This window comes from Flagellimonas taeanensis (assembly GCF_003584105.1).
GTDB classification, from domain to species: Bacteria; Bacteroidota; Bacteroidia; order Flavobacteriales; family Flavobacteriaceae; genus Flagellimonas; species Flagellimonas taeanensis.
This window is the reverse complement of sequence record NZ_QXFO01000023.1, coordinates 2,501-117,843: the sequence shown is the minus strand read 5'-3', so window position 1 is coordinate 117,843 and position 115,343 is coordinate 2,501. Positions and strand designations below refer to the sequence as shown.

Sequence of the window (115,343 nt, the reverse complement as noted above, 5' to 3'; positions counted from 1 at the left end):
CGGTGGGGTGGCCTACAGATGGGATGCTGCGTTCAGTGGGCTTTTTGGTTTTATGCTGTCCGACCAGTTGATGCTGGGTCTTGCCTATGATCGGGAAATAACGGAACTGGGTGCCGCCACCTTCAACGACGGTTCCTTTGAGGTCATTATCCGTTACGATTTCATTAGGAACATCGGTAATCTGAAATCCCCTCGCTTCTTTTAGCAAGAATTTAAATACCGCTATCGGATGTTTTTCCTCTAAAGGTCATATTTTTACCGTATGACAGAGGAAAACGTGATACTGGTCAATGAGAAGGACGAACAGATTGGGCTGATGCCCAAGATGGAAGCCCATGAAAAAGCCCTTTTGCACAGGGCATTTTCAGTTTTTATCATGAACGATAAAGGGGAGACTATGCTGCAGCAACGCGCCAGTGACAAATACCACTCCCCATTGTTGTGGACGAATACCTGCTGTAGCCACCAAAGGGAGGGCGAGAGTAATATTGAAGCGGGAAAGCGCAGGCTCATGGAAGAAATGGGATTCACAGCCGATCTCGAAGAACTCTTTTCCTTTGTGTATAAGGCTCCTTTCGACAATGGCCTTACCGAGCATGAGTTTGACCATGTGATGATAGGTTTCCACAACGACGCCCCTAATATCAATCCAGAGGAAGTGGCCGATTGGAAATGGATGTTGCCCATTGACATCAAGAAAGACATTGCCCAAAACCCGGCACAGTACACCGAATGGTTCAAGATCATATTTGAAAGGTTCTACGACCATCTAATGAAGAACATCCCTGCACAATGAAAGTGAAAGTAAGCAGAAAGGCCAGTTTCAATGCGGCCCATAGATTGTACAGGCCGGATTGGGACGAGGAGAGGAACAATGCCGTTTTTGGCAAATGCAACAACCCTAGGTACCATGGCCATAACTACGACCTGATCGTTGGTGTTACCGGGGAGATAGACCAAGCTACCGGGTTTGTGATGGATTTGAAGGTACTGAAAGACCTGATCAAGGAGCATGTGGAAGATGCCTTGGACCACAAAAACCTCAATCTGGATGTTCCCGAGTTTAAGAACCTGAACCCTACGGCAGAAAACATAGCCGTGGTCATTTGGAACCGATTGCGGCCACATATTGAAAACAATAAGGAATTGGAAGTGGTCCTGTATGAGACCCCTCGAAATTTTGTAACCTATACCGGATAAAATGGACATATACCCCTTAAAGTTCCGCCCTATTCTCAAAGAACGCCTTTGGGGAGGAACAAAACTAAAAGAAGTACTTGGAAAACCGATAGAAAGTGACATAACAGGAGAGAGTTGGGAGCTCTCCGGCGTCAAGGGAGATATTTCCGAAGTGGCCAACGGACCTTTGGAAGGAACCTCACTTGAAGACTTGATAGGGCAACAACCCGAGGCTGTGTTGGGTAAGAGCGTTGTGGAGCGGTTCGGGAATGAGTTCCCAATCCTGATCAAGTTCATCGATGCCAAACAGGATCTGTCCATACAGCTGCACCCAAACGATAAATTGGCCAAGGAAAGGCACAACTCCTTTGGAAAAACGGAAATGTGGTACATCATGGATGCCGATCCTGGGGCCAAGCTTATTGTGGGATTCAATAAGGATGTGGAGAAGACTGAGTACATCGAAAGCCTTGAAGAAGGTACCTTACTGGACCTGATGAACTATGAAGAGGTGGTAGAGGGCGATACTTTTTTTATCAACACAGGAAAGATACATGCCATTGGGGCCGGAGTGTTGTTGGCAGAAATCCAACAGACCTCGGACGTTACCTACAGGGTATTCGATTTCAACCGAAAGGACAAGGACGGGAACTTAAGGGAACTGCACACCGGTCTGGCCGTGGATGCCATCGATTATGAAATGAAGGACGATTTCAAGGTGGGCTATCCCAACGTCAAGGACACCGTGAACGATATGGTGGACTGTCCGTATTTCAAGACCAACTTCTTGGAGCTGACAAAAAATATGAAACAGGACCTTTCCCAGAGGGATTCCTTTACGATCTATATGTGTGTGGGAGGTAGGGCGACCATCACCAATGATTGGGGCAGTGCCTCCATCCAGAAAGGGGAAACGACCCTTCTTCCGGCATCCAGCACTTTTGTGGAAATTGAAGCCAAAGGGGCCAAACTTTTAGAAGTTACCATTTAAGTAGTACATTTGAAAAAATACTAGTATGTCAAGCATTCGCGATCTTAAGAAAGACATCAATTTCGTCCTTGGGGACATCATTGAGGCGGTTTACATTTGGGAAGCCGGTTCGGGCAACAAAGAATCCGAAGAAGGAACGGTCATTATAGACAAGGCCATTGCCATATTTGATGAGTTGATGGACAAAGTGAACCAAAAGAACGTTGAAAACCGAAAGGCCCACTTTAACCAAATACGCAAGGAACTGGAAGAAAAGGCCACCGAATTGGTGGAACAGTTCAACAGCCTGGCGGGTTAGTCCTTTTTGTCCAAAAATTCCTTGAATGCCTTTCCGTGTTTGGATGATGCCACCTCTGGGGAAAGGCTTTGGTAGATGGAATCCAAATACTTGGGGTTGGCCTCTCTTGCCTCTGTCATCATGATATAGGGGGTGGCAAACGAATTTCCATTGTTCAGCCCAAAGTTGAGGGCATATCGGTACCTACTTATGGTATTTAGATCGACCAATCGTTGAAGGGAATCCAAGGCCAATGAATCTTCTTGGACTTTGGGAAGCGAAGCCTGTTGGATTAGGGACAGTTCCTTGATGTTGAACTTGGAGGCCATCTCATAGAACTCCACCAATTTTTCATGGGACTTGGAGCCACTGATTTTTGAGTTGGTGTCAAAAGTGTTCCAAGAGGTATTGATGGTAATGGTTCCCGCTTCTCCAAAAAACGTGATCCGATCGTTGATGTCGTTGTTGTCCTCTTTCTTCAGATAGAGATAGAAAATATCCGGGGTTTCCACTTCTTCATTAAAAGAAAACTTTCCATCCCCTTGAACTTCCAACGAATCCAAGGTCACAAGTGTGGAATCTTGGAACTGTTGCAAGTATAGTGTCCCTTTTTTCAGACCTTTGATGTTTCCGGTGACCACCATAGTGTTTTCTGTGTTCTTTTCGCACGAAACCATCATGGCTCCCAATAGCAATACGAAGAAAATCCGCTTCATTGTAATTTTTTTTGCTGGGCAAATATGCATAAACTTCTGAAATAATCTAAACATTGGAGGCGACTTCCATCAACAAAGCACACAAATAGGCCCCTGCCGTGCCGACCACATAGCCAAAAACAGCCAAAAGGATGCCCACGGAAGTCAGGGATGGGTGAAATTCGGCAGCCACTACTGGAGCGGAGGCTGCCCCGCCCACATTGGCCTGACTGCCCACTGCCAAGAAAAAGAACGGTGCCTTGATGAGCTTTGCCACCAAGATCAACAATCCTGCATGGATGGTGATCCAAATAAGCCCAATGGCAATGAGCCCTGGGTTATCTAATACCTTGCCCAAGTCCATTTTCATACCGATGGTGGCCACGAGGATGTAGATGAACATCCCCCCGATCTTGCTGGCTCCGGCTCCTTCATAGTTTTTGGCCTTGGTAAAGGACAGACCAATGCCGATGGCCGTGGCAAAGACTACCATCCAAAGGAAATCTGAACCCAATGAGGACAATATTTTTTGGGGATTTCGGACCACTTCAAAATTGTTTTGCAAAAAATCAGCAAAATGGAAGCCCAACAAATGGGCAACGCCTACCCCGGTAAATGCATAAAAAAGCATCATGATGAAATCCTTGAGGGAGGTGACCCTAGCAATTTTTTCGGTATGGGCGGATACTTTTTGTTTCAACTCTTCTATGGACGATGTGTCTGCTTTGAGCCATCGGTCTATTTGTTTTGTTTTTCCCACGCCCAATAGAATGATCGCCATCCAGAGATTGGCCACCACAATGTCGATAAGTACCATTCCGCCATAGTTTTCCTGATTGTATTGGAACACTTCCAACATGGCGGCCTGGTTGGCCCCGCCCCCGATCCAGCTGCCAGCTATGGTGGCAAGGCCCCTCCAAACGGCATCAAAACCATTTCCGCCCACGGTCTCAGGAGAAAAAATGGAGACAATCAATATGGCGATCGGCCCACCAATGATGATGCCGGCGGTTCCTGTCAAGAACATGATGAGTGCCTTAGATCCCAGGTTCATAATGGCCTTGAGGTCTATGCTCAGGGTCATCAAGATCAGAGCCGCGGGCAGCAGATAACGGCTGGCCACAAAATAGGTTTGCGACGAAGATTCGTCCACGATGCCCACGCTGGCCAAAATGGCAGGCAGCAGGTAGCACATGAGTACAGTGGGCACCACCGTGTAAAACTTGCTCCAGAAGCCCGAGGCAATGGATGAGGTATAAAAAACAAAGCCAAGGCAGAGACATAGAAGTCCAAAGATGACAGTGTCATCGGTAAACGGTAGTTGGTCCATGGATTTTAAGCTAGTTGCCCAAATATATGGAATTCGGTGGGGGTGTTCATGCTATTGATGGACATAATGTACGCCGATGAATTCAAATTGAGTTAACAATTCCACCATTTGAAACAACGATGTGACCACTTTTTGCCTAATTTTAGGATATAACACTAAAACCATAATATCATGAGAAGTTTACTTTGGCTTGTTGCCGTTATCTGTATAATAATTTGGGTATTAGGATTTTTTGGCGTGGTCGCCGGTATGGCCACCAGCAATTTGATCCATATCTTGTTGGTGATTGCCGTGATTGCCATTCTTTACAATATTATATCTGGACGTAAGCCCTTGTAATTGTTTCAAGGACTGGAAATCCAGGTTCTTTTCCGAGAGGGAAAGACACATGTAAAGAACAGTTGTCCATATGGACAACTGTTCTTTTATTTTGTACGGACTTCTAGAAACAAGCTTTTGGACATAGTTAAAAAAAACCCAAAATTGTAAATTCGATTGCCCATCGATAAAACATTCTGAAAATTAGCTAAGTCTATCGCTATAGGATTCACACCTTATTAAATAAGAGAAGCCGGAAATGAAAAAAACCTTATTCGTATTGCTTTTGTTGCCCATGGTTGGTTTTGGCAACACCATTTGGGGGAAAACAGGACACCGCGTCACGGGCGAGATTGCCCAAAACCACTTGACAGGAAAAGCCAAAAGGGCGTTGGCCGATCTATTGGATGGCCACAGTCTTGCCTTTGTCTCCACTTTTGCGGATGATATCAAGGCAGACTGTTCCTATAACAAGTTTTCACCTTGGCACTATGTCAATTACCCCTTGGACATAAGTTATCTGGATTCTGAAAAAAGCGATGAGGGCGATATCATCACGGCCATCGAGGAGTGCACGGCCATCATCAAAAATGAAGCGAACAGCAGGGAGGACCGTGTGTTCTATCTTAAAATGTTGGTCCATTTCATTGGTGATCTGCACCAACCTATGCATGCCAGTAGGGCAGAGGACAAGGGTGGTAATGATATCCAAGTGCAATGGTTCGGACAGGGGACCAACCTGCACAGCATCTGGGACAAGAACCTCATTGAATCCTACGGGATGACCTTTACCGAGTTGGCCGATGAACTGGACAATGTTTCAAAAAAGGAACGGAAAAAAATCCAAGAAGGGACTATTTACGATTGGGTGGACGAATCCCATGATATCTGCGCGGAACTCTATGATTCTGTCAAAGTGGGCGACAAATTAGGCTACCAGTATTCCTATACATACAATGACCTATTGTTCCAACAGCTTCAAAAAGGGGGATTGCGATTGGCAAAGGTGCTCAACGACCTGTTCGATTAAAAACTATCCTTTAGGATAGAACGGTCTTCAACTGGTTTCGGTATTCGGAAGGGTTCTGCCCTGTGAATGCCTTGAACGACTTGTTGAAGTGCGAAAAATTGTTGAAACCGCTATCATAGCACACTTGGGTGATGCTGATAGGCTGCTCGGCCAGTAGTTTGGAAGCGTGCACCAATCGGTACTCGTTCACAAACTGGGTGAAGGTCTTGTTGGTGATCTTTTTAAAGTATCTACAAAAAGAAGGAACGGTCATACTCACCATATCCGCAATTTCATCCAGACTGATGTCCTCTTTGAAATGGGTCTTCACGTAGTTGAACACGATATTGATACGGTCGTTGTCCTTCACCTCGGTCTCCAAGGAAAAGCCTTCGGCGTTCAAAACGTTCATTTCGTTGGAAGTGGCCAAGATGTTCAAAATGTTGAGGATGGACAATAACCTTTGGAAATCGGTCTGGTATTCCAGGATTTCCATTTTTTCACCGACCTTCATCTTGGTCTTTCCAGAAAAGGCGATGCCCCCTTTGGCAACTTCGAACAGTTTTTGGATGTTCTTCATTTCCGGGATGTTGAAAAAATCACTGCCCAGAAAATCGGCCTTCATCTGTACCAAGGTCTCACTTTTGTTACCGGTAAGCTTATCGGTAAACCCGCAGTGGGGCAAGTTGGAACCGATAAGGATAAGGTCTCCGTTCCTGAAATAGGAGACATGGCTGCCAATCTGGCGTTTGCCAGACCCCCCGTTCACGTACACCAACTCCAGTTCAGGGTGGTAGTGCCAGCCATTGTTCTTGTTCTCGTTGTTTTCATTGAACTTCTGAAAAGTGAACGAGTGGCCAAAACTGGGTGCAATGGATTCAAAAGCAGGTTTTTGGGTCATTTTTGCCAAATTTTGTTCGGTACTATAAAGGTATATCGATGTTGGTCGAACACTTATCTGCAAAATTACCAAAAATGTATGCTATTTTATCATTAATAAAAGGTTAATATGTACACCATGTTAAAATTGCACATAAACTGGAAAACATGGTGGTGTTCCTGTCCTCTATTGCGCCATACATTTGTATCATAATCCTAAAAAACGAAAATGTTATGAAAGCAGTAGTAAAAAACCTAACAGTAGTAGCGGTCCTTTTGGTATCTGCCATGGGATTGGCTAATGGAACAGCAGCCGATTTTGGTAAGAAAGTAACTGCCAAGAACGAAGTTGAGAAAAGACTTATCAATATAGAGTTGGACCCAGTGTTCGTAAAGAAAGGTCAGAAAGTAATGATGAACCTTTTGAACGTTTCACAGGACAAAGTGACCCTAAAGGTGTATGACAGCCAGGACAGACTTGTGTACAACGAGTCCATCAGTGGAAAACTTGTTGTGGAAAAGGCGTTCAACTTTGAAAAGGCTTTTGAAGATAAATATACCATCGTAGTCTCCGATAAAAACGGTACGTACACAGAGACTATGGAAGTAAGATAGTTTGTTTAGTTAATTTTTATGTGCATGGGGGGCTGGGAAGCCCCCTTTTTTTATGCCCATTTTCTTAGTTTTTCCCTTTTTCCTGGCGGCAGGGCCTCATTGTCGATGGCCCACTGCAAAAGTGTTTTGTCCTTTTCCTTGGCAAAGAGCAGGTGGTAAAATTGTTGGGTGGTCAATGGGTTTTTGGATTCTTCCACCAGTTCCATGGTATCTCCCACGGCCACTGTTCCGGTTTCCACAATACGGAGATAAGTGCCCGGCCAGCCGTGGTCTATGAAGGCTTTCAAGATATTCTGGTCGCCAAACCGAATGCCCAGTTTGTAGCAGGGTTCCCGGGGCTGGCTTATCTGCACCAGTGCCGACCCTAACCTATAGATGCTTCCTATCCTGATTTTGGACTCGTCCAGCCCCTCCACGGTCAGGTTTTCGCCGAACATGCCCCAGTTCCAATCCAGATTGGGGTATTTTTCCTGCCAGTAGGGATAGTGGTCGGAAGAGAACAAGTAGCAAGCCTTGTATTCTCCTCCATGTACTTTTCTATCGGCGACGGTGTCGCCCCGGACATCCTCCACGTCCAAAAACAAGGGTTCCTGTACCGGAAATTTGTAGATACCCGTAGTGGTCTCTTTTCCGTTCCAGATTATTTTGGTCGGATGGCCTATGTTGGTAGAGATGATTTTCATCCTACCAATATAAAAAAACCACTGCTTTTGAGCAGTGGTTCCTTCATTTGTTTTTGATGGGGTTTCTTTATTCTTTTTCCAGACGCTTGGTCATGGTAAAGCCCACCAATAGACCCACACCCGCCAAGGTAAAGATGGTGCCGGGGTACGCTACCTCATCATCCATCCCAAGATTGTACACCAAAATGGAGGCCACAAATATGGCCAATCCAATGCCGATGAGCAGCAATGAAATGTTGAGGATGATGACTTTCCAGAAAGGTGCAGCACCCTCGCGCCTGCCCTTAACAAAAATACTGGCGTCCGCTCCTTTTTCTATCAAGGCCAGGCGCTCTTTGTTCCTGGTTGAAAAATAGAGGTACGCGATGGCAAAAATGACCCCAAAAATAATAGGTATGATAATTACTTCAGATCCCATAACAGTTCGTTTTTAATGATTAAAATTATTTGTTTTTCATTGGGTATGACGACAGGTTTTAGAGGTAGGTTACATAATTTTATAAAAGAAGTAATCCATGTAACCCAATTCAATGTTTTGTCGTCCAATGTGCAATGCTGACCAATAACGAAAAAGAACTGATCCAGAAGATACGCAATGGCAACACCGTGGCGTTCTCTGATTTGGTGGACGGTCACAAGGACCTGGTCTATACCTTGTGCATACGAATGTTGGGGAACCGGGAAGACGCTGAGGAAGTATCGCAGGATGTTTTTATTAAAGTGTTCACGGCTTTGCGTAACTTTAAGGGAGATTCCAAATTGTCCACATGGATCTATAGGATTGCCTATAACGCCTGTTTGGACCGCTTGAAAAAGAGCAAAAAGGAACGAATGCGGGTGGAAGTGGACCATTTGAAGAGTGTGGCATTCTCTGTAATGGACAATGCTTTGGACAGGATGGTACAGGAGGAAAGATCGGCATTGATCAACTCATGTCTGGCAGCTTTGCCAGCGGAGGATGCAAGCATCCTGACACTTTTTTATTTTGAGGAAAGGAACCTTTTGGAGATGGAAAAGGTGTTGGACCTTTCTGCGAACACCATAAAGGTGAGATTGTTCAGGGCCAGAAAAAAACTGGCCGCTGTCATGGAAAAAAGATTTGATAAAGAAACAGTGGGAAACAATGGATAAGCACGAAGAAAAAGAACTGGAAACATTTGTGGACAAGATCATGGCGGACGCTCCCCTGGAGTCGCCCTCTGCGGACTTTACCAAGAACCTTGTGCAGCGCATCGAGGCACAACAGCACAAAGAGGTGTACCAATATAAGCCTATAGTGCCCAAGCAGGTACTTGTCCTGCTTTTCATTGGAATGGTGACCTTGACTTTTTATTTTATTGCCCAGTATGGTCTGGACAGTGATGGTGGGTGGTTCGAAAACCTATCCGTGGAGCCTCTTTTTGACAATGTGTGGGGCTGGTTGGAAAATTATACCTCATCCAAAATTTTAATGTACGCCGTATTGCTCTTTGGACTGTTGTTTTTTGTACAAGTGCCTTTGTTGAAGAAACAACTGGACCGCAACGTGATGCTAGAATGAGTAGGAGTAGGCCCAGTACATCAATGCGAACTGTAACGGGACTCTAAGGACCAAGACCCATTTGGGAAGACCTGCAGCGGCCTTTTCATTGGAAAGCATGTAAAAATGGACGGACAGAAATACGGCAAGCATCAAAATGACGCCAAAAGCACTGAGTTTACGTGTTGCCTCAAAGCATAGACCGATTCCGAGCAGAATCTCGGCCACCCCGCTCAAGAACACCAAAATCTTATGATAAGGGAGGTATCTTGGCATGATGCGCAGGTATATCTTCGGTTTTAGGAAGTGCATGGTGCCAGCAATAACATACAGGCCGGCCATCAAGTAAAGGTGCCATGGTGCCATAGATCAATCTTCAAATTTCCAAAAAGGAACCACAGATTCCGTCAAGGTGACGATTTCGCCCTTATCTTTTCGTTTCCGTTTGAGTTTGAGGATGTGCTTGCCCTCTTCCAAGTCCGATATTTTGAGGAAGGTCTCAAAACCAAGAACATTGTTGAGGCCCGTGGTCAGTATGAAATCCCCATCCATTTGCAAGGTGTCGATTTCGAAGGAATAGACGTCATTGAAAGTCCGTAAATACATTTTTCGGATACTGTCCTTTTGCTGTCTCGTGGTGATTTCATCGCTCCAGTTGGTAGTGAACTGGATGTTCGAGCTAAGGCCCCTTCTGTCTTTTTTGGGTTTTAGCGAATCGTTGAAAATAAAAATGCGCTCTTCAATGCTTTCCGAGAACGGGACAAAAATGTTCAAATAGGATTTGGTGATCACTTTGGAAGGAATGATGATGGTGCCCGGAAAATCCTCATCATCGACCAGCATGTCCCCATAATTTTCCTTATTGGCAAAAGTGGTGGATGAATTCAAGTCTTTTTGCAGATAGTTGGAATGGCGGTACTCCAAACTCGTGATGACCAATATCAGAATATAGATCGGTGCCAAAAAGAGGGTCAACCGCTTTCCAAAACGATGGTCCAGAAAATTATAGACCAAAGGTCTATACAGAAATGAGAGGGTCAAAAAACTGAACACCCAATAGATGGGAAAATAGATTTTGGACACCCACTTGTTCCGTTTGAGCAGCCCTTGGGTCAAAAAATCGATAAAGGTCAGGAACATCCCTGTTATGATGAACAAGATCAGGATAGAACCCAAAATGCTCCCCAACTGTTCCGGCAACCATTCGCCCTGGATAATGAAAGTGGCCACCACTACAATGGAAATGATGATCATGGTCATGGCCAGCACATAGAAGATCAGCAAAAAGGAAATGGCAAAGAGCACACTGCAATAGTTCTCCAAATTGGCGATGTATCGATCAAAGGAAACAATCCTCTTCTTCAAATAGTTGGTGAACAATTCAGAATACCTGAGTTTTTCGAACTCAATGTCCCCGGATACATAACGCAGCCCGAGGGCACCGATCCACAACCCCCTGAGGATGACATGCAGCAACAGGTTGAAAAGGAGTATGGAACTGGCAATGTGAAGGATAAAATAGGCGACAAACCGATAGATGTGTTGTTCGTTCTCGGCATTGACCATTTCTATGCGAAGCGGTTCGTAGGCCGTGAACAGCCCAAAAATGGAGAATCCGGAAATGATGAGTTCCAACTCCCAGCTTTGCTGCTGAAGGGAGTCCAACAATTTTTTGAAGGATGGACTTTTGTAGTCGTTATGGTCCACGGTTTGGTCGATTGATTGCTAGAAGCAATATAGTCATTAAAACGAAAAACCGCTCATTTTGAGCGGTTTTGTATCAGCTGGGAATCAAAGTAGATGTGCTACTTGATCATCTCATAGCTACGGGCAATGAACTTGGTGAGTTCCTCGCCTTTTAGCAATCCTTTGGACAATCGGGCCAAATCCAAGGATTGGTTGATCAGGCGTTCCCTCTTTTTGTCGGTCTTCGTGTTCAAAATCTCGCCCACCAATTCATGGTTGGTGTTCACGATGAGGTTGTACATATCCGGCATATTGCCCATTCCGAACATACCTCCACCACCAGTGCGCTGCATTTCCTTCATCCTCCGCATAAATTCAGGCTCCGTGATGATGAAAGGGGAAGCCGTACTGTCCATGGCCTCCAATTGTATGGTGTAGCCCTTGTCGGCAATGGCACTTTCCAGACTGGCCTTCAATTGGTCTTTTTCCTCATCCGAAAGCTTGGAGATGGCCGTATCCTCTTTTTTGATGAGGTTGTCGATATGGTCTGCATCCACACGCACAAAAGAAACCTTCTCCTTGGAGGTCTCCAATTTTTGCAAAAGGTGCGGAACAATGGGCGAATCCATCAAAAGCACTTCATAACCCTTGGTCTTGGCCGCTTCGATGTAGCTGTGCTGCGCCTCTTTGTCCGAAGCATAGAGCACCACCATAGTACCGTCCTTATCGGTTTGGGTGTCCTTGATCTTGGCTTCCAGTTCCTCGAACGTATGGAAGGATCCTTCCACGGTGGGGAACAGGGCAAATTTTTCCGCTTTCTCAAAGAATTTTTCCTCGGTCAGCATTCCATATTCGATCACCACTTTGATGTCGTTCCACTTTTGCTCAAAATCCTCACGGTTGTTCTTGAAGAGGGAACTCAATTTGTCCGCCACCTTTCGGGTGATGTAGGATGAAATTTTCTTGACCGCGCCATCAGCCTGAAGATAGGACCTGGATACGTTCAGGGGAATGTCGGGCGAATCGATGACCCCACGTAGCATGGTCAGGAACTCGGGGACTATGCCTTCCACATTGTCCGTTACGAACACCTGGTTTTGGTATAATTGGATCCTATCCTTTTGGATGTTCAGGTCGTTGCTCAATTTGGGAAAGTACAGGATACCTGTCAGGTTGAAGGGATAGTCCACATTGAGATGGATATGGAAAAGCGGTTCCTCGAACTGCATGGGATAGAGCTCTCTGTAAAAACTCTTATAATCCTCATCCTTCAGATCGGTAGGCTGTTTGGTCCAGGCCGGTTCGGGATTGTTGATGATGTTGTCCACCTCCTTGGTCGGGGCCGGTTCGTCTTCCTTGGCCCCCTCAGGTTTGGGCAGGGTTTCTTTTTTGGTGCCAAATTTGATCGGGATGGGCATGAACTTGTTGTACTTGACCAAAAGTTGCCGGATCTTGGCCTCTTCCAAAAACTCAGTGGAATCCTCGGCCACATGGAGAATGATTTCCGTTCCCCTATCCTTTTTATCGGCACTTTCCAATGTAAATTCTGGCGATCCGTCACAGATCCAATGTACGGCCGGTTCGTCCTTGAAGCTCTTGGTGATGATCTCCACTTTTTCGGCCACCATGAAGGCGGAATAGAAACCAAGACCAAAATGGCCTATGATGCCTGCTTCCTTACCTGCTTCCTTGTATTTGTCCAAGAATTCCTCGGCCCCGGAAAAGGCGACCTCATTAATATATTTTTTGACCTCTTCCTCGCTCATCCCGATTCCTTGGTCAATAATATGGATGCGTTTTTGGTCTTTGTCCACTTTCACCTCTATGATCGGGTTGCCATATTCCACCTTGGCTTCCCCAATAGAGGTCAAGTGTTTTAGTTTTAAGGTTGCATCCGTAGCGTTGGATATCAATTCCCTTAAAAAGATTTCATGATCACTGTACAGAAACTTTTTGATCAAGGGAAAAATGTTCTCTACCGAAACATTGATTTTACCTGTTGCCATTGTTGTCTATGTTTTTCTTTACTGCCTTCGGGGCAAAAAAAATACCAGAATGCCAAATATGACAAACTGACACTGGAGGCGTATACGAAGCGACAAATGTCAACTTTAACAAAATTTTGTTTATTCTTTTTATAAAAAAATTAAACAAATTAAGTATATTTACAATGTTATAGGGAAAATTGCTATGAAATAGTACTGCACTATAACAATTTGTTTATTTATTGGTTAGGTTGTGGAAAATGCACTTTCGCCCGAAAGTGCATTTTCTTTTTGGCCAAGCAAAGGCAAGATACGCTTCCCGAACATAAAAAGGCCCCGAAAATGCTTCGGGGCCTTTTTAGTAAAATATATGAATAGACGCCTAAGGGGTTTTCTGTTCCTCCTCTTTTTTCTGTTTTACATATTTTTCCAGCCATTGGTCCTGTTCCCACAATAGGTGCAGAATGCTCTCTTTCGCACGATAACCATGACTTTCCTTGGGCAGCATCACCAAACGGACGGTAGCACCCAGTCCTTTCAGTGCATTGAAATAACGTTCACTCTGCATGGGGTAGGTGCCGGAGTTATTGTCCGCCTCCCCATGGACCAATAACAATGGGGTCTTCATTTTTTCGGAATGCATGAAAGGGGACATGGTATAGTACACTTCCGGGGCTTCCCAATAATTCCGCTCTTCACTCTGGAAACCAAACGGGGTCAGGGTCCTATTGTAGGCACCGCTTCGTGCAATCCCCGCGGCAAAAAGATCGGAGTGGGAGAGAAGGTTGGCCACCATGAAGGCGCCATAACTGTGTCCGCCAACAGCAACACGTTCCGTATCAATATATCCCATGGCGTCCACTGCATCTATCGCTGCTTTGGCATTGGCCACCAATTGGCTCCTGAAAGTGTCGTTGGGTTGCTCGTCCCCTTCACCGATGATGGGGAAAGAAGCGTCATCCAACACCACATAACTGCGAGTGACCCAATAAATGGGCGAGCCCCAGTAGGGATAGGTGAACTCATTGGGGTTCTGTGTGTTCTGCGAGGCACTGTTCTTGTCCTTGAATTCCCTGGGATAGGCCCAAAGGATCATGGGCATTTTTTCCTTTTTCTGTATATCATAACCCACGGGCAGATATAGCGTTCCGGTCAGCTCCAATCCATCGTCCCTTTTATAGGTAATGACCTCTTTATGTACATTTTGGATGCTCTGGTACGGGTTTTCAAAAGCGGTGAGCTGCATGGGCCCTTTTCTTCTGATCACACTTTTGTAGTAATAATTAGGGTATTCGTTGGGCGACTCGATCCGGACCAATAATTGATCTTTCTGTGGATCGTACTCGATGAGGCGTTCCAGCTTGCCTTCCAATTTGGATGTGTACAAACGGGTCTTTTTCAAAGTGGTCAGGTCCATTTTTTCCACAAAAGGAAATTGGCCTTCCTCGGTATATCCATCGCCCAAAAGATAAGCGTTGTTGTTTTTGTCGAGGGAGAGCACCCAGCTTCCGTTTTCATTTCTCTCGGAGATAAAGTTCCCGGGGTCGCTATACACATCTTGATAGTTTCTGTCCGAAATGATCTTGGGCTCTTTTTCAGGATTGGAGGGGTCAAAAAGATAGGTTTTGGTATTCCGATCGTTCCACCAACGATCGTGGGCAATGGCAATATCATCGTTTCCCCATTGTATCCATGAGAACCTGTTCTTTGTTTTCAGCAATGTTCTGGCCTGTCCATTGAAAGGTGCTTCCAGTTCAAAGATCTCGTCACGGTAGGGAACCTCATTTTGGGGATCTCCTCCATCCAAGGCCTCCACATAGACCAAGGTTGCTGGTTTGTCATTTCTCCAACTCAGGTCGCGCATGCCGGTCCTTTCCGCCATAAAGCCTTGGGGTAGGTCTTCAATAAGGGGTATTTCCAGCATTTTTTTCACCAACTTGCCGTCCTTGTCAAAAATGTTCGTGGTGTTCGGGAACCTGTAGTAGGGCACCAAATAGGAAAATGGCTTGTCCAAGGTCACTGTCATCACATAATTGCCATCCGGAGAAAAACTGATGCTAGTGTACATATCCGTTTCTTTCCATTTGGTCTTGCTCCCATCCAATTTTACTTTGTAAAGTTCGGACCTTGCCAATTGCTCAAAGTTGAATTCGTCATTGGGGTTCTTCAATAGATCCTGATAGGTCCTGTTCTGGGCTTTTTTGCCATCGTTCGCGGAAATGGTAGGACCATCCGGAACAGCTTCGCTCACATCGATCAACGGTTTTCGGTCACTCGGCAACATTTTGACCAGAAGGGATTCCCCATCCTTGAACCAATTGATCACATCCCTCATATTGGCGTTCACATTGGCATCGGTAAGTTTTGTTGCCTTGGCAGTTTCCACATCCAGGACCATGACCTCTACACCTTCGGAAGTGGTGTTGGTAAAGGCCATTTTGGATTGGTCCGGCGACCAGTTGAAATTGGAAAGCCTAGGGTTTTGGGGCAGCCCTTCCGCTTGAACCCCGTCTTTCTCCCCGATTTTCTTCACGATAATGTTGTTGTAATAATTGGTGCGGCTACCGATGTTGGTCTTCGGGTTGATCCGCAGACCGGCCAACCGGAGTTCCGTTTCCGAAAGTTCCGCTATCGTCTTGTAGTAATCGCTATAGAGTAGCAGCATATGTTCGCCATCGTCATCAATCAGGACACTGGGTGCCGTAGGGGCATTGACCAGTTCCAGTATTTCTTCAGGTGGTTGTTGATAGGTCAGTTTCTCCTGCGATTGTCCCCAACCGAAAGCGAGCAACGCCAGAAAAACCAAGTAGTGTTTTCTCATGATGATTTTTTTAAGGGTTAAGAATTTGATGAATCTTTAAATGTACAATTTTTTAAAAGTATTATTTTGGCTGACTTTTGAACATTTGGCATGAATATTTGCTAATTTTCAATTTGTAACTATCTTTTTGACTTAAATATTTTCACATGTATAATTCCAAGATTGCAGGATTGGGTTTCTTTGTTCCTGAAAACGTGGTCACCAATGATGACCTCTCCAAGATAATGGACACCAATGACGAGTGGATACAGGAACGTACCGGGATCAGAGAACGGCGCCATGTGGTCAAAGGTGAGGACACCACCACTTCCATGGGGGTCAAGGCGGCCCAAAAGGCAATAGAACGGGCCGGAATAGATAAGAATGACATAGATTTCATCGTTTTTGCTACCTTGAGTCCAGATTATTACTTTCCAGGACCAGGGGTCTTGGTCCAACGGGATTTGGGGCTCAAAACAGTGGGTGCCCTTGATATCAGGAACCAGTGTTCCGGATTTGTGTACGGCATTTCAGTGGCCGATCAATACATCAAAAGTGGGATGTACAAAAATGTTCTGGTCATTGGCTCCGAACTGCATTCCCATGGTCTGGATATGACCACTAGGGGCAGGGGGGTATCTGTCATCTTCGGTGATGGTGCAGGTGCGGCCGTGCTGACCCGCGAAGAAGATCCCAAAAAGGGAATTCTTTCCACCCACTTGCATTCGGAAGGCGAACATGCCGAAGAACTTTCCCTCATCGCTCCCGGTATGGGAAAAAGATGGGTCACCGATATTATTGGCGATGCAGATCCGGAGGATACGTCCTACTTTCCCTACATGAACGGCCAGTTTGTGTTCAAAAATGCAGTGGTCCGTTTCAGTGAGGTGATTATGGAAGGTTTGCAGGCCAACAATTTGACCCCAAGGGATATTGACATGCTGATTCCCCATCAGGCCAATCTCAGGATATCCCAATTCATCCAGAAGAAATTTGGACTGTCGGATGATCAAGTGTTCAACAACATCATGAAATATGGCAACACCACGGCAGCATCCATTCCCATCGCTTTGACCGAAGCTTGGGAGGCCGGAAAGGTCAAGGAAGGTGATCTGGTGGTATTGGCAGCCTTTGGCAGCGGCTTTACTTGGGGCAGCGTCATCATCAGGTGGTAAACTCAATATAAAACGACCTAAATAACAAACCCCGGCCTCTTTTGGAGACCGGGGTTCTTTATTGATGCCCTTGAAAGACTAACCAACCAACACTCTGGCAAGGACCATCAATAAAAGTTAGAGGATGCCACCGCCACCTTGTTTGGTGTTGTCGTCCCTGTTCTTGCGTTGATTCGCACGGTTCTTCCCACTTCCGAAGCGATAGGACAGCCCTACGTAAACGTTGTTGCTCTCCCAATTGAAGGCGCCTTCCTGTGCATAGGGGTAATCACCTTCAAAAGCAAAACGCATGGTATTGAAAATGTCGTTATAGTTCAGGCTGATGGTGCCCTTGCCCTCATCGAAGCTGTAGCGTGCCCCCAAATTGACAAAGTACATGGGATCCGCATTGAACTGTATGCTCTTGTTCCTGCCCCTGTAGAACCCGAATGCCTGAAGGGTCAATTTTTTGGTGACCGTAAAACTATTGTTCATACGAAGGTTCCACGCTGTGTTGTCCACTTGTACTCTTTCTGCAACAATGTCCTCTTCCGATGGATCGGGGTCCGTAGTGTTCAGGGTTTCGGTTATCCCACGTTGTGTTTGGGAGAACAGGTCAAAACTACCGTTGATGTTCCACCATTTTGTGGGCCTGTAATTGGTGGACAGTTCCATGCCATAGGCAGAGGTCTTGTCAAAATTGTCAAAGGTCAAGATGGTTTTGTTCAGGTCCAATCGGTCAATATAGATGGCCCTGTTGATCTCATCGGCTATACTTCTGTAAAATATACCTGCTGTTATGCTTCCGCTCTTCAAACGTTTGGTATAGTTGGCCTCGTAGGAACTGGTGAACTGTGGCACGAGATTCGGGTTTCCAAATGCGGAGATCAATGGCGTGGCGAATTCCCTAATGGGGTTTACCTGCTGCAATCCGGGACGGTCCACACGTCTGCTATAGCTCACCTGCACTTGGTCCCCTTCATTGATGCTATAGGTCACAAAAGCCGATGGGTAGATCTGTGTGTAATTGTCCGTGAACGCACGTACGGCATTGGTGTCCGCCTGAACCTGGACATCCTCGATGCGCACACCCATTTGATAGGACCATTTTTTATAGGTCTGGCCAAAAGTGGCGTAGGCAGAATAGATATCCATGTCATAGATGAACTTGGTGGATGGGGTAGGCACCAATTCTCCGTTGGAATTGAAAGATTGTCCAGTAGAGGAATAATCCACTATGGTCTCAAAGTTTCTGGACTCCAATCCGATTTCCAATTTGGAAATACTGTCCAATGGGTTCACGTAGTCCAAGTTGGCCGTGGTCTGGGTGCGTTCGGTGTCCACAAAATCCATATAATCGGGATATAGCGATGCGCCTGTGGACCTGAAATCGGCATCTTGGCCGCTTTCAAAACGGTTGTGGTCCACTTCCAGTTCTATATTGTGTCCTTCCTTGTTGAAATCCAGTTTATAATCAAAATTGTACTGTTCGCTCCTGTTGTCGGAGTCATCAGTGAACAACTGGGTCACATTTCTGGAAGGGTCGTTGTAATAGGAGACCTGGGTAGCCCCATTACCGAGACCGTCATAAATGTTCTGGTTGGTGAATAGGGAAATGGTGTTCTTGTCGTTCAGGTAAAAATCGACCCCCAATTTGTAGAGGTGGGATTTGTTGTTGTTGAGGAAGTCGAACTCTTGTCGTGAGTTCTCATCGACCCGAAGAATGCTTCCATCGTTCACCCATTTGCCGATGTTGTTGCCATAGTTTCCGTAAAAATTGAACTTTCCGTTCCTGTAGTTCAAGTCAATGGAACTGTTGAACTTAGCCTCGATGGCCTTGGTGAGCCCTATGCTCACATTTCCATTGAAACCAATATTGGCATTTTTGTGCAGTACAATGTTGATGATGCCGCTCATACCTTCGGGATTATACTTGGCCGATGGGTTGGTGATGAGTTCTATGGATTTGATGGATGTAGATGGAATCTGTTTCAACAATTGGGCTACGGGTACGTTGGAGAGCTTTCCGTCTACCATGACCCTTACATTGGAGTTGCCCCTTAGAGTGATGTCACCCGTTTGGGAATCCACGTTCACCGAAGGGATGTTGTTCATGATGTCGGAGGCCGTGGCCCCGGAAGTGGTCAGATCCTTTCCTACGTTGATCACTTTTCGGTCCACCCGTTGCTCAATGGTGGTGCGCTCGCCCACCAGTTCCACTTCGTTGAGTTCCTGGGTCTGTTCCATCAAGGTGATGGTGCCAATGTTCACGTTACGGTTATCTTTGGAAATGACCAGTTTTTGGGAATGGGTCTTGTAACCGATGAATTGTACTTCGAACAGAAAATTTCCGTCTGGCAGTTTGTTGATCTCGAATGTTCCGTCTTCGGCGGTGATTCCCCCGGTAATGGTCTCTGTGCCATCTTCAGATTTTACGACCACCGCGGCATAGGCCACAGGCTGGTTCAAGGCGTTGTCCACCACGGTTCCCGAAATGGAGCCCACTGCGTCCGATGAATCGTTGATAGCGAATGATGAATTAAGACCGCACAAGAAAAGTGCAAAAAGTAAGGTCAACTTTTTCATGAGTTGTTCGTTTTTTGATTGATGATTGAGTTGATTGATGATATTTCTAAGACGCCGGTTGAAAGCGAATGTTACAGCAAATAGTTTTTTTAACATTCTTTAACAAACAAAGAAGTAAGTAGAGATTGAATTGTAAGGATGAAACCTCTTGAAGGACAAAGGAAAGCGTATAAAAAGAAGAAACCCCGACAATTTGATTGCCGGGGTTGTACATTGATAAGCTATACTAAACACTAACCATTAACTATAAAAAATACAGTCTTACCAATGAAAATATCTTATATACCAATAGACGGATTAATTTTGAAATCGTTACAGTCTATATATTAGTTTAACACAATAATTAACAAATGGCAAAAGCACTTGTTTTTGGGGCATCATTAGACCCGGGAAGATACAGTAACATGGCAATACGTAGGTTGGTTGAGAACAATATTGAAACAACCGCATTTGGGATGCGTGGGGGAACTGTATCAGGGGTACAAATTAAAGACAAACTTGATGATTTTCAAAATATTGACACCATAACCTTGTATTTAAATCCCATAAAACAGAAGGAATACTATCAAAAAATAGTGGATTTGAACCCCAAAAGGGTAATTTTTAATCCGGGTACGGAGAACCCCGAATTTTACCAAATCCTTGAAAACGCTGGGATTCAGGTCGAGGTGGCCTGCACTTTGGTACTGTTGGCTACTGGACAGTATTAAATTTTTCCTTTTTTTTGATGAGCCACAGTCCAATGAAGGTCAGCAGTCCGTTCAACGGTAACAATTCATAGCCCACCTGATAACCTCCCAAATAAGATGAAGGGATATTGGCAATCAAAACAATGACACATACCGATAGCAAGGCGACCACCCATACATACCCATCATGGATTTTGTGCTTGGTCAGAATCCCAAAGGCAAACAGGCCCAATAGTGGCCCATAGGTATATCCGGCAACCGTCAATAGACTGTCGATCACATTGCTGCTCAAGATGTATTTGAAGGCAATAATGACCAAGATCAGCATAAGGCTCATGCCTACGTGGGTCCGCTTCCGTATTTTTTTCTGTTCGGCATCGTCCTTTTGCTGGACGTTCAAAAAATCCACACAGAACGAAGTGGTCAGCGAAGTCAGTGCACTGTCCGCACTACTGTATGCCGCGGCGATCAGCCCCAACATAAAAGTAATCGAAAGGGCAAGCCCAAGTCCGCTGTTCAAGGCTATTTCGGGGAAAAGAAGGTCTGTTTTTGGTGTGCCGTCCATGAGTGGGATGCCTATGCCGTTTCGTTTGGCGTAGATGAACAGTAGTGCGCCCAACAACATAAAAAGGAAGGTGACGCCCACTAGGACAAAACTGAAGGAGACCATGTTCTTTTGTGCATCCTTCAAGGATTTGCAGGTGAGGTTTTTTTGCATCATATCTTGGTCCAGACCAGTCATGCAAATGGTTACGAACATGCCGCCCACAAAAGACTTTATAAAATAGCTCCTGTCCAGAAAGCTTTCGGTCACCAGAAAACCATTGTAATCTTTCAATTCATCCGAGGCCAAGAACTCGCCAAAGCTCCAACCTAGTTCTTGGTTGATGAACACAATGGAAAGCACCACGGCCACGATCATAAAGAGCGTTTGCAGCGTATCGGTCCAGACAATCGTTTTGATGCCCCCTTTGTTGGTATAGATCCATATCAGCAAAATGGAAATCACCACGGTGAACTCAAATCGAATCCCAAGATCGTCAAAAACGAACTGCTGTAGTACTATGGCCACGAGGTACAGCCTAAAGGCTGCCCCCAGCACCCTGGAGATGAAGAAGAAGAATGCCCCCGTTTTGTGGCTCACCGTCCCAAACCGTTCCAACAGATATTCGTAAATGGAAGTGAGGTTGAGTCTATAGTACAAGGGCAGCAGCACAAAGGCCACCACAAAATAACCGACCAAATAGCCCAGCACCACCTGCATGTAGGTGAACTGGCTGTCCTCCACCCACCCGGGGACCGATATGAACGTTACCCCCGATAGCGAGGCACCCACCATCCCGAAGGCCACCACAAACCAGGGCGATTGTTTCCCTGCCTTGAAAAAATCAGCATTGGAATCGTTCTTTCCCGTAATGAATGAAATCAATATAAGTACCAAGAAATAGGCGCCTATGAGTAGTAGAATTTGTGTGGCGGACATAGATGAATTTTGATTTGCAAAATACGAAAGTAAATTGGTAAAGCTAAAATCGTAATTTTGTGGGAGATTAGAGTCTATGGAATTTTCATCCGAACTATTGGAAAATGCGGTCCAGGAAATGTCACAATTGCCCGGCATAGGCAAACGCACGGCATTGCGGTTGGTCCTTCACTTGCTGAAACAGCCCAAGGAGCGGACAGAGATGCTCACCGATGCCTTGATGAAGCTCAAGAGCGAAGTGAATTTCTGCAGGAGCTGCCACAACATTTCCGATACCGAACTATGCGAGATATGTGCCAACCCCAAACGGGACGAGAGCTTGGTGTGCGTGGTGGAGGACATCAGGGATGTAATGGCCATTGAGAACACTTCGCAATACCAGGGACTTTACCACGTGCTTGGTGGCAAAATATCCCCTATGGAAGGGGTGGGTCCCCAAGACCTCAATATCGCTTCTTTGATCCAAAAGGTCAGGAAAGGTACGGTCAAGGAACTTATTTTTGCCTTGAGCTCGACCATGGAAGGGGACACCACCAATTTTTACATTTACAGACAACTGGAAGGGTTGGAGGTCGTTACCTCTGCCATCGCTAGGGGTATTTCCGTTGGGGACGAACTGGAATTTGCCGATGAGGTCACCTTGGGAAGGAGCATCGTGAACAGGGTGCCCTTTGAGAGCTCCATAAAGGCAAATTGAGGAATGATTAAAAAATGCACACAAACCAATAATAAGTGAATTTCTTTAGTATTTTTGCAAAATACTATCCAAAATCACTTTGATAAATAGGAATATGGCAAAATTTGAATTAAAATTACCGCAAATGGGAGAAAGTGTCGCCGAAGCCACGTTGACCACTTGGTTAAAAGAAGTGGGCGATACTGTGGAACTGGATGAGGCCGTTTTCGAAATTGCGACCGATAAAGTGGATTCCGAGGTTCCGAGTGAGGTGGAAGGTGTGCTGTTGGAAAAGCGGTTCGATGTGGACGATGTCATAAAAGTGGGTGAAGTGGTTGCCGTGATCCAAGTGGATGGCGATGTGGATGATGTTTCAGGGGATAGTGGCAGCGCTGATGAAGAGGAAGAGCCCGTAGCGGAGCACGTTGAGGCTTTGGAAAACCAAATGGTCCATGTGAAGGAGTCCGTATCCATGGCAAAACCTGACTTTTCAAGTTCAGAACGATTCTATTCGCCATTGGTGAAAAATATAGCAAAGGAAGAAGGGGTATCCATGGAAGAATTGGAGGCCATCATAGGCACCGGTAAAGAAGGCAGGGTCACCAAGACCGATATCATGGCCTATCTGCAAGACCGTTCCAATGGAAATGCAAGACCAGCCCCTACCTCGGCACCTAAAGAGCAAAAACCGGTCGAGGAAGCGCCCAGGCCAGCAAAAATGGCTGAAGAGAAACCCAAACATGCCCCCATTCCAGTGGGACATGGAGACGAGGTCATCCCATTGACCCGAATGGGCAAACTCATCGCCCAGCATATGGTCGATAGCGTTTCCACCTCTGCGCACGTGCAGAGTTTTGTGGAAGTGGACGTGACCAATGTGGTGAATTGGCGGGAGAAGATGAAGAAGGCCTTTGAGCAACGGGAAGGGGAAAAATTGACCTTCACGCCCATATTTATGGAAGCTGTGGCCGTGGCACTGAAAAAATTCCCGATGATGAACATTTCACTGGACGGTGACAAGGTCATCAAAAAGAAGAACATCAATTTGGGAATGGCAGCGGCCCTGCCCGATGGCAACCTGATCGTACCCGTCATCAAAAATGCGGACCAGTTGAACCTCGTCGGTATGGCAAAAACCGTGAACGACCTCGCCAATAGGGCGCGCAACAACCAATTGAAGCCCGATGAGGTAAAGGATGGGACCTATACCGTGACCAATGTGGGCTCATTTGGCAGTGTGTTCGGGACGCCCATCATCAACCAGCCGCAAGTGGGCATCCTTGCCTTGGGGGCCATTCGGAAACTGCCTTCCGTCATCGAGACCGATCAAGGGGAATATATAGGTATCCGAAGCAAAATGTTCCTTTCGCATAGCTACGACCACAGGGTGGTGAACGGTGCTTTGGGTGGAATGTTCGTCAAGGCGGTGGCCGATTATTTGGAAGCCTGGGATGTGAACAGGGAAATATAACCGAGAAAAACGGTGCATTTTCTTTTCACTATGTGTAATTTAGGGAACTGAAACCTTAAACAAACATCTAAAGACCCCAGATGCAGTTACAATTGACCAAGCCTATATGCTTTTTTGATTTGGAGACCACCGGGACCAATGTGGCCAAGGACAGGATCGTGGAGATTTCCATCTTAAAGGTATATCCCAACGGAAACAAAGAGAGCAGGACATGGTTGGTGAACCCCGAAATGCCCATTTCCCCCGAGTCGGAGGCCATTCATGGTATATCCAATGAAAAAGTGGCCAATGAGCCCACCTTCAAACAACTGTCCAAGGAAATTTATAAAATGATCCGTGATAGTGATCTGGCCGGTTTCAATTCTGACCGTTTCGATATCCCACTTCTGGTGGAGGAGATGCTAAGGGCAGATATTGATTTTGATATGAAGAACATGGTGTCCGTGGATGTGCAGACCATATTCCATAAAATGGAAAAACGCACCTTGGAGGCCGCCTATAAGTTCTACTGCGATAAGAATTTGGACGATGCCCATAGTGCCGAGGCCGATACCATGGCCACCTATGAAGTGCTATTGGCCCAACTGGAAAGATACCCGGAGCTGGAGAATAACGTCAAAAAGCTATCGGAGTTCACGACAAGGAAACAATCGTTGGATTTTGCCGGTTTCATAGTCTTGGACGAAGAAGAACGGGCCATTTTTTCATTCGGCAAGCACAAGGGAAAAACGGTGGAGGAAGTCCTAGAGGCCGAACCCGGTTATTTTGGCTGGATCTTGAACGCAGACTTCCCACTCTACACCAAAAAAGTACTTACCCAGATCAAGTTGAGCAAGCTCAACACCAAACTTTGAGAAACACAAAAAACACCCCCAACAAACAATTTTATGAAACTGATATGTATCGGTCGCAACTATGTGGACCACATTGAAGAGCTGAACAATGAACGTCCGGAGGAACCGGTCGTCTTCATCAAACCCGATTCGGCCATACTCCCAAAAGAACAGGATTTCTACATCCCCGAATTTTCCAACGATGTCCATTATGAAGTGGAGGTCTTGGTCAAGATCAAAAAAGTGGGAAAACACATCGCCAGGGAATTTGCCCATACCTATTATGATGAAATAGGCCTAGGGATAGATTTCACGGCCAGGGACCTACAGGCCAAACTGAAAGCGAAGGGACTGCCCTGGGAAAAGGCCAAGGGATTCGATGGGGCTGCCGTCATCGGGGAGTGGTTGCCCAAGAACAGGTTTGAAAATGTGGACAATCTTGATTTTTCCCTATCAAAGAACGGCGAAATGGTCCAGAAAGGAAATACCGCTCTGATGCTATGGAAGATAGATGAGATCATTGCCCATGTGTCCACGTATTTTATGCTGAAAAAGGGAGATATTTTGTTCACGGGCACCCCGGCCGGGGTTGGTAAAGTAAGCCCAAATGACTACCTTTCAGGAATGCTTGAAGGAGAAACGCTATTTGAAATTAACGTAAGATAATGATTTACAACCTCGATAAAATCAATGAAATGGCCGAAGGCGATGAAGATTTCATTGCCTCTGTGATTTCTGTTTTTTTGGAAGAAGTTCCAGAAGACTTGGAAGGCCTGGAAAAGGCCATCGGAAATAGAGATCATGAAAACGTCTATAAACTGGCCCATAAGATAAAGCCCAATGTGGATATTCTGGGTATGGAGCAGACCAGGGCTAGGGCGTTGGAAATTGAGACCTTGGGAAAAAATGAGGCAAGCATGGAAGAGATAGCGAACAAGTTCCCGATGCTCAAGAAAGATGTCCTTCAGGTCGTAGCGGAACTTAAAAAAGATTTTGATCTATAGATGCAGGCCGAGATCATCACCATTGGGGATGAGATCCTTATTGGACAAATAGTCGATTCCAATTCCGCTTTCATTGCCAAAGAGCTCAACCAGATTGGCGTTTCTGTCTATCAGATAACTTCGGTGCAGGACGATAGGGAGCATATCACCAATGCACTGCAAGAGGCAGGAGAGCGCTCGTCCGTGATCATTGTCACGGGAGGGCTTGGCCCTACTAAGGACGATGTCACAAAGGAAACGCTCTGTAACTTCTTTGGGGATACCCTCGTGCAGGACCAAGCGGTCTTGGAACATATAGAGGAGCTTTTCAAAAAGTACATCACCACGCCCATTTCCAACCTGAACCGCAGACAGGCATTGGTGCCCTCCAAGGCAACAGTGCTCCACAATGCGTTCGGGACGGCACCGGGACTCTGGATGAAAAAGGGTGATATGTCCTATTTCTTTCTGCCAGGGGTCCCCTATGAGATGAAAAACCTTATTACCAGTTCGGTTTTGCCCAAGATCATGGAAACCTACGAAAGGCCCTATATCGTCCACAAGACCCTATTGACCTATGGTATGGGTGAAAGTGCCATCGCGGAGAAAATTGAGTCGTGGGAGAACAGCCTGCCTCGCCATATCAAATTAGCGTATTTGCCCAATCTGGGTAGGGTGAGGCTCCGTCTTTCCTCCAAAGGGGTGGACAGGGAAGCGCTCTTGGCATCTGTTGAGGCCGAGGCCAAAAAATTGTATCCTATCATTGGGGACATCATTTATGGAGAGGAAGAGGACGGGACCATCGAAAGCCAAATAGGCAAGTTTTTGACCCAAAGGCAGATGACCTTGGCCACGGCCGAGAGCTTTACGGGGGGAAGGATTGCCGAACAGATCACGGCGGTGCCAGGGGCTTCCAACTATTTCAAGGGGAGTGTGGTCAGCTATGCCACTGAGACCAAGATCAAGGTGTTGGGCGTCCCGGAAGCGTTGGTCGAGCAACATTCGGTCGTCAGCGAAGAAGTGGCCATGGCCATGGCGGAGAACGTCAGGAACCTGCTGGGAACCGATTTTGCGGTGTCCACGACGGGCAATGCAGGTCCCACCAAAGGTGACTCCGATGCAGATGTGGGAACGGTGTATATTGGGATCAGTACCCCAAGAGGGACAACGGCCCATAAATTTGCCATGGGGAACCATAGGGAACGGGTGGTGAAGAAGTCTGTAAGCAAGGCTTTTGAACTGCTTTACAAAGAAATTTTAAATTTCTGAAAAAGAATTTTGTACGTCCCGTTAAAATGGTATAAATTTGCAGCCTCAATAAAATCACTCAAAAGTTAGGGAGATGTCTAAAGTTTGTGAAGTTACAGGAAAAAAGGTGATGTTTGGAAACAACGTATCCTTTTCTATCAATAAGACGAAGAGAAGGTTCGATGTGAACGTTTCCAAGAAGAAATTTTACATTCCTGAAGAAGACCGTTGGGTAACCTTGAACGTATCTTCCAAAGGATTGAAAATCATCAACAAGAAGGGTATCTCTGCCGTGTTGAAGGAGATGAATGCCCAAAAGTAAGTAGTATAAGCGTTTTAAGTACGATACAATGGCCAAGAAAGGAAATAGGATTCAGGTAATTTTGGAGTGCACAGAGCACAAGGAATCTGGTATGCCAGGTACGTCCAGGTACATTACCACCAAGAACAAGAAGAATACGCCAGATAGGATGGAGATCAAAAAATTCAACCCTATCCTTAAGCGCATGACCGTCCATAAAGAAATCAAGTAATCCCTTTTCATCACGAAAAGGCAAACAATACATAAGCCATGGCAAAGAAAACAGTAGCAACGCTTCAATCATCATCCAAAAGATTGACCAAGGCCATCAAAATGGTAAAGTCTCCAAAAACGGGTGCCTATACTTTCGTAGAGTCTGTAATGGCTCCTGAAATGGTCAATGATTGGTTGAACAAGCAATAAGACAAATTTCCCAATAGGAAATACGGAGCCGCTCATATAGAGCGGCTTTTTTTATGTCCATTGCCCAGCGGACCAAGACATTTCACGGCAAAGGAACATTGATTTAACATAACTCCCCTTACTTTGCTATCTTTGGGGGATTATCTATTGAACACGAGATGAGCTTATTCAAGAATATATTTTCAAAGGACAAAAAAGAGACTTTGGATAAGGGCCTGGAAAAATCAAAATCCAGTTTCTTTGGCAAGTTGGGCAAGGCCGTGGCCGGAAAGTCCAAGGTGGACGACGAGGTACTGGACAACCTTGAAGAGGTTTTGGTCTCTTCGGACGTGGGGGTGAACACCACGCTCAAGATCATTGAGCGCATCGAGGAACGGGTCTCCCGGGACAAATACATGGGGACCGATGAACTCAATACCATCCTTCGCGAAGAAATAGCAGGGCTCCTTTCCGAGACCCATGTGGGCGAAAGCACCGAAATATCCATCCCTACCGATAAAAAACCGTATGTGATCATGGTCGTCGGCGTGAACGGCGTGGGCAAGACCACCACCATTGGGAAATTGGCACACCAGTTCAAGAACAAGGGCCTGAAAGTGGTGTTGGGCGCGGGTGATACCTTCCGGGCGGCCGCGATTGACCAGTTGCAGGTATGGGCGGATAGGGTACAGGTACCCATCATCAAACAAAAAATGGGAAGCGATCCCGCTTCCGTGGCATTCGATACCCTTAACTCTGCCGTGGCCGATCAAGCCGATGTGGTATTGGTGGATACTGCCGGTAGGTTGCACAATAAGGTCAATCTGATGAATGAGCTTTCCAAGGTAAAGCGCGTGATGCAAAAAGTGGTGCCCGATGCGCCGCACGAAGTACTTTTGGTGCTGGACGGATCCACGGGGCAAAATGCCTTTGAGCAGGCCAAGCAATTTACCAAAGCCACAGAGGTGACCAGTTTGGCAGTGACCAAGTTGGACGGCACTGCAAAGGGCGGTGTGGTGATCGGTATTTCTGACCAGTTCAAGATTCCCGTGAAATACATCGGAGTGGGAGAGGGTATAGAGGACCTTCAGGTGTTCAACAAATATGAATTTGTGGATTCATTCTTCAAAATGTAAAGCCTATGTACAGACAACTCATCCTCGGCTTTTTGATCATTGTTCTTTCAGCCTGCAAACAGAAAAATGTGGAACCGAAGGAGGAAGTTGTCCTTTGGACCCCTTATAACGATTCCACAGAGGTGGCGACCAGTGCCGACAACGAAAGCGAACGGATGCGGTACAAATTCATCCAGAGCAAGGTGTTGGACAAAAACGAGGTGTTCCAGCCCTTGTATGGGGAAGTGTCCCAATTTTCATCGGCCCAATATGAAAAAATGAAACCCTTGGTCTTGGAACAGGATATCCCCACCATCCAGAAACATATCGATGCGGGAACGTTCACCTATGAAGACTTGGTCCTGTTCTACCTGCACCGAATCTATACCTACGAACTTCCGAACAACACTACGCTCAATACCATCATTGCATTGAACCCAAACGTATTGGAAGAGGCCCGGAAATTGGATGAAAGTCTGGAAACCCATCATCCCATTTATGGGATGCCCATCTTGTTGAAGGACAACATCGGCACTTCGGAAATGAAAACGACTGCTGGGGCTGTTGCGTTGATGGACAACAAGACGGAGGATGCCTTTATTGTAAAACGATTGAAGGAAAAGGGAGCGCTCATCTTGGGCAAGGTGAATTTGAGCGAATGGGCCAATTTCATCTGCGATGTGTGCCCCAACGGGCAGAGTGCCGTGGGCGGGCAAACCATGAATCCCTACGGCAGACAACAATTTGACACAGGTGGATCCAGTGCCGGTAGTGGCACATCGATGGCTGCCAATTATGCGGTCGGTGCAGTGGGCACCGAAACCTCGGGTTCCATCCTTTCACCCTCCAGTCAAAACTCGGTCGTGGGCCTAAAACCCACTATTGGGCTGCTGAGCCGAACAGGCATTGTACCCATTTCCAGTACCTTGGATACGCCGGGGCCCATGACCAGAAACGTGACCGACAATGCCATTTTGTTGGATGCCATGCTGGGCAGAGACGGTGCAGACCCCAAGTCGGTGGAACCTGAACCAGGGGTTTTATCTGCATGGACACAACCCGAACCCCTGAAAACTGTTCGTTTGGGAGTGATGAAAAATTTGATGGAGCGGGATTCCCTCTATGCACTCAGTGTTGAAAAGCTTCGAGAAGCAGGTGCCGAAATTGTCGAATTTGAACCCAAGGACGTCCAGTTGGATCATTTCCTTACGTTGTTGAATTTGGATATGAAAAAGGACCTTCAGGACTACTTGGAGGCTATGGTCAAGAACAAGGATGTGGTAAAAGTGGAGAATATTGAGGATGTGGTCCGCTTCAACAGTGAAGATTCCTTGGTGCGCATACCTTATGGGCAGGCCCGTTTTGACGGGATCTTGGCCGATTCCACGTCCCAAGAAGATTTTGAAAAGATCAAGACCGAACTGAAAAATGCGGGGAAATCTTTCTTTGATGTGATGGAAGGACAAACGTTGGATGCCATTTTGAGCATCAACAATTACCATGCAGGTTATGCTGCGGTGGCCGAATATCCTGCCCTTACCGTCCCTATGGGGTACAAGCCCAATGGCGAGCCTGAAAGTTTGACCTTTATCGGGAAACCATTTTCAGAGGCACATCTGCTACGGATCGGGAAGGCTTTTGAGGATTTGACCCATTCCCGGAAAATACCCACGGCTTATAGGGAGTAGGTGGGATTGTTGGTCAATTCGAATTGTGATTCTTTGGGGTATGGTCTAAGTTGATGATTCAGAATGGATTTCCCGTTTTTTTTTTTTTTTTTGATCAGTTCAATGAACTATACCGTTGTTATGTATTGGCTTTTATTTCCTTTTTTAATTTGTTTCCGTAATTCAGATTCTCAAAGAAACTTAATTGTCTTTCGAACAAATATCCATTCGCAATAAAATTCATTTCATATTCTGTTGTATTTAAATTCAGCCCCATTTGGTCAATTGAATATTCATTAAGTCTGAATCGGAAATACCGAGCATACAGTTTAGAAACTCCAAGTTTTAGCAAAATCCACATTGGTGATAGAAAAAATGGATTAATATTTTCTTTCCCGCGTATTAAAGTGATTCCGATTATATTTTCTTTAGGGATAGGTATCTCAGTTAGTTTATTTGAATAATTTGCACGCAATAGAATTCCACGTGTTCGTTTTTCAAAGCTGCATTTTGAATTCAATTTCAGAATTTCAATTTCAAGACTTTTGGGATTAAACGACTTTAAATAAAATCCAGCACTGCCAATTGCTTTTGGTTTTCGCCAATCGATTTCGAATGGTTTTCCAATTAATTCTGTAATTAATTGTTCGGTCATTTTATTTTCATTTTTCCTTCAAATAAATTTCCTACAACTTCAAAATTCTTTGATTCAAATTCAGCAATTGGAAAAGCTTTTTCTTTTCCAATCGCCCATGGCCACAACGGATTTGTTCTATTTTCCTTAGAATGAGCATCATAAAAGAATTGTAAAACAGTTTGAGCGGAGTCAATTTGCTTGAAAATCCCTTCTTTGAAGTACTCTTTATAAAACTCCGTTCGATTAATAGACTTTTGATGAATTATATTGTGTCTGTTTTTTTCTAATGACTTTAAATTGCTCCAAAATTTTTGAGATTCAATTTTTGAAGTTGAATACACGTCCGTAAGAACTTTTGCAATCTTATCGGTTAAAGAAACCCATCTTTCTATAGCAGTTTTATCATAGATTTCTGTAATACCTTTGCTCTTAACCTTTACTTTATATTCATAGTCTTCTGGAATACTTAGGTTGGCAAATGATTCAATTGCAGTATAAGCGAACACTACTGAAATCTGAATTAATTCAATATAATCAGCAGAAACTATTGACTTTTCTTGTAAAAACTTCTTTTTGTCTTTTTCAGTTTCAACATAGGAGTGTTTTACATTGTTTGGGTTTATCTTTTCATCGTATAATCCCTTAGCCAAAACCTTATAGCGTTGACTTATAGAAAGAAGCATCCCAACATTGTTGGGTGCAAAAAATTCAAATGGATTTTTTGGGAATTCAATTTCATCTATTTCTTGAGAAACCAATGAGCCTGTTTCTTTTCCGTTTTCAATCTTTCGATACCATACTGGCTTATTAATTCTCTCGTCAAATATTTCGTATTGACTTGGGTTAATACAATATACCAAACTACTCTTACTCATTTTTTATTATCGATAACCTGTTTATTTAACTGTAATACCCAAAATAATCATAAAATCAATGCGGAAGAGGATCTTCCAAGGAAAACCAAATCTTAAGGAACTATACAAGCGCAATTATTCCCCAATATAGGCATTCAGCCTTTCCCAGAGCAGATTGTCAAAACTGGAGGGGCCCAATTGGTTTTCCCCGGCATCGTCCCCCAATCGCACGATTACCAAGTTTTCACTGGGCACTAGGTAGAGTTTTTGGTCAAAGGCACCCAGTCCCGCAATAAGGTCGTCAGGGGCATCGGGGAACAGTTCCCCCTCAAAAGTGGTTTCCGAACCGGGAGCCTTGTGCTGGCTCTTTCCGTTCAACCACCATAAATACCCATAGGAAGGGTTCAGGTTTTGGGAGGTGGTTGTCATTTCCGTAAAATAGGTCTTGTCCGATAAGATCTCAGCGTCGTCCCATGTGCCTTGGTTCAAACAAAGCAATCCAAACCGGGCCATGCTACGGGTATTGCTGAAGAAAAGGTTGTTGTAGCCCGCCGTGATCCAATTGCCCTGCATGCCGATCCTGTCCCGTATCTTTTGATAGGAATAGGTTTTGAAATCCGTGCCGATAGCGTTGGTCACGATTTGATCGAGTATCGTATAGGCGGCATTGTGATAGTACCAATAGGTGCCCGGTTCATTTTTGTAGAGCAGACATTCCTTGTCATAGCAGAAAGGTTCGTCCACGGTATAGTCCAGCCCTGTGGTCATGGTCAAGTGGTGTCGCACGGTGATATTGGCCTCCTGTTCTGGGGTGAGCATGGACCATCCTTCGCCCAAATAGTCCATGGAAGAATCGCCGATGGATAAAAATCCTTCTTCTTGGGCAATGCCGACCGTCATGGCCGTCAAGGTTTTGCCGGCGGAGTTCCACGAATGGTTGTCCCCTGCGGTGAAATCCCCAAAATACCATTCCACCACAATTTTGCCATCTTTCAGGATGATGAACCCATCGGTGCCCTTTTCCTCCAACAGATCGTAAAGGGCCTGCTCAGCCTCAGTGTTCCATGCCAGATCGGCCGGGGAGGTGGTCTCCCATTCCGCGGAACCCACAGGGGGAAAATACAGTTCACCTGTTTCGGGATCTGGGATGTTGTCGTCATCTCCCGGACCATCGTCCGAAGAACAACTGAAAATCAATACGAGGCAAAGTAGAAGGAAGGGATGTGCAAATCGTTTCATGACTTTGGAATTTGGAGCTTAGACCACCGTTGGGGCCAATAGTTTAACTCCACAACAGGAAAATTATGCAGGCAAATCGATGTAATGCGCTGTGTTGTTGTATTTTTGCACTCCATTTATAGCAACTATGCGGACAAAATCGCTCAAGAAGAACAAAATCAATGTGGTGACACTGGGTTGTAGCAAGAATGTCTATGACTCCGAAGTGTTGATGGGACAGCTACGTGCCAACAACAAAGAGGTCGCCCATGAAGAGGAAGGCAACGTGGTGGTAATCAACACCTGTGGTTTCATTGCCAATGCGAAGGAGGAGAGCGTGAACACCATTTTGGAATACGTGCAGAAGAAGGAAGAGGGCCTCGTGGACAAGGTTTTTGTGACCGGCTGTCTCAGCGAGCGCTATAAGCCGGATTTGCAACGGGAAATTCCCAATGTGGACGAATATTTTGGTACGAGCGACTTGCCCAATTTGCTGAAAGCACTTGGGGCAGACTACAAACATGAGCTGATTGGTGAACGTTTGACCACCACACCAAAGAACTATGCCTACCTGAAGATTGCCGAGGGTTGCGACCGTCCCTGTTCGTTCTGTGCCATTCCTCTTATGCGGGGCAAGCACAAGAGCAAGCCCATAGAGGAATTGGTGGCCGAGTCGGAAAAATTGGCGGCGAAGGGCGTGAAGGAACTTATTTTGATTGCCCAGGATCTCACGTATTACGGTCTGGACCTCTACAAAAAACGGAATTTGGCCGAACTGCTCCAAGCCTTGGTCAAGGTGGAGGGCATTGAGTGGATCCGTTTGCACTATGCTTTTCCAACGGGCTTTCCCATGGATGTGTTGGAAGTGATGCGCGAAGAGCCCAAGATCTGCAATTATATCGATATCCCTTTGCAACATATTTCGGACGCCATACTTAAAAGTATGAGGCGGGGTACCACGCAGGCCAAGACCACCAAATTATTGCAGGAATTTAGGGCCGCCGTCCCCGATATGGCCATCAGGACCACTTTGATCGTTGGCTATCCTGGGGAGACCGAGGAAGATTTCGAGATCCTGCGGGATTGGGTCAAGGAAATGCGTTTTGAGCGTTTGGGATGCTTTACCTACAGCCATGAGGAGAACACCCACGCTTATTCACTGGAGGATGATGTGCCGGAAGAGGTGAAACAACAGCGTGCCAATGAGATCATGGAAATCCAGTCGCAGATTTCATGGGAACTGAACCAAGAGAAGATCGGAAAGACCTTCCGATGCATCATCGATAGAAAGGAAGGCAACCATTTTGTGGGCCGTACGGAATTCGATTCCCCCGATGTGGACAACGAGGTGCTTATCGATGCTTCCAAACATTACGTGAAAATTGGGGACTTTACCACGGTTGAAATTACCGATGCTTCGGATTTTGATCTATATGGGGTTCCGGTACAACTGTCCTAGAATTTCAACGTTTCCGTTTTAGCTCATAGTCATACAATTCCCTGCCCAATTGGGCCAAAAAAGGGATGCCCACCTCGTCATAGTCGTAGGCATCATCATTGAAAATACCGTCGCTGTTCACCAGAATGGTCGCCGTGACCATAAAATCAACGTTGTTCAAGGTATCTTGGATATAGGCGCAATCCGTCAGTGTGCCATAGGCATACCCCACCTTATTGTAAATTTTGATGTGTTCCGGCATAGGGTCCGTGGAATCACCAAATAGGAAGAATTTGACATAGCTGTCATAAAACTCCTCTGGATCGTACCCCAATTTTGGAGGAAGGGTGTGCATGGCTTCCAATAAAAAATCACGCTGTTCCATACTTAGGTTGAAACGCTGTTCCTCGGGAAATGCCTCGGGAAAAATGATCCGTTGGAGCAGGGCATGTTGCGCTTGTATGGGATAGTGGTTTTTTAGCGAAAAATCAAAAGGTTCCGTCAACAGTTCATCATCGGCATAAAACCCTTTTCCCTTTTTGATGCCATTCAATTCCAAAGGCTTGGCGGAAGTATTGATGATGGGTTTGCTCACGGCGGTTGTGGAATCGTTCAGATAGATCACCAAAGGTGCGGTGGTCACATCGTCCGCATTGGGGGCGGACAGTCTGTGCGCTATACGGATGGGTTCCACGCCCCTTCTGCGCATGCGTTGGTTGAGGTCATCCTGTCCCAAAAACTCGATCAACCTGTTGTTTGCGGCATTGTCCGATACGGCAAATATTTCGGAAATGGCTTTGGCAAAAGTGGTTTCCACCGAATCTCCCTCGATATAGAACCGGGTGTGCATGTCCAACGAATCCACTTCGTTGAGTTTTTCCAAAGTGGCCACGGCAGCGGGAAACTTGACCGTGCTGGCCGGATAGAAATAATTTTCAGCGTTTACCTGAAAATCATGGTCCGTGAAAAAAATACTATCGTTCCTTCGGTTGATTTGTGTAAAACGGATTTGGACCTCGTGTGCCCCGAGATTTGCCATCACCTGCCTGATGTACGGATTCTCCGAAGCAAGTGCCTTTTCCAACGGTTTGATGGTCCCGGTTTCCGAACAGGAGGTCCCAAGGGTCATCAACCCAAAAAGCATGCATCTGGTCCACATGTGCATCGTTTTACAGTTCGCCCGAATAAATCTGGCCCCGATGAGGCTTCAGGATATCCTTCACTTCCTTCAGTTCAAACTCCGCCACCACCAAAAAGGCAATGCTATGGGTGGGCCCAAAATGTTCCACTCCGCTGAGGTCGTATTTCAGCTCCTCCACGGTAACGAATTCTTCCAGGTGTTTTCTGTAGTGTTCTGCAGTCCTTGCTGCGCCGGGCCCCCTAAAGTCCCAGATCATCTTTATTTTTCGGTCCAAAATTTTTTCCATTTCCTTGTTATTGGTCCAGTACGGATATTCCATTTTCTGCAAAGTTCTTAAAGTCTTCCATATATTTCAAGGATTGTTTTTTGAATGCGCCTGGCATCAGGAATCCCATAAGCTTCATCCCGAAACCTGAAAATTGGAATTCGGATTCCGAGATCCATCGGGTCTTTCCGTCTTCTTCCCTGAAATAATTTTTTTGGATGTTGTGTACGCCCTTGGCGTCATAGGTGGTGTGCATTTCTTCGGGAAGGTTACGTTTGATGATGGTTTCGACCATTACCATCTCACGCTTGCCCATTTGGTAACTCAGGCTCATCCGGGAACCTTCCTGTCCGGGTTTTTGGGACAATTGTTCATAGGCTATAAGGCCCCGTTGCCAATGTTTCATGTTCTCGGGGGCGTCCATTTTTCTGATGAATTCGTCCCTGGGAAGGTCAACGACAATTTCGTTGCTGTACTTCATTTTTGTTTGGTTTTGCACTAATGTAGCAATTTCTTTGTTGGCACTGCCTACTAAAAATCTGTTAATGAGAAAGGAACCTGCTTGTAAGGGATCGTGTAATTGTTATTTTTGCGAAATGCTTATGCTCCAAAAAAACAACCTGTTCTTGCTTTGTGCAGCTTTTGCACTGTTGTTCACTTCCTGCGATTCCTTGTTCAATAATGAGGAGGAGAAAGAGCCCTTGGCAAGGGTGGGGGACACCTACCTATATAAAGAGGACATATCCACGCTTATCCCGGATGATATGTCCAAACAGGACAGCACTTTGTTCGTGACCAATTATATCAACAATTGGGCCTCCAAGCAGTTGTTCTTGACCAAGTCCAAGATCAACCTTCCCGAAGAGAAACTGGCCGAATTTGACCGATTGGTGTCCGATTACCGCGCCGATCTCTATACCAGGGCCTACATTGAAGCCTTGGTGTTACAGGCCCAGGACACAGCGGTGACCAAAAGCCAATTGCAGCAGTACTACGAACAGGAAAAGGAAAACTTCAAACTGAACGAAAAGTTGGTGCAGTTGCGCTTTGTGGGCATGCCGGCCCAATTTTTGGACAAGGATGGGGTCAAGGCCAAGATCAGGTCCTGGAAGGACGAGGACAAAAGGTACTTGGATTCCATAGCCGTACAATTTAAGAAAATACATTTCAACGATTCTGTTTGGGTAAGCGCCTCCAGGGTCATAGAGGAAATTCCACCACTTACACCCATGAACGAGGCCTCGCACTTAAAAAAATCACAATTTTTTGAGTTGCAAGATTCCTTAGGGGTATATTTGGGAGTGATCAATAACATACTGGAAGTCAATGACACGGCACCATTTGAATATGTGGAGCCGGACATCAGGCAATTGATCCTCAACCGCAGACGGTTGAATTATGTAAAAAAACTGGAAACCGAAATTATAGATGAAGCCATTAAGAAGAAAGAATTTGAGGTTTATGACAAAGAATAACAAAACACTTTTCACCATTGCATTCCTTGCACTGTTCGGTTTTGCGAACGCTCAGGAAAATGACGAGGCCCTAAGGGTGGAACCTGATACGACGAGTTCCGGCAATAGGATAAAACTGGACGGGATTGCCGCAGTGATCGGTGACTATGTGATCTTGGAGTCGGATATTGACAAGACACTGATCGACCTTAAAAGCCAAGGAGCCTCCACGGAAGACATTACCCGTTGTGGGCTTTTAGGGAAACTTATGGAGGACAGGTTGTATGCCCACCAAGCGGTACAGGACAGTTTGCTCGTCTCTGACGAACAGGTGAATGCCCAGAGTGATAGACAGATCCAGCAATTGGTGGCCCAAGTCGGCTCTATGGAAAAGGTATTGAAGTTCTACAAGAAACCAGATGTGGAAAGTTTCCGTACTGAACTGTTCGAGATCAACAAGCTTCGTATGCTTTCCGAAAAGATGCAGAGCAGTATCGTGGAGAAAATCGAGGTGACCCCTGAAGAGGTTCGCCAGTTTTTCAATAAGATTCCGGAAGATGAAAGACCGGTTTTTGGAGCCGAGTTGGAAATTGCACAGATTGTGAAACAGCCTGAGGCACCAGAGGAAGAAAAACAAAAGGTCATCAACCAGTTGAAGCAGATTAGACAGGATGTTCTGGAGAATGATGCCAGCTTCAATGTCAAGGCGATTTTGTATTCTCAAGATCCAGGATCCAAATCCAGGGGAGGGTTGTACACTATGACCAAAGAGACCCAATTTGTCAAGGAATTCAAGGATGTGGCCTTTAGCCTTCGCGAAGGCGAGATATCTGAACCCTTTGAGAGTACTTTCGGGTACCATATCATTTATGTGGAAAAGGTTAGGGGCCAGGAAAGGGATATTCGTCATATCCTCATGATTCCAGAGATTCCGCAGAGTTCTATTGACAAGGCGGTCCAGGAATTGGATACCATCCGGCAGCATATTTTGGATGGTAAATACTCTTTTGCCGATGCCGCACTGAACTTTTCGGATGAGAAAGAGACCAAGTTTGATGGGGGACTGCTACGTAACCCGATCAATTTTGACTCCCGTTTCGAGCTCACCAAAATGGATCCCACGCTCTATAACCAGGTCCGTAACCTAAAGGATGAGGAAATCTCCAGACCGGTCCGAGAAGATGACCCAAGGGGCGGGGCTCCAAAGTTCAAGATCATGAAGATTTCCAACCGATATGATGAACACAAGGCGGATTTTGCAAAAGATTACATCAAAATACAGGAACTGGCCCTAAGGGAAAAACAATTGAAGGCCATCAAAAAATGGATGGACGAGCATATTGAAGACACCTACATCCATGTGAATGTGGACAATAAGGGTTGCGATTTTGCAAACAACTGGGTAAAGGAGTAGGTGAATGTCTGACGTAGTTGCGGTTGAAAATCTCGTAAAAAAGCACCAGGACCTAAAAAAAGAGATTGCCAAGGTCATTGTGGGCCAGGACAAGGTGATTGAGCAGATACTATTGTCCATTTATACCGGGGGGCACTCCTTGTTGATCGGTGTTCCGGGCTTGGCAAAGACCTTAATGGTCAACACCATTGCCCAAACCTTGGGATTGGACTTCAAACGGATACAATTTACCCCCGACCTCATGCCCAGTGATATATTGGGAAGCGAGGTATTGGACCAAAACCGAAACTTCAAGTTCATCATGGGACCTGTTTTTGGGAACATCATCTTGGCCGATGAGATCAACAGGACCCCACCTAAGACCCAGGCCGCTCTTTTGGAGGCCATGCAGGAAAGGGCCGTCACCATCGCTGGAAAACAATATAAGCTCAACAGGCCATACTTTGTGTTGGCCACGCAAAACCCCATCGAACAGGAAGGGACCTATCCCTTGCCAGAGGCACAATTGGACCGGTTCATGTTTGCCATTGAGTTGAAATATCCTTCTATTGAAGAAGAGATCCAAGTGGTCAAATCCACCACAACGGATGTGGAGGTCCAACTGAACACCCTTTTTGATGCGGATGAGATTATCGCTGTCCAGCATTTGATCAGGCGCATTCCCATACCCGACAATGTGGTGGACTATGCTGTGAGGTTGGTCAACAGGACCAGGCCCGGTCAGGAAGGTTCATTGGATTTCGTCAACAATTATGTGGATTGGGGAGCAGGGCCAAGAGCATCACAGAACTTGGTGTTGGCGGCAAAGGCCCATGCGGCCATCCATGGGAAGTTTTCACCGGACATTGAGGACATCAAGGCCGTGTCCACGGGAATCCTCCGTCATAGGATCCTAAAAAACTACAAGGCAGAGGCTGAAGGCATTTCTGAGGAGAAAATAATCTCGGAATTGTTATAGATATCAAATCTTCACTATTTATTTAGGTCGATTCTAATTCCGAAATACCCTGTATTTTAGTAAATTTACCAAATTACTAAAATCTTAAAAATCGATTGTATAATGGCATTTGATATTGATATGATTAAGGGCGTCTACGCTTCCATGGGGGAACGCGTGGAAAAGGCCCGTGAATTGGTTGGAAAACCTTTGACCCTATCTGAGAAAATATTGTATTCGCATTTATGGGACGGGACACCCACCAAAGAATTTATCAGAGGGAAGGATTATGTTGATTTTGCACCGGACAGGGTTGCCTGTCAGGATGCAACCGCTCAAATGGCATTATTGCAGTTCATGCATGCTGGTAAGCCTAAAGTTGCCGTGCCCACCACCGTACACTGCGATCACTTGATCCAGGCGAAAGTAGGAGCCGAGGCCGATTTGAAAAGGGCCAACCAGACCAGTAACGAGGTTTTTGATTTCTTGGAGTCCGTATCGAACAAATATGGGATTGGATTTTGGAAACCCGGTGCAGGGATCATTCACCAAGTGGTCTTGGAAAATTACGCATTCCCGGGAGGGATGATGATCGGGACCGATTCCCACACTGTTAACGCAGGTGGTCTTGGAATGGTGGCCATAGGTGTAGGAGGGGCAGATGCCGTGGATGTGATGTCAGGTATGGCTTGGGAATTGAAATTCCCTAAACTCATCGGTGTCAAGTTGACCGGTAAACTTTCCGGTTGGACCGCACCTAAGGATGTAATCTTGAAAGTGGCCGATATCCTTACCGTTAAGGGAGGAACAGGGGCCATCATTGAATATTTTGGAGAAGGGGCCACTTCTATGTCATGTACAGGGAAAGGTACCATTTGTAATATGGGTGCCGAAGTGGGCGCTACCACTTCCACCTTTGGATATGACGAATCCATGGACCGTTACCTAAGGGCCACGAACCGTGCCGATGTTGCCGATGCCGCTTTAGCGGTAAAACAACATTTGACCGCAGACCCTGAGGTGTATGCCAACCCTGAAAGCTATTTTGACCAAGTCATTGAGATTGATCTCAACACTTTGGAACCCCACTTGAACGGTCCTTTTACGCCAGATTTGGCCACTCCCATTTCCAAAATGGGCGAAGCTGCGAAGGCGAACGATTGGCCATTGAACGTTGAAGTTGGATTGATAGGATCTTGTACCAACTCTTCCTACGAGGACATTTCAAGGGCGGCCTCTTTGGCCAAGCAAGTGGCCGACAAGAATTTGAAGACCAAATCCCAGTTCACCATTACGCCCGGTTCAGAACAAGTACGTTTTACCATTGAGCGTGACGGGTTCATCGATACATTCAATAATATAGGTGCTACCGTATTTGCCAATGCCTGCGGACCTTGTATTGGGATGTGGGACCGTTACGGTGATAAAGCTGCGGATGGACCCCGAAATACCATTGTGCACTCTTTCAACAGGAACTTTGCGAAAAGAGCCGATGGAAACCCCAATACCTTGGCCTTTGTGGGCTCACCTGAACTGGTCACGGCCATTGCCATTGCCGGTAGATTGGATTTCAACCCGGTGACCGACAAGTTGATCAATGAGGATGGGGAAGAGGTGATGCTGGACGAACCAAGAGGATATGAACTTCCTCCAGAGGGCTTTGCCGTGGAAGATGCGGGTTATATCGCCCCTAAGGAAGATGGAAGCAGTGTGGAAGTCATTGTGGCCCCAGATTCAGAGCGTTTGCAGCTTTTGGATCCTTTTGAGCCCATCACCCCTGCAAGTCTCAAGGGTATGAAACTGTTGATCAAGGCCTTTGGCAAATGTACCACTGACCACATTTCCATGGCCGGACCATGGTTGCGTTTCAGGGGGCATTTGGACAATATCGCCAACAATACCCTTATCGGTGCGGTCAACGCATTCAACAAAAAGACCAATTTTGTCAAGAACCAATTGACAGGCGAATACGGCGGAGTTCCCGATACCCAGCGTGCGTACAAAAAGGCAGGGATCAAGACCTTGGTCGTGGGAGACCACAACTACGGGGAAGGGTCCTCCAGAGAGCATGCGGCCATGCAGCCGAGACACTTGGGCGTTGCTGCCGTATTGGTGAAATCCTTTGCCAGGATCCACGAGACCAACCTGAAAAAACAAGGAATGTTGGCCTTGACCTTTGCAAAGGAAAGTGATTATGATCTGATCCAAGAAGATGATACCTTCAATTTCTTGGACATTGACCAATTCGCTCCGGACAAGCCGTTGACCATTGAAGTGGTGCATGCAGATGGAAGTAAGGACACCATCATGGCAAACCATTCCTACAATGATGCGCAGATCAAGTGGTTCCATGAAGGGTCGGCACTCAACTTGATCAAAAAAGAGAATGCTTAATTCTTTTTCAAGATAATTCAAGAAAACTCCTGATATTGCCGAAGTATCAGGAGTTTTAATTTTATATCCTAAGTAAATGAAGATCAGTAAAAAGACCGTTCTCAACATTATTTTGATTCTTGTTGTGCTCTCTTTTTTTGTTACCCCAATGGGCCATTATGGCAAAATTTTACTCAATAGGGTGTTTTCTTTTTCACCGTCTTTCATCGAAAAAGAGGCAAGGAAACAGATTACCGATTACGATTGGAGATTGAAGGATGCAGATTGGAACTTTTTCAATTTTGAAAAGTCGAAGGGCAAAGTGGTCTTCATCAATTTATGGGCTTCGTGGAAACTTCCTTCGGAAGCTGAGCTTGCCAGTGTTCAGGAACTTTATGACAAGTACAAGGGCAAAATGGACTTTTATATTATCACCAATGAGAACAGACCCCCCGTGGAAGAGTTTATGGAAAAACACGGGTTTACCTTTCCAGTGACCTACTTGATCATTGGGGACAAGATGCCCATAGATCCAAGTGAGGTTCCTTCTTCTTATTTGATTGACAAGTCAGGGAACATTGTTGTCCATGAAAAGGGAATCTCGGATTGGAGTACCAACAAGGTGTATAGGCGGCTTGATGAATTGATTGCGGAATAGCCCTAGAATGAAGCTTTCCAAGGAACAGATCAGCAATGTGATATGGATATTGGTCCTATTGCTCATCCTCTTTACCCCTGTCGGGTTTCATCTTCGGGTATGGGTCAATAAAGTGATTGCGGCCACCCTAAGTGCCGATGTGGTAGAGGATGATGAGCGAATCACACTCGAAGATTACCATTGGAACTTGGTGGACCTTGAAGGCAAGCGAACCGATTTTCAATCCACGAAAGGGAAAGTGGTAGTTGTGAACGTGTGGGCGACCTGGTGCCCTCCATGCGTGGCCGAGTTGCCAGTTTTTGTGGAGCTGTACGGGGATTATAAGGACAAGGTGGTCTTTGCCTTTGTGGCCAATGACGAAAAGGCCAAGGTGGAAGCGTTTTTGGAGAAAAAGGGATATGCACTGCCTGTTTACTTTCAGGAGTCTGAAGCACCACAAGAATTGACCAGCAACACTATTCCAGCTACCTACATCATCAGCAAATCGGGAAAAATCGTGGTAGATGAAAAGGGGGCCGCCAACTGGAATTCCGAACGGACCCGTATGCTGTTGGACGAGCTTATCGCAGAGTAAACTATTGCTTCTTAAAGTATTTGAAGGGGACCACCAGCATCCCAAAACATTCCCCATCTTCCTTGCCCAAGTGCTTGTGGTGCATCTTGTGTGCCCTTCTCACCCCCCTCGCGTACCAATTATTGGCATTCCTGAGGAATTTGAACCGTTGGTGGATAAAGATATCGTGCACCATGAAATAAGCGATACCATAGGCCAAGATGCCAAATCCCAATGGCCATCCATACCAGAACGAAGTGGTACTGCCCAAGTAGAACAAGGTCATGCTCACTGCTGCATAGAAGAGAAAAAAGGCATCGTTGCGCTCGAACCATGAATCGTGGTCCTTTTTGTGGTGGTCTTTATGCAAGCTCCATAAAAAGCCATGCATCACATATTTATGGGTGAACCACGCCATAAACTCCATAAAACTGAAGGTTCCCAAAAAAATGAGTATCCAGAGCGCTATCTTCATTGTACCATTTGTAGTTTGTAGTTAAGATAAGAGTGCGCCAACAGTCCAAATTTTTGATAGTTGGGAACGCGGATACGTGAATTCTTGATTTCCAGTGGGGGAGTGCCCTGTAGTTTTTGGAGCAGTTTCTTGTAGTACCTATAAGCCGTATAAACACCAAATTTGGCTTGTTCCGGTAATTTTGTGATTCCTGAATAGCCTAAGGCAAAATCCGCTTTGATCTCGTTCACGATGCGTTTTTTGGACTGTTCATCCAGTTCCAATAAGTTGGTGTTGGGGAAATAGGTGCGGTTCAGGTCTTCATAGTCGGCTTTGAGGTCCCGCAGAAAGTTCACTTTTTGAAAAGCAGAGCCCAAGGCCATGGCCGATTCCTTGAGTTCCTTATACTTTTCCTTGTCCCCGTTCACGAAGACACAGAGACACATGAGGCCCACGACATCGGCAGAACCGTAGATGTATTTTCGATATTCGTCAAAAGTCTCGTATGTTTTTTTGGTAAGGTCCATACGCATGCTCTCCATGAAGGACTCCACCAAGTGATGGGGTATATCATATTTGTGATAGGTATGCTGGAAGGAGTTGAGGATGGGGTTGAGGCTGATCCTGTTCTGGAGGGCTTCTTCCATATCCTTTTCAAAGGCATGGAAAAGCTTTTCCTTGTCATAGTCGTGGAAAGTATCCACAATTTCATCCGCAAATCGCACAAAACCATAAATATTATAGATGTCCGAACGGATGGAAGGTGCCAACATTTTGGTGGCAAGTGCAAAGGAAGTGCTGTAGGATCGCGTCACAATTTTGCTGCACTGGTACGAGACATCATCAAAAATAGTTTTCATTTTTTTACATCTTTAGTGATTAAATTGGCTACCAACTTTCCAGAGATCAGGGATGGTGGCACCCCGGGTCCCGGTACGGTCAGCTGACCGGTAAAGAACAGGTTCCTTACCTTGCTACTTTTGAGGTTAGGTCGTAAAAATGCGGTCTGTTTCAATGTGTTGGCCAGACCGTATGCATTTCCTTTATAGGAATTGTACTGCTCCACAAAATCGTTTATACAGAAGCTCTGCTTAAAGATAATGGTATTTTTTATCTGTTGATGGGTCAACCGTTCAAAACGGTCCATCACAATATCAAAATATTGTTCCCTCAACTCAGGCGTATCCTCCAGTCCGGGAGCGATCGGAACCAAAAAAAATCCGGTCTCATGGCCTTCGGGTGCCATCGAAGCATCCGTAACGGATGGGAAATTGGCATAGAACAAGGGATTGCTGGGCCATTGGGGGTCATCATAGATTTCCTGGGCATGCCTCTCAAAATCAGTATCAAAGAAAAGATTGTGGTGCTCTATGTTCTTCAACCTTTGGTTGAAACCGATATAGAACAACAGAGAGGAAGGTGCATAGGTCTTTTTTGCCCAATATTCTTCGGAGTATTGTCTGTATTTTTTGTCCAACAAGGTCTCGGAATGATGATAGTCCGCACCGCTGACCACATAATCCGCTAGATGGTTGTTTCCTTGGCTGCGGATCCCGATGATTTCCGCATCGGACACCAAAATATGGGTGGCGGGACTACTGGTGTGGATCTTCACCCCCAGTTCTTCGGCCAAATTCTTCATGGCCTTGATGATTTCGTACATGCCCCCTTTGGGGTGCCATGTGCCCAGACCAAAATCGGCAAAGTTCATAAAATTGTAAAAAGAGGGAGTATTACTCGGTTTAGCGCCCAAAAAAAGGACGGGAAACTCCAAAGTGGAAATCAGCTTTTGGTTTTTGAACCTCTTCCGGACCTCTTGGCTAATGGTCTTGAAAAACTGGTCTACCCGCAGGACCGTTTCCTTGGTGACCAGTTCCAAGGGGGAGAGGCCGGGTCGGAGCACCACCTTGTTGATGGCTATGTCATAATTTTCCTGGGCCTGCCCGATAAACTGTCTTAAGGGACCACTACTACCGGGTTCTATACGCTCAAATTCCTCGCAAATGGTTTCCATGCAGTCCCCAATGGTGAGGGTATCATCCTCAAAAAAAATCTTGTAGGCTGGGTTCAATTTGTCCAACTGGTAGTAGTCCGCAGTGGTTTTTCCAAAATCAGCAAAGAACTTGTCAAAAATATCGGGCATCCAATACCAACTGGGGCCGATGTCAAAAGTAAAGCCATCTTTGACCAACTGTCTGGCCCTGCCCCCGACCGTATCATTTTTTTCAAATACCTCCACTTCAAATCCAGCCTTGGCCAAATAGCAGGAAGCGGACAAGGAAGAAAAACCGGAACCTATGACAATGGCTTTTCTCATGTGGTCCCTAATGATTCTACAAAGTGTTCGATGGAGCTGAAAAGTTTCATGGTATTGGGAAGCCCCTCTTTATTGATATGCTGTATCTGATGGCCCAAAACGTATAACTTGGAGCCAGGAGACATTTCCAAAACCTCATTGAACCTATTCAGGTAATCGTTCAAGTCATGCTGGGTGGGAGCTACAGTGAAATACGATATAAAACGGATATTGTTGTAATACTTAAGCAGGTCCACCAAGTTTTCAATGGGCATGGTCTGGCCCAGATAAATGGTCTTGTAGCCACGCAATGCAATCTGATAGTTGATGTACAACAAGCCTATTTCATGGATCTCATTTTCGGGCAAAAAAAGCACATACACTTTGTCCTTTTTTGTGGGCTCCTCGATCTGGAGCTGCTCGGTGTGGATGTAGATTTTTTGTTTTATCAGATTGGAAATGAAATGTTCATGTGCCGGACTGATGGTGTTGGTCTGCCATAAAAGTCCCAATTCGTTCAGTAGGGGAATGAATACCTTATTGAAGATGTCGGTAAAGGTCCTACCTTCCATCAGATTATTGTATGTCTTCAGGAAAAGGGACTGGTCAAAGTTGAGCATCGCCAGTTTGAGAGAGTTGAGCGCGTGGCTTTTTTCGCTGTTCTTGGCCACAATTTCCTTGACCAGGGCAGGAATTTTGGAATCTTCCAGTTTGGCGATCTTGGATATTTTGTAGCCGTTATTGTAGAGTAGGGTAACGTTCAGAAGTTTTTGTAGACTGGCAAGGCTATAGGTCCTGATGTTGGTATCGGTCCTTTCCGGATCGAAAAGATTGTACCTCTTTTCCCAAATACGTATGGTATGGGCCTTTATACCAGAAAGGTTTTCCATATCCCGAATACTAAAGGAGTTTTTTACGTTGTTCATACTTTTAAAGTAAACGTTAAACAAATTTACGATTAAAACGATGCCAACCTATTATTTTATCATAAATTTTGGAATCTTCCTTTAAAAGTACAGTATTCTTGAAAAGAGATCGGGAATCTTTCAGCAGTAAAGGTCCAGAAAAGAAAAAACCGCAATCTCTTGCGGTTTTCTATTGTGCCCACGACTGGATTCGAACCAGCACGTCCTTACGAACACCACCCCCTCAAGATGGCGTGTCTACCAATTTCACCACGTGGGCGGTTGAAATTTTGGTTTGCAAATATAATCGTTTTGTACAAATGGGTACAATGCAGATCCTGTTTTTCTGGCTATTTGTGCAATACTAAAAAAGCAGGGCCGCATGTCAAGGTGCATGGGATGGAAGTTTGAAATGCGACTTATATTTAGTATATTGATTGGGTTACGCAAAATCCAAGTAAAGTTTACAATATCATAATCTCTGCCCTCTTCTATTTTTATGAAATTTGTATCCAATAAAAAGTACTCCAACGATAAGGCCACTCCGGAAAAGCTAGCCAAGATGATCAACCAATCCGATAGGAACGCATTCAACTCTCTATTTGGGATACTTTGGGAGCCCATGTACATTTATGCATCATCTTTGGTCATGAACGATTCCACCGCCAAGGATTTGGTACAGGAAGTTTGGATCGATTATTGGCAGCGGAGGGAAACCATTGAAGTCCAAAATATCAAATCATATCTTTTCAAGGCTATCCGCTACAAATGTTACAATGCCCTCAGGGACATGAAATTCAACAAGATCCAAATAGAGGTGGCCCATTCCGTCTATATCGATTCGGAAGTGGAAATGGAAGCCGATCTGGCCGATCTGTCCAAACGTATCGATGAAACCATTTCCAGCTTGCCCAAAAGATGTCAGGAAGTTTTCATCCTGAGCCGTGTGAACCATGTCAACAACAGAGAGATTGCCGAAAGATTGAACATATCCCAACGCTCCGTGGAAAACCAAATATCATTTGCCCTCCGCAGGCTTCGCAAAGAACTCTCCACTGTTAAGGCATTGTTTTTTTAAATCTCCCTCTTTTTTCCTAAAGGTTAACAGGACCCTTGGAAGTTTAAATAAACATTAAAACCCCATGAATGTGTGTGCGTGATAGTGTGTCTATGGTACTTATATGTGAAATGGACACACAATGACAGAAAAAAAGATCAAGGGATTGATGGAAAAATACCTCAATGGTACGATCACCAAAAAGGAGGAATCCCTTCTTGAAAGGTTTGATGGAAGACTTTTGTCCAAAAACCATAAAGATGTTTTTAAAGATGAAAGACACAGAAAACAGATTGAAAGGCAACTGTCCCAAAACATATCAAGACCAAGAAAAAGGATTTCCCTTCCAAAGTGGGCCAGGGTCGCTGCATCGATTGCCTTGATGGCCGGTGTTGCCTATTCTGTACATATCTATACAAAAGTTGAGGAAAAGGTCGAGCCCATTGTGGAAATGACAAAAACCACGGAATGGGGGCAGAAACTGAACCTCACCTTGGCCGACGGCACCCAGATTCGATTGAATTCGGGCAGTACCATAACCTATCCGGACAGGTTTGAAGGGGATGTTCGGGAAGTGGTGTTGGAAGGGGAAGCCTTTTTCGATGTCGCCAAAAATCCCGACAAACCTTTTGTCATCAGATCGGGCGAAGTGCTCACCACCGTGTTGGGTACCTCGTTCAACATCAATACTTACCCAGATAGCCAACAAATTGCCGTGACCGTGGCCAGCGGAAAAGTAAAAGTGGCATCCCACGAGAACGAGATTCACCTTGGTCCCAACGAACAGGGCATTTTTGACAAAAAGACCAAGACCATTTCCAAAAAAATGACGGACATCGCCACTTTCTTGAACTGGAAGGATGGCATCATACATTTTGAGGACACCAGCCTGGCCCAAGTGACCGAATCCCTTGAAAGATGGTATGGTGTCACCTTCGTCTTTGAAAATGAAAACCTCAGAAATTGCCATGTCACCGCCACCTATAAAAATGAAATGCTACCAGCGGTTATGGAAAGCATTGCCTATGCAAAAAAAGGGTTGCGATATGAATTTCTGGAGAACGATAAAATCTTGATAAAAGGAAAATGTACCGACTAAACTGAACCAATACACAAGCCTATGACATAGAACGACCAGACAAAAAAACAGCCCATAACACTTTGGCGAGCGGATATAGGCTGTCAGTCCGATGATTACAACTAATTATAACCATTTAAACATGATGTGAAATTATGAATTCACTAACTATTAAACAATTAATCAAGTTGACATTCCACACATTTTGCTACCTCATGATCTTGGCATTGCTGAATCCAGTACTGGCCGCTGATGCCCGGGGACAGAAACTGGAAAACTACAAAGTGGACCTGACCGTGACCGATGCCACGGTGGTAGAGGTCCTGAAACAGATAGAGGAACAGACCAGCTTCAAGTTTGTGTATGACAGGAAGGTGGGAAGATTGCACAATACCTACGATATTGACTATCGGAATGTATCGCTCCGTTCCATTTTGGAATTGATGGCGAAAGATGCCGATCTCACTTTTAGGAGGATCAACCATACCATTTCCATAGATGTGAAGCCACAGGCCCCTGCAGTGGTGGTCGAGGTCGCCTTCATAACGGTAACGGGCCAGGTCACGGATGAAAACGGTGTGCCTTTGGCAGGAGCTTCCGTATTGGAAAAAGGAACAGGAAATGGTACTATCACTGATTTTGATGGTAATTTTTCCATTGATGTGGAAAGCAACGCCGTTCTTCAAATTTCCTATTTGGGGTACAAGTCGCAAGAAGTATCTGTGGGTGGACGTAGTTCCATCAATGTCCAACTGGAGGCGGACGCCACCCTTTTGGAAGCAGTGGTCGTGGTTGGGTATGGTACCCAGAGAAAGACAGACGTTACCGGCTCCATTGCCTCTGTGGATAGCGAGGACTTCAACAAAGGGATCGTGATGAACCCTGGGCAATTGCTTCAGGGAAAAGTGGCCGGTGTCAATATTTCCAATGTGAGCGGAGAGCCTGGGGCTGAGCAGGATGTCATCATCCGAGGTGTGGGCAGTATGCGTTCCGGCACAACCCCCCTGTACGTAATTGATGGTTTTGCATTGGACAATTCCAGCACGGGAGTGCCCACTAATCCATTGAACTTCATCAACTCGCAGGACATTGAGAGCATTGACGTGTTGAAGGATGCCTCTGCAGCTGCCATTTATGGTTCCAGGGCAGCAAATGGGGTCATCGTCATCACCACCAAAAAAGGCAAGGTAGGAAGGACTCGGATGGACCTGAGCGTTTCGACCGGCTTTTCCAGCTTGGCAAACAAAGTGGACATATTCACTGCAGATGAGTTCCGAAGAGAAGTTGTGGCCGCAGGCGGCAATCTGGAAGATGGAGGTGCGAACACCGATTGGCAGGATGCCCTGACCCGTACCGGCTTTTCCAAGAATGTGAACTTTTCCATGAGTGGGGCCAGCGATAAGTTTAGCTATCATGCCTCCTTGGGAGTGAACGATCAACAAGGTATTTTAAGATCTAATGATCTGAAGCGCTATTCAGGTCGCTTGAACTTGACCCAAAAAGCATTCAATGATCGCTTTAAAGTAGAATTCAATATGACGGCCAGTAGGACAGAGAACCAAAGGGCCGACGCGAGGTCCATAGTGGGCGACATGCTGCAGATGAACCCAACCTTGCCGCTATATGTGAACGGGGAGCCCAGTGTGTTGGACAATAGGCTCAATCCGCTGGTCCGTGAGCAAATATATAGTGACGATGCATTGAATCACAGAATATTGGCCAACCTGTCCCCCTCCATTGAAATCATCAAGGGATTGACATATAAATTGAACTTGGGCGTGGATTATTCCACCACCAATCGCGATGTGCAGTTCATGCCCTTCTCCCAATTGGAAGGCTACCTCTTGGGAACTCTCACCAGTACTTTTACCACCAATAGGAACAGCCTTATCGAGAATACCCTTACCTATGATTTTAGCACCGATAGGCACCACCTTACCTTTTTGGCCGGACACACCTATCAGGATACCTATGTGCACCAAAGGGAGTTTGAACTGGAAGGCTTTTCGAACAATGGTATAGATCCCAAATACCAGGACCAGATCAGTGGAGAGAGCAACCAGACCTATATGAACACTTTCGCCACCGAGAACGAACTCCAATCCTTCTTCGGAAGGATCAATTATGGGTTTGACAACAAATACCTATTGACCGCGACGATGAGGGCAGATGGTTCCTCCAAGTTTGGGGGCAACAACAAATATGGCTACTTTCCTTCTGTGGCATTGGGTTGGAACATCATGAACGAAGACTTCCTGAGCTCCAATACGGCCATCAACAATTTGAAGCTAAGGGCCAGTTGGGGTAAGACAGGGAACCAGGAAATTCCATCCAAGATCACCAAGCTCAGCTATACCGATAGCAAGGACAACAACGACTCCTATCCTATCAATGGGGACGAAAGCTCCATCGAAGATTATCCTTACGGCACCATTTTTACCCGTTTGGCCAACCCCGATATCCAGTGGGAAGTTTCCCAACAGACCAACATAGGTTTGGATTTTGGCTTGTTCAACAATCGTTTGTCCGGTACGGTTGATTATTTCAACAAAGTGTCCGAGAACATCCTTTTGGAAGTGACTCCGGCCGACCCCATTCAGCCTACGGCAAAATATTGGACCAATATCCCCGACATGGAGATCAAGAACAACGGTATCGAGTTCTCCTTGGATTACCACAGTGATTATGACAAGGACTTTTCCTATAACATCGGTGGAAATCTGGCCTACACTAAAAACGAAGTGGCCAATTCCCCATATAAAGTGTTGACCACCGGTGCTGCCCAAGGAGCGGGCCAGACAGGGGCAACCATCAATGGCAATATCAACGGGGAACCCATCGGGTCTTTCTACATGCTTGAATTTTTGGGTATTGGAGAAGATGGATTGAGTGTTTACTCTGATGAAAGAAGTGTAGTGGGATCGGCCCTGCCCGATCTGATCTATGCCTTCTACCTCAATTTCCGCTACAAGAGTTTTGATCTGGGCATGAACTTCAACGGGGTTTCGGGCAACAAGGTATACAATCACACCGCTATGAGCCAGTTCACCAAAGGACTGTTGGCCTCTAATTTCAACACCACTTCACTGGCTACCCAGTTTCCCAATGAGGACATCACCAACTCAAATACCGTATCTACCCGCTATTTGGAGGATGGGGATTTCCTTCGCTTGAACAATGCCACTTTGGGGTATAGTTTGGATCCTGCATACATAGGGCTGGATGGTTTGGTCAATGGTATCCGTTTGTCCGTCACCGGACAGAACTTGTTCGTGATCACAGATTACAGCGGATATGATCCAGAGATCAATTCCAACCTGACCATCGATGGCATCCAGACCTTTGGGATCGATTACTTCAACTATCCCAAGACAAGGACCATTGTATTTGGCTTAAACGTATCATTCTAATCTAAAAAAGATTCACAAAATGAAAAATAAAATCATAATAGCACTTTTCGGTATTGGACTGTTGGCAAATTTTAGCTGCACCGATTTGGAAGAAGACGTGATTGACGAATCCCTGGAAGGAAGTGGACAGGCCGAAGCCGTGAGCGGTGCCATAGCCCCTGCCTATGGACAAGTGGCATGGGTGTGGAGACACACCAATTATTATGGACTGCAACTGATTGCTGCCGATGAGGCCATTTTGCCCTACCGAGGAGGAACCGACTGGTATGATGGTGGAAGATTTCTAGAGACCCATTCACACACCATTGCCCCAGGAAACGATTTGGTGGGAAGTTCATGGAACGAGGTCACTAGGAACATCTCCAGGGCGTTGTCGGCCATTGAGGTATTGAGACCATTGGCAGAAGCTGGTGATGCCGAAGCAGAAGGGGCACTGTATGAAATGATTGCATTGAGGGCCTATATGAACATGTTGATGTTGGACAGTTGGGGCCTTGTCTTCAAAAAAGAAGTATCCAGCGAACTCTCCGAGATCCTGCGGGGTGAGGAGGCCATTGATTATATCGAAAGTGAATTCCTATCGGTAGTGGATGTCATCAATACGAGCAGAGGACCAGGCAGGATAACCCAGGCAGCGGTTTGGGGCTTTTTGGCACGGTTGAACCTCAATGCAGCGGTGTATCGCGATCCCTACGGAACCCCTAATTTTTCAACAGAGGAAATGGACAGGGTGATCGAGTACACGAACAACATCATCAATTCAGGGGCATTCTCCTTATCCCCAGAATATTTTGACCTTTTCAATGATGACAACAACTCCAACCCCGAATTGATTTTTGGGGCAGACCAGCGCGGTGTCATGAACAACGAGCATAGCCGATGGGCCTATTGGTCTTTGGCAGGTTCCTGGTTTCCAAGGCCAGAGCACCCAAGTGCAGATGGTACCGATGGTCCGGCCATCACCTCTGACTTTTACCAAACATGGGTCGATGCCTACGGAGGTGAAGACCCAGCAGAGGCCGATGCCCGTTTTTTTCTGGAAAACCAGATTATTCCAGCCGAATTGCAAGACTTGACGGGAGTAACCCCTGAAAATGACGAGGACCACTACTATTGTATGTCCGCAGAGGATTTTGAAATCAATAGGGGGATCATCAGAGGAGTCATTTGGGGGCCTAGAAAGGACGAAAGCGGAAACTTTATGACCTGTGATGGAGGTTTCCGTATCTATCCCGTGATCCAGACCAAAGGAAATGGCCCGGACAAGAACGTGGATTATGTGAACCATACCCTGCAGGTGGATTTCACCAACGAAGGAAGATTGCACCGAAATGGGTACAGGGTTTCCAAGTACCAGTTTAGCCGTACTTCTCCCAATGGGAACAATTACAGCAGTGTGGATCTTGTGCTGATGCGCTTGGCCGAGATCTATTTGATGCGCGCGGAGGCCAAGTTGAGAAAAGGGGACAATGCAGGTGCCTTGGCCGATGTGAACTTTGTAAGGACATCAAGGACGGCCCGTCCAGACCAAACTCCCGAAGCTTTGGGAGCCATTGATTTGGACATTCTTTTCCGCGAGCGAGGTTTTGAATTGTATTGGGAAGGCTTTAGGCGTAGCGACCAGATTCGTTTCGGGCACTACGAGGACACATGGACAGAAAAAACGGATACCGATGTGCATCATAGGCTCTTCCCCATTCCGCAGAAAGCCATAGACGGTGCATCAAATGTGCCAGGTTATTTGGAACAGAACGAAGGATATTGATTTGCCAATACTATATAGTATATGCGGCAGGAGGAATTTTCCGCTTGCCGCATTTTTTTTAAACAACAAAGAAATATGAACACACATTGGAAATATATAGCCATGGCCCTATTGATGGGGACCGCAAGCTGTACCACAAGTACGAAAGAAGAAAAGAATCCAGAAACTACCACCGGGGAACCCTTGAGCATCATTTTGATGATAGGGGATGGGATGGGCGTTCCCCAAGTATCCACTGCCTATTATTTTGGCAGCGATACACCCAATTTTTCACGCTTCAAGCATATAGGGTTGCACAAGACGTCCGACAAAAGCCATAGGATTACCGACTCGGCAGCGGGCGCAACCGCCTTTGCCATTGGCCAAAAAACTTACAAAAGGGCCATAGGCGTCTCGGTCGACACCATTCCCCAAGAAACCATAATGGAGCAACTTCAAAAGCAGGGCTACCAAACGGGACTTATCAGCCTCACCACCATCACCCATGCCACACCGGCCAGTTTTTATGCCCACGTAAAAGATCGGGACATGCACGAGGAAATCGCTTTGCAATTGGCCACGGCCAAAGTGGATTTCCTTGCAGGTGGTGGAAAAAAGTTCTTCAATAAAAGAGCAGATGGTAAAGACCTTTTTAAGGTCTTGGAGGATGAAAATTATCACTTGGACACCTTGGAGCTTTCCAAGACCGAATTAGGGAAAAGGAATGCTTACCTTCTTGCCGAGGAGGGTGTTCCCTCAAAAACAGAGGGAAGAGGAGAGTTCTTGGGTGACGCCACTGCTTTGGCCCTCGATTATTTTGGGCAAAACGGAAAACCATTTTTCTTGATGGTGGAAGGTTCCTATATTGATTGGGGCGGACATGCCGAGGATGCCGGGATGATGGTTTCCGAAGTGCTGGACTTTGACAAGACCTTGGGAACCGTATTGGATTATGTCGAAAAGCATCCCAATACCTTGTTGGTGGTCACCGCCGACCATGAAACGGGAGGGGCCAGCATTGGCAAGTACTATGAGGTGGATGAAAGCACGGGAAACAAGCAGGAAGTTCCTGAAAAGGTATCGGTAAATTTCAATACCGATCAGCACAGTGGCGAGCTGATTCCTGTTTTTGCCGCTGGTCATGGGGCCGAAAACTTTCAGGGTATTTATGAAAACAACGAGATTTATCATAAAATACGCCAAGCAATAGATCAAAAAAAGAAATAAAATGAAAGGAACAGTACAAACCTCAATGCTCATCATCGGGCTTTTGTATGCCCATGTGGTAGTCAGCGCCCAGACCAACTACAAAGTCCATTCCCATAACGATTATGAACAGGAACTGCCCTTTTGGTATGCCTATAGCAATGGGGCCGAATCCATTGAGGCCGATCTGTTCCTTCAAAACGACACTCTCTACGTGACCCATGCCGAGAAGGAGATAGAGCACGGAAGAACTTTTGAAAAATTATACTTGGATAAGCTCAACGGCCTACAAAAGTCCAACGAATTGAGGGAGGTGCAATTGCTCATCGATCTCAAGTCCGAGGCATACGGTACTTTGGACAAACTTGTTGAGGTCTTGAAAAGCTACCCCTTTTTATTGGACGGCGGCAAAGTGAAGTTCGTGATTTCAGGGAATCGGCCACAACCTGATGCATATAAAAACTACCCGGATTTTATCTGGTTCGATCATCAGAACTTGGACGAGTTGGGCAAGATCGATCTGGATAAAGTAGCATTGATCAGTGTGAGTTTCAAGCAATTTTCGGTGTGGAACGGATATGGAAGAATGGTGGCTTCGGAGCAGGAAGCGGTACAGGCTGCCATACAGAAGGCAAAAGCAACAGGAAAACCTTTCCGCTTCTGGGCCACGCCCGACACCAAGACCGCTTGGGCCCGTTTGGCAAACTTAGGGGTGGATTTCATTAATACGGACAAGCCGGCGTTGGCCAAACCCTATTTGGATCAACTCGAAAAAAACACCTTTAAACTGGAACGCCCACAGGAGGTGTACCAACCAAAATTTGGATATGATGCGGATTCCAACCCCCAAAATATCATCCTGATGATAGGGGATGGCAACGGATTGGCACAGATCACTTCGGCCATGATTGCCAATAGGGGAAACCTCACCATGACGCAAATAGAGAACATTGGGCTCGTGAGAACAGCTTCCCACGATGATTTGATCACCGATTCCGCTGCCGGGGCGACGGCCATGGCCACGGGTCAAAAAACCAATAACAGGGCCATTGGGGTTGGTCCCGATGCGAAGCCGCTGACCAATCTAGTGGATGTGGCCGCCGGGAAGGGTTTCAACACTGCGATCGTTACCACAGATGCCATATATGGGGCGACCCCTTCCTCTTTTTATGCGCACCGCGTTGAAAGGGATGACACCCCAGGGCTTGTTGCCGATTTGAGCCAAAGCCCATTGGGTTTTTTCATGGCAGGGGGCAAGAATGAAGAAAATCAAATCAAAGAAGCCTTTACCACACAACAGCTCGAAACTTTTCAGGAATTTAAAACTCCAAAAGCCATTTATGTAGGGGAGAACAAAGCACCATCTGTGGAAAATGGAAGGGGGGATGCCCTGCCGAAAAGTGTGAAAAAGGCCTTGGAAGTGCTAGGGAAGGACAAGGCGCCCTTTTTCTTGATGGTGGAAGGTGCCCAGATAGACAACGGCGGTCATTCCAATAGTACCCGTGACATTGTGCAGGAAATGTTGGATTTTGACCAAGCCATTGCGGAGGCCCTTCGCTTTGCGGATGTCCATAAGAATACCTTGGTGGTCATAACGGCCGATCATGAAACCTCTGGTTTTGGTATTGTGGGCGGAAGCATGCAAGAAGGCGTGGTGCGGGGCGATTTTTTGACGGTGGACCATACGGGAATCATGGTGCCCCTTTTTGCCTATGGCCCCCAAGCCGAAAGGTTCAACGGGGTGTATGAAAACACAGAGGTCTTCCATAAAATTCTTAAGGCACTGGGAACTCAGTAGCCCATTCAATTTTATTTTTTTGATGCCCAATCTGCCCAGTGCAGTGCGGGCATTTGTTTTGATTACACATGGACTATCATGGGAATAATGCCCCGACTGGGTAAAAATACCCCATATTAAATTCTCCTTCTCTTTTACGTGAAATCATTTTGATTCTGATTATCAATTGGTTGTGCGTTTCCAAAGGTTTTGGCACGTCTATGGGCATGCCTTTTGCCCAAAGACGATTGGTAAAATATCGATGGATCCCCGATCAAGTTTGATCGGTGAAAATCGATGGCAGTTGAGAAAAATGGAACAGGTCAGAAAAAAATACAAGTGGAGCATATGTTCCACCTGTACGTTTTTATCCTTTTGTGAATTGACGAAGGACAAAAGCAACATTAGTTCGTGTAGTGAATACATACACTATATGGAAGGGCATAAAAAAAAGTCTTTGTTTGAAAGGTCCCAAAGTGATGGAGTGCAAACAAAGAAAGAATTCAACAATTGGTTTTAAACTACAATTATGGTAACAGAAGCACCCAAACAAAAAGTACAGTTGAAGCAGGGCATGTTGGACAACGTTATGAGACAGTTCAGCAATGCCGCGGCCATCATCGGCCTTAATTCCAACATCCGGAAAATATTGGAAGTGACGAACAATGAGATATTGGTACACTTTCCTGTGCGGATGGATAATGGCGAAGTAGAAATATTCACCGGATACCGCGTCCAACACAACAATGCACTGGGTCCCTACAAAGGAGGCCTTCGCTATCACCCAACGGTCGATATAGATGCAGCAAGGGCATTGGCCATGTGGATGACCTGGAAGACCTCGTTGGCCGGGCTTCCCTACGGTGGGGCAAAAGGAGGGATACAATTGGACCCTTCCAAATATTCCCAGGCCGAACTGGAAAGGATTACCCGAAGGTTTACCTATGCCTTGGGCGATAATATCGGTCCTGAACTGGACATTCCGGCCCCCGATGTAAACACCAACTCACAGACCATGGCCTGGATCTTGGATACCTACATGTCCACCAAATCCCCGGCTGAGCGATCGACCAACACCCATGTGGTGACCGGAAAACCCATCGGTGCAGGAGGTTCGGAAGGACGCGACAGGGCCACAGGCTATGGTGTCTTCCTTACCATAAAGTTTTGGGCGGAAAGCAATGGGATCAGTTTGAAGGACAAGAGGTTCATTGTACAGGGATTCGGAAATGTAGGCTATTGGACGGCCCATTTCTTGGAAAATGAAGGTGCCGTACTGGTTGCGGTACAAGATGCCTATGGAACCCTCCACAACGATCAGGGAATATCGGTAGAAAAACTTTTGGAATACACAAAGGCCAATAAAGGCAGTATTCTTGGTTTTGCCGGGGCTCGATCCGTAGACAATGCGGAATTCTTTGCATTGGACTGTGACATCTGCGTCCCAGCCGCTTTGGGGAACCAGATCACAGTGGAAAATGCCTCCAAGATCAAGGCAGCGCTCATCGCAGAGGGGGCCAATGGTCCGACCGATGTCGAAGCGGAAGAGATATTGTTGCAAAGGGGTGTGGAGATCCTTCCCGATATATTGTGCAATTCCGGCGGAGTGATAGGAAGTTACTTTGAGTGGTTGCAGAACCGAAGCGGGGAGATTTGGCAATTGGAAGAAGTGATGACCAAACTGGAAAAGAAGTTGAGGGAATCGTTCAACAGGGTAATGGAAACCTCCAAAAAGAGAGGTGTGGACAAGCGTACCGCTGCTTTCATCATTGCCATAGAACGGCTTGAGGATGCATACGTACAACGAGGTATTTTCCCATAAATGGCTGTTATGAAACACGGAAACCTCATTATAGAAAAAGGGGAATATGTCCTGCTCAAGCGACTGGTGAACCTATCGGCCTATTACAGTGACCAAACACAGCAAAAATCCATAGGAAAACTGGCAGGGGAACTGGAACATGCCCAAATAAGGGACCACGAGGACATGCCACGTGATGTGATTCGGTTCAACACATGGATAACCATCGGGGCCAAGAACGGATGGCACAAGAAATTCAAATTGGTATTGCCCAAGAACAGCGATGTGTCCACCGATAAAATATCCGTGTTGGCACCCATGGGGGCGGCCGTCATGGGATATGCCGAAGGGGATACCGTGATATGGGACTTCCCGGCCGGTGAGCAACAACTCACCATATTGAAAGTGGAGCAGGAGGAAAATCCAATAAACATAGATATGATAATATGACTTCAAGACTTTTCAATGACCATGAAGCCGATGACCGTATCATGTTGAAAAAGGATAAAGTGGAGGTCGGGCATTGGGCTGAAAGCCTCGAACATATCGATGAAGAAATTCGTATGCTTTTGGCTTTGGAAGACCGTTTTCTGAACGATTCCGCCCTCCATGTAGAACTACTGGCACTTCAAAGGGAGAATACCTTGAAATCAGGAATGCTGTACCGCTATGAAAATGCCATGCGAAATGCATGGGAGTGTGATGATATGGCCTGTGACACCTATTATCTGAACAAGCATGAAAAGCATCGGGAGCTGTATATGGAGCACTTGAAAAGCTATAGGAAATTAAAGTCCAAGTTGTTTTCCAGATTGTTGGACTGAATTGGAATTGCCTGTTCCTTTTTATTGGATTATGAATTTAAATTGTGTGGAGGATCGGTGCTGAAGGAGTTTTATTTAAAATGGAATGGGTATGCCAAGCTTGTGTTGAACGAGCTTGGCTTTTTCTTTCATGGTATCAAATAAAATAGGGCATTGGCTTCAAATTGGTAGGGTTAAAATGTAATTTTGCCCATAATATCCTATAAAATTAGATTTTATGGACAGTGACTTGGGACGTTTGTTGTATGATTATCTCTTGAAAATGGGGATGAGCGAGGGTTTGGCCTCCGACCTCAATTTTGTACTCTTGTTGGTGGTCGTCCTGGTCTTGGCTTTTCTTCTGGATTTGGTGGTGTGGAAAGTACTGAGGGCCATATCCATTCGATTGGCAAGGAGAACCAAGAACAATTATGACAACTTTTTGGTGGCCCATAAGGTGCCCCGTTCCGTGGCGCATATATTCCCCTTGCTGTTCCTGTTCGAGTTTCTCCCGGTCGTTTTTGTGGATTTTGATTATGCCGGGGGCATCGCTTTAAAGATTGTAAAGATCCTGTTCGTGTTGCAGACGCTTGCCGTGTTCCGAAGGTTCTTTAAGAGCACGAAGGACTATTTGAAGATCTTGCCCAAGTTCAAGGACAAGCCCATCGCCAGTTACACGCAGGTGTTCATGATATTTGCCTGGATCGTGGGGATGCTCACCATTTTTGTCATTGTCACCGAAACCTCCATCTGGAAATTTTTCGCCACATTGGGAGCCGCATCGGCCGTGGTCCTGCTCATATTCAAGGATTCCATTTTAGGTTTTGTGGCGAGCATACAGGTCACCATAAACGACATGGTACGCATCGGGGATTGGATCACTTTCGATAAATATGGGGCCGATGGGGATGTGATCGAGATCACATTGGCGACTGTCAAGGTGCAGAATTTTGACAAGACCATAACTACCATTCCCACCTATGCCTTGATATCCGATTCCTTCAAGAACTGGAGGGGCATGCAGGTTTCTGGGGGAAGGCGGATCAAGCGGGCGCTGATCATCAGCCAGAAGAGCATCCGGTTTTTGACCCAGGAAGATGTGGAAGCGTTGAAGAAGATCCAATTAGTGGCCGATTACCTGTCCCAAAGGAGTGAACAGATAACTACCTACAATCGGGATAATGGGATCAACAAGGAACTTTTGATTAATGGAAGGAACCTGACCAATTTCGGCGTGTTCCGAAAGTATGTGACCAATTATTTGGAGAAACATTCGGCGATCAACAAGAAAATGACCCTGATGGTTCGCCAGTTGGAGCCGACCCCACAGGGTATCCCTTTGGAAATATATGTCTTCAGTGCCGACAAGCGTTGGGAAAACTATGAATACGTAATGGCGGATATCTTTGACCACCTTTTAGCGGCCCTGCCTTACTTCTCACTTGAAATATTTGAACTGCCTATGTATGTTAATGGGAAGAAATAGCAGGTTCAATGCCGATAAAGTTGTTGTTTATTTGAACCACAATTCGGATTATTTACCCATGCGTGGTTGTTGTAGCGCCTGTATCTTTCACTAATCAAGGTGGTAGATTTCCATCACATTTTTCAGAATCCTGTCAAAATCGATTTCCAGATCGATCAGTTTGCCTGAGTGTATGTCAAAAACCCAACCGTGAACTGTAATCCCTCTTTCCCTGTTGGCTCGCTGTACTTCTGCCGTTTTGATGACATTTATGCATTGCTCCTGGACATTGAGCTCAACAAGCCGTTTGTACTTTAACTCTTCGTCGTCGATGGAGTTCAGTTCCACTCTATGGGTACGGTATACGTCTCGAACGTTTCTGAGCCAGGGATTTAGGATCCCCAAATCTTTTGACTGCATTGCCGCCTTAATGCCTCCACAATAATAATGGCCACAGACCACTACATGGTTCACTTTTAAATGAAGAACCGCATAATCAATGACGGACATTGCACTAAGATCCGTATTGGGTACCATATTGGCAATGTTTCTGTGTACAAAAGCCTCACCCGGTGAAACCCCCATGATTTCTTCGGCAGTTACCCGGCTATCGGAACAACCAATGTAAAGTATATCGGGGTTTTGCCCTTCCGATAGGTTCTTGAAATAGTTGGGGTCTATGTTCAGTTTGCTTTGAACCCATTTTTGATTGTTCTTGAAAATTTGTTTGATATTCATGGTTTGTTTGAACTTTTATAAATGTAGGGATTTTCATTGGACCATGACACGAGGTGGATGTAGAGTGTGTCGCCAACAGAGAATAGGGCAACCCAAATGGACTATAAAAGAAAAAACCTTGATTAATCTGGGATTGTCAAGGTTTTCCGTTGTTTTCCACAAAACCAACGTAATCGCTGCGATGAATGGTGATTTATTTTATCCCGTGAAATAGGATAGAATTGCAATCACTATGATCACCAACAATACGGAGAGCACCACGTCGACTTTGCTGTAACTTCCCTTGGTGGCCGCTTTGTCCTCAGCGGACAAGGTGCCAAAGGAAAGCCCTTTGATGGTCACATAGTCAGGTGGCGTCGTGGCCAAACTGACCGATACGCAAAGTACCACCGAAAAGATGAACATAAAAATGGCCATGTGGGCAAAGTTCACCGTGGCAAACTGAAATAGGAAGCCAGAAACCTCCTCACCGGCCACTATTTGAGGTTGGTAGTAAATTTCGGAGCCCAACCTGAGGACCAACAGGACCAGACCCGCCAAAAGCGTCGTAATCGCAGCTTTGGAATTGACCCGTTTCCAAAGAATGCCCAATAAGAACACGGCTGTTACCGGAGGTGCAATGTAAGATTGTACGTTTTGCAGATACTGGTACATGACCCCGCCACCTATTTTGTCCATAATGGGTATCCAGATGATTCCAAGGACCACGATGATGCCCGTGGCTACCTTACCAATGGTCAACAGTTCACGTTCGGTCTTTTCCGGACGGAGTTTTTTATAGATATCCATCGTGAAAATGGTAGAACAGGAGTTGAACACAGATGCCAAGGAACTCATTAGGGCCGCCATAAGTCCCCCGGCCACCAAACCTTTCAACCCTACGGGAAGAAGAGTCTTTACCAGCATGGGGAATGCCCTATCGGCACGATCAACGTTGAAAACCTCGGGGTTTTGGATGGTCAGGGCAAAGGCAATGATCCCTGGGATCAAAAAGATCAGGATGGGCATCAGCTTCAGATAGGCACCAAAAATGGCCCCCCGTCTTCCTATTTTAATATTGTTGGCAGCAAGGGTTCGTTGCACAATATATTGATCGGTACACCAATACCAGATTCCCACTATGGTCCCACCGATTAATAGGCCGGTCCATGGGAACTGTGGGTCGCTCATAGGGCGCCACATATTGAAATGATCTGGACTTACGGATGTCACCGTTTCCCTGAGCTGTCCCCAGCCACCCACTTCTTGTAATCCCAGATAGGTGATGGTCAATGAACCCAGAATTAAGATGACGGTCTGTAAGGTCTCGGTGTAGATCACGGCTTTCATTCCACCGACGATGGTGTAGATCCCAGTAAAGACCACCACTCCGATGGCACCATACCAAAAAGGGATGCCCAAAAGTTCCGAGACCACAATGCCGCCGGCATAAATAGTGACGGAAACCTTGGTCAATACATAAGCGACCAACGAAAAAATGGAAAGGAACCAACGCGAACGACTATCAAACCTTTTTTCAAGGAACTCTGGCATGGTGAACGCCCCGCTCCTAATATAGAAAGGAAGGAATAACCAACCGAGCAAGAGTACGATCCAGGCGTGAAGTTCATAATGTGCCATGGGCGTGCCCGACTCGAATCCAGTACCAGCAAGTCCCACAACGTGTTCCGAGCCAATGTTCGACGCAAAGATGGAAGCCCCGATCACAAACCAGCCTACGTTCCTTCCCGCCAAAAAGTAATCTTCTGTGTCCTTGTTCTTTTGGAGGACCACCCATGCCGCCACTGCGATAAGGGCCAAAAAATAAATGCCGAGAACGATCCAATCCGGTCTTTCTAAAACTGATTCCATAATTGTTGGGTTTAGCTTGTTCGGTTATTGTTTATATGTACTGGTTGATGATGTTTTCAAACAACTCTTGCTTCCCGCTCCGTTTTTCGATGTTTGGGTTGGAAGAGGCATGTGCATGAAGGTCTTCCAAAGTGAGTTTTCCCTCTTCGAACGCTTTTCCGTTCCCAGAGTCAAAAGAGGCGTAGCGGTCACTTCTCATGCTGACATATTTGGAATTTTCCAATATTGCATTTGCGGCCAACAATGCCCTTGAAAATGCGTCCATCCCTCCAATGTGGGCATGGAAAATATCTTCCAGGTCTGTGGAATTTCGTCTGATCTTGGCGTCGAAATTGATTCCACCGCCCTGAAAACCACCTGCCTGAAGGATTACCAACATGGCCTGGGTGAGTTCATACACATCCACAGGGAACTGGTCGGTGTCCCACCCGTTTTGATAATCGCCCCTATTGGCATCGATGCTTCCCAAGAGGTTGTTGTCCGCGGCCACTTGGAGCTCGTGCTCAAAAGTGTGTTGGGCCAAGGTGGCGTGGTTCACCTCGATGTTGAGTTTGAAATCATCCAAAAGATCATATTTGGTTAGGAAGCCGAGCACGGTCGCCGAATCAAAATCATACTGGTGCTTGGTAGGTTCCATTGGTTTGGGTTCAATGAAAAAAGTGCCTTTGAAGCCCTGCTTCCTAGCGTAGTCCTTGGCCATGTGCAGAAAGCGCGCCATGTGGTCAAGTTCGCGGCCCATATCGGTGTTCAACAGGGACATGTAGCCCTCACGCCCGCCCCAGAAGACGTAGTTTTCACCACCTAGTTTGATGGTGGCGTCCAAGGCGTTTTTCACCTGTGCCCCGGCGAAAGCGACCACATCAAAATCGGGGTTGGTCGCAGCGCCGTTCATATATCGGGGATTACTGAAGCAATTGGCCGTTCCCCAGAGTAATTTTATCCCCGATGACCTCATTTTTTCCTGGGCGTAATCCGTGATGAGGTCCAGTCGCTTTTCAGATTCGGCAAGGGTGGCCCCTTCCGAGATCAGATCAAAATCATGGAAGCAATAGTAGGGAGCGCCAATCTTGGTCATGAACTCAAAAGCGGCGTCCATTTTGTCCTTGGCCTGTTGGATGGGGTCTGTGCTTGAAAGCCAAGGGAAATCTTGGGTAGGGGCACCAAAGGGATCTCCACCTGTACCGGTGAAGGTATGCCAATAGGCTATGGCAAACCTGAAATGCTCCTTCATGGTCTTGCCACCTACAACTTTGTTTTCATCATAATACTTGAATGCCAGTGGGTTATCGGATGATTTTCCCTCATATTGGATTTTTCCTATCCCTTTAAAATATTCTTTGTTTCCTGTTGTGATCATGATCGTGGTTTATTCAGTTATCAATATATTTTTTCAATTCTTTTTTCCATGTTTGATAGGCTTCGTGGTACGCATCGGATGAGGCTACAGGCTCATGGGTCATCTGTATGGCATCTGATGCCGTTGCCTCCCCAATGCTCGCAAAATCGCCATGGGCAAAGGCCGCCGCCCTTGCCGCCCCTACCGCCCCAGTGGTCTGCACAATGTCTATTTTACTGTTCGTCAGCGTAGCTATGGTCTGGGAGAACAGTTCCGCCCTGAACAGATTATCGTTGCCCGCTTTGATGGAGGTGATCTCCACCCCATCATTCTGAAGGATTTCCATACCATACACAAACGAGAAAGCAATGCCTTCGAGTGCCGCCCTGAACATATGGGGGGCTTTGTGCACATTGAAATTGAGGTTCAACACCCGTGAGCCCTTATTGCAATTTTCCAACATTCGCTCCGCTCCGTTGCCAAAGGGCAAGATCTGTAGCCCTTCGGAACCCACTGGTATGGACTCGGCTTGTTGGTTCATGTTGTCATAGGAAAGACCCTTGGTGAGTTCATTCTTGATCCAGCTGTATTGGATTCCTGTTCCGTTGATGCAGAGCAACTTGCCGATTCTTGGATTTTTTGCCGTATGGTTGGTGTGGGCAAAACTGTTGATACGCGTATGCTCCCTTGTCTTTTCGTGTCCGGATATGGCATAGACCACCCCAGAAGTGCCCCCAGTGGCCGCTATCTGCCCTGGTTCCATAACATTCAGGGACAATGCATTGTTGGGCTGATCGCCCGCGCGGTACATGATGGGAATGCCTTCAGGGAGACCGGATTCCGCTGCGCCCTGTTTGCTCACAAAGCCTTGTTCCGAAAACGAAGGCCGTACCTCTGAAACGAGGGAGGGATCTATGCCTGCTTCCTCCAAGAGCCATGTGGCCGGAGCATTTTCTTTGAAGTCCCACAGGATTCCTTCCGAAAGTCCGGAAGGGGTGGTCACACACTCTCCGGATAATTTTAGGGCGATGTAATCACCTGGCAACATGAATTTGTGGATTTTTCCATAGATGCCAGGTTCGTTGTCCTTCACCCATTTGAGCTTGGAAAGGGTAAAATTGCCCGGCGCATTCAACAAGTGCTCCACACATTTTGTTTTTCCAGCTTTTTGGAACAGTTGCTCCCCGGTTTCCACGGCCCTGCTATCACACCAGATGATGGAGGGCCTTAGTGGCTGAAGGTCTTTGCCCACGGTCACCAACCCGTGCATTTGATAGGAGATACCGATGCCCTTGATGTCAGTTTTGACAATGTTGTTTTTTGATATCAGCTCGTGGATGGCTGCGCATACATATTTCCACCATAAGTCGGGATCTTGCTCGGCCCATCCGCGGTTTGGGGAATCAATGGGCATTTCTTGTCGGGGCTGTTGTGCAATATCCCTAACGCTGCCATCATCGGCATTTATCAAGGCAGCTTTTATGGACGAACTACCAATGTCGAATCCTATCCAATACATGAATTTTGATGATTAGATTAATTTCTATGCTTTCCAAATATAAACAACGGAATCGATTGCGTACCTTTATTTCCTTAAATTCCACAGAAAGGATAAATTTTTTTACAATACCGTACCTTTATTTTTTCATTGGAGATAATTAAGATGAAATATGTAAAAGCAAGGTATTGTTTATTATTAAGTGTTTTTTGAACAATTTAAAAAAATTATTCTATACAAAAACTAAAAACTAATTTAGTGAATTGAAATTCAAGCTTATCCATTATCGTGCTTGGAAAACCTAACGGTATTTGACAGATGAAGATTAAAAAGGAGGTTACCATCTATGATCTCGCCAAAGAATTGAACTATTCCCCCTCGACGATTTCAAGAGCTTTGAACAACCATAAGAGCATCAGTAAGAAAACAATCAAGCTGATCAAAGAGGCTGCGAAGGAAATGGGGTACCGCCCCAACAATTTGGCCGCAGGTCTCAGGAACAATAAAAGCAATACCATAGGTGTGCTTATCTCCCGGATAAATCGACCATTTATGGCCTCCCTGATCAGTGGTATCGAGGAAACCGCTCGAAAGGCGGGGTATAATGTGCTGATCAGCCAATCCAACGATATGTATGAAAACGAGGTGAGCAACTGCAATGCACTATATGATAGCAGGATCACGGGCCTTATCGTTTCCTTATCGATGGAAACGGTGGACATGGCCCATTTTCAAAAATTTATAGATCAGGGGATTCCCATTGTCTTTGTGGATAGGGTGCCGGACAATTTCAATTCGTACAAAGTGGTGATAGACAACTATACTGCGGGATACTCGGCCACCAAACATTTGATAGACCAAGGGTGTACCAGAATTGCACATTTTGCGGGAGCGCAGCACAGGAACATCTATGAGGAAAGGAAAAAGGGCTATCTGGATGCGCTGCGGGAGTCTGGCCTGCCCATCAGGGACGAACTTATCATCCATTTTAAGACCTTGAGTTTTGAAGAAGGGAACAAGGCCACCAAAAAACTTTTGAAAATGCCAGAACCGCCCGACGGCATATTTTCTGCAAACGACACGGCTGCCGTGAGTGCCATTATGTGTGCAAAAAAAATGGGAGTGGAGGTTCCGCAAGAACTGGCCGTGATAGGGTTCAATGACGACCCGATAGCTTCTATTATGCAGCCTTCCCTTTCCACCGTATCGCACCCGGCCAGCAAAATGGGGGCCATTTCGGCCAAAAGAATCCTGAACCATTCCGGCCAAAATTATGATGCAGACCTCACGGAGATAACGGTCCTGGGTACGGAGATCATTGTAAGGGACTCCTCTCTGAAGAAAGCCAAGATACTCCATTCCACCAAGACCAGTTGAGACAATCGAGTAGGAGCGTAGCCCTTCTTATCCATTTTCCAAAGGGGCTTTTTCCACATAGCTGGGAAACTGGAAAAAATCCTTCGCATTGTTGTAGGTGATGTCCCTTACAATTTTCCCGATCCATTCCATATCATTCGGCAAAAGACCCGCTTTGATGTCCTTGCCCAATAGGTTGCAGAGGATTCTTCTGTAATATTCATGCCTTGGGAAGGATAAGAAACTCCTACTGTCCGTCAGCATCCCAACGGAACAACTCAACAGTCCCATATTGGAAAGGGCGTTCAATTGGTTGGTGATGCCATCCATTTGATCGAGGAACCACCATGCCGCCCCAAACTGTACCTTGCCCTTTATGCCATCCCCGTTGAAGTTGCCCGCCATGGTGGCAAACAGTTCATTGTCGTTGGGGTTGGAGTTATAGAGCACGGTCTTTGGAAGATGGCCTTTGTTGTTCAGGCCGTTCAATAGACCGGCAAGTTGTTCGGCCTGTTGAAAATCACCTATGCTGTCTACCCCCGCATTGAAGCCGACCTTGGACAAGATGACCTCGTTGGTGTTCCGGATAGGTCCCAAATGGAGCTGCATGGTCCAATTTTTCTCCGTGTAGAGACCACCCAAAAGGCCAAGGACGGCAGATTTGTATTGGGCCACTTCTTTTTTGGAGATGGTCCCGCCCCTCAGACGGTCCGACACAATGTTATTGATTTCCACTTCGGTAAAATCCATAGCATAAGCATGCGGAAGGCCATGGTCTGAAAGTCGGCAACCGTTTTTATGAAAATATTCCACCCTTTTCTTGATGGCCTGTCCCAAAGTTTTAAAATCAGTGATTTTGATATTGGTGATCTTGGAAAGTGATGACAGGTAATCGATAAATGCCGCACCTTCAATAGTGATCAGCCCGTCCGGCCTGAAAGTAGGGAGCACCTTCACGGGCCACCCAGATCCGGCAAGGTCCTTGTGATGGTCCAAGCTGTCCAAAGGGTCATCCGTAGTACAGACCACCTCAACGTTCATCCTGTGGATCAGGCCACGTGCCGAATAATCCTCCAAACCAAGTTTGGCGTTGCATTCTTCGTATATTTTTCCTGCAGTCTTGGGGGTCAAAAGGTCACCAATCCCAAAATAACGGCTAAGTTCCAAGTGGGTCCAGTGGTATAGGGGGTTTCGAAGGGCATAGGGAACAGTTTCTGCCCATTTATTGAATTTTTCACTGTCCGGTGCCTCCCCTGTTATGTATTTTTCAGGGATGCCCAGGGCACGCATGGCCCTCCATTTATAGTGGTCCCCATCAATCCAGAGCTGGGTCATGTTTTCAAACATTCTATTCCCAGCAAGCTCCTTGGGGGGCAAATGGGAATGGTAATCTATGATGGGCTGGTTTTTGGCATAATCGTGATAAAGTTCCTTGGCATGGTCGGTCTCCAACAAAAAATCGTCATGTATAAAGTTTTTCATGTGTCAATCTCTAAAGGTGGGTGAAAAGTATTGTGGTTGTGACAAGATAGCGCTGTTCTTTACTATTCCTGTTGTTGGGACTCGTAGTAGGATTTTGGTGTTTGGCTGGTTTTTAAGCATTTGGAATCTAAGTTTTATAAAAATTTCCATTTTCGGAATCGATTGCGTAAATATTTTGTAAATCTATAAATATTTTATTTATTTTACCGTGCGCAATTGGTTGATATATAAATTTATCAACTTCTCCATTATGAACTTTCAACTGATGAAACTTACCAAGAAAACAAGAGCGGCCTACTTAGTTGGTTTGTTGCTTTTGCTGTTCAATATGTCATTTTCCATGGACAATGGCTACAACCTTTGGTTGAATTACGGAAAAATCAATGATTCGTCCCTTTTGGAAACCTATAGGAACCAGTTGCAGACTGTGTTCGTAACGGATGGTGGGGCTACTGTGGATGTCATCAAAAAGGAACTGGACAGGGGGCTGGGAGGGTTGTTGCAGCAAGAGGTAAGGTTTGAACCAAACCCTACCTTCCAAAATCAATTGATCGTTTCCCGATATGCAGATTTGGGGGAGGACCTTCGGACTTTGGTTGACCCTGCCGGTCTTACAGGCGAGGGTTATTTTATCAGATCTATTGAAAATAAAAAACATCGTATAGTGTTGGTCACGGCCCAAACGGACATTGGATTGCTCTATGGGACCTTTCATTTTCTCCGTATTCTTCAAATGCACCAAGCATTGGATGACCTACAAGTGGTGGAGTCTCCCAAAGTGGATATCCGGATGCTGAACCATTGGGACAATCTTGACCGTTCCGTTGAACGGGGCTATTCCGGATTTTCCATTTGGAACTGGCACACGCTGCCCGATTACATAGACCAACGCTATATCGACTATGCCAGGGCCAATGCTTCCTTGGGGATCAATGGCACGGCATTGACCAACGTCAATGCCAATGGGCTGGTCTTGACCCCGCATTATCTGGAAAAGGTCAAGGCATTGGCCGATGTGTTCCGTCCCTATGGACTGAAGGTTTATCTCACTGCTCGTTTTTCCGCACCTATTGAAATAGGTGGCCTGGAGACTGCCGATCCCTTAGATACCGACGTGATCCAATGGTGGAAGGGCAAGACCAAGGAAATTTATGACCTGATTCCTGATTTTGGTGGTTTTTTGGTGAAAGCCAATTCAGAGGGACAGCCTGGACCGCAAAATTACGGCCGCACCCATTTGGATGGGGCCAACCTATTGGCAGATGCCCTAAGGCCCCATAAGGGAGTGGTCATCTGGCGCGCTTTTGTATATTCTGAGCATGACGATACGGACCGTGCCAAACAGGCCTATAGCGAATTTGTTCCCGATGATGGAAAATATCGTGACAATGTACTGATTCAAGTAAAGAACGGTCCCATCGACTTTCAGCCGAGGGAACCTTTTCATCCCATGTTCGGCGCCATGCCAAACACTTCCCAGATGATGGAGTTTCAAATCACCAAGGAATATTTGGGCTTTGCCACACACCTTGTCTATTTGCCCAAGCTTTTTGAAGAGGTACTCCGGAGCGATACCTATCAAAAAGGAAAAGGATCTACGGTTGCCAAGGTCGTCGATGGTTCCCTGAACCATAAAAAAGTGACGGGAATGGCAGGTGTGTCCAACATTGGAACGGACGCCAATTGGACCGGACATCCTTTCGGGCAGGCAGATTGGTATGGCTTTGGAAGACTGGCATGGGACCCCTATCTCGATTCGGATACCATTGCGGAGGAATGGCTGCGATGCACGTTTACCAATGATGAAAACTTTGTGGGGCCCGTGAAGAAAATGATGTTGGAATCCAGGGAAGCCGTGGTCAACTACATGAACCCGTTGGGATTGCACCATATGTTTGATACGAACCACCATTATGGCCCTGGACCTTGGGTGGACAATCTTTCCAGACCGGAATGGAACCCTGTATACTATCATAAAGCAGATGAAGAAGGTATTGGATTTGATAGAACGAGAACCGGAAGTAATGCCCTATCCCAATATGCACCGGAAATCGAAGAAAAATTCAGTGACCCAAACACTTGTCCAGAAGAATACCTTTTATGGTTTCATCACTTGCCGTGGGATTATCAGCTTAAGAATGGAAGAACACTTTGGGACGGGCTGGGGATCAAATACCAAGAAGGGGTGGATCAAGTCAGGGATATGATAAAAACTTGGGAGAGTATGAAGCCCTTTGTGGATGAATATAGGCACAATCAAGTAAGCATGTTATTGGGTATACAGCTCAAGGAGGCCAAATGGTGGCGGGATGCCTGCATGCTGTATTTTCAAACATACTCAAAAATGGATTTTCCAAAGGAAATGGAAAAGCCGGAGAATATCCTCGAACATTACAAATCGTTACAGTTTCCATTCGCTCCGGGAATCCGGCCCACATGGAATTAATTTTCAGAGAAAAATTGATGGACAAAAAAATAGCCATAGTTACAGGGGGCAACTCAGGATTGGGCCTTGCCACCGCCAAAAAGTTTTGTGAAAAAGGCATAAGGACATACATTCTGGGAAGGAACAGGGAAAAAACAGCGCAGGCCTGTGCCGAAATAGGTCCCAATGCCGTTCCCATCATCATGGACCTGACCCATTTTGAAGGGATTCCGGCCATAGTCGATGACATTTTCAAGAAAGAGGGGCAGATAGACATTTTGGTCAACAATGCGGGCATCAATATGAAAAAAGACTTTGTGGAGGTGACCGATGCCGAGTTTGAAGAAGTGATGCGGACCAATGTGTCCAGTGTTTTTGCCATCAGTAGGGAAGTGGTCAAAAAAATGAAGGAAAGGAATGGCGGGACCATCATCAACATTAGTTCCATGGCGGCACAGTACGGCATGCCCAAAGTGATCGCCTATTCGGCCAGCAAGACAGCCATTGAGGGCATGACACGCGCCATGGCCGTGGAACTGGCGGAACATGGGATACGGGTCAACTGTATCGCACCCGGTTTCATCAAGACCAAAATGACGGCCAAGGCACTCGACTCCGATTTGGAACGAAAGGCCAAAGTGTTCTCACGGACGCCCATGGGCAAGATGGGGATGCCCGAGGACATTGCGGAAGCCGTTTATTTTTTTGCTTCGGACGCATCAAAATTTGCGACCGGAACAGTACTTCCCATTGATGGCGGCAATAGTATAGGATTTTGAAAACAGCGCAACGACCTATGATCAAAATGCAACAGACCATGCGGTGGTACGGCCCCCAAGATGGGGTATCCCTTCGGGATATCAGGGAATCTGGTGTCACGGGAATTGTTACGGCTTTGCACCAAATTCCGGTCGGAGAAATTTGGCAGGTGAAAGATATCCAAGAACGGCAACAAATCATCCGAAATGAAGGTATGGAATGGGCCGTGGTTGAGAGCTTGCCCGTTCATGAAGATATCAAAAGACGAGGGGGCGACTATGGGCAATACATTTTGAACTATAAAAAGAGCTTGGAAAACCTTGCCGAGTGTGGTATAAAAGTGATCACTTACAACTTTATGCCCATTTTGGACTGGGTGCGCACAGACCATGCCTACACCAATCCCGATGGCACCAAGGCATTGTTGTTCGATGAGACAGCCTTCATATTTTTTGATGTGTATCTGTTGAAAAGGCCTAGAGCAATCGACGATTATACCAAGGAACAATTGGATGAGGCCAAGGCCTACGGAGACGCCTTGGATGGGTTGGACAAGGAAAAACTCTTCAAAAATGTACTACTGGGATTGCCGGGCAGTGATGAAAGTTTTACGCCCGAAAAAATCTTGGAACTGTTGCGAGCTTACGAAGGGATTGATGATGAGGCCTTGCGCGAGAACTTGGTACATTTTCTTTCCGAAGTTGCTCCTGTGGCACAAGAGCTTGGGCTGAAATTGGCCATACACCCCGATGACCCTCCTTTTTCGGTCCTGGGACTTCCTCGTGTGGTGTCCACGGAAAAGGATATTGCGGATATTTTATCGGCAGTTCCAGTAAAAGCCAATGGACTTTGCTATTGTACCGGTTCCTTGGGAGCGCAACCCAACAATAATTTGGTGCGGATCATAGAACAACATGGCGACCGCATCCATTTTTTGCATTTGCGGAACGTAAAAAGAGAGAACGGAAAACGGTTTAGGGAATCCGAGCATTTGAATGGGGACAATCCCATGGAGGAAATCATCGAAAGGTTCTTGCTGTTGATGAACAAGAACCAAACGGCACTTCCCATGAGACCCGACCACGGTTTCCTGCACTCTTTTGAGGGCAAGGAAAAGTACCCGGGGTATTCATTGATAGGAAGACTTAAGGGTTTGGCCGAAATACGAGGATTGGAACTTGGAATTTCCTATAAATTGAAACCATCAAAATCATAATGAAGAAAATAGTTTTACTCCCGCTGATCTTAATGTTTTTGCTAAGCCCCAAGGACATAAAGGCCCAATCAACCACTATCGTAAATCCTATACTGACCGGATTTTACCCGGATCCAAGCATCGTAAAGGTTGATGCGGACTATTATTTGGTCAATTCCACCTTTTCCTATTTTCCAGGCATTCCGGTTATGCACAGTAAGGACCTTAAAAACTGGAAGCAGATCGGTAACGTTATCCATCGTCCATCACAAATGGATTTTATGGGCGAACGGATGACAAGGGGATTGTTTGCCCCCGCCATTAGTTATCACAAAGGAGTGTTTTATGTGAGTTGCACCGATATTGACAATATGGGAAATTTTGTGGTTACTGCCACAGACCCTGCAGGGCCGTGGAGCGACCCGGTAAGGCTTCCCGAAGTCAGGGGAATCGATCCATCCATCTATTTTGACAAGGATACCGACAAAGCTTATATCCTTTATAATAGCGATGCCCCGGATAACAAACCATTATATTCTGGGCATAGGACTATCAGAATGTACGAGTTTGATTATGAAAACCTGAAAGTGGTCGGCGAAGAAACACAATTGGTGAACGGGGGAGTGGACATTTCGCAAAAACCGATTTGGATTGAAGGGCCACATATCTGGAAAAGAAATGGATGGTTTTATTTGTACGCCGCAGAGGGAGGAACATCGGTCAACCATTCCGAGGTGGTTTTTAGGAGCAAATCTCCAAAAGGCCCTTATGTTGCTTACGAGAACAATCCCATACTCACACAAAGGCACTTGCCAGAAGACAGGAAAAACCCCATCACATCCACGGGCCATGCGCAATTTGTGGAAGGTCCGGATGGGAAAACCTATTCCATTTTTCTGGCCGTAAGACCCTATGAAGGGGATTATTACAACACCGGACGTGAAACTTTTATTGCACCCATCGAATGGAAGAACGACTGGCCCCATTTTGCTCTGGGAGGCGAGGAAGTGAAATATGCCTATGAGGTCGGTTATAAGGAAATACCACAGGAAGGAGCTTTACCACAATCAGGGAACTTTGAATATACCCTAGATCTTAAAAAGAGATTGGATCCATCATTACTTTTTTTGCGAACGGTGGATAGCACTTCTTTTTACATTTCCAAAGAACAGGGTTTGGTCTTAAAGCTAAAACCAGAGACCATTGCGGAGTATGGTAACCCTTCTTTTGTGGGAAAACGGCAGCAACATTTATACAGTAGGGTGGAGACCATAATGCAGTTCAGTGCGGAGGATGAAAATGAAAAAGCGGGCTTGGTGGCCTTTCAAAACGAAGAACACTTTTATTTTTTGGCCGTTTCACAAAAAGACGGACAAGAGGTTATCCAACTTTTCAAAAACAATACAGATGATTCTGTAATGGACACAATAGCTGAAGTTCCTTTGAATTCCAAGAACGATGAAGTTAAACTGGCCATTGAGTCAAAGGGAGATGTGTATAGTTTCCAATATTCCATAAATGGAAAGGACTGGCAGTTGGTCAAAGATGATGTGGATGCCAAATTTCTAAGTACCAAGGAGGCAGGCGGATTTATCGGCTGCTTGTATGGAATGTATGCCACTTCATCAGGAGAAAAAGCGGATAACTCAGCCTCATTCGAATATTTGAAATATACCGGAAACGATCCTGTTTTCAGAAACTAAGCGGAGCCAAATACGGTGTTAATCTATTCCGTCTGGAATGGTGATGCAGGAAGTCCTTCTTCGTTATATAAATTTGGATTGTTCGGATTATCAGCCCACGCATAGCGCACATATTTTGGATTGGTGACTTCATCGCTCCAAACGATGACCTTGTTTCCTTCAATTTTTGCATCGGCCCATACAAACTTTTTATCTTCCCCTGCAATCTCAAAGCTACTTGGCGCCTCACCATCATTGGTTGTTAATCCGCTGCCCACATGGGAAAAGGAAATGATGATTTTATCTCCGTCTATCTGGGAAGCTTCATAAAGTGGTCCGGAATACACTAGATCTTCGCCATAGGCAATCTTTTTTGCCGCCAAGGCCATTCGTTCTCCCACATCTTTTTTGTTGTCTGGATGGATATCGTTCCATTCCCCCAAATCAATATTTACGGTCATTGCGGTGTTGGGGTCGCCCAACGCTTTGAGCTGTGCTTCCCTAAGTTCGGCCCAATTGCTTTCGGTAGGGGAGTAGGTCACATCCCCAAAATTGGGCAGCTGCGCATAGATAAAGGGCAGCTCGGGATCATTGTAAATTCCCCGCCATCCATTGATCAGGGCATGCATCAGATCTAAATATTCTTCAGGTTTGCCTGCATTGCTTTCCCCTTGGTACCACAACACTCCTTTTATGGGAAGTTGAATATAGGGAGCCACCATACCATTGTACAAGGCCGTGGGCTCATTCTGTGGATTTATGGTCCTTTTGCGGGGCTCTTCCTCGTCATTTCTTGAAAAAGACGAGAAATCAATGGGAGGGAACACTTCTCCCACCTTATACTGCCAATATCCTTTTAGGTCGACTGTATCCTTGTCCGTAAAAATGTAATAAGGCTTGTCCGGCACAAAACCACCTTTTCCGAAATTATTGGTCACTCGGATAACAAAAATGTTTTTTCCGGCTTTTAAGAGGTCTGCGGGCACATCATACCTTCTTTGCGGGTATTGATAAGTGGTGTTTCCTACTTTTTTACCGTTGATATACAGTTCATCCGCATCCACAATCCTACCCAAGAATACAGTGGCTTCGTCGCCAGCCATTGATTGCGGTAACGAGATTTCCTTTCGGTACCATACCACCCCGTTGAGGTCTCTGGCCCCTTGATCTTCCCAATAGCCTGGAATGTTGATGCTACGCCAGTTTTTGGGTTGAAAGTTGACATCGTACCAAGGTTTTTCCCCAATAAGGCCTTTGTCTTTTGGTTTTTGAGATGGTGGATTTCCAGAAAAACGGTTCATGGAATGACTGTTCACAAAAGCGGTATCCTTGTTTTCCTCTATAATTTTTAGTTTATCTGGAAATCCTTGGTAGCCTTGCTCATTTATCCATGATTCTATGGGCGTACCCCCAACACTTGCATTGATCAAACCGATGGGAACCTGATATTTTTCATACAATTTGAGTGCAAAAAAGTAGGCAACGGCAGAAAAAGGGCGGACTTCATCGGACACAGCAGCCTTCCATGTCCCACCTGCCAGATTTTTGCTCGGACCCTGCAAGTCTGTTTTTGTGGGCACTTTAAAATGTCGTATTTCTAGATAATTGGCATTGGCAATATCCTTGGCATAGGTAACATCATGGATATTCATTTGGTGCACCATGTTGGATTGCCCGGAACACAACCATACATCCCCGATCAAAATATTGTTCAAGATGATTTCGTTTTTACCTGAAATCTTGAGTGTATGGGGGCCACCTGCCTTCATTTTGGGAAATTCCACGCTCCAATTTCCTTCTGCCGAGGCAGTCGCTTTTCGTTGCTTGCCGTTAAAAGTAGCCGTTACCTGCTCTCCTGCGGATGCCCATCCCCAAATGGTGATCTTTGCATTGCGCTGTAAAACCATGCTATCCCGAATGATTTCTGGGAGTGTTACTTGGGCCATTCCGGCAGTGGCCGTGAACACCAGTAGGATGAATGTTATTAAAAATTGCCTGTTTTTCACAATGATGGGTTTACGGTATGGTTTAATTTAAAAAATCATTTAATGATTTTGCTTTCTGGCGGACCCAAGTAGCTCTCTGCATTAACGCCTTCTTTTTGCAACACCATCTTTTGCAACACCACCCCGGGATCAACGGCCCAATACTTTATGGTGTGGGCCCCTGCGGACAGTTCTTTTTCAAGAACGGTCTGTTTCATGATGTTGTCCTTTACCGCTTCGTTCCACCAAGTCGGGTAGGTCCAATCCGCTGCTGTGGCATCTTTGTGCAAATTTATCATTTGTGGTACATCGCCATCAATGGAAACCGCATAGATCAAACCTTCATCTTTTTGAAAATTGAGGGTCGGTGAAAAATAAGTGGTCAAATTATAGGTTCCTCCATCCAAAAGATAGACTTCATATTCCAAATAAGGGCCATTTTCGCTCGGATTTTGTTTGGATGCGGTCACGGGCATGGATGTTATCGCCGATCCCGTACGGCCCAAATTGGGTATGACCTGCCATGAGACGTTATCCGTTTCCTTGGTATTTTGATAGTTCACCGCATCAATACTAACAATGCCATTGTTTTCCACAAAACCGGTTATCCCTTCGGGAATGTCATTTCGGATGGGGACGCTCACCTTTGTGCCTTCCTCCGCATTGGCGGCGGTGATGACAATTTCCCCAACATCCTGCCCTTTGGGTGCTTTGTCCCAATCAATGCTGACCATGATTTTCTCATCGTATTGGATGGTTCCACCTCGTGAGGACAACTGTATCCAATCGTTCTCTGAAGTGATGGTGTACGTCAGTTTCTCTTTGCCCATATTAAAGATTTCAACATAGTAGTTTTGATCGTTGATGGGGTCAAACGTGGAAAAACTGCGGCTGTTGAGCCCACTTGGGAGCCATCGGGACCTGCTGATGCCATTTTCCACCACATAACCCAAATTGGCCTCGGTGCCGGATTGGATATAGGAAACCGCAGGCATTTTATTGTAAGCGGGATCACTCCAGGTGATATGCCCCATGTGGGTCTGGGACATCATGTGGTTCCATTTTCCATTGGCCACAGAATCGTGATAATAGGTTGTGAATTCAGCGTCTTTATAAAACAGTTCTTTTGTTTTATCGGCATAGAAATTGGTCGAGGCCCGGTCTTGAAATCCGTATAACCTGTTCTTGCCGGCAGCTACGTACATTTCGTTGAGGTTTGCACAGGCTTCCACCGGATATTGCACCAATTGGTAAAAAGCATCATGCGCTTCTTTGGGCAATTGTTCCTTCACTTTTTTTACTCTTTCCACAAGAGAATTGTAATTTTCCACCATGTTTTCCGCTTCATTGAAGTTTTGAAGGCTGTATGTGGTCGGTTCTATCAATTCGGGTTTTCTACGGGAATTGTATTTGGTGTACAATGCTATGATTTCTCCGATTTCTTTGGCATGCTTGGCTCCAAATTGATTTCGAGCCCATTCCGTATAGTAGTGGGGAAGTTTTTCCGCAGAAAAATCCTCTGGGTTCCAAGCATATTCCAAAAAGAAACTGATGGGAAATTCCATGGGTTTGATGTCCCCCACATTCACCAACCAAATTTCATCCACTCCGTAGGAATAGGTGAGGTGCATTTGTTCCCACACCCGTTCAATTTGGTTAGTGTTCAACCATTTATAGCTTCGGGGACCACCCACAAAATCAAAGTGGTAGTACATGCCGTAACCTCCCTCTCGGGGCTCACTGTCCAAAGCGGGCAAAACGCGTACCTGTCCCCAGTTGTCATCACAGAGCAACAAGGTTACATCATCGGGAACCCGCATTCCCTTATCATAATAATCCTGCACTTCTTTGTACAGGGCCCATACCTGTGGGGTTTCTTCAATGGGTCTGTCGGTGACTTCTTCAATGATCTCCCGCTGATCTTCCACAATTTTTTCAAGTAGGTCGATGTTGGTTCCTTCGCTCATGGCCTCGTCCCCATCTCCACGCATGGCAAGGGTGACGACTTTTTCCTGTCCTTTTGTACGTTCCATACCTTCTCGCCAGAATTCCCGGAGCTTTTTTTGGTTCTTTTCATAATCCCATGTACCTTCCCCATAACGGTCCCATTCCACATGGGAGCGCATCAGGGGTTCATGGTGCGATGTGGCCAAAACCACACCCATTTCGTCTGCCAAGGGGGCAGTGGTTGGGTCGTCGTCCCAAAGCGACCTTCCCCACATGGCGGGCCATAGGTAATTGCCCTTCATTCGAAGGATGAGTTCAAACACCTTTTCATAAAACTGCTTGTTGAAATCCCCATATTTTTCTGTCACCCAACCCGATAGGGCCGGAGCTTCATCATTGATAAAAATGCCCCTGTATTTTACTTTGGGCTCCCCAAGGGTGTACGTTTTCGGTTTTGCATAGATATTTTTGCGGACTTTTACGGGTACATCGGCCCACCAATACCACGGTGAGACCCCCATTTGTTCCGAAAGGTCGAATATACCAAAGATGGTTCCCCGTTTATCGCTTCCGGCTATGACCAAGGCATTGTCCACACCGTCCATGGGGTTTAGAACGGGAGTAATCAAAAATTGTTCCCACTTTCCTTCAAGCGCGGTAACATCGATTTTACCTTCTTCGGCCAATCTATCGATCAAACTGCTTTTGCCCATAGTCCCCACAATGATGAGGTTTTGTGTTTGATGTGCTTCACCCACGATCAATTCCGCTTCTTGTCCTGAAACATGGCCCAGATCTTTTTGAAACATTCCGGCCACTTTTACAACTCCGGTATGATCGGACTCACTGACCAAAATATTGGCAGGAACTCCGTTCTCAACCAATGTAAACCCACTTTTTGCTTTATCCGTTGTCAAGAATGAAGTTTCGGGAAATGAATCTTCCGTAGGAAGGGTGTTTATTTTCTCCATATTGTTCGCTTCACCGCCGGTTTGCTGCGCTGGTTCCGCTTTGCAGGATGCGAACAACAGAAGCAGGAGCAATCCTGCTAGGCAATGGGATTTGAAAAAACGGAAATCCGTGCTTGTTCTCATGGGTTTTGTATAAATATAAGGTGTATGTTAGTCTTCAACAGTTTGGATAACAGCGTGGTAGGCTTTTTTGGGTTTCATCTCCCGATCGAACAACAAGGTGTAATCCGTTCTTCCACGGATGGGAAAGTTGTTTTTCCAGGATAAGCCGTCGTGCAATCCCCAAAAGGTGACCCTGCTGATTTTATCGGAATGCTTGTTGAAAAGTTCAAAGATTTCAGCGTAGCGGTTTGCCAATTGGGTCTGCACTGAATCGGGCAGGCTTTCTGGGTATGGATTCATGGTAGGGCTATTTTCGAACCTTGTTGAAATATCCGCAGTTGACGTTTCCCAAGGGCTTGGCAGCACGGAAATGTCCAGTTCGGTGAACATCACCTTAACCCCGGTTGCCGCGTACATTTCAATGGCAGTTTCAATTTCCTCGATGGAGGGTTCATTTAAACTCCAATGGGCCTGGACGCCCACGCCATCTATTTTGATTCCTTTGCTTTTGAGGTTTTCTACTATGCGGATGGCACCGTCCCTTTTTTCCGCATTGATCAAGTTGTAATCGTTGTAATACAGTTCGGCCTCTGGGTCTGCTTCGTGGGCAAACCGAAACGCATTTTCAATAAAACCTTCGCCGCCGATTTTAAAGAATGGGGATTTTCTGTAGGATCCATCTTCAGCCAAGGCTTCATTGACCACATCCCAGCCCTCTATTTTTCCTTTGTATTTGCCCACAATGGTTGAAATATGGTTTTTTAAGCGGTTGGTCAGTTCGGCATTGTCAATGGTGTCCCCTTCTGCCGTTTTAAATACCCATGGGGCCAACTGGCTGTGCCAAACAAGGGTGTGGCCCACCACGAACATATCATTGGCTTCTGCCAATTCCACCAATTTATCGGCCTGTTCAAAATTGAATTCGTCCTGTTTGGGGTGTATGTACATCCATTTCATGTCATTTTCTGCGGTCAATGCGTTGAATTGCGATGTAATCAGGTCGATTTCTTCCTTGTTTGCTTGGTTTATTTGGGAGCGATTGATGGCAACGCCCATTAAAAATTTATCCTTGAACGCTTCTTTCAAGGAGTTTGTTTGCGCTTGCGTGGATCGATTACCTACAAAGACGATTGCGGATAAAACCAGGATTAGGAATTTGTTCATGGTTTGTTTTTATGTGCATGTTTATAGATTAATCACGTTGATTTGTACTGAAAAACCCTCATATTTACCCTGTCCAGCATTTCCTTTGGTCAGCAATCGATTTTGCATAATTGTTAAAATAATCTCAGTAAATTAGCGATGGTAGTGATTTCCTTCAAAAATAATTAATAAATTTAGAAAACGCAATCGATTGCGTATGAAATGCGATACTTGTTTTGTAGAATCAATCCAAACCACAATTTCATTAACCTTATGGGTTTGTCGCTTCATTCCGATTGTCCGAAAAGTTTTGATTTTGAATACTAATATGCACTGGATTTGAAGAAAAAGATATTGTTTCGAATCATCGCTGCCGCGCTTCCACTTATCCTGATTTTGTTGGTTGAGGTAGTTTTACGCCTCTTCGGATATGGGGAAGGGTACCAGCTTTTCAATAGGGTGATAGGTGAAAACGGGGTAGAATACCTTGTTGTAAACCCCAATCTATCCAAAAAATACTTTAAGGACACTGATTTTAGAGCTGACAGTCAATCGGATCTGTTCCTACGGCAAAAAACCGACAGTACTTTTAGGGTGTTTGTCCAAGGGGCCTCAACGGTGGTGGGTTATCCATTTTATCGGGGAGCTTCGTTTCCAAGACTGTTGAAGCATCGACTCTCCCGTACTTTTCCCGAAAAGAACGTTGAAGTGGTGAATACGGCAATCACCGCCGTCAATTCATATACCTTGTGGGATGTAACCGACAAGATCATAGATCAGAAGCCGGATTTGGTCATCATTTATGCAGGGCACAACGAATATTATGGTGCTTTAGGCGTGGGATCCTCTGCTTCGGTTGGAAGCCATCCCACCTTGGTCAGAAGCTATCTGAAGCTCAAGAATCTTCGTTTTTTTCAATTGCTGGAAAATACGGTCAGGAGTTTGACGAAATCGGACATGCCAAATAAAAAGTCGGTTACAGAGACCACTTTGATGGAGGTCATGGCCAAGGAGCAGCAAATCCCCATACATTCGGAAGCCTTTACTGCTGGAATAACCCAATTTGAAGGCAATTTGAAACGGATTTTGGACAAATACCAACGGCATGGAATTCCTGTGATTTTGTCCACTTTGGTGGCGAACGAAAAGGATGTCAAACCTTTTATAAGTAATGATCTGGACAAGAAAAACTTTGTTGAATCAATAGAAAAAAACAAACCGGAGGTGCATGAATTGGCACAGAAAAATGCGGATGCCGCCTACATTTTGGGACAACACTATTTGGAGCGAAACCCAGATTCCGCCAAAAAGTACCTGCACCTGGCCAAAGAATTGGACTTGCTTCGGTTTCGGGCTCCGGAGAAAATCAATGAGGTGATTATGCTGCAGGCCCATGAGCGCAAACTACCTTTGGTAGACATGAAGAAAATATTTGAGTCAAAGGTACCTAATGGGATTCTAGGCGATGAATTGGTGGCCGAGCATGTGCATCCTAATGTGGAAGGTTATTTTGTAATGGCGGATGCTTTTTATGAGAAGGTAAAAGCGTTGAACCTCTTGGACAACTGGGAAAATTATGTGCCTTATGAAGAGGCCTTTGATGATATTCCCGTGACCCAAATCGATTCGCTCAAAGGGAAATTGGCGGTGGAAATCCTTAAACAATCATGGCCTTATGATTTGAGCATGTCCGGAACCACACCGGTCGGGTACAATTATGTGACCCAAAACCCAACCTTTGAGGAAAGAACCGCCATCAATCTACATAACCATCAGGAACAATGGCAGTATCTAATGACGCAGGCTTACCACAAATACAATGAGGATGGAGACTACAAAAATGCACTTAAAGTGGCCCAGACCTTAATTTTTGAGTTCCCGGAGCAGTTTAAAGTATATGAAATGGCAGGGGAGATGTGTCAGAAATTAGGGGATGATGCCTATGCGAAATATTACTTTAAGAAAAGCGGGTACCTCAAGAGAATGAAAGCTTCACAGGAGTAAACCTTACTCTGACGCTTACCAAGGATTGTCGATGTCTTTGCTGGAATAGTGGTGGTTGCGATGATGAAAATAAGTGTTCCCGCTTGTTTTGCGTCGAATTTGATTGTTGCCAAACAAACGTTGTAAGAACGCCAAGGGAATCAAAATAAAATGGAAGATGGTAAACATCAACACAAAGTTCATCACAATGCCCAGATAATGTGAGAAGCCCAGCCATATTTTGGCAATGACCATTGAAACACTCTTGGAGATAATGCCAATGACCAAAAAAGCAATGGCGACATAATCCAGCCATTCCACATTTAGCCATAGGGAGATTATGAGCGATGCCAGCGCCAAAACAAGGATGGTCTCAAAAGCTTTTCCCCGGGTCATTAAAATAGGGTATAAATAAAGGGTGCCAATGCGGAACTACTGGTTAAAAAAATAAGTATGCCAAATAGCACAAATATGATGATCAGGGGCACCAACCACCACTTTTTGCGTTCCTTTAGAAATAGAAAGAATTCTTTTAAAAACTCCATTATTTTTCAATTACATAATTTTCCAAAACCAAAATATCCATACCTGAGTTGATGAAACATTGGTAAGCATCTTCTGGCGTGTTTACAATAGGCTCATCCTTAACATTAAAGCTGGTGTTGATGAGCACTCCGTTCCCCGTTAAATTTTTAAAGGCCTGCAGGAGACCCCAAAATGTGGGGTTGACCTCTTTGTTCACTACCTGTACCCTGGCTGAACAATCTACGTGGGTAATGGCGGGCAAACTGGATTTAGGGGTTCTACGCTTTTCTTCCAGACTAAGTTCGTCAAAATTTTTGGGTAGAGACATTCTTAGGGACTCCTTTACGGGATTTGTGAACAGCATATATGCTGAATGTTTACCCGGCTCAAAATAGGTGTCATAATCCTCTTCACAAACCGCAGGGGCAAAAGGCCGAAAACTTTCCCTAAACTTGATTTTTAGGTTGAGCTTGGATTGCATTTCAGGGTCTGAAGGGTCGGCAAGTATACTTCTGTTGCCCAACGCCCTTGGACCAAATTCTGTGCGCCCCCTGAACCATCCCACCACTTTTTTACTGGCGATGTGTTGCGCCGTTGTTTTTAGTAGATCATCGGTGGATTCAAAATGGTGATAAGAGCATTTGTGTTTGCGCAACAATCGTTCTATTTCCAGGTTGGAGCATGATGGACCCAAATAGGGGTTGAACGCTTTTTTAAGGCCAGTGAAGTTCAAATCTTGTTTCAAATAGGCGGTGGCCAATGCGGCCCCAATGGCTCCTCCTGCATCGCCCGCGGCGGGCTGTACATATATGTCCTTGAAACAATTTTCATTGAATACTGCCGAATTGGCAACACAGTTTAAGGCAACCCCACCGGCCAAGCACAAATATTCGGCTTGTGTTTCCTTTTTGATGTGATGGACCAATTTAACCACCATTTCTTCCAAAACCTTTTGCGCAGCAAAAGCCAAATCGGCATGTATTTGCGTTAAGGGCTCATCGGTTGTTCTTTTTTTGAATCCGAAGAGGGTTTCCCATTTCTTTGGATTGACCATCCGTAAACCAACGGGATATTCAAAATAGTCCATGTTCAGTTTGATGGAACCATCGGCTTTGATGTCCACTAGGTTTTCTTTGATAAGGTCAACAAAATGCTGTGCGGTCTTGGAGTTACTGTAGGGAGCAAGCCCCATCATTTTGTACTCCCCAGAGTTCACCTTAAACCCCAAGAAATAGGTGAAGGATGAATAAAATAGCCCCAATGAATCTGGAAAATGGAGTTCTCCCAGTACTTTGATTCCTTTGTCACCGGAAGCCAATCCGTAAGAGGTCGTTGTCCATTCACCAACACCATCTACGGTCAAAAATGCGCTTTTGGGAAACGGAGAGGTGTAAAAGGCACTGGCGGCATGGGATAGGTGGTGCTCTGGAAATACAATGGAAGTTTTTTGTGCATGTGGACCGCCGATTTTTTTCAGGTGTTTTCGGATGATTTGTTTTGTAAAGAGTTTTTCCTTCAACCAAATGGGCATGGCCATGGCAAACGATCTGAAACCTTTGGGAATAAAGGCATAATAGGTTTCCAAAAGTCGTTCAAACTTTAAGAAGGGCTTGTCATAGAATGCTACGTAATCGAGGTCTTCAAGGGCATATCCGGATTCTGTAAGGCAAAATTGAATGGCTTCCACAGGAAAGGACGCATCATTTTTTATCCTTGAAAAGCGTTCTTCCTGGGCAGCATACCTTACTTCCCCATCCACAATTAAGGCGGCGGCGGAATCGTGATAATATGCTGATATTCCAAGTATCTTCATCCAAATAAAGGTATTCATTATAAAAAGAAGGGCTTTGGTCAAGGGATTAAATTTTGCGTGCAGTTCACTGCCCGTTGCCCTCCATAATCAAAAGAGGCTGTCTTTTGGGACAGCCTCCTTCTTTACGTAACTAAAATAACTAACTCAAACTAATTATATGAAATTTACTCAATTACTATTCTAATATCCTGGGTTTTGGTATGCGGCTTTTTCAGCATCGGTCATATCCAAATTGTCTATTTGACCTTGCGGTATAGGCCTTAAGTAATGATAAGGCTGTATTTCCCGTGATATGGTAGTCGCAGGGCCATGATCTGTTGCAATAATACTTGCCACAATTTCAAATGATCCAGCAATTTCAATCCATTTTTGGGTACGTACCAGATCATACCATCTGACACTTTCACCAAAATACTCACGTGAACGCTCGGCCAAGATGTAATCTATATCAATGGTCATGGGAGTGGCAGCCACCATTGCGGCACTGTTGTCTTCAATCCGCTCCTCTTGCTCTCCATTGTCAAATCGCCATTTACCCGCACGGGCACGAATCACATTGATCAAATCCCTAGCACTCATTGTTCCGGATGCACCTTTTACGGCAGCTTCAGCAGCAATAAAGTAGAACTCCGAAAACTTAGCTATGGGATAAGGGCGCGTATTTGGCACATTGGGCTGGCCCAGACCTCCTTCGTTATCGGTGCGGTAGGGTCCTGTCTTCCATAAACCGGGATAAAACCTTCTATTGAATTCGTTTAAATTGATCACATAATCTGCTCTTCCTGGTAATACTCCACCGCCAATATTGGCACCGTTTATGGGTTCTCCACTCACTTCATATACCACAGCCGGATCATATTCATCCAAAAATGAGATGACAGCATCGCCCGGTTCTATTTCCAAGCCGTTGGCACCAGTCAATGATGGGGTAGGATCGCCTCCTTGGTCCCAATTGCCTCGATAACTGGTCGTAAAAGTACCATCATAACGCGAATCTATATCCTTATCGGTAAAGTTCTCAGTCAAAGCGTTGATGGTAGGTGCCATACGGGTCCATGGTCTACCAAGGCTCTGAACAGATTGACGTTGCACTGCAGGAACACCATCGACACTGATGGTAGTATAATTTGATGTCGCCATCCAAACTGCGGTGTTGGCACTGTTCGAGGTGGTCCCCCAACCTGTTACAGGTGCACCATTGAACTGTTCATTATCCTGGGTGCGGTCGGCATACAACATCATCTCTTGGTGTCGATCATTAGAGCCTTCGTGGACATCATAAAAATACTCCAACAAGCCGTAAGGGCCGGGGTTTTGTATTCCCTCCATGGCCAAATCGTATGCCTCTTGAAAATAAAATGAAGCACCGTTGCCATCAGGGTCGTTTCTTGGAGTTTCGGGGTATGTGGGAATGCCCTCTGGATTCTCCAACCACCAACCATAGGTCAAATACGCCTTGGCCAAAATGAGCCTAGCCACATTTTTGGTTACCGTACCAGTCAACCTTGGATTTTCAGGTAAATCGTTAACGGCCGTAACCAGATCAGGAAAAATAACTTTTGTATATACTTCAGGAACCGTGTTTCGTGTTGAAGTCCTCACCGCAGATCTATTGAATGCAAGTTCTCCAGACCCCAGATCCAATGGTACGCCTCCATAGGTCTGTACCAATAAGAAGTAATAAAATGCCCTGAAAAACCTTACTTCGGCAACAAGGGCAGGGTCCAATCCTACAGCCTCTGCATTTTCCAAAATACCATTGGCTGTGTTTATCGCTGGGAAACTCGAAAACCATACTCCAGCAGTTGCACCTTCATCTGATATAATCTGTCCTTCTCCAGACAAGTCCACGTTTTTAAAATCACCCGTTGCAGACTCTGCCCAAGTATAATGGTCCGTACCGTTTTCCGTAGCGTTATAGAAGCCGTTGTTCCCATAAATGTCCCTCATGGTTTCATATAAGAACACCACTCCGCCCTGAACACCAGTCTCTGACTGGAAAAAATCAGGGGTAAATTGTCCTCTAGGGTTCTCTTCTATAATTTCTTTTGTACATGCGCTCAGTAAAAAGACAATAGAAAGAACTGTAATCACTTTAGCTTTAAAATTAATTTTCACAGTCATTTTTTTAGAAAGTTACATTTAATCCAAATAAATAATTTCGTGTAGATGGTACATTGGTACCGATGGTCGGGATATTCTTGGAAAGAATCTGATTGGTATCTATATCCGAATTTTGCCTAACTCCGTCGTTGTTTACCCCGGAATTTGTGATTTCTGGATCTAAGCCCGATTCATCGTGGAAATCGGAGAATAGTACAAATGGGTTTTGTACTGTGGCATATAGGTATAAATTTTTGGCTCCCATTGCCTTGATCACATTGGGGTCAAATCTATAGCCCAAGGTCATGGCACGTACTTTCAGGTAAGAGCCATCAAAATATCCCAAGGTACTACCATATTTTGGGCGGTCTCCCCCTATGCCCCCTGGTGCAGGATATTTGGCATCTGTATTGGTTGGGGTCCAATACTCCACGTTAAGGTTGTTTCCCCTACCATTTAGTCTCATGGTGTTACCGTTAGTATTGTGTAGGGTGCTTACCAAAATGCCGCCACTCTGAAATGCGCCCACCATGCTCAGATCAAAATTCTTATAGGTCAAACGAGTATTGAACCCACCTCGGAAATCAGGAGTCGGATCTATAACTACCCTGTCATCAGCATTGATTTGTCGGACCGGAGAACCATCCGGATTAAACTCCCCAGTATATCGAACCCGAATCATACCTAAATTACCGCCTGGTTCATATTGTTCTAGATATTCGGCACCTTCATCATCGGCATTCCACAATCCCAATCGTTCATAATCATAGATAACGCTAAGGGGTTGGCCTACAAACCATAGGTTACCTACATCTTCTTGTTGACCGGATGCCAATTCCACAATCTCATTTCTGTTGGTATAGAAGTTAACGCCTACATCCCAGGTGAAATCCGAAGTTTGGATTGGGGTGGCATTCAGTGCTATTTCCACACCGTTGCCCTTTGTTTTACCCACATTACTGGTTACGTTGTTTACGCCAGAAGTACTTGGTAGGCCGAGGTTAAGCAGAATATTGTTGGTTTTGGTTTCATAATACTCGACCGTTCCAGAAAGGCGATTATTGAACAGTCCAAAATCAATACCGTAATTATAGGTTTGCGAAAACTCCCATTTTAAGTCTGGATTGGGCAATTGGGTCACCACATAACCATTTGAAAAGGTATCACCAAAATTATATGCAGGATTGGTGTCACCACCGTTTAGTCGTCCTTGAACCGAAAAGGGATCAATGGCCTGATTGGAGGTTTCTCCATAGCCCGCCCTTAATTTTAATTGGTTGATCGCATCAACATTATCCATAAAGGCTTCATTGGCAATGTTCCACCCTACGGATACCGCAGGATAAGTATACCACTTGTTCCCAGGAGATAATCGAGAAGACCCATCTGATCGTATAGTAGCAGTAAGCAGGTAACGGTTGTCATATTCATACAACACCCTTCCCATCAAAGATAACAACCCCCATTCTGTATAACTGGTATCGTAATCCATTACATCTTCCAATAAGGCTGAATCCGTATTGTACCATAAATCGTTTTCGTCCGGTATATTTTGAACCCGGATAAAAGAATTATCAAAATCATTTCCTTGAGCCGAAAAAAGCCCCACAAAATTCACTTTGTGCTTATCGGCAAAGGTACGGTCGAAAATCAATTGGTTCTCAACTACATAGTCCCGGGTAAGACTAGTACCGTAACTGGCCGAGTTAGGTTGATCCGGATTAAAACTAAAGACACCCTGGCCCGTAAAATCACCATCTCTGCTCGACCTTAGGTTAAGACCAATGTTAAGGCGGTACTTAAGGCCTTCAGCAATAAAGGGCATTTTAAGTTCACCGTAAACGTTGTTATAGGTACCGAAGTCCAATTGTTCGTTTGCTCTTCGTTTTCCAATTCGGTTGATCTCATTTCGTGTGGGGATAAATACTTGGTCTTGACCATCCGTAAGCCTAACAGATTCCAAAAAGTTTCCATTTTCATCATAAGGACTTAAAAGAGGAGATGCAGTATACACCCCGGCTGGACCAACTATACTATTGGTAATGCTATAGTTCATCACTGAGTTTACCCCATAGCGAAATAATTTGCCCACCTCTTGGTCCAATGAAAAGCGCAGGGAATACCTTTGAAAAGAATCACCGGGAACAGGAGAAGTCTCTTTAAAATAGCCCAAACCTACATTGTAGGTACCATTTTCAGTACCCCCTTGTACAGTGATATCATGCGCGGTTTGCATCGATGATCCAAACAATAGATCTTGCCAATCGGTATCATTATCAACACTTTCATCATTTCCTGTGGGCGTTCCGGTGCCATTGGCAGCGGCAATTTCACGTAATTCCAATAATTGGGCAGTATTCATTACTGGTAACTTGGCAAATACTTCCTTGGTACCATAATAGGAGTTGTAAGTGAATTGCGCCTTTTGCCCCTTTTTGCCCGATTTTGTTGTGATGATGATTACCCCGTTGGCACCCCTGGAACCATAAATGGCCGTGGCGGAGGCATCCTTCAAGATATCCAAGCTCTCAATATCGTTTTGGTTGATATCACTGAGTCCCCCGGAGAAAGGAATACCATTTAATACAATTAGGGGGTCGTTTGACGCTGTAAGCGAGCGTACGCCACGAATTTGAATTTGCGGTGCAGCTCCCGGCCGTGTACTGGTAGAGGCAATGTTTACACCAGCGGCGCGTCCCACAAGTGCTTGAGTGAAGTTGGCACTTTGCACCTCGCTCAGTTCCTCTCCCTTAATGGATACCACAGAACCTGTTATCGATTCTTTTCTTTGGGTACCATACCCAATTATCACAACTTCATCCAGTTGTTGGGTGTCCTCTGCCATTTGAACGTTCACGGTAGATCTTCCATTTACCGCAATCGTTTGAGTGACAAACCCAAGATAGCGAAACTCAAGGGTGGCATTGGAAGCCAGTTCGATCACATAATTCCCGTCAAAGTCTGTGGTTGTTCCATTTGTCGTGTTCTGCACAATAATGCTGACCCCTGGAATAGGTGCGCCGGACCCATCGGTCACAGTACCGGAAACCGAAACGGTGTTCTGCGCAAAAGCAGTCGTGCAAAAAACAAATAACAAAAAGCTTGTTAGGTACAAATGCAATGGTGTGGACCATTTGCCCTTTGTAGAAACAAATAATAGTTGTTCAGTCATGTTACTAAGTTTTGATTCTGTTTAGTTAATTACTCCGATTATGGCAAAAAAGTGCTCATATTTTTTTGAATGTGTTAAATATACACAATATATTTGTTTACGCAATCGGTTGCGTTTATTTTTTAAAATTTACATGTTAAAATTAGGATGCCCTGTTTATTCAAATGATTAATGTGTTAATAAACAGTATTATAGATTTTGAACAATTAAAAGCAAACGATTGTAATTAAAGAAGAATGATTACTTTTAACACATTAACTTTCCTTGTATCTTATGAAAAACACATTTTCCATCCACAAAAAATGCATGATAAGAAGTATTTCCCCCGTTTTATTGTCATCTGTAGTTGCTTTGGGGACTTTTGGCTGTAAGCGCCAAAAGGAAACTCCTGCTGGGGCCAATAATGAAACCGATAGTGTAAGTGTAGTGGACACCATTGGAAAGACTCCCGATACAGTTTATACAGTATCTTCCGAATTGTACACCGCAGACCCTTCGGCCCATGTGTTCAATGGAAAACTATATGTTTATCCTTCCCACGATTTTGAGTCTGGTATTCCCGAGGACGATCTGGGGAGCCATTTCAACATGGAGGATTACCATGTGTTTTCCATGGATAGTGTAGGAGGGGAGGTGACCGATCATGGTCTGGCACTGCACATAGATGATGTGCCTTGGGCCGGAAGGCAGATGTGGGCCCCAGATGCGGCCCATAAAGATGGGGAGTATTTTCTCTATTTTCCCGTAAAGGACAAGGAGGACATCTTTCGAATTGGGGTGGCCAAAAGTACCACGCCCGAAGGGCCGTTCAAGGCCATGGACAAACCCATAGAGGGAAGCTACAGTATGGACCCTGCGGTTTTTGAAGATACCGATGGCAAGTATTATATGTACTTTGGCGGTATTTGGGGCGGTCAACTCCAGAGATGGAGAAATAATGAATACCATGGCGAAGATACCTATCCCGCAGATGATGCTCCTGCACTTTCCCCCAAAGTTGCCCTGTTGGCCGATGACATGGCTGGCTTTGCCGAGGAACCCAAGGATGTGATGATACTCGATGAAAACGGGAATCCCATTACCACAGGGGATAACAATCGAAGATTTTTTGAGGCCGCCTGGGTACATCGATATAAGGACAAATATTACCTGTCCTATTCCACAGGGGACACCCATAAAATTGTGTATGCCACAGGGGACAGCCCTTATGGGCCTTTTACCTATAGAGGGGTGATTTTGGATCCTGTTTTGGGATGGACCAACCATCATTCCATTGTGGAGTATCAAGGCAAGTGGTGGTTGTTCTTCCATGATAGCTCCATGTCGGGTGGAAAGACCCATTTGCGAAGTGTGAAAATGACCCAGCTCAAACATCGTCCAGACGGGACCATCCAGCGTATGAACACCTATGTGGAACCATAACTAAAGTTGCATGTTTTTTTGAACAATGGGGCTGACATTTATGGTTCAGTCATCCCGAATTGGACCGAATTGCAAGAAGCATTTCATGCTTAACCAAGCTGATTGGGGACACTGAGCGTAAAGGAGTCAACTACTTTAGAGCATTCAAATAACTTTCATTGACAACACATCCCCAAGGTAGACTTATCTTAAAACTTTTGGTTTTTATAAAGGGAATAGAGCACATAATTGTTTTAATGTAGCTTATCATTTTTCAAAAGGCAGTACTCAAAAATCATTAGAAAAAATTACATGGTTTGAGTGATTGCCCAATACATAAGAGCCCAATAATTTTATTCAGCTCTAAACTTGGTATTTAAAACTGAAACATGATCTCTCAAAATCTGCATTTAAGAACGAAACAACTACCTATTTTCCTGTCTCTTATACTACTCTCGGTATTGTTTAAGAGTTGCTCAAAAGATGATGGCAATACGGTGTCCGGAGAAGGTTTTTTGAGATGTAGACTCAATGGTGAGCTAAAGGAATTTAATAATTTCGTCAATGCAAACGACCCACCACAAGAGGAAACCGTGCATTTTGTTGTGGTAGGAGGATTTGAGAAAGAGAATATCAACAAATCCCCCTCATTTGGAATTATGCTTGTTTCCGAGGAAAACATAATTGAAGGCACATACTCTGTTGCCGGGGAGTCATCTCCTGAGTTGGACGGGCAATATTGTATGCAAGTTTATGACGGGGAAACCCATACAGGAACAGAATGTTTTATTGGTGGTAGGTCAAGTGGGACCTACTTTACCTTAAACATTACAAGTATGGACGATTGGGGGGTAAAAGGGACTTTCTCCGGTTTGTTACGGGATGTGGATGACAATTTACTTGAAGTAACCGAAGGAGAGTTTGCTGCAGCGTATAATCAATAGGACAGAAAAACTACTATGATTGTCTTACCCTATCAAACCAGTACAACTTATTTGTAGTGTACTAAAATTCCCTTTCCGGATCATTTTCCTCCGATGTTCCTTCAATATCCGGGGATTTGGGAATGAAGCAATGATATCCTCATCCAAACCCCCAAACTTGCTCCTTTTGTAGCTTTGGTAAAGATTGAAATGTGATGTGGCAGGTTTCGTGGCATAATGAACATAAAACGAATCACAAGGAAAAGACTCTTACTTCAATCTTGTTAGATGTTCAAGTTTTCAAGATTGCTTCCCAACATTCCCTAGTTTTTTTAATAATGATATGGCTTTGTTAACGAGATTAGATCAAAAATTGACTCAGGATTCCATCTTTGATTCAAGCGAAGGTAGCTGCCATTGCAGTCCACCTATAGATTGCTGTGTGTGCCAGAACGGGTACGCACCCCTCCTGTATCATAGGTAAACAATGGCATGACATGAAAAAAATCGAAGACCGATCCGATATGAACAAAGTGGGCAAAATAAAAACCTTGGTTGTTTTTACCGGGAGAGTGTGACCGTGGTGGCAAATGTATGTCTAGCCATGTGGAATGTCAGGTTTTTTTCGATCTTGCATAAATCCGCTACTTCCTTCAATAACTGTTGAGCTTTTGATTGGAGATTTTTGGAAACAATGTTCCTGCATGTCTGGTTTTAGAATCCCACAATTTGATGTTCAGTTTTTTCTTTAAACTGATGTTGGCCTTTTTGCCGTTCAAACCGATCTTGTCATAAAGCCCTGCTTCATTGTTGACATCGGCACGTTGCGCATATTGCCAAAAAAGGATGGAAAATGTGTTGGTCGATCTCATAGATGACAGATTTTTAATTGAACAATCTTCTACGAAAGTCAAATCAACCACAGGAAAATCGTCCCATTTTCAGGTCAAAATTCGCATATTGACGAATGTTGACGATTTAAAAATGCAATGTTGACGATTTGTGAACTCTTTTAAACCATATTATATCAAATCAAATGATATGGTAAAAAATGCAAAATCCTGTAAACTTATTGATTTACAGGATTTTTATTTTTAATGGTACCTTAAAAGTGACCTGGCCGGGGCTCGAACCCGGGACCCTTTCATTAAAAGTGAAATGCTCTACCAACTGAGCTACCAGGTCATTTTAAAAACGCCTAGCTGTTTTGCTAAGCGGGTGCAAATATAACATCAATAATCTATTTTACAAAGGTGAATTAATGATAAATTTGTGTTTTTTTGAAACAGCAAACGATTACGGCAAATGAAAATAGTTTTGATGGGATATATGGCAAGCGGAAAGTCAACCGTTGGGAAGTTGTTGGCCAGACAATTAGGGGCTGGGTTCATCGATTTGGATGACTATATTGAAAAACAGGAAAAAAAATCCATCAAAACCATTTTTTTGGAAAAAGGAGAGATTTATTTCAGAAAATTGGAACATCAAATGCTGTCCAGGGTCTTGGATGAAAATCCATCCATGGTGCTTTCGACCGGTGGGGGAACCCCTTGCTATGGGAACAATATGCAGACCATCTTGGAAAAGGCCGATCATTCCGTTTACCTCCAATTGCCCATTCCCGAACTAGTGGACAGAATCGCCAAGGAAAAGGAGCAAAGGCCTCTGGTACGAAACATCGCCGATGCCGATCTTCCAGAGTTCATAGGCAAACACCTTTTTGAGCGCATACCCTACTATTCCCTCGCGACCCATGTGGTCGACTGTGGCGGAAAGGACGTAGAGACTGTGGTAAAGGAAATAGAAAAAAGGCTACTCTAAGTACACCGCATCGTTTTTGGACTCGAACACCACTTTGATGTGTTCATTGAGCGATGTGGAGAGCGATATACCCTTAAAATCGGCCTTGATGGGGTATTTTTTATGGTTCCTGTTGACCAGAACGGCCGTTTTCAACTGTTTTATCGGAGTTTTCAGGAAATGGTGTGTGCCATAGATCAAGGTGGTCCCCGAATTCAACACATCGTCCACCAGTACAATGGACCTATCCGTATAGGTATCTTCTGAAATGGAGGTGGACACTCCACTTTTCAGGGGATTTTTTTTGTCCATGTCCATTTTGCACAATACAATCTCCGCGTCGGTGATCTTTTTGAGCATGGCCACAATTTTTTTGGCAAAATTGACCCCACCGCCATTGATTCCGGCCACCACGATGATTTTTTCGTCCACATTGGTCTCATAAATTTGGTAGGCAATGCGCTTTACGATATGTTGGATCTGTTCGTGGGTAAGAATGCGGTTCTTCATGGTGTGAATTGTTGTATCAAAGATATGAAACAGATCATTCAGATTCGTCCAAATAATCGTCCATGTCCCTTCTGTCCTTTTTGGTGGGGCGACCAAGTCCCTTTTTCCTGTAATGGGTTTTGGCGAACTGCAGCAGCTCGTTATGCTCAAAAGCCTCTTTTGGGGTGGTGTCCTTCCGGTAGATGTCCACCAGTTTGGCCCCCACCCGGCTCTCTGGAATGTCCAGTACGGTAAGTTGATGGTCGATTTGGTCCTTTCTCAAAACAATTTGATCCATGGGATACACCTCCCTGGAAGGCTTCACCACGGTACCGTTCACCTTGATCTGGCCTTTTTTCACGGCAGTCGAGGCAAGGTTCCGGGTTTTGTAGTATCTGGTGCACCAAAGGTACTTGTCTATGCGCATGGTCTTTGCAAATGTTTGTTAATGGACGGAACAAAAATAATTGAAAATTGTATCTTGCGCAGCTAAATGACAAACTTGATGAGGTACGGGACTTTTGTTTCTTTGGTTTTCGCTTTAGCATTTTTTTCTTGTAAAAATGACGATAATGGCTCCGGTGCCACAGTAGTGCCACCTAGTCTACTGAGCGATGTGGCACCAGAGGACGACGCCGAGATTGTGGAATTCTTGAACACCCACTTTTACAATTACGAAGACTTTGAGAACGAACCTGAAGGTTTTGATTACAGGATTGTGATAGATACCATTGCAGGGGAGAATTCTGAAAAGACACCGATGATGGAGTTTGCCCAATCGGTCACTATCAATGTTTCATCAAGTCAGTTAGGTCTCAGTGCAGGGGAAGAAGATGTACCGCACAAATTGTACTATATAGAAGTCCAGGAAGGCGGAGCGGAGCGGAGCCCGACTTATGCGGATTCCACTTTGATAAAATACCAAGGGTCATTGTTGAATGGAACATTGTTCGATGAAAACCAAGATTACGTCTGGTTCGAATTGCCCAGCTCGGTCAGGGGATTTGCCAATGGTATTGCCCAGTTGAAATCAGGAACCCCCGATCAGGTGATTGAGAATGCTGATGGTACCTATTCCATTGCCAATAGTGGAAAAGGTATTTTGATCATACCCTCTGGTCTGGGATATTTCAATAGTTCACGCACATTGATTCCCATATATTCCGTTCTACTGTTCAAGGTTGAATTGGGCTTGTATGTGGAAGACACCGATAGTGATAATGACGGAGTTCCTTCTATTGAGGAGGATTTGAACGGAAATGGTTTCATGTTCGATGATGATACCGATGAGGATGGCCTCCCCAATTTCAGGGACATTGATGATGATGGAGATGGTGTTCTGACTCGTAGGGAGATTACCGATGACAATGACGTCATCATACTTCCCTATCCTGATGCCGATAAAGACGGAGTGCCAGATTTCTTGGATCCGGATACCAAATAATAAGACATAAAAAAATCCCGCTCATTAAGCGGGATTTTTTATTCCATTCAAGAAACAAGTTTTACAGTTTCAAGGAGAGGGCAAAGATAACCTGCGAAGGTCTGGAATCTACCCTACCATCTGGAATATCGATGATCTCGGCCTCATTCTCGGAGAAACCACGCTCGTAACGAACATCCAGTCCTACATTTCCTAGATTCACCCCGACACCTGCATTCAGGCCAACAGTGAAATCGTTTTCCACATCCTCTACTTCCAGGCCTTCAAGTTCGTTTTTCAAGGTATATTGGAAAGCAGGACCTGCAAAGACATGCAAAGGGCCTATCAATTTGTAGCCCAATAGCACGGGCAGATCCAATTTTGAGATGTCATAATCCTGTGAACTGCCCTCCACATCATAGGAACTCTTGGTCTTGGAATACACCAATTCAGGTCTCAGGTAGATTTTAGGAAAGTCCAGCTTTCCCCAAACACCAACATGGTAACCTGCCTTTCCCTTGGCACCTTCCACGATGTCCTGTCCACCTTCACCTACGGAACTGATCAAATCCCCGTTCTTGTTGTACGATAATCCAGCCTTGAGACCGAATCCTGAGCCACTCTGGGCCATTGCAGCCGTCCCAAAAAGGGCAAACGCAGCAATCAAAAGTGTTTTTTTCATAAGTGTCATTTTAAAAGATTGAAGCACCTCCCAAAGGAGGCATCTGAAACTATTTACGTTTCAACACCCTTAAAACGGCTTTTTCGATGGCTTTATTGTTGAGTCCGTACTTCTCCATGAGTTGTTCAGGTGTCCCACTTTCGCCAAAAGTATCATAGGTGGCCACAAATTCCTGGGGCACTGGATGGTGCATGGTCAATGTACGAGCCACGCTTTCCCCAAGTCCTCCAAGGTAGTTGTGTTCCTCGGCGGTCACTACGCAGCCTGTCTTCTTTACAGAGTCCAAAATGGCCTTTTCGTCCAGCGGTTTAATGGTGTGTATATTGATCACTTCCGCAGAAATACCCTGGTTTTCGAGGCTTTCGGCAGCCAATAGGGCTTCCCATACCAAATGTCCGGTGGCAATGATGGTCACATCGGTTCCCTCGTTGAGCATAACAGCCTTCCCGATCTCGAACTTTTGGTCTACAGGAGTGAAATTGGCCACTTTTGGCCTTCCAAATCGAAGGTAGACCGGACCGTGGTGCTCGGCAATGGCTATGGTGGCAGCTTTGGTCTGGTTAAAGTCGCATGGGTTGATGACGGTCATGCCCGGCAACATTTTCATTAGGCCGATATCTTCCAAAATCTGGTGCGTGGCGCCATCCTCACCCAAAGTGAGTCCGGCATGTGAAGCACATATTTTCACATTCTTGTCCGAATAGGCAATGGACTGACGGATTTGGTCATACACCCTTCCTGTGGCAAAATTGGCAAAGGAAGAGGCAAATGGAATCTTTCCCCCAATGGTAAGGCCGGCCGCAATGCCCATCATGTTGGCTTCGGCTATCCCCACTTGGAAGAAGCGTTCGGGGTTTTCCTCGATAAAGGTCTCAATCTTCAATGATCCCACTAAATCGGCACATAGGGCCACCACGTTGGGGTTGGTCCTGCCCAGTTCTGTCATTCCCGCCCCATATCCGCTACGGGTATCCTGTTTTCCTTGATCTGTATATTTGGTCATCGTATCTTTTTCTGAATTAATAATCGCCTAGGGTTTCCGGGTTCTGTGCCAATGCGTTGGCCAATTGCTCATCGTTTGGCGCTTTTCCGTGCCAAGCATGGGTGTGCATCATAAAGTCCACTCCGTTGCCCATTTCCGTGGTCATCACGATACAAACGGGTTTTCCTTTTCCGGTCCTACTTTTGGCCTCTTTCAAACCTGCTATGACCTGATCGAGGTCGTTGCCGTTTTCGATGTGCATGACATCCCAGCCAAATGCCCTGAACTTTTCACCGACATCGCCCAGCGGAAGTACATTTTCTGTGGCCCCATCAATTTGCTGTCCGTTTCTATCCACGGTGGCAATGAGGTTGTCCACTTTGTTTCCGGCAGCATACATGATGGCTTCCCAATTTTGTCCTTCCTGCAGTTCCCCATCCCCGTGGAGGCTGAAGACCAAATGGTCGTCGCCGTTCAACTTTTTGGCCAATGCCGCACCAATGGCAACGGACATGCCCTGTCCCAAAGATCCCGAGGCAACACGCACGCCGGGCAATCCTTCATGAGTGGTCGGGTGTCCTTGAAGTCTGGAATTGATCAACCTAAAAGTGCCCAGTTCCTCAATGGGAAAATAACCCCTTCGGGCCAGAACGCTATAAAATACCGGCGAGATGTGTCCATTGGACAGGAAGAAAAGATCTTCTCCTTTACCATCCATATCAAATCCTTCCTTTAGATCCATGATCTCGTTGTACAGGGCCACAAAAAATTCGGTACAGCCCAAAGATCCCCCGGGATGTCCGGAATTCACCTTGTGGACCATTCGCAAAATGTCCCTTCTGACCTGGACCACCAGGTCTTGCAATTTTTGAGTATTCGGCATTGTGTTTGTTTTAGGATACCAAAAATAACCGCATTCGTTGGGCTAAACAAGTGTAAAAGAATTATTTCACAAAAAGTGCCGCCCTGCAAACTTTATTTTTTTGTTAAGGGATTGCGGAAAGGAGTTGGCTATATTTGCGGTCTTAAAAGATTACCGTTTGAAGTTTACCTTACTACAGAAGGATAATAAGAGCAAGGCAAGGGCAGGGGAGATCACCACTGACCATGGAACCATACAGACCCCCATCTTTATGCCAGTAGGCACGGTGGCCTCGGTGAAGGGGGTGCACCAACGAGAACTACGGGACGATATTGACCCGGATATCATTTTGGGAAATACCTATCATTTATATCTGCGGCCAGGTACCGGGATCTTGGAAGAGGCCGGAGGTTTGCACAAGTTTATGGGATGGGACCGAAATATCCTGACCGACAGTGGGGGCTACCAAGTGTATTCCCTTTCTGGAAACAGGAAGATCAAGGAGGAAGGGGTCAAGTTCAAATCCCACATCGATGGCTCCAACCACTTCTTCACGCCAGAAAATGTCATGGAAATCCAACGCACCATAGGTGCGGACATCATCATGGCCTTTGACGAATGCACACCGTATCCATGTGACTACCAATATGCCAAGCGTTCCATGCACCTTACCCACAGATGGTTGGACCGTTGTATCTCGCACTTGGAAAAACTGCCGTTCAAGTATGGATATTCCCAAAGTTTTTTCCCCATAGTGCAAGGGTCCACCTATAAGGATTTAAGGAAACAATCCGCAGAATATATCGCTTCGGTGGGTGCTGAGGGAAATGCCATTGGTGGACTATCGGTGGGGGAACCTGCAGAGGAAATGTATGAAATGGCAGAATTGGTATGCGATATCCTACCAGAGGACAAACCGAGATACCTTATGGGTGTGGGAACGCCCATCAATATATTGGAGAACATAGCCCTTGGGGTTGATATGTTCGATTGTGTGATGCCCACCCGCAATGCGAGGAACGGGATGTTGTTCACGGCCCATGGCACCATCAATATCAAGAACAAGAAGTGGGAAAACGATTTTTCGCCCTTGGATGAAATGGGGATTACCTTTGTGGATACCGAATATTCCAAGGCCTACCTAAGACATTTGTTTGCTGCCAATGAGTATTTGGGCAAACAGATAGCGACCATTCACAACCTTGGGTTTTATCTGTGGTTGGTACGTACGGCAAGAGAACGTATTTTAGCAGGGGATTTCCAGGAGTGGAAAACCAAGATGGTACAACAAATGGACAAGAGACTGTAATGCTTACCATACTTGATAGGTACATATTAAAGCGCTATTTGATCACCTTTATGGGGATGCTCATGCTTTTTGTGCCCATCGGGATCATGGCCAACTTGGCGGAGAAGATCGGCAAGATCATAGACAACGAGGCCCCTTTGTCCGAGGTCATTGTCTTTTACGGTAATTTTACCTTGGTGATCGGAAACCTGTTGCTCCCCATTTTTCTTTTTCTGTCCATCATTTTCTTTACTTCAAAATTGGCCAGCAATACCGAGATCGTGGCCATTTTGAGTTCAGGAGTGTCCTATTGGCGTTTTTTGAGACCTTATTTTATAGGTGCTACCCTTGTAGCTATCCTGATCTTTATGATGGGGATGTTCATTGTGCCCCATGCCAGTATCGGTTTCAACGAATTTGAATACAAGTATTTCAAGAAGGGAAGGAACGACCGGGTCACGGAAAACATCTTCAACCAGTTGAACGAGAACGATTATATCTATGTGAGCAGTTTTGACCCTAACCGTAAAATAGGGTACAACTTCACCTATGAGCACTTTGATTCCATCCAACAGTTGGATTATAAGATTTCCGCCAGTAATATCCGTTGGGTGGATACCGACAGTGTCTACAGGCTTACCAATTATGTGAACCGAAAAGTGAGGAACGGGGTAGAACTCATCCAGACCAAGAGCAGGTTGGATACCATTTTTGCATTTGAGATAGACGACCTCACCCCGGTTTCCTATGTAGCGGAGACCAAAAACCTTTTTGAGCTCAATGATTTTATCGATGACCAGAGGAGAAAGGGAGCATCCAACATCAATGCCTACGTGCTGGTAAAATACAAGCGCTGGGCCCTGCCCATTGCGGCCTTCATCCTAACGGTGATCGCCGTTGCCGTTTCCTCCGTAAAAAGAAGGGGCGGCATGGGGCTTAACTTGGCCTTTGGCATAGGGGTGGCCTTTGTGTATATTTTCTTTGACAAGGTGTTTGGGACACTGGCCGAACAGTCCGGCTTTTCGCCACTTTTGGCGGTGCTCATCCCCAACCTTATTTTCGGGGCCTTTGCCGTTTATATGCTGATGAAAGCCAAACGATGATGGTCGAAATGGTCATCTGTCCGGCGTTAAAAGCATGGAACAATTGGCACGGGTAACCTATAAAGTTTTATATTTGTCCCCATTATTTTTTATTGAAAACAGCAACTTTCCATGGAATATCTAGAATTTGAACTTCCCATTAAGGAACTTGAAGACCAACTTCAAAAATGTATGGTAATAGGGGAAGAGAGTGAAGTAGATGTCACAGAGACCTGTTCGCAGATCGAGAAAAAACTGGAGGAGACCCGGAAGGACATATACAAGAACTTGACCGCATGGCAACGTGTCCAACTTTCAAGGCACCCCAACAGACCATATACCATGGACTACATCAAGGCCATTTGTGGGGACACTTTCTTGGAGCTGCACGGTGATAGAAACGTGAAGGACGACAAGGCCATGATAGGCGGTCTTGGTAAGATCGGGGACCAAAGCTACATGTTCATCGGCCAGCAAAAAGGATATAATACCAAGACGAGGCAATACCGAAACTTTGGTATGGCCAACCCAGAAGGCTATCGAAAGGCGCTTCGTTTGATGAAATCTGCAGAGAAGTTTGGCATTCCCGTAGTGTCCTTTATCGATACCCCCGGCGCATATCCTGGCATTGAGGCCGAAGAGCGTGGACAGGGGGAAGCCATTGCGAGGAATATTTTGGAAATGACACGCCTGAAAGTGCCGATCATCGTCATCATTATTGGTGAAGGAGCTTCCGGAGGTGCATTGGGCATTGGCGTGGGGGACAAGGTGCTCATGTTGGAGAACACATGGTACTCCGTGATTTCCCCAGAATCCTGCTCTTCCATTCTATGGAGAAGCTGGGAATATAAGGAACAAGCCGCCGAAGCACTGAAGCTGACTGCGGCCGACATGAAAAAGCAAAAACTGGTGGACGAAATCGTGAAGGAGCCCCTTGGCGGTGCACACGCCAATAGGGAAAAAACCTTTGAAACGGTCAAGAACAAAATTTCTTCCCATTACGAAGAACTCAAAAAGTTATCACCAAAAGACCTAGTGAAGACCCGCATGGAAAAATATGCTTCCATGGGCGTGTTCAGCGAATAATTCTTGTTTTTCAGAGGCTAACTTTTTTTATTAGGTTTTATCCTCGCTTTTTTTTATGTTATCAACAGGTATTCAAAGTTATCAACAACCGTATTGTTGAACACCTGTGAAAATCGTATTCATTCGAATTAAAGTTAACTAAAGGTTAATTAGCTACTTTCGCATTTATGGAAAAACCTAGCCCCATCATAGCACATAGAGTGGACAAATCAACCTTGATTAGTCTTGAAAGAGGGAAGATACCTCCACAATCAGTTGATTTAGAGGAAGTTGTTCTAGGCGCAATGATGATTGACAAGAAAGGGGTGGATGAGGTGATTGATATTCTGCATCCTGACGTTTTCTATAAGGATGCCCATAAGTACATTTATGAGGCCATCTTCAAGTTGTTTGAATCCTCGGAGCCAGTGGATTTATTAACCGTTTCCTCCCAACTAAAGAAAGAAGGCAGGTTGGAAGCCGTGGGTGGTGATTTTTATTTGATCAAACTCACTCAAAAAGTAGCTTCTTCAGCACATATAGAGTTCCACGCCAGGATCATCCTTCAAAAGTACATCCAAAGGAGCCTGATCAAGATTTCCAGTGAGATCATCGAGGAGGCCTATAGTGACTCCACCGACGTATTCGACCTTTTGGACAATGCGGAGGCCAAATTGTACGAGGTTACCCAAGGAAACTTGAAACGCTCTGCGGAAACGGCCCAGAACTTGGTGATCCAGGCCAAAAAGAAAATCGAGGAAATCTCAAACAAAGAAGGGCTGAGTGGAATTCCTTCGGGATTTGATAAATTGGACAAACTGACCTCTGGTTGGCAGCCCAGTGATTTGATCATCGTGGCAGCACGGCCAGGTATGGGTAAAACGGCCCTGACCTTGTCCATGGCCCGTAACATTGCCGTTAATTCAGGGAATGCGGTCGCTTTTTTCTCCTTGGAGATGTCATCTGTACAGTTGATCACACGTTTGATATCTTCCGAGACCGGACTTTCTTCCGAGAAATTGAGGACAGGAAAGTTGGAAAAACACGAATGGGAGCAATTGAACGTCAAGGTAAAGGCTTTGGAAAAAGCACCTTTGTTCATTGATGATACCCCATCGCTTTCCATTTTTGACCTTAGGGCGAAGGCCAGGCGATTGGCCTCCCAACACAAGATCAAGCTCATTATCATCGACTACTTGCAGTTGATGACGGCCGGGGGCAGCCAAAAAGGAGGGAACCGCGAGCAGGAGATTTCCACCATTTCCCGAAACCTGAAGGCATTGGCAAAGGAATTGGATGTTCCGGTCATCGCACTTTCCCAGCTTTCCAGGGCGGTGGAAACCCGAGGGGGGAGCAAGAGGCCCATTCTTTCGGATTTGAGGGAATCCGGGGCCATTGAGCAGGATGCCGATATCGTATCGTTCATCTACAGGCCCGAATATTACAAAATTGACGAATGGGACGATGAGGAGCGTACCCCGACCCAAGGTCAGGCTGAGTTCATTGTGGCCAAGCACCGTAATGGTGGATTGGATAATATTAGGTTAAAATTTGTGGGTGCTCTGGGTAAATTTGATAACTTGGATGACTTTGACTCTCCGTTCGAATTCCAATCGAAGATGAACGCGGATGAGGAAAATCCCTTTGCAACGCCAAAATTCCCCAGTGCGGACGAAGCTTTTGGCAGCGCAATGAACAGTGACGATGACCCAGATGACAATGACGTACCGTTTTAAAAAAACTACTTTTCTGTCACCTCGAGCGCAGTCGAGAGGTCTTCTTTTTCTTATTCTCTTATTTTCAGTACAGTCTTTCGCTTCAGTCATCCTTATTCCTATGGATGCCGAAGGCCAGGAAAACCATTTGAAGGCCTATGGAATCACCTATTGGGTACTTTCCAAACAACAAAAGGTACAATGGTTACTGAACTACCGTGGCGGCTCTTTCTTATTGCCCGATGGGGATGCCATCCGAAAGGAATGCCAGATCCGCGGGGTTTCTTTTGAAGTGCTTACCGATGGACAGGCCGAACAGATCTTGGACGAGATCAGTAGCCCATCCCAGAACCAAGATGCCGTTGTTCTGGAAAAAGCGCCCAAGATTGCAGTGTATTCCCCTAAAGAAAACCAACCGTGGGACGATGCGGTGACCATGGTGCTCACCTACGCCGAGATTCCCTATGTGACCATTTATGACGAAGAGGTGCTTAGCGATAAATTGGCACTATACGATTGGTTGCACCTGCACCATGAAGATTTTACCGGGCAATATGGTAGGTTCTATGGGGCCTACAGGTCGGTTCCATGGTATATTGAAGCCAAGGAACAGGCCGAGGAATTGGCCCGTGAATTGGGTTATGACAAGGTTTCCGATGAGAAATTGGCCGTGGCCCTCAAAATACGGAACTATGTGATCGGTGGTGGGTTCATGTTTGCCATGTGCTCGGCAACGGACAGTTTTGATATCGCCTTGGCAGCGGAAAATGTGGATATCTGTGAGCCCATGTTCGATGGTGACCCATCGGACGCCAACTATCAGTCGAAACTGGATTATGGCAATACCTTTGCCTTTACCAATTTTATCTTGGAGCGGAATCCCTTGAAGTACGAGTTTTCATCCATCGACATGACCGTCAAACGGGGAAATGTGCCCAAAGAGTCTGATTATTTTTCTTTGATGGAGTTTTCGGCCAAGTGGGATCCCGTGCCCACCATGCTGACACAGAACCACACCAGTTTGGTAAAAGGCTTTATGGGACAGACCACGGCTTTCGCGAGAAACGAGATAAAGCCTACCGTGATGGTCCTGGGCGAGAACAAGATTAATGGGGAGGCCCGGTATATCCATGGTATCAAGGGTAAGGGTTTCTTTACTTTTTATGGAGGCCATGACCCGGAAGATTACCAACATAGGGTAGGGGACCCCAAAACAGAACTGGAACTACATCCCACTTCACCGGGGTACCGTTTGATCTTGAACAATGTCCTTTTTCCTGCCGCCCGAAAGAAAAAACAGAAGACCTAGACCAATTTTTCCTTGAAGAAGGCAATGGTCCGCTCCCAAGCCAAATCTGCGGCAGCTTGGTCAAAACGTGGTGTCGTATTGTTGTGGAATCCGTGGTTCACCTCTGGATAAAAATGGGTTTCATAGTCCTTTCCGAGTTCTTTCAATTTTGTCTCATACGCTTCCCATCCAGCATTCACTCTTTCATCCAATCCCGCGTAATGGATCAATAAAGGAGCGTTGATCTGGGCCACTTCATCATCAGCGGGTTGACCTCCATAAAATGGAACGGCAGCTGCAAGGTCTGGAACTTTTACCGCCATCATATTGGAAATCCATCCACCAAAACAGAAACCGACCACGCCTACTTTTCCATTGCAATCCTTGTGGTTTTTGAGATAATCGAAGGCAGCAATGAAATCTTCCAACATTTCATCTCGGTCCCGCTGGCGTTGCAGTGCCCTCCCATCGTCATCATTGCCGGGATATCCGCCAAGAGGGGTCAAGGCATCTGGTGCCAAGGAAATGAACCCTGCCAAAGCGGCCCTTCGCCCCACATCCTCTATGTAGGGATTGAGCCCACGGTTTTCGTGTACTACCACAATACCACCCAGTTTACCAGTGGCATCTTTGGGTTTGGACAGCAATCCACGGATATCGCCGCCACCTTTTGGTGAATTGTAAGTGATAAATTCGGAATCGAGTCTTGGGTCATTGGGTTGGACCAATAGGGTATCCACATAGTTGGGCATCATAAAGCTCAACAGGGAAGCCATGGTGATGCCCCCTACGGCATACACGGAGAGTTTTTCCATAAATTCCCTCCGGTCCAACTTGTTGTGGGCATAATCATCGTATAGGTCAAAGACCTCTTGTTTGATATCTTCTTTTTTTAAGGGAGCCATATTGTTGCTTTTGGTTGAATGCCCTTGAAGATACAAATTTTAACAAAGCAACTTATTGTAAGTTAGGTAAATAGAATATTTTTATAGCAGTTTTTCCAAGACCCGTTCCACTCCAAACTCGTTATTGCTCACGGTTTCGTATTTGGCCACCTTTTTGACATTGGGATGGGCATTGGCCATGGCAAAGCTATAATTGGAGAGTTGCATCATTTCCAAGTCATTGTTGTAATCCCCGAAGACCATGACCTGATTCGCCGCAATTTGGTGCTGATCCATGACCTTTTGCAGTGCATAGCCTTTGTGTGCATTCTTGTGCGAAACATCCACCCAATTGGCCCCGGACACCTTGACCTTTAGATTGTCTTCCAATTGTTTCACGGAGGGATAGATGTATTTTTCGGAATCCTCAAAATGATAAATGGCTATTTTGAGCACTTCGGCTTCCACTTCAGTCTGGTCCTTGACTATGTCAAACTCGGAATAATATTCTCGTAGCATGGTCAAAAAAGCGTCGGATGCATCGTTGGCATAGGCATTGTACTGTCCACACAGTACCGGGTGTACATCTTTGAGCGGCCGTACAATGTCCAGGATACGACCCACTTCCTCCTTGTTGATGGGGGTGGTCAAAAGGACTTTGTCCTGCTGTTTGATGAGGGCGCCATTTTCAGCAATCACGATGATATCGTTTTTGATGGATTCCAATTTATCCACCATGCTATTGTACTGCCTGCCACTGGCGGCCACGAAAATGATGTCCTTTTTCTTGAGTTCTTCAAAAATTTCAAAAAATCTAGGGCTTACTTCATGTTTGGAGTTCAACAAGGTACCATCCATGTCGGTCACCACCATTTTGATCTGGGATAAATCCATTTTCAAGAAATTAAGTTGCAAAGGTATTCCTTATTCAGGGAACGGCAGGACCACTTTTGGTAAACTTTATATTAATTTCGTCGGGAAAGAATTGTTTGTCCATGTACTTTTACCAGAAAGAAATACAATTACGCTCCTTCGCCCGTGGGTTTCATTTGATCACGGATACCGTTTTGGATGCCCTTCCTGAAATCAACAGAATAGAAATAGGAATGTTGCAGGTGTTCATCAAGCACACATCAGCCAGTTTGACCATCAATGAGAATGCCGATCCCACGGTGCGTACCGATTTTGAGAGCCATATCAGCAAGATGGTACCCGAGAATGCGCCTTACTACGTGCACAATTATGAGGGGCCGGACGATATGCCTGCACACATCAAGGCATCATTGATGGGGGCTTCGGTGCAGATACCCATTTCGAAGGGCAGATTGAACGTGGGCATATGGCAGGGCATCTATCTCTGCGAACATAGGAACTATGCTTCTGGAAGGAAGTTGGTGATTACTGCTTTTGGACAATAACAATTGAACAATTTACAATAGACAATGAAGTTGTCAGTTCGAGCGTGGTCGAGAATGATTTTCTGGTTGAAATTAATTTATCCAGTTTTTTTTGCAAAGAAAGTGGTATAAAAATAAAAGATCCCACACAAGGCGGGATCTCAATAAGCGGGGTAAGTTTATATTAAATCTTTACTTTACTCTTTCAACGATGGCCTTGAAGGCATCGGGATGGTTCATGGCCAAATCCGCAAGAACTTTTCTGTTGAGTTCTATTCCGTTGGATTTTACTTTCCCCATAAATTGAGAGTAAGACATTCCGTGTAATCTGGCACCTGCATTGATACGGGTGATCCATAGGGAACGGAAGTTGCGCTTTTTGGTCTTTCTGTCGCGGTAAGCATAAAGCATTGCTTTTTCAACCGCATTTTTGGCTACTGTCCAAACGTTTTTACGTCTTCCGAAGTAACCTTTGGCCTGCTTCATCACTTTTTTTCTTCTAGCTCGTGAAGCAACTGAATTTACTGATCTTGGCATAATGTTTCATTTTTTTGTAGTAGGCGCCCCAAAAACGGGAACTTTGTTGGCCTAACTCCAGGGTTAATAAATAATGTACCGATTGAACAATTATTTTAAACGCAATTGTTCCAATACGCTGTTCTCATCCGATGGGTGAACCAATGTGGAATGGGTCAGCTTTAGCTTACGCTTCTTCGATTTTTTTGTCAGGATGTGACTCTTGAAAGCGTGCTTTCTCTTGATTTTACCAGAACCTGTCAGCTTGAAACGCTTCTTGGCACTGGATTTTGTTTTCATCTTAGGCATTTTCCTAGTTTTTAACTCCGCTTATTGTTGCTGAACAGTGTTCAGTTTTTTTATTTTTTCGATGTCTTTGGGGCGAGGAACATGGTCATCCGTTTACCCTCCAATTTTGGCATCTGTTCCACTTTTCCAAATTCTTCCAGCTCTTGTGCCAATTTTAACAGCAATATTTCACCTTGGTCCTTATAGACAATGGAACGGCCCTTAAAAAAGACATAGGCTTTTAGTTTGGCACCATCCTTTAGGAATTTTTCGGCATGTCGCTTCTTGAATTCATAATCATGGTCATCCGTTTGCGGACCAAACCGTATTTCCTTGATGACAACCTTGGTTGCCTTCGCCTTTAATACTTTGTCCCGTTTCTTTTGTTCATAGAGAAACTTTTTGTAATCTATGATCTTGCAGACGGGCGGATTGGCATTTGGTGAAATCTCCACCAGATCCAGTTCCAGTTCACTGGCCTTTTCCCTTGCTTTGGAAATTGGATACACTCCAATTTCCACATTGTCTCCAACAAGCCTCACTTCTGGAGCGGTAATCTTTTCATTGATATTGTGAGGGTTCTTGTTTTCCCTCCTGGGTTGGGGCTTAAATCTTCTTCGTATTGCTATGACGTATACTTTTTAGTTAAACTTAAATTTTTTAGAACGACTTTAAGGTACTATTTATTTCAGTAGTTACCAAGTCGGAAAATGCATCTATGCTCAAACTGCCCAAATCCTCGCCGCCGTGCCTTCTTACTGAAAGCGTTCCGGATGCTTCCTCCTGTTCACCTACGATGAGCATGAAGGGGATTTTCTTGAGTTCGGTCTCACGGATTTTTTTCCCTACGGTCTCGTTCCTCTTATCAATGAGCGCGCGAATTTCGTGATTTTCCAATGAATTCAAAACTTTTTCGGCATATTTTTCGTGTTTCTCACTGACGGGCAGTATAATAGCCTGTATGGGGATCAACCACAACGGAAAGTTCCCTCCAGTATGTTCCAACAGTAGGGCCACGAAACGTTCCATACTACCAAAGGGTGCCCGGTGGATCATCACGGGACGGTGGAGTTCATTGTCGCTACCTTTATAGGTAAGATCAAATCGTTTGGGCAGGTTGTAATCCACTTGAATAGTGCCCAGCTGCCAATTCCTGCCGAGAGCATCCTTTACCATAAAGTCCAACTTTGGACCGTAAAAAGCGGCTTCCCCACTTTCCACTACATAGTTCAGTCCTTTTTCCTCGGCAGCATTGATGATGGCCTGTTCCGCTTTTTCCCAATCATCTGTATTGCCTATATATTTCTCTGGATTGTTCAGGTCGCGGACAGATACTTGTGCTGTAAAATTATTGAAACCCAAAGAATTCAATACATATAAGGTAAGGTCGATCACATTTTTGAACTCATCGTTCAGCTGTTCTGTAGTGCAGAATATGTGGGCATCATCTTGGGTGAAACCTCTAACTCGTGTGAGCCCATGTAACTCCCCACTCTGTTCGTACCTATATACAGTGCCAAATTCTGCATAGCGCTTGGGCAGGTCCTTATAACTGAAGGGGCTGCTGTTGTATATCTCGCAGTGGTGTGGGCAGTTCATTGGTTTCAGTAGGAACTCTTCGTCCTCTTTGGGAGTGCGAATGGGCTGGAAGCTATCCTCGCCATATTTGGCATAATGACCGGAAGTGACATAAAGTTCCTTTTGGCCAATATGTGGGGTCACCACCATTTCGTAGCCCGCTTTCTTTTGGGCCTTCTTTAAAAACTGCTCCAGACGCTCCCTTAGGGCAGCGCCCTTGGGTAACCATAAAGGAAGACCTTGTCCCACTTTCTGGGAAAAAGTGAACAGTTCCAGCTCCTTGCCCAACTTTCGATGGTCCCTTTTCTTGGCCTCTTCCAAAAGTTCCAGATATTCGGTAAGGTCCTTTTGTTTAGGGAAGGAAATTCCATAAACACGGGTCAACTGTTTGTTGTTCTCGTTCCCTCTCCAATAGGCACCCGCAACGCTGAGAATTTTGATAGCTTTTATGATTCCCGTATTGGGAATGTGTCCCCCGCGGCATAGATCGGTAAAGGTGCTATGGTCGCAGAAGGTGATAGTGCCGTCCTCAAGGTTTTCGATAAGCTCTATCTTGTACTCATTGCCTTGGTCCTTATAATATTGTAGTGCATCCGCTTTGGATACACTTCGCATGTTATAGTCATGTTTGCCTCGGGCAATTTCAAGGGCCTTTTGTTCTATCTTTTGAAAATCCTTTTCCGATAGGGCATGCTCCCCAAAATCAACATCATAATAGAATCCATTTTCAATGGCCGGTCCGATGGTCAGTTTGATACCCGGGTACAATTCTTCCAAGGCCTGTGCCACTACGTGTGATGTAGAGTGCCAAAAAGCTTTTTTGCCTTCAGTGTCGTTCCATGTATATAAAGTAAGCGTGCCATCCTCGGTGAGTGGGGTCACAGTTTCCACAACAGTATTGTTGAATTGGGCCGAAATGACATTCCGGGCCAGTCCCTCGCTGATGCTTTTTGCAATATCAATGGGTGTAGTTCCTTCGGGAACTTTCTTAACCGCGCCATCAGGCAATGTAATCTTGATCATCTACGCTCCTTGTTTTTGGATGGTGGCAAAGATACCAACTAGATATGATGCTTACAATAGGTATGTATCCCATTTGCTAAGTTGTATGCTATCAATGGATTAGGGTTATGGCTTGTTTTTGTTTGATGGAAATTTTGGAGAAATCAAAAAAAATTGTACTTTAATAGGCTGCAAATCAATCACATGTGTTTTTTTTAAAAAAAATATCGAAATTGTTTTGTGGTATCATTTAAACCTCTCTATATTTGCACCCGCTTAGCTGATAAGGCAGGGCGCTCCGGGAAGGCCGAGAGGTGTAGACCGGGGGAGGAAAAAGAAGTTCATATACATATTGCAAAAGACAGCGTAAAGAGAATTAAAGCCATTTTGATGTCAAGGACCGGATTTGTTTTGAGGATGTCTCGATAGATATTTAACGATAGACAATGAAGAGTTTGATCCTGGCTCAGGATGAACGCTAGCGGCAGGCCTAACACATGCAAGTCGAGGGGTAGGGGGTGCTTGCACCCCTGAGACCGGCGCACGGGTGCGGAACGCGTATGGAACCTGCCCCTGTCAGGGGAATAGCCCAGGGAAACTTGGATTAATGCCCCATGGTATCATTACATCGCATGATGTTGTGATTAAAGATTTATCGGACAGGGATGGCCATGCGTACCATTAGCTTGATGGTGGGGTAACGGCCCACCATGGCAACGATGGTTAGGGGCCCTGAGAGGGGGATCCCCCACACTGGTACTGAGACACGGACCAGACTCCTACGGGAGGCAGCAGTGAGGAATATTGGACAATGGTCGGAAGACTGATCCAGCCATGCCGCGTGCAGGATGACGGCCCTATGGGTTGTAAACTGCTTTTATACGGGAAGAAACCCACCTACGTGTAGGTGGCTGACGGTACCGTAAGAATAAGGACCGGCTAACTCCGTGCCAGCAGCCGCGGTAATACGGAGGGTCCGAGCGTTATCCGGAATCATTGGGTTTAAAGGGTCCGTAGGCGGGCCTGTAAGTCAGGGGTGAAAGTTTGTGGCTCAACCATAAAATTGCCTTTGATACTGCAGGTCTTGAGTCATGGTGGGGTTGCCGGAACATGTGGTGTAGCGGTGAAATGCATAGATATCACATAGAACACCGATCGCGAAGGCAGGTGACCAACCATGTACTGACGCTGATGGACGAAAGCGTGGGTAGCGAACGGGATTAGATACCCCGGTAGTCCACGCCGTAAACGATGGATACTAGCTGTGGGGACATTGTCTCCGTGGCCAAGCGAAAGTGATAAGTATCCCACCTGGGGAGTACGACCGCAAGGTTGAAACTCAAAGGAATTGACGGGGGCCCGCACAAGCGGTGGAGCATGTGGTTTAATTCGATGATACGCGAGGAACCTTACCAGGGCTTAAATGCAGGCTGCATGGGGTGGAGACATCCCTTTCTTCGGACCGCCTGCAAGGTGCTGCATGGTTGTCGTCAGCTCGTGCCGTGAGGTGTCAGGTTAAGTCCTATAACGAGCGCAACCCCTACCGTTAGTTGCCAGCGAGTCAAGTCGGGGACTCTAACGGGACTGCCGGTGCAAACCGTGAGGAAGGTGGGGACGACGTCAAATCATCACGGCCCTTACGTCCTGGGCCACACACGTGCTACAATGGCCGGTACAGAGGGAAGCCACCCCGCAAGGGGGCGCGGATCTATAAAACCGGTCACAGTTCGGATCGGGGTCTGCAACTCGACCCCGTGAAGCTGGAATCGCTAGTAATCGGATATCAGCCATGATCCGGTGAATACGTTCCCGGGCCTTGTACACACCGCCCGTCAAGCCATGGAAGCCGGGAGTGCCTGAAGTCCGTCACCGCAAGGAGCGGCCTAGGGCAAAATCGGTAACTAGGGCTAAGTCGTAACAAGGTAGCCGTACCGGAAGGTGCGGCTGGAACACCTCCTTTCTAGAGAAGATGACGCCCGGAATTTTTTCCGGTCCCGCATCGGGATGGTTTTTTCCCTTTTGCTGTCTTGCGATATGTTTTTTGGTATACTGCCCATTTTTGGGCCGATGCAGTCTCATAGCTCAGCTGGTTAGAGCGCTACACTGATAATGTAGAGGTCGGCAGTTCGAGTCTGCCTGAGACTACGGAAGCGGCAGTGCCGCAGGTTTTTGGCCTTTGGGGCCAGGGTCTATAAAAGTTCTTTAAAAGAAGTATTGAATAGGAAATTCTAGGTGTTGGGTTACCGTTATAGTACTGTTAACTGATAACTGTTAACTGACCACTGGTAATGGGGAATTAGCTCAGCTGGCTAGAGCGCCTGCCTTGCACGCAGGAGGTCAAGGGTTCGACTCCCTTATTCTCCACCACGGCAAGTGCCGTCCACCGATCGGTGGCGGTGTGCCAGAAAGTTCATTGACATATTGGGACGGAGCGTGATGGTTTTACCATCATGGCGAAGTCAAAAGAAGAAACACGAAGTAGAATAGAATATATAAGGATTACGAGAGGGCATCTGTGCTTAGGCACAGGTGCGACAAGCAAAAGAAGGGCGTATGGGGGATGCCTGGGCTCTCAGAGGCGACGAAGGACGCGATAAGCTGCGAAAATCCACGGGGAGCTGCACATGAGCATTGATCCGTGGGTGTCCGAATGGGGCAACCCGGCAGGTTGAAGGCCTGTCACACCGCAAGGTGGGCGAACCCGCTGAACTGAAACATCTAAGTAGGCGGAGGAAGAGAAAACAAAAGTGATTCCGAGAGTAGTGGCGAGCGAAATCGGATTAGTCCAAACCAATGTTGTTTCGGCAATGTTGGGGTTGTAGGACCACGGGATTCTTTGCGTGACGAACCGGAAGCAGTTGGAAAGCTGCACGATAGGGGTGACAGTCCCGTACGGGCAAGGAGCGTTAAAGATAGTGGTATCCTGAGTAGCGCGGGGCACGTGAAACCCTGTGTGAATCCGGCGGGACCATCCGCCAAGACTAAATACTCCTGAGAGACCGATAGTGTACCAGTACCGTGAGGGAAAGGTGAAAAGAACCCTGAACAAGGGAGTGAAAAAGACCCTGAAACCATACGCCTACAAGCGGTCGGAGCCCCT

Annotated in this window: 101 protein-coding genes, 4 tRNA genes, 2 rRNA genes and 2 pseudogenes (2 of these 109 running past the window's edge); 60 read left to right on the top strand and 49 right to left on the bottom strand. The window is 45.6% G+C overall.

The features are described 5' to 3' along the window. The 5 genes in view from D2V93_RS12000 to D2V93_RS11980 are tightly spaced (at most 57 nt apart) and all read left to right on the top strand, a layout consistent with a single transcriptional unit that may run on beyond the window. Nucleotides 1–205, top strand: partial view of a PorP/SprF family type IX secretion system membrane protein gene (locus D2V93_RS12000; RefSeq protein WP_072879648.1) — the end only. The gene continues 752 nt to the left of window position 1, outside the view; the window shows 205 of its 957 coding nt (coding positions 753–957); its start codon lies beyond the left edge, outside the window; the stop codon is at nucleotides 203–205. Nucleotides 206–262: 57 nt separating this feature from the next. Beyond that, a complete protein-coding gene (idi, locus tag D2V93_RS11995; protein ID WP_119619663.1) occupies nucleotides 263–796 on the top strand; it encodes an isopentenyl-diphosphate Delta-isomerase in 534 nt (177 codons plus the stop codon). After that, nucleotides 793–1,200, top strand: a complete 408-nt coding sequence (locus tag D2V93_RS11990; RefSeq protein WP_119619662.1) for a 6-pyruvoyl trahydropterin synthase family protein — start codon at nucleotides 793–795, stop codon at nucleotides 1,198–1,200. The genes idi and D2V93_RS11990 overlap by 4 nt, the downstream gene beginning before the upstream one ends. A gap of 7 nt (nucleotides 1,201–1,207) precedes the next feature. Further along, nucleotides 1,208–2,170: a type I phosphomannose isomerase catalytic subunit gene (locus D2V93_RS11985; RefSeq protein ID WP_119619674.1), complete on the top strand. Its 963-nt coding sequence runs from the start codon at nucleotides 1,208–1,210 to the stop codon at nucleotides 2,168–2,170. 25 nt (nucleotides 2,171–2,195) lie between these two features. Then, nucleotides 2,196–2,468 carry a hypothetical protein gene (locus tag D2V93_RS11980; protein WP_072879654.1) on the top strand — a complete coding sequence of 91 codons (273 nt, stop codon included), beginning with the start codon at nucleotides 2,196–2,198 and terminating at the stop codon, nucleotides 2,466–2,468. Here D2V93_RS11980 and D2V93_RS11975 read toward each other — a convergent pair. Both D2V93_RS11975 and D2V93_RS11970 read right to left on the bottom strand, forming a co-directional pair. Further along, nucleotides 2,465–3,163, bottom strand: a complete 699-nt coding sequence (locus D2V93_RS11975) for a DUF4369 domain-containing protein (protein ID WP_072879656.1) — start codon at nucleotides 3,161–3,163, stop codon at nucleotides 2,465–2,467. The genes D2V93_RS11980 and D2V93_RS11975 overlap by 4 nt on opposite strands. A gap of 46 nt (nucleotides 3,164–3,209) precedes the next feature. Then, nucleotides 3,210–4,472, bottom strand: a complete 1,263-nt coding sequence (locus tag D2V93_RS11970; protein ID WP_072879658.1) for a DUF819 family protein — start codon at nucleotides 4,470–4,472, stop codon at nucleotides 3,210–3,212. Nucleotides 4,473–4,643: 171 nt separating this feature from the next. On the opposite strand from D2V93_RS11970, the gene D2V93_RS11965 reads away from it, so the two are divergent. Next, nucleotides 4,644–4,811 carry a lmo0937 family membrane protein gene (locus D2V93_RS11965; protein WP_119619661.1) on the top strand — a complete coding sequence of 56 codons (168 nt, stop codon included), beginning with the start codon at nucleotides 4,644–4,646 and terminating at the stop codon, nucleotides 4,809–4,811. Nucleotides 4,812–5,049: 238 nt separating this feature from the next. Then, nucleotides 5,050–5,820: a S1/P1 nuclease gene (locus D2V93_RS11960; RefSeq protein WP_119619660.1), complete on the top strand. Its 771-nt coding sequence runs from the start codon at nucleotides 5,050–5,052 to the stop codon at nucleotides 5,818–5,820. 10 nt (nucleotides 5,821–5,830) lie between these two features. Here D2V93_RS11960 and D2V93_RS11955 read toward each other — a convergent pair whose 3' ends face one another. Continuing rightward, nucleotides 5,831–6,700 carry an AraC family transcriptional regulator gene (locus tag D2V93_RS11955; RefSeq protein ID WP_072879662.1) on the bottom strand — a complete coding sequence of 290 codons (870 nt, stop codon included), beginning with the start codon at nucleotides 6,698–6,700 and terminating at the stop codon, nucleotides 5,831–5,833. Between the two features lie 212 nt (nucleotides 6,701–6,912). On the opposite strand from D2V93_RS11955, the gene D2V93_RS11950 reads away from it, so the two are divergent. Beyond that, nucleotides 6,913–7,293 carry a hypothetical protein gene (locus D2V93_RS11950; RefSeq protein WP_072879932.1) on the top strand — a complete coding sequence of 127 codons (381 nt, stop codon included), beginning with the start codon at nucleotides 6,913–6,915 and terminating at the stop codon, nucleotides 7,291–7,293. A 50-nt stretch (nucleotides 7,294–7,343) separates the two neighbouring features. Here D2V93_RS11950 and D2V93_RS11945 read toward each other — a convergent pair whose 3' ends face one another. Both D2V93_RS11945 and D2V93_RS11940 read right to left on the bottom strand, forming a co-directional pair. Further along, complete coding sequence (locus D2V93_RS11945) at nucleotides 7,344–7,976, bottom strand: MOSC domain-containing protein (protein ID WP_119619659.1); 633 nt, start codon at nucleotides 7,974–7,976, stop codon at nucleotides 7,344–7,346. Nucleotides 7,977–8,043: 67 nt separating this feature from the next. After that, the gene (locus tag D2V93_RS11940; RefSeq protein WP_072879666.1) at nucleotides 8,044–8,394 is read right to left on the bottom strand and encodes a DUF6249 domain-containing protein; all 351 of its coding nucleotides are present in this window, start codon (nucleotides 8,392–8,394) and stop codon (nucleotides 8,044–8,046) included. Nucleotides 8,395–8,528: 134 nt separating this feature from the next. On the opposite strand from D2V93_RS11940, the gene D2V93_RS11935 reads away from it, so the two are divergent. Together D2V93_RS11935 and D2V93_RS11930 are read left to right on the top strand one after the other, a co-directional pair. After that, nucleotides 8,529–9,107: an RNA polymerase sigma factor gene (locus tag D2V93_RS11935; protein WP_119619658.1), complete on the top strand. Its 579-nt coding sequence runs from the start codon at nucleotides 8,529–8,531 to the stop codon at nucleotides 9,105–9,107. Further along, nucleotides 9,100–9,516 (top strand): hypothetical protein, encoded by a 417-nt coding sequence (locus tag D2V93_RS11930; protein ID WP_119619657.1) that lies wholly within the window; start codon nucleotides 9,100–9,102, stop codon nucleotides 9,514–9,516. Before D2V93_RS11935 ends, D2V93_RS11930 begins: the two co-directional genes overlap by 8 nt. Here D2V93_RS11930 and D2V93_RS11925 read toward each other — a convergent pair. The 4 genes from D2V93_RS11925 to D2V93_RS11910 all read right to left on the bottom strand — a co-directional run bounded on the left by D2V93_RS11925 (nucleotide 9,508) and on the right by D2V93_RS11910 (nucleotide 15,987). Further along, nucleotides 9,508–9,861 carry a DoxX family protein gene (locus D2V93_RS11925; protein WP_119619656.1) on the bottom strand — a complete coding sequence of 118 codons (354 nt, stop codon included), beginning with the start codon at nucleotides 9,859–9,861 and terminating at the stop codon, nucleotides 9,508–9,510. The two genes, D2V93_RS11930 and D2V93_RS11925, sit on opposite strands and share 9 nt — an antisense overlap. A gap of 3 nt (nucleotides 9,862–9,864) precedes the next feature. After that, the gene (locus D2V93_RS11920; protein ID WP_119619655.1) at nucleotides 9,865–11,202 is read right to left on the bottom strand and encodes a hypothetical protein; all 1,338 of its coding nucleotides are present in this window, start codon (nucleotides 11,200–11,202) and stop codon (nucleotides 9,865–9,867) included. A gap of 98 nt (nucleotides 11,203–11,300) precedes the next feature. Next, nucleotides 11,301–13,187, bottom strand: a complete 1,887-nt coding sequence (gene htpG / locus D2V93_RS11915; protein WP_119619654.1) for a molecular chaperone HtpG — start codon at nucleotides 13,185–13,187, stop codon at nucleotides 11,301–11,303. 361 nt (nucleotides 13,188–13,548) lie between these two features. Further along, nucleotides 13,549–15,987, bottom strand: coding sequence for an alpha/beta hydrolase family protein (locus D2V93_RS11910; protein ID WP_119619653.1), 2,439 nt, complete (start codon nucleotides 15,985–15,987; stop codon nucleotides 13,549–13,551). A 146-nt stretch (nucleotides 15,988–16,133) separates the two neighbouring features. Here D2V93_RS11910 and D2V93_RS11905 point away from each other — a divergent pair, with 146 nt between their 5' ends. Next, on the top strand, nucleotides 16,134–17,141 hold the full coding sequence (locus tag D2V93_RS11905; protein WP_119619652.1) for a 3-oxoacyl-ACP synthase III family protein: 1,008 nt from the start codon (nucleotides 16,134–16,136) through the stop codon (nucleotides 17,139–17,141). Between the two features lie 117 nt (nucleotides 17,142–17,258). On the opposite strand, the gene D2V93_RS11900 is transcribed toward D2V93_RS11905, so the two are convergent. Beyond that, entirely contained in the window at nucleotides 17,259–19,706 is a 2,448-nt protein-coding gene (locus tag D2V93_RS11900; protein ID WP_119619673.1) for a TonB-dependent receptor, read from the bottom strand. Between the two features lie 350 nt (nucleotides 19,707–20,056). Here D2V93_RS11900 and D2V93_RS11895 point away from each other — a divergent pair, with 350 nt between their 5' ends. Further along, entirely contained in the window at nucleotides 20,057–20,416 is a 360-nt protein-coding gene (locus tag D2V93_RS11895; protein ID WP_119619651.1) for a CoA-binding protein, read from the top strand. Here the strand turns inward: D2V93_RS11895 and D2V93_RS11890 are convergent. Further along, nucleotides 20,400–21,878, bottom strand: coding sequence for a sodium:solute symporter (locus D2V93_RS11890; RefSeq protein ID WP_119619650.1), 1,479 nt, complete (start codon nucleotides 21,876–21,878; stop codon nucleotides 20,400–20,402). The two genes, D2V93_RS11895 and D2V93_RS11890, sit on opposite strands and share 17 nt — an antisense overlap. 76 nt (nucleotides 21,879–21,954) lie before the next feature. On the opposite strand from D2V93_RS11890, the gene recR reads away from it, so the two are divergent. The 11 genes from recR (at nucleotide 21,955) to D2V93_RS11835 (ending at nucleotide 30,595) form a co-directional block, all read left to right on the top strand. After that, nucleotides 21,955–22,575: a recombination mediator RecR gene (gene recR, locus D2V93_RS11885; RefSeq protein WP_119619649.1), complete on the top strand. Its 621-nt coding sequence runs from the start codon at nucleotides 21,955–21,957 to the stop codon at nucleotides 22,573–22,575. 94 nt (nucleotides 22,576–22,669) lie between these two features. Next, the gene (locus tag D2V93_RS11880) at nucleotides 22,670–24,025 is read left to right on the top strand and encodes a dihydrolipoamide acetyltransferase family protein (RefSeq protein WP_119619648.1); all 1,356 of its coding nucleotides are present in this window, start codon (nucleotides 22,670–22,672) and stop codon (nucleotides 24,023–24,025) included. Nucleotides 24,026–24,105: 80 nt separating this feature from the next. Beyond that, nucleotides 24,106–24,879: a 3'-5' exonuclease gene (locus D2V93_RS11875; RefSeq protein ID WP_072879685.1), complete on the top strand. Its 774-nt coding sequence runs from the start codon at nucleotides 24,106–24,108 to the stop codon at nucleotides 24,877–24,879. Between the two features lie 33 nt (nucleotides 24,880–24,912). Next, nucleotides 24,913–25,524, top strand: a complete 612-nt coding sequence (locus tag D2V93_RS11870) for a fumarylacetoacetate hydrolase family protein (protein ID WP_119619647.1) — start codon at nucleotides 24,913–24,915, stop codon at nucleotides 25,522–25,524. Continuing rightward, the gene (locus D2V93_RS11865; protein WP_072879689.1) at nucleotides 25,524–25,862 is read left to right on the top strand and encodes an Hpt domain-containing protein; all 339 of its coding nucleotides are present in this window, start codon (nucleotides 25,524–25,526) and stop codon (nucleotides 25,860–25,862) included. The genes D2V93_RS11870 and D2V93_RS11865 overlap by 1 nt, the downstream gene beginning before the upstream one ends. Beyond that, nucleotides 25,863–27,110 (top strand): competence/damage-inducible protein A, encoded by a 1,248-nt coding sequence (locus D2V93_RS11860; RefSeq protein WP_119619646.1) that lies wholly within the window; start codon nucleotides 25,863–25,865, stop codon nucleotides 27,108–27,110. Between the two features lie 73 nt (nucleotides 27,111–27,183). Next, nucleotides 27,184–27,411, top strand: a complete 228-nt coding sequence (gene rpmB, locus D2V93_RS11855; protein ID WP_072879694.1) for a 50S ribosomal protein L28 — start codon at nucleotides 27,184–27,186, stop codon at nucleotides 27,409–27,411. Between the two features lie 28 nt (nucleotides 27,412–27,439). Then, a complete protein-coding gene (gene rpmG, locus D2V93_RS11850; RefSeq protein ID WP_031444791.1) occupies nucleotides 27,440–27,622 on the top strand; it encodes a 50S ribosomal protein L33 in 183 nt (60 codons plus the stop codon). Between the two features lie 38 nt (nucleotides 27,623–27,660). Continuing rightward, nucleotides 27,661–27,813, top strand: a complete 153-nt coding sequence (locus D2V93_RS11845; protein WP_072879696.1) for a DUF4295 domain-containing protein — start codon at nucleotides 27,661–27,663, stop codon at nucleotides 27,811–27,813. A gap of 158 nt (nucleotides 27,814–27,971) precedes the next feature. Then, on the top strand, nucleotides 27,972–28,928 hold the full coding sequence (gene ftsY / locus D2V93_RS11840) for a signal recognition particle-docking protein FtsY (protein ID WP_072879700.1): 957 nt from the start codon (nucleotides 27,972–27,974) through the stop codon (nucleotides 28,926–28,928). 5 nt (nucleotides 28,929–28,933) lie between these two features. Continuing rightward, nucleotides 28,934–30,595: an amidase family protein gene (locus D2V93_RS11835; RefSeq protein ID WP_119619645.1), complete on the top strand. Its 1,662-nt coding sequence runs from the start codon at nucleotides 28,934–28,936 to the stop codon at nucleotides 30,593–30,595. 118 nt (nucleotides 30,596–30,713) lie between these two features. Here D2V93_RS11835 and D2V93_RS11830 read toward each other — a convergent pair whose 3' ends face one another. From D2V93_RS11830 to D2V93_RS11820, 3 genes are all read right to left on the bottom strand, one after another. Continuing rightward, a complete protein-coding gene (locus D2V93_RS11830; protein ID WP_119619644.1) occupies nucleotides 30,714–31,229 on the bottom strand; it encodes a hypothetical protein in 516 nt (171 codons plus the stop codon). Next, nucleotides 31,226–32,086: a hypothetical protein gene (locus D2V93_RS11825; RefSeq protein ID WP_119619643.1), complete on the bottom strand. Its 861-nt coding sequence runs from the start codon at nucleotides 32,084–32,086 to the stop codon at nucleotides 31,226–31,228. The genes D2V93_RS11830 and D2V93_RS11825 overlap by 4 nt, the downstream gene beginning before the upstream one ends. Before the next feature lie 114 nt (nucleotides 32,087–32,200). Continuing rightward, nucleotides 32,201–33,304 (bottom strand): serine hydrolase domain-containing protein, encoded by a 1,104-nt coding sequence (locus tag D2V93_RS11820; protein WP_119619642.1) that lies wholly within the window; start codon nucleotides 33,302–33,304, stop codon nucleotides 32,201–32,203. A gap of 127 nt (nucleotides 33,305–33,431) precedes the next feature. Here D2V93_RS11820 and rimO point away from each other — a divergent pair, with 127 nt between their 5' ends. After that, nucleotides 33,432–34,742, top strand: coding sequence for a 30S ribosomal protein S12 methylthiotransferase RimO (gene rimO / locus D2V93_RS11815; RefSeq protein ID WP_119619641.1), 1,311 nt, complete (start codon nucleotides 33,432–33,434; stop codon nucleotides 34,740–34,742). A gap of 4 nt (nucleotides 34,743–34,746) precedes the next feature. On the opposite strand, the gene D2V93_RS11810 is transcribed toward rimO, so the two are convergent. From D2V93_RS11810 to D2V93_RS11800, 3 genes are read right to left on the bottom strand one after another with little or no spacing between them, the layout of a single operon-like run. Next, nucleotides 34,747–35,880 (bottom strand): serine hydrolase, encoded by a 1,134-nt coding sequence (locus D2V93_RS11810; protein ID WP_072879714.1) that lies wholly within the window; start codon nucleotides 35,878–35,880, stop codon nucleotides 34,747–34,749. 10 nt (nucleotides 35,881–35,890) lie between these two features. Beyond that, complete coding sequence (locus D2V93_RS11805) at nucleotides 35,891–36,148, bottom strand: hypothetical protein (protein ID WP_072879938.1); 258 nt, start codon at nucleotides 36,146–36,148, stop codon at nucleotides 35,891–35,893. Nucleotides 36,149–36,155: 7 nt separating this feature from the next. Further along, the gene (locus tag D2V93_RS11800) at nucleotides 36,156–36,608 is read right to left on the bottom strand and encodes an SRPBCC family protein (RefSeq protein WP_072879716.1); all 453 of its coding nucleotides are present in this window, start codon (nucleotides 36,606–36,608) and stop codon (nucleotides 36,156–36,158) included. 121 nt (nucleotides 36,609–36,729) lie between these two features. On the opposite strand from D2V93_RS11800, the gene D2V93_RS11795 reads away from it, so the two are divergent. The 6 genes from D2V93_RS11795 (at nucleotide 36,730) to D2V93_RS11770 (ending at nucleotide 43,537) form a co-directional block, all read left to right on the top strand. Beyond that, nucleotides 36,730–37,602 carry a peptidyl-prolyl cis-trans isomerase gene (locus tag D2V93_RS11795; protein ID WP_245978219.1) on the top strand — a complete coding sequence of 291 codons (873 nt, stop codon included), beginning with the start codon at nucleotides 36,730–36,732 and terminating at the stop codon, nucleotides 37,600–37,602. After that, nucleotides 37,589–38,995 (top strand): peptidylprolyl isomerase, encoded by a 1,407-nt coding sequence (locus tag D2V93_RS11790; protein WP_090336629.1) that lies wholly within the window; start codon nucleotides 37,589–37,591, stop codon nucleotides 38,993–38,995. The genes D2V93_RS11795 and D2V93_RS11790 overlap by 14 nt, the downstream gene beginning before the upstream one ends. A 4-nt stretch (nucleotides 38,996–38,999) precedes the next feature. Continuing rightward, nucleotides 39,000–39,953: an AAA family ATPase gene (locus D2V93_RS11785; RefSeq protein ID WP_119619639.1), complete on the top strand. Its 954-nt coding sequence runs from the start codon at nucleotides 39,000–39,002 to the stop codon at nucleotides 39,951–39,953. Nucleotides 39,954–40,055: 102 nt separating this feature from the next. Further along, nucleotides 40,056–42,326 (top strand): aconitate hydratase, encoded by a 2,271-nt coding sequence (locus D2V93_RS11780; protein ID WP_072879724.1) that lies wholly within the window; start codon nucleotides 40,056–40,058, stop codon nucleotides 42,324–42,326. Between the two features lie 76 nt (nucleotides 42,327–42,402). Further along, entirely contained in the window at nucleotides 42,403–42,963 is a 561-nt protein-coding gene (locus D2V93_RS11775; protein ID WP_119619638.1) for a TlpA family protein disulfide reductase, read from the top strand. 7 nt (nucleotides 42,964–42,970) lie between these two features. Next, a complete protein-coding gene (locus D2V93_RS11770; RefSeq protein WP_119619637.1) occupies nucleotides 42,971–43,537 on the top strand; it encodes a TlpA family protein disulfide reductase in 567 nt (188 codons plus the stop codon). Nucleotide 43,538: 1 nt separating this feature from the next. Here D2V93_RS11770 and D2V93_RS11765 read toward each other — a convergent pair whose 3' ends face one another. The 5 genes from D2V93_RS11765 to D2V93_RS11745 all read right to left on the bottom strand — a co-directional run bounded on the left by D2V93_RS11765 (nucleotide 43,539) and on the right by D2V93_RS11745 (nucleotide 47,451). Continuing rightward, nucleotides 43,539–43,991 (bottom strand): sterol desaturase family protein, encoded by a 453-nt coding sequence (locus D2V93_RS11765; protein WP_072879728.1) that lies wholly within the window; start codon nucleotides 43,989–43,991, stop codon nucleotides 43,539–43,541. Continuing rightward, nucleotides 43,988–44,830, bottom strand: coding sequence for a phytoene/squalene synthase family protein (locus D2V93_RS11760; RefSeq protein ID WP_119619636.1), 843 nt, complete (start codon nucleotides 44,828–44,830; stop codon nucleotides 43,988–43,990). Before D2V93_RS11760 ends, D2V93_RS11765 begins: the two co-directional genes overlap by 4 nt. Next, on the bottom strand, nucleotides 44,827–46,287 hold the full coding sequence (locus D2V93_RS11755; RefSeq protein WP_119619635.1) for a phytoene desaturase family protein: 1,461 nt from the start codon (nucleotides 46,285–46,287) through the stop codon (nucleotides 44,827–44,829). Before D2V93_RS11755 ends, D2V93_RS11760 begins: the two co-directional genes overlap by 4 nt. Continuing rightward, nucleotides 46,284–47,192, bottom strand: coding sequence for a MerR family transcriptional regulator (locus tag D2V93_RS11750; RefSeq protein ID WP_119619634.1), 909 nt, complete (start codon nucleotides 47,190–47,192; stop codon nucleotides 46,284–46,286). Before D2V93_RS11750 ends, D2V93_RS11755 begins: the two co-directional genes overlap by 4 nt. 175 nt (nucleotides 47,193–47,367) lie before the next feature. Then, a tRNA-Leu gene (locus tag D2V93_RS11745) sits at nucleotides 47,368–47,451 on the bottom strand. A 219-nt stretch (nucleotides 47,452–47,670) separates the two neighbouring features. On the opposite strand from D2V93_RS11745, the gene D2V93_RS11740 reads away from it, so the two are divergent. From D2V93_RS11740 to D2V93_RS11690, 10 genes are all read left to right on the top strand, one after another. Beyond that, nucleotides 47,671–48,249, top strand: coding sequence for an RNA polymerase sigma-70 factor (locus D2V93_RS11740; RefSeq protein ID WP_119619633.1), 579 nt, complete (start codon nucleotides 47,671–47,673; stop codon nucleotides 48,247–48,249). 121 nt (nucleotides 48,250–48,370) lie between these two features. After that, a complete protein-coding gene (locus tag D2V93_RS11735; protein ID WP_119619632.1) occupies nucleotides 48,371–49,327 on the top strand; it encodes a FecR family protein in 957 nt (318 codons plus the stop codon). Between the two features lie 194 nt (nucleotides 49,328–49,521). Then, entirely contained in the window at nucleotides 49,522–52,716 is a 3,195-nt protein-coding gene (locus D2V93_RS11730; RefSeq protein WP_245978217.1) for a SusC/RagA family TonB-linked outer membrane protein, read from the top strand. Nucleotides 52,717–52,735: 19 nt separating this feature from the next. Beyond that, a complete protein-coding gene (locus D2V93_RS11725; protein ID WP_119619630.1) occupies nucleotides 52,736–54,481 on the top strand; it encodes a RagB/SusD family nutrient uptake outer membrane protein in 1,746 nt (581 codons plus the stop codon). A gap of 75 nt (nucleotides 54,482–54,556) precedes the next feature. Beyond that, entirely contained in the window at nucleotides 54,557–55,687 is a 1,131-nt protein-coding gene (locus D2V93_RS11720) for an alkaline phosphatase (protein WP_245978215.1), read from the top strand. Nucleotide 55,688: 1 nt separating this feature from the next. Further along, on the top strand, nucleotides 55,689–57,464 hold the full coding sequence (locus D2V93_RS11715; protein ID WP_119619629.1) for an alkaline phosphatase: 1,776 nt from the start codon (nucleotides 55,689–55,691) through the stop codon (nucleotides 57,462–57,464). 508 nt (nucleotides 57,465–57,972) lie between these two features. Beyond that, nucleotides 57,973–59,265 (top strand): Glu/Leu/Phe/Val family dehydrogenase, encoded by a 1,293-nt coding sequence (locus D2V93_RS11705; RefSeq protein WP_072879744.1) that lies wholly within the window; start codon nucleotides 57,973–57,975, stop codon nucleotides 59,263–59,265. A 9-nt stretch (nucleotides 59,266–59,274) separates the two neighbouring features. Beyond that, nucleotides 59,275–59,694 (top strand): GreA/GreB family elongation factor, encoded by a 420-nt coding sequence (locus D2V93_RS11700; RefSeq protein ID WP_072879948.1) that lies wholly within the window; start codon nucleotides 59,275–59,277, stop codon nucleotides 59,692–59,694. Further along, complete coding sequence (locus D2V93_RS11695; protein ID WP_119619628.1) at nucleotides 59,691–60,068, top strand: hypothetical protein; 378 nt, start codon at nucleotides 59,691–59,693, stop codon at nucleotides 60,066–60,068. Before D2V93_RS11700 ends, D2V93_RS11695 begins: the two co-directional genes overlap by 4 nt. Before the next feature lie 217 nt (nucleotides 60,069–60,285). Beyond that, entirely contained in the window at nucleotides 60,286–61,533 is a 1,248-nt protein-coding gene (locus D2V93_RS11690) for a mechanosensitive ion channel family protein (RefSeq protein ID WP_119619627.1), read from the top strand. 90 nt (nucleotides 61,534–61,623) lie between these two features. On the opposite strand, the gene D2V93_RS11685 is transcribed toward D2V93_RS11690, so the two are convergent. The 4 genes from D2V93_RS11685 to D2V93_RS11670 all read right to left on the bottom strand — a co-directional run bounded on the left by D2V93_RS11685 (nucleotide 61,624) and on the right by D2V93_RS11670 (nucleotide 66,956). Next, nucleotides 61,624–62,250, bottom strand: a complete 627-nt coding sequence (locus D2V93_RS11685) for a carbonic anhydrase (RefSeq protein ID WP_119619626.1) — start codon at nucleotides 62,248–62,250, stop codon at nucleotides 61,624–61,626. Between the two features lie 198 nt (nucleotides 62,251–62,448). Continuing rightward, the gene (locus tag D2V93_RS11680; RefSeq protein WP_072879863.1) at nucleotides 62,449–64,101 is read right to left on the bottom strand and encodes a sodium:solute symporter; all 1,653 of its coding nucleotides are present in this window, start codon (nucleotides 64,099–64,101) and stop codon (nucleotides 62,449–62,451) included. A 31-nt stretch (nucleotides 64,102–64,132) separates the two neighbouring features. Next, a complete protein-coding gene (gene xylA / locus D2V93_RS11675) occupies nucleotides 64,133–65,458 on the bottom strand; it encodes a xylose isomerase (protein WP_119619625.1) in 1,326 nt (441 codons plus the stop codon). Between the two features lie 13 nt (nucleotides 65,459–65,471). Then, nucleotides 65,472–66,956, bottom strand: a complete 1,485-nt coding sequence (locus D2V93_RS11670) for a xylulokinase (RefSeq protein ID WP_119619624.1) — start codon at nucleotides 66,954–66,956, stop codon at nucleotides 65,472–65,474. Between the two features lie 297 nt (nucleotides 66,957–67,253). On the opposite strand from D2V93_RS11670, the gene D2V93_RS11665 reads away from it, so the two are divergent. Then, nucleotides 67,254–68,312 carry a LacI family DNA-binding transcriptional regulator gene (locus tag D2V93_RS11665; RefSeq protein WP_119619623.1) on the top strand — a complete coding sequence of 353 codons (1,059 nt, stop codon included), beginning with the start codon at nucleotides 67,254–67,256 and terminating at the stop codon, nucleotides 68,310–68,312. A 27-nt stretch (nucleotides 68,313–68,339) separates the two neighbouring features. On the opposite strand, the gene uxaC is transcribed toward D2V93_RS11665, so the two are convergent. Beyond that, nucleotides 68,340–69,773, bottom strand: a complete 1,434-nt coding sequence (gene uxaC / locus D2V93_RS11660; RefSeq protein ID WP_119619622.1) for a glucuronate isomerase — start codon at nucleotides 69,771–69,773, stop codon at nucleotides 68,340–68,342. Nucleotides 69,774–70,023: 250 nt separating this feature from the next. On the opposite strand from uxaC, the gene D2V93_RS11655 reads away from it, so the two are divergent. Genes D2V93_RS11655 through D2V93_RS11640 form a run of 4 tightly spaced genes read left to right on the top strand, consistent with a single transcriptional unit; the run spans nucleotide 70,024 to nucleotide 75,855 of the window. Beyond that, nucleotides 70,024–72,219: an alpha-glucuronidase family glycosyl hydrolase gene (locus D2V93_RS11655; RefSeq protein WP_245978213.1), complete on the top strand. Its 2,196-nt coding sequence runs from the start codon at nucleotides 70,024–70,026 to the stop codon at nucleotides 72,217–72,219. Nucleotides 72,220–72,236: 17 nt separating this feature from the next. Beyond that, complete coding sequence (locus tag D2V93_RS11650) at nucleotides 72,237–72,977, top strand: SDR family NAD(P)-dependent oxidoreductase (RefSeq protein WP_072879962.1); 741 nt, start codon at nucleotides 72,237–72,239, stop codon at nucleotides 72,975–72,977. A gap of 26 nt (nucleotides 72,978–73,003) precedes the next feature. Continuing rightward, nucleotides 73,004–74,173, top strand: a complete 1,170-nt coding sequence (gene uxuA, locus D2V93_RS11645; RefSeq protein ID WP_220473638.1) for a mannonate dehydratase — start codon at nucleotides 73,004–73,006, stop codon at nucleotides 74,171–74,173. Further along, complete coding sequence (locus tag D2V93_RS11640) at nucleotides 74,173–75,855, top strand: glycoside hydrolase family 43 protein (RefSeq protein WP_119619620.1); 1,683 nt, start codon at nucleotides 74,173–74,175, stop codon at nucleotides 75,853–75,855. Before uxuA ends, D2V93_RS11640 begins: the two co-directional genes overlap by 1 nt. Before the next feature lie 23 nt (nucleotides 75,856–75,878). On the opposite strand, the gene D2V93_RS11635 is transcribed toward D2V93_RS11640, so the two are convergent. Genes D2V93_RS11635 through D2V93_RS11625 form a run of 3 tightly spaced genes read right to left on the bottom strand, consistent with a single transcriptional unit; the run spans nucleotide 75,879 to nucleotide 82,003 of the window. Continuing rightward, nucleotides 75,879–77,840, bottom strand: coding sequence for a sialate O-acetylesterase (locus D2V93_RS11635; RefSeq protein WP_220473637.1), 1,962 nt, complete (start codon nucleotides 77,838–77,840; stop codon nucleotides 75,879–75,881). 35 nt (nucleotides 77,841–77,875) lie between these two features. Continuing rightward, nucleotides 77,876–80,860, bottom strand: a complete 2,985-nt coding sequence (locus D2V93_RS11630; protein WP_119619619.1) for a glycosyl hydrolase 115 family protein — start codon at nucleotides 80,858–80,860, stop codon at nucleotides 77,876–77,878. A 27-nt stretch (nucleotides 80,861–80,887) separates the two neighbouring features. Next, complete coding sequence (locus tag D2V93_RS11625) at nucleotides 80,888–82,003, bottom strand: endo-1,4-beta-xylanase (RefSeq protein ID WP_119619618.1); 1,116 nt, start codon at nucleotides 82,001–82,003, stop codon at nucleotides 80,888–80,890. A gap of 318 nt (nucleotides 82,004–82,321) precedes the next feature. Here D2V93_RS11625 and D2V93_RS11620 point away from each other — a divergent pair, with 318 nt between their 5' ends. Beyond that, complete coding sequence (locus D2V93_RS11620) at nucleotides 82,322–83,986, top strand: SGNH/GDSL hydrolase family protein (RefSeq protein WP_119619617.1); 1,665 nt, start codon at nucleotides 82,322–82,324, stop codon at nucleotides 83,984–83,986. Nucleotides 83,987–84,001: 15 nt separating this feature from the next. On the opposite strand, the gene D2V93_RS11615 is transcribed toward D2V93_RS11620, so the two are convergent. From D2V93_RS11615 to D2V93_RS11600, 5 genes are all read right to left on the bottom strand, one after another. Further along, a complete protein-coding gene (locus D2V93_RS11615; protein WP_119619616.1) occupies nucleotides 84,002–84,361 on the bottom strand; it encodes an SxtJ family membrane protein in 360 nt (119 codons plus the stop codon). After that, complete coding sequence (locus D2V93_RS18755) at nucleotides 84,361–84,510, bottom strand: DUF5989 family protein (protein ID WP_220113944.1); 150 nt, start codon at nucleotides 84,508–84,510, stop codon at nucleotides 84,361–84,363. The genes D2V93_RS11615 and D2V93_RS18755 overlap by 1 nt, the downstream gene beginning before the upstream one ends. Further along, nucleotides 84,510–86,303 (bottom strand): carbamoyltransferase family protein, encoded by a 1,794-nt coding sequence (locus tag D2V93_RS11610; RefSeq protein ID WP_119619669.1) that lies wholly within the window; start codon nucleotides 86,301–86,303, stop codon nucleotides 84,510–84,512. Before D2V93_RS11610 ends, D2V93_RS18755 begins: the two co-directional genes overlap by 1 nt. A gap of 180 nt (nucleotides 86,304–86,483) precedes the next feature. After that, nucleotides 86,484–88,427 (bottom strand): RagB/SusD family nutrient uptake outer membrane protein, encoded by a 1,944-nt coding sequence (locus tag D2V93_RS11605; RefSeq protein WP_119619615.1) that lies wholly within the window; start codon nucleotides 88,425–88,427, stop codon nucleotides 86,484–86,486. A 4-nt stretch (nucleotides 88,428–88,431) separates the two neighbouring features. Continuing rightward, nucleotides 88,432–91,503, bottom strand: a complete 3,072-nt coding sequence (locus D2V93_RS11600; protein ID WP_245978211.1) for a SusC/RagA family TonB-linked outer membrane protein — start codon at nucleotides 91,501–91,503, stop codon at nucleotides 88,432–88,434. Nucleotides 91,504–91,884: 381 nt separating this feature from the next. Between D2V93_RS11600 and D2V93_RS11595 the strand changes: the two genes are divergently transcribed. Together D2V93_RS11595 and D2V93_RS11590 are read left to right on the top strand one after the other, a co-directional pair. Then, entirely contained in the window at nucleotides 91,885–93,000 is a 1,116-nt protein-coding gene (locus D2V93_RS11595) for a glycoside hydrolase family 43 protein (RefSeq protein WP_119619668.1), read from the top strand. Between the two features lie 368 nt (nucleotides 93,001–93,368). Continuing rightward, nucleotides 93,369–93,923 (top strand): hypothetical protein, encoded by a 555-nt coding sequence (locus D2V93_RS11590; protein WP_119619613.1) that lies wholly within the window; start codon nucleotides 93,369–93,371, stop codon nucleotides 93,921–93,923. A gap of 546 nt (nucleotides 93,924–94,469) precedes the next feature. On the opposite strand, the pseudogene D2V93_RS18675 reads toward D2V93_RS11590, so the two are convergent. From D2V93_RS18675 to D2V93_RS11585, 3 genes and pseudogenes are all read right to left on the bottom strand, one after another. After that, nucleotides 94,470–94,597, bottom strand: a pseudogene (locus D2V93_RS18675) (site-specific integrase); the annotation flags it as partial. Nucleotides 94,598–94,654: 57 nt separating this feature from the next. Further along, a pseudogene (locus D2V93_RS18985) lies at nucleotides 94,655–94,774 on the bottom strand (hypothetical protein); the annotation flags it as partial. Nucleotides 94,775–95,014: 240 nt separating this feature from the next. Further along, nucleotides 95,015–95,087, bottom strand: a tRNA-Lys gene (locus D2V93_RS11585). 120 nt (nucleotides 95,088–95,207) lie between these two features. Between D2V93_RS11585 and D2V93_RS11580 the strand changes: the two genes are divergently transcribed. Further along, complete coding sequence (locus D2V93_RS11580; protein WP_072879889.1) at nucleotides 95,208–95,723, top strand: shikimate kinase; 516 nt, start codon at nucleotides 95,208–95,210, stop codon at nucleotides 95,721–95,723. On the opposite strand, the gene D2V93_RS11575 is transcribed toward D2V93_RS11580, so the two are convergent. Both D2V93_RS11575 and D2V93_RS11570 read right to left on the bottom strand, forming a co-directional pair. Continuing rightward, nucleotides 95,715–96,212, bottom strand: coding sequence for a phosphoribosyltransferase family protein (locus tag D2V93_RS11575; RefSeq protein WP_072879891.1), 498 nt, complete (start codon nucleotides 96,210–96,212; stop codon nucleotides 95,715–95,717). The genes D2V93_RS11580 and D2V93_RS11575 overlap by 9 nt on opposite strands. 34 nt (nucleotides 96,213–96,246) lie before the next feature. Next, the gene (locus D2V93_RS11570) at nucleotides 96,247–96,618 is read right to left on the bottom strand and encodes an RNA-binding S4 domain-containing protein (protein WP_072879893.1); all 372 of its coding nucleotides are present in this window, start codon (nucleotides 96,616–96,618) and stop codon (nucleotides 96,247–96,249) included. A 78-nt stretch (nucleotides 96,619–96,696) separates the two neighbouring features. On the opposite strand from D2V93_RS11570, the gene D2V93_RS11565 reads away from it, so the two are divergent. Next, nucleotides 96,697–97,635 (top strand): FKBP-type peptidyl-prolyl cis-trans isomerase, encoded by a 939-nt coding sequence (locus D2V93_RS11565; RefSeq protein WP_147377407.1) that lies wholly within the window; start codon nucleotides 96,697–96,699, stop codon nucleotides 97,633–97,635. 61 nt (nucleotides 97,636–97,696) lie between these two features. On the opposite strand, the gene D2V93_RS11560 is transcribed toward D2V93_RS11565, so the two are convergent. Genes D2V93_RS11560 through D2V93_RS11550 form a run of 3 tightly spaced genes read right to left on the bottom strand, consistent with a single transcriptional unit; the run spans nucleotide 97,697 to nucleotide 100,161 of the window. Continuing rightward, entirely contained in the window at nucleotides 97,697–98,296 is a 600-nt protein-coding gene (locus tag D2V93_RS11560) for an outer membrane beta-barrel protein (protein ID WP_119619611.1), read from the bottom strand. A 49-nt stretch (nucleotides 98,297–98,345) separates the two neighbouring features. Next, on the bottom strand, nucleotides 98,346–99,299 hold the full coding sequence (locus D2V93_RS11555; RefSeq protein WP_072879897.1) for a transketolase family protein: 954 nt from the start codon (nucleotides 99,297–99,299) through the stop codon (nucleotides 98,346–98,348). A 16-nt stretch (nucleotides 99,300–99,315) separates the two neighbouring features. Beyond that, nucleotides 99,316–100,161 (bottom strand): transketolase, encoded by an 846-nt coding sequence (locus D2V93_RS11550; protein WP_119619610.1) that lies wholly within the window; start codon nucleotides 100,159–100,161, stop codon nucleotides 99,316–99,318. 157 nt (nucleotides 100,162–100,318) lie between these two features. Between D2V93_RS11550 and tgt the strand changes: the two genes are divergently transcribed. The 5 genes from tgt (at nucleotide 100,319) to D2V93_RS11525 (ending at nucleotide 106,599) form a co-directional block, all read left to right on the top strand. Then, on the top strand, nucleotides 100,319–101,449 hold the full coding sequence (gene tgt, locus D2V93_RS11545; RefSeq protein WP_119619667.1) for a tRNA guanosine(34) transglycosylase Tgt: 1,131 nt from the start codon (nucleotides 100,319–100,321) through the stop codon (nucleotides 101,447–101,449). Further along, entirely contained in the window at nucleotides 101,449–102,531 is a 1,083-nt protein-coding gene (locus D2V93_RS11540; RefSeq protein WP_119619666.1) for an LptF/LptG family permease, read from the top strand. Before tgt ends, D2V93_RS11540 begins: the two co-directional genes overlap by 1 nt. A gap of 111 nt (nucleotides 102,532–102,642) precedes the next feature. Next, nucleotides 102,643–103,596 (top strand): acetyl-CoA carboxylase carboxyltransferase subunit alpha, encoded by a 954-nt coding sequence (locus D2V93_RS11535; protein WP_072879901.1) that lies wholly within the window; start codon nucleotides 102,643–102,645, stop codon nucleotides 103,594–103,596. 167 nt (nucleotides 103,597–103,763) lie between these two features. Next, a complete protein-coding gene (gene dnaB, locus D2V93_RS11530) occupies nucleotides 103,764–105,311 on the top strand; it encodes a replicative DNA helicase (RefSeq protein WP_072879903.1) in 1,548 nt (515 codons plus the stop codon). Further along, nucleotides 105,295–106,599 carry a Clp protease/crotonase-like domain-containing protein gene (locus D2V93_RS11525; RefSeq protein WP_119619665.1) on the top strand — a complete coding sequence of 435 codons (1,305 nt, stop codon included), beginning with the start codon at nucleotides 105,295–105,297 and terminating at the stop codon, nucleotides 106,597–106,599. Before dnaB ends, D2V93_RS11525 begins: the two co-directional genes overlap by 17 nt. Here the strand turns inward: D2V93_RS11525 and D2V93_RS11520 are convergent. Then, nucleotides 106,596–107,483, bottom strand: a complete 888-nt coding sequence (locus D2V93_RS11520) for a dienelactone hydrolase family protein (protein WP_072879905.1) — start codon at nucleotides 107,481–107,483, stop codon at nucleotides 106,596–106,598. The two genes, D2V93_RS11525 and D2V93_RS11520, sit on opposite strands and share 4 nt — an antisense overlap. An 81-nt stretch (nucleotides 107,484–107,564) precedes the next feature. Continuing rightward, nucleotides 107,565–108,356 carry an HAD family hydrolase gene (locus D2V93_RS11515; RefSeq protein WP_072879907.1) on the bottom strand — a complete coding sequence of 264 codons (792 nt, stop codon included), beginning with the start codon at nucleotides 108,354–108,356 and terminating at the stop codon, nucleotides 107,565–107,567. A gap of 101 nt (nucleotides 108,357–108,457) precedes the next feature. Here D2V93_RS11515 and D2V93_RS11510 point away from each other — a divergent pair, with 101 nt between their 5' ends. Then, nucleotides 108,458–108,880 (top strand): secondary thiamine-phosphate synthase enzyme YjbQ, encoded by a 423-nt coding sequence (locus D2V93_RS11510; RefSeq protein ID WP_119619609.1) that lies wholly within the window; start codon nucleotides 108,458–108,460, stop codon nucleotides 108,878–108,880. Nucleotides 108,881–109,051: 171 nt separating this feature from the next. Here the strand turns inward: D2V93_RS11510 and rplT are convergent, their stop codons facing one another. The 4 genes from rplT to thrS all read right to left on the bottom strand — a co-directional run bounded on the left by rplT (nucleotide 109,052) and on the right by thrS (nucleotide 112,264). Further along, on the bottom strand, nucleotides 109,052–109,396 hold the full coding sequence (gene rplT / locus D2V93_RS11505; RefSeq protein WP_072879911.1) for a 50S ribosomal protein L20: 345 nt from the start codon (nucleotides 109,394–109,396) through the stop codon (nucleotides 109,052–109,054). Nucleotides 109,397–109,486: 90 nt separating this feature from the next. Then, on the bottom strand, nucleotides 109,487–109,684 hold the full coding sequence (gene rpmI, locus D2V93_RS11500; RefSeq protein ID WP_072879913.1) for a 50S ribosomal protein L35: 198 nt from the start codon (nucleotides 109,682–109,684) through the stop codon (nucleotides 109,487–109,489). A gap of 50 nt (nucleotides 109,685–109,734) precedes the next feature. Further along, the gene (infC, locus tag D2V93_RS11495) at nucleotides 109,735–110,286 is read right to left on the bottom strand and encodes a translation initiation factor IF-3 (protein ID WP_072879914.1); all 552 of its coding nucleotides are present in this window, start codon (nucleotides 110,284–110,286) and stop codon (nucleotides 109,735–109,737) included. A 37-nt stretch (nucleotides 110,287–110,323) separates the two neighbouring features. Next, entirely contained in the window at nucleotides 110,324–112,264 is a 1,941-nt protein-coding gene (gene thrS, locus D2V93_RS11490; RefSeq protein ID WP_072879916.1) for a threonine--tRNA ligase, read from the bottom strand. Between the two features lie 422 nt (nucleotides 112,265–112,686). On the opposite strand from thrS, the gene D2V93_RS11485 reads away from it, so the two are divergent. From D2V93_RS11485 to D2V93_RS11470, 4 genes are all read left to right on the top strand, one after another. Beyond that, nucleotides 112,687–114,203 (top strand): 16S ribosomal RNA (locus tag D2V93_RS11485). Nucleotides 114,204–114,314: 111 nt separating this feature from the next. Continuing rightward, nucleotides 114,315–114,388: transfer RNA gene (locus D2V93_RS11480), tRNA-Ile, on the top strand. A gap of 145 nt (nucleotides 114,389–114,533) precedes the next feature. Further along, nucleotides 114,534–114,610: transfer RNA gene (locus tag D2V93_RS11475), tRNA-Ala, on the top strand. Nucleotides 114,611–114,774: 164 nt separating this feature from the next. Further along, nucleotides 114,775–115,343 (top strand): 23S ribosomal RNA (locus D2V93_RS11470); it runs 2,248 nt beyond the window's last position. Together the 16S and 23S rRNA genes with 2 tRNA genes alongside form the textbook arrangement of a ribosomal RNA operon.

Excerpts from the sequence above, each read along its gene's own strand:
- D2V93_RS11835 (WP_119619645.1), top strand. The coding sequence starts at position 28,934 with ATGTACAGACAACTCATCCTCGGCTTTTTGATCATTGTTCTTTCAGCC.
- D2V93_RS11795 (WP_245978219.1), top strand. The coding sequence starts at position 36,730 with ATGCTCCAAAAAAACAACCTGTTCTTGCTTTGTGCAGCTTTTGCACTG.
- D2V93_RS11680 (WP_072879863.1), bottom strand. The coding sequence starts at position 64,101 with ATGGAATCAGTTTTAGAAAGACCGGATTGGATCGTTCTCGGCATTTAT.
- D2V93_RS11820 (WP_119619642.1), bottom strand. The coding sequence starts at position 33,304 with ATGAAACGATTTGCACATCCCTTCCTTCTACTTTGCCTCGTATTGATT.
- D2V93_RS11760 (WP_119619636.1), bottom strand. The coding sequence starts at position 44,830 with ATGAAAACTATTTTTGATGATGTCTCGTACCAGTGCAGCAAAATTGTG.
- D2V93_RS11900 (WP_119619673.1), bottom strand. The coding sequence starts at position 19,706 with ATGAAAAAGTTGACCTTACTTTTTGCACTTTTCTTGTGCGGTCTTAAT.
- D2V93_RS11555 (WP_072879897.1), bottom strand. The coding sequence starts at position 99,299 with ATGACCAAATATACAGATCAAGGAAAACAGGATACCCGTAGCGGATAT.
- D2V93_RS11765 (WP_072879728.1), bottom strand. The coding sequence starts at position 43,991 with ATGAAGATAGCGCTCTGGATACTCATTTTTTTGGGAACCTTCAGTTTT.
- D2V93_RS11950 (WP_072879932.1), top strand. The coding sequence starts at position 6,913 with ATGAAAGCAGTAGTAAAAAACCTAACAGTAGTAGCGGTCCTTTTGGTA.
- D2V93_RS11895 (WP_119619651.1), top strand. The coding sequence starts at position 20,057 with ATGGCAAAAGCACTTGTTTTTGGGGCATCATTAGACCCGGGAAGATAC.
- D2V93_RS11890 (WP_119619650.1), bottom strand. The coding sequence starts at position 21,878 with ATGTCCGCCACACAAATTCTACTACTCATAGGCGCCTATTTCTTGGTA.
- D2V93_RS11615 (WP_119619616.1), bottom strand. The coding sequence starts at position 84,361 with ATGACCCGGGGAAAAGCTTTTGAGACCATCCTTGTTTTGGCGCTGGCA.
- D2V93_RS11535 (WP_072879901.1), top strand. The coding sequence starts at position 102,643 with ATGGAATATCTAGAATTTGAACTTCCCATTAAGGAACTTGAAGACCAA.
- idi (WP_119619663.1), top strand. The coding sequence starts at position 263 with ATGACAGAGGAAAACGTGATACTGGTCAATGAGAAGGACGAACAGATT.
- D2V93_RS11830 (WP_119619644.1), bottom strand. The coding sequence starts at position 31,229 with ATGACCGAACAATTAATTACAGAATTAATTGGAAAACCATTCGAAATC.
- D2V93_RS11725 (WP_119619630.1), top strand. The coding sequence starts at position 52,736 with ATGAAAAATAAAATCATAATAGCACTTTTCGGTATTGGACTGTTGGCA.
- D2V93_RS11755 (WP_119619635.1), bottom strand. The coding sequence starts at position 46,287 with ATGAGAAAAGCCATTGTCATAGGTTCCGGTTTTTCTTCCTTGTCCGCT.
- D2V93_RS11790 (WP_090336629.1), top strand. The coding sequence starts at position 37,589 with ATGACAAAGAATAACAAAACACTTTTCACCATTGCATTCCTTGCACTG.
- D2V93_RS11750 (WP_119619634.1), bottom strand. The coding sequence starts at position 47,192 with ATGAACAACGTAAAAAACTCCTTTAGTATTCGGGATATGGAAAACCTT.
- rimO (WP_119619641.1), top strand. The coding sequence starts at position 33,432 with ATGCGGACAAAATCGCTCAAGAAGAACAAAATCAATGTGGTGACACTG.
- uxaC (WP_119619622.1), bottom strand. The coding sequence starts at position 69,773 with ATGAAAAACTTTATACATGACGATTTTTTGTTGGAGACCGACCATGCC.
- xylA (WP_119619625.1), bottom strand. The coding sequence starts at position 65,458 with ATGATCACAACAGGAAACAAAGAATATTTTAAAGGGATAGGAAAAATC.
- rpmI (WP_072879913.1), bottom strand. The coding sequence starts at position 109,684 with ATGCCTAAGATGAAAACAAAATCCAGTGCCAAGAAGCGTTTCAAGCTG.
- recR (WP_119619649.1), top strand. The coding sequence starts at position 21,955 with ATGGAATTTTCATCCGAACTATTGGAAAATGCGGTCCAGGAAATGTCA.
- D2V93_RS11700 (WP_072879948.1), top strand. The coding sequence starts at position 59,275 with ATGAAACACGGAAACCTCATTATAGAAAAAGGGGAATATGTCCTGCTC.
- D2V93_RS11965 (WP_119619661.1), top strand. The coding sequence starts at position 4,644 with ATGAGAAGTTTACTTTGGCTTGTTGCCGTTATCTGTATAATAATTTGG.
- D2V93_RS11785 (WP_119619639.1), top strand. The coding sequence starts at position 39,000 with ATGTCTGACGTAGTTGCGGTTGAAAATCTCGTAAAAAAGCACCAGGAC.
- D2V93_RS11860 (WP_119619646.1), top strand. The coding sequence starts at position 25,863 with ATGCAGGCCGAGATCATCACCATTGGGGATGAGATCCTTATTGGACAA.
- D2V93_RS11870 (WP_119619647.1), top strand. The coding sequence starts at position 24,913 with ATGAAACTGATATGTATCGGTCGCAACTATGTGGACCACATTGAAGAG.
- D2V93_RS11575 (WP_072879891.1), bottom strand. The coding sequence starts at position 96,212 with ATGAAGAACCGCATTCTTACCCACGAACAGATCCAACATATCGTAAAG.
- D2V93_RS11880 (WP_119619648.1), top strand. The coding sequence starts at position 22,670 with ATGGCAAAATTTGAATTAAAATTACCGCAAATGGGAGAAAGTGTCGCC.
- D2V93_RS11865 (WP_072879689.1), top strand. The coding sequence starts at position 25,524 with ATGATTTACAACCTCGATAAAATCAATGAAATGGCCGAAGGCGATGAA.
- D2V93_RS11625 (WP_119619618.1), bottom strand. The coding sequence starts at position 82,003 with ATGAACAAATTCCTAATCCTGGTTTTATCCGCAATCGTCTTTGTAGGT.
- D2V93_RS11975 (WP_072879656.1), bottom strand. The coding sequence starts at position 3,163 with ATGAAGCGGATTTTCTTCGTATTGCTATTGGGAGCCATGATGGTTTCG.
- D2V93_RS11540 (WP_119619666.1), top strand. The coding sequence starts at position 101,449 with ATGCTTACCATACTTGATAGGTACATATTAAAGCGCTATTTGATCACC.
- D2V93_RS11825 (WP_119619643.1), bottom strand. The coding sequence starts at position 32,086 with ATGAGTAAGAGTAGTTTGGTATATTGTATTAACCCAAGTCAATACGAA.
- D2V93_RS11980 (WP_072879654.1), top strand. The coding sequence starts at position 2,196 with ATGTCAAGCATTCGCGATCTTAAGAAAGACATCAATTTCGTCCTTGGG.
- D2V93_RS11655 (WP_245978213.1), top strand. The coding sequence starts at position 70,024 with ATGAACTTTCAACTGATGAAACTTACCAAGAAAACAAGAGCGGCCTAC.
- D2V93_RS11740 (WP_119619633.1), top strand. The coding sequence starts at position 47,671 with ATGAAATTTGTATCCAATAAAAAGTACTCCAACGATAAGGCCACTCCG.
- D2V93_RS11955 (WP_072879662.1), bottom strand. The coding sequence starts at position 6,700 with ATGACCCAAAAACCTGCTTTTGAATCCATTGCACCCAGTTTTGGCCAC.
- D2V93_RS11605 (WP_119619615.1), bottom strand. The coding sequence starts at position 88,427 with ATGACTGTGAAAATTAATTTTAAAGCTAAAGTGATTACAGTTCTTTCT.
- D2V93_RS11960 (WP_119619660.1), top strand. The coding sequence starts at position 5,050 with ATGAAAAAAACCTTATTCGTATTGCTTTTGTTGCCCATGGTTGGTTTT.
- rplT (WP_072879911.1), bottom strand. The coding sequence starts at position 109,396 with ATGCCAAGATCAGTAAATTCAGTTGCTTCACGAGCTAGAAGAAAAAAA.
- ftsY (WP_072879700.1), top strand. The coding sequence starts at position 27,972 with ATGAGCTTATTCAAGAATATATTTTCAAAGGACAAAAAAGAGACTTTG.
- D2V93_RS11570 (WP_072879893.1), bottom strand. The coding sequence starts at position 96,618 with ATGCGCATAGACAAGTACCTTTGGTGCACCAGATACTACAAAACCCGG.
- D2V93_RS11690 (WP_119619627.1), top strand. The coding sequence starts at position 60,286 with ATGGACAGTGACTTGGGACGTTTGTTGTATGATTATCTCTTGAAAATG.
- D2V93_RS11970 (WP_072879658.1), bottom strand. The coding sequence starts at position 4,472 with ATGGACCAACTACCGTTTACCGATGACACTGTCATCTTTGGACTTCTA.
- D2V93_RS11590 (WP_119619613.1), top strand. The coding sequence starts at position 93,369 with ATGATCTCTCAAAATCTGCATTTAAGAACGAAACAACTACCTATTTTC.
- D2V93_RS11715 (WP_119619629.1), top strand. The coding sequence starts at position 55,689 with ATGAAAGGAACAGTACAAACCTCAATGCTCATCATCGGGCTTTTGTAT.
- D2V93_RS11775 (WP_119619638.1), top strand. The coding sequence starts at position 42,403 with ATGAAGATCAGTAAAAAGACCGTTCTCAACATTATTTTGATTCTTGTT.
- D2V93_RS11930 (WP_119619657.1), top strand. The coding sequence starts at position 9,100 with ATGGATAAGCACGAAGAAAAAGAACTGGAAACATTTGTGGACAAGATC.
- uxuA (WP_220473638.1), top strand. The coding sequence starts at position 73,004 with ATGCAACAGACCATGCGGTGGTACGGCCCCCAAGATGGGGTATCCCTT.
- D2V93_RS11780 (WP_072879724.1), top strand. The coding sequence starts at position 40,056 with ATGGCATTTGATATTGATATGATTAAGGGCGTCTACGCTTCCATGGGG.
- D2V93_RS11705 (WP_072879744.1), top strand. The coding sequence starts at position 57,973 with ATGGTAACAGAAGCACCCAAACAAAAAGTACAGTTGAAGCAGGGCATG.
- D2V93_RS11940 (WP_072879666.1), bottom strand. The coding sequence starts at position 8,394 with ATGGGATCTGAAGTAATTATCATACCTATTATTTTTGGGGTCATTTTT.
- D2V93_RS11810 (WP_072879714.1), bottom strand. The coding sequence starts at position 35,880 with ATGTGGACCAGATGCATGCTTTTTGGGTTGATGACCCTTGGGACCTCC.
- D2V93_RS11805 (WP_072879938.1), bottom strand. The coding sequence starts at position 36,148 with ATGGAAAAAATTTTGGACCGAAAAATAAAGATGATCTGGGACTTTAGG.
- D2V93_RS11735 (WP_119619632.1), top strand. The coding sequence starts at position 48,371 with ATGACAGAAAAAAAGATCAAGGGATTGATGGAAAAATACCTCAATGGT.
- dnaB (WP_072879903.1), top strand. The coding sequence starts at position 103,764 with ATGGAAAAACCTAGCCCCATCATAGCACATAGAGTGGACAAATCAACC.
- D2V93_RS11720 (WP_245978215.1), top strand. The coding sequence starts at position 54,557 with ATGAACACACATTGGAAATATATAGCCATGGCCCTATTGATGGGGACC.
- D2V93_RS11935 (WP_119619658.1), top strand. The coding sequence starts at position 8,529 with ATGCTGACCAATAACGAAAAAGAACTGATCCAGAAGATACGCAATGGC.
- rpmB (WP_072879694.1), top strand. The coding sequence starts at position 27,184 with ATGTCTAAAGTTTGTGAAGTTACAGGAAAAAAGGTGATGTTTGGAAAC.
- D2V93_RS11685 (WP_119619626.1), bottom strand. The coding sequence starts at position 62,250 with ATGAATATCAAACAAATTTTCAAGAACAATCAAAAATGGGTTCAAAGC.
- D2V93_RS11730 (WP_245978217.1), top strand. The coding sequence starts at position 49,522 with ATGATCTTGGCATTGCTGAATCCAGTACTGGCCGCTGATGCCCGGGGA.
- D2V93_RS11875 (WP_072879685.1), top strand. The coding sequence starts at position 24,106 with ATGCAGTTACAATTGACCAAGCCTATATGCTTTTTTGATTTGGAGACC.
- D2V93_RS11510 (WP_119619609.1), top strand. The coding sequence starts at position 108,458 with ATGTACTTTTACCAGAAAGAAATACAATTACGCTCCTTCGCCCGTGGG.
- D2V93_RS11580 (WP_072879889.1), top strand. The coding sequence starts at position 95,208 with ATGAAAATAGTTTTGATGGGATATATGGCAAGCGGAAAGTCAACCGTT.
- D2V93_RS11550 (WP_119619610.1), bottom strand. The coding sequence starts at position 100,161 with ATGCCGAATACTCAAAAATTGCAAGACCTGGTGGTCCAGGTCAGAAGG.
- D2V93_RS11990 (WP_119619662.1), top strand. The coding sequence starts at position 793 with ATGAAAGTGAAAGTAAGCAGAAAGGCCAGTTTCAATGCGGCCCATAGA.
- D2V93_RS11665 (WP_119619623.1), top strand. The coding sequence starts at position 67,254 with ATGAAGATTAAAAAGGAGGTTACCATCTATGATCTCGCCAAAGAATTG.
- D2V93_RS11515 (WP_072879907.1), bottom strand. The coding sequence starts at position 108,356 with ATGGATTTATCCCAGATCAAAATGGTGGTGACCGACATGGATGGTACC.
- D2V93_RS11650 (WP_072879962.1), top strand. The coding sequence starts at position 72,237 with ATGGACAAAAAAATAGCCATAGTTACAGGGGGCAACTCAGGATTGGGC.
- D2V93_RS11905 (WP_119619652.1), top strand. The coding sequence starts at position 16,134 with ATGTATAATTCCAAGATTGCAGGATTGGGTTTCTTTGTTCCTGAAAAC.
- D2V93_RS11770 (WP_119619637.1), top strand. The coding sequence starts at position 42,971 with ATGAAGCTTTCCAAGGAACAGATCAGCAATGTGATATGGATATTGGTC.
- D2V93_RS11945 (WP_119619659.1), bottom strand. The coding sequence starts at position 7,976 with ATGAAAATCATCTCTACCAACATAGGCCATCCGACCAAAATAATCTGG.
- D2V93_RS11910 (WP_119619653.1), bottom strand. The coding sequence starts at position 15,987 with ATGAGAAAACACTACTTGGTTTTTCTGGCGTTGCTCGCTTTCGGTTGG.
- thrS (WP_072879916.1), bottom strand. The coding sequence starts at position 112,264 with ATGATCAAGATTACATTGCCTGATGGCGCGGTTAAGAAAGTTCCCGAA.
- htpG (WP_119619654.1), bottom strand. The coding sequence starts at position 13,187 with ATGGCAACAGGTAAAATCAATGTTTCGGTAGAGAACATTTTTCCCTTG.
- D2V93_RS11845 (WP_072879696.1), top strand. The coding sequence starts at position 27,661 with ATGGCAAAGAAAACAGTAGCAACGCTTCAATCATCATCCAAAAGATTG.
- D2V93_RS11525 (WP_119619665.1), top strand. The coding sequence starts at position 105,295 with ATGACGTACCGTTTTAAAAAAACTACTTTTCTGTCACCTCGAGCGCAG.
- D2V93_RS11695 (WP_119619628.1), top strand. The coding sequence starts at position 59,691 with ATGACTTCAAGACTTTTCAATGACCATGAAGCCGATGACCGTATCATG.
- D2V93_RS11925 (WP_119619656.1), bottom strand. The coding sequence starts at position 9,861 with ATGGCACCATGGCACCTTTACTTGATGGCCGGCCTGTATGTTATTGCT.
- D2V93_RS11610 (WP_119619669.1), bottom strand. The coding sequence starts at position 86,303 with ATGAAGATACTTGGAATATCAGCATATTATCACGATTCCGCCGCCGCC.
- D2V93_RS11565 (WP_147377407.1), top strand. The coding sequence starts at position 96,697 with ATGAGGTACGGGACTTTTGTTTCTTTGGTTTTCGCTTTAGCATTTTTT.
- D2V93_RS11630 (WP_119619619.1), bottom strand. The coding sequence starts at position 80,860 with ATGAGAACAAGCACGGATTTCCGTTTTTTCAAATCCCATTGCCTAGCA.
- D2V93_RS11595 (WP_119619668.1), top strand. The coding sequence starts at position 91,885 with ATGATAAGAAGTATTTCCCCCGTTTTATTGTCATCTGTAGTTGCTTTG.
- D2V93_RS11670 (WP_119619624.1), bottom strand. The coding sequence starts at position 66,956 with ATGTATTGGATAGGATTCGACATTGGTAGTTCGTCCATAAAAGCTGCC.
- D2V93_RS11560 (WP_119619611.1), bottom strand. The coding sequence starts at position 98,296 with ATGAAAAAAACACTTTTGATTGCTGCGTTTGCCCTTTTTGGGACGGCT.
- rpmG (WP_031444791.1), top strand. The coding sequence starts at position 27,440 with ATGGCCAAGAAAGGAAATAGGATTCAGGTAATTTTGGAGTGCACAGAG.
- D2V93_RS18755 (WP_220113944.1), bottom strand. The coding sequence starts at position 84,510 with ATGGAGTTTTTAAAAGAATTCTTTCTATTTCTAAAGGAACGCAAAAAG.
- D2V93_RS11520 (WP_072879905.1), bottom strand. The coding sequence starts at position 107,483 with ATGGCTCCCTTAAAAAAAGAAGATATCAAACAAGAGGTCTTTGACCTA.
- D2V93_RS11800 (WP_072879716.1), bottom strand. The coding sequence starts at position 36,608 with ATGAAGTACAGCAACGAAATTGTCGTTGACCTTCCCAGGGACGAATTC.
- D2V93_RS11640 (WP_119619620.1), top strand. The coding sequence starts at position 74,173 with ATGAAGAAAATAGTTTTACTCCCGCTGATCTTAATGTTTTTGCTAAGC.